Annotated in this window: 105 protein-coding genes (2 of these 105 only partly in view); 31 read left to right on the top strand and 74 right to left on the bottom strand. The window is 66.4% G+C overall.

What is annotated here, in order from left to right:
* The 4 genes in view from KR541_RS23160 to KR541_RS23145 are tightly spaced (each overlapping or abutting the next) and all read left to right on the top strand, a layout consistent with a single transcriptional unit that may run on beyond the window.
* Positions 1-280, top strand: the end of a protein-coding gene (locus tag KR541_RS23160) for a (2,3-dihydroxybenzoyl)adenylate synthase (RefSeq protein ID WP_089489610.1). 1,373 nt of this gene lie to the left of the window's left edge; the window shows 280 of its 1,653 coding nt (coding positions 1,374-1,653); its start codon lies beyond the left edge, outside the window; the stop codon is at positions 278-280.
* Positions 277-1,050, top strand: a complete 774-nt coding sequence (locus tag KR541_RS23155) for a thioesterase II family protein (RefSeq protein WP_050012359.1) — start codon at positions 277-279, stop codon at positions 1,048-1,050. The genes KR541_RS23160 and KR541_RS23155 overlap by 4 nt, the downstream gene beginning before the upstream one ends.
* Positions 1,047-1,352, top strand: coding sequence for an isochorismate lyase (locus KR541_RS23150; protein ID WP_050012358.1), 306 nt, complete (start codon positions 1,047-1,049; stop codon positions 1,350-1,352). The genes KR541_RS23155 and KR541_RS23150 overlap by 4 nt, the downstream gene beginning before the upstream one ends.
* Positions 1,349-2,782 carry an isochorismate synthase gene (locus tag KR541_RS23145; RefSeq protein WP_216089809.1) on the top strand — a complete coding sequence of 478 codons (1,434 nt, stop codon included), beginning with the start codon at positions 1,349-1,351 and terminating at the stop codon, positions 2,780-2,782. Before KR541_RS23150 ends, KR541_RS23145 begins: the two co-directional genes overlap by 4 nt.
* A 13-nt stretch (positions 2,783-2,795) precedes the next feature.
* Here the strand turns inward: KR541_RS23145 and KR541_RS23140 are convergent, their stop codons facing one another.
* Entirely contained in the window at positions 2,796-3,680 is an 885-nt protein-coding gene (locus KR541_RS23140; protein WP_050012356.1) for a LysR family transcriptional regulator, read from the bottom strand.
* 77 nt (positions 3,681-3,757) lie between these two features.
* On the opposite strand from KR541_RS23140, the gene KR541_RS23135 reads away from it, so the two are divergent.
* Positions 3,758-5,059 (top strand): aspartate aminotransferase family protein, encoded by a 1,302-nt coding sequence (locus KR541_RS23135; RefSeq protein WP_050012355.1) that lies wholly within the window; start codon positions 3,758-3,760, stop codon positions 5,057-5,059.
* A 67-nt stretch (positions 5,060-5,126) separates the two neighbouring features.
* Here KR541_RS23135 and KR541_RS23130 read toward each other — a convergent pair whose 3' ends face one another.
* A complete protein-coding gene (locus tag KR541_RS23130; protein ID WP_050012354.1) occupies positions 5,127-5,876 on the bottom strand; it encodes an SDR family oxidoreductase in 750 nt (249 codons plus the stop codon).
* Positions 5,877-5,977: 101 nt separating this feature from the next.
* Here KR541_RS23130 and KR541_RS23125 point away from each other — a divergent pair, with 101 nt between their 5' ends.
* The 3 genes from KR541_RS23125 to KR541_RS23115 all read left to right on the top strand — a co-directional run bounded on the left by KR541_RS23125 (position 5,978) and on the right by KR541_RS23115 (position 8,278).
* The gene (locus tag KR541_RS23125) at positions 5,978-6,895 is read left to right on the top strand and encodes an AraC family transcriptional regulator (RefSeq protein WP_050012353.1); all 918 of its coding nucleotides are present in this window, start codon (positions 5,978-5,980) and stop codon (positions 6,893-6,895) included.
* A 73-nt stretch (positions 6,896-6,968) separates the two neighbouring features.
* Positions 6,969-7,826, top strand: coding sequence for an AraC family transcriptional regulator (locus KR541_RS36960; RefSeq protein ID WP_124631613.1), 858 nt, complete (start codon positions 6,969-6,971; stop codon positions 7,824-7,826).
* Positions 7,827-7,870: 44 nt separating this feature from the next.
* On the top strand, positions 7,871-8,278 hold the full coding sequence (locus KR541_RS23115) for a DUF2000 domain-containing protein (protein WP_050012351.1): 408 nt from the start codon (positions 7,871-7,873) through the stop codon (positions 8,276-8,278).
* Positions 8,279-8,427: 149 nt separating this feature from the next.
* Here the strand turns inward: KR541_RS23115 and KR541_RS23110 are convergent, their stop codons facing one another.
* The 19 genes from KR541_RS23110 to yfiR all read right to left on the bottom strand — a co-directional run bounded on the left by KR541_RS23110 (position 8,428) and on the right by yfiR (position 30,468).
* Entirely contained in the window at positions 8,428-9,129 is a 702-nt protein-coding gene (locus KR541_RS23110) for an ABC transporter ATP-binding protein (protein WP_006484776.1), read from the bottom strand.
* Positions 9,129-9,902: a high-affinity branched-chain amino acid ABC transporter ATP-binding protein LivG gene (gene livG, locus KR541_RS23105; protein WP_089489613.1), complete on the bottom strand. Its 774-nt coding sequence runs from the start codon at positions 9,900-9,902 to the stop codon at positions 9,129-9,131. The genes KR541_RS23110 and livG overlap by 1 nt, the downstream gene beginning before the upstream one ends.
* Positions 9,899-11,170, bottom strand: coding sequence for a high-affinity branched-chain amino acid ABC transporter permease LivM (locus KR541_RS23100; protein WP_213346244.1), 1,272 nt, complete (start codon positions 11,168-11,170; stop codon positions 9,899-9,901). The genes livG and KR541_RS23100 overlap by 4 nt, the downstream gene beginning before the upstream one ends.
* A gap of 11 nt (positions 11,171-11,181) precedes the next feature.
* Positions 11,182-12,108 carry a high-affinity branched-chain amino acid ABC transporter permease LivH gene (gene livH / locus KR541_RS23095; protein WP_006749488.1) on the bottom strand — a complete coding sequence of 309 codons (927 nt, stop codon included), beginning with the start codon at positions 12,106-12,108 and terminating at the stop codon, positions 11,182-11,184.
* Between the two features lie 182 nt (positions 12,109-12,290).
* Positions 12,291-13,409 carry a branched-chain amino acid ABC transporter substrate-binding protein gene (locus tag KR541_RS23090; protein ID WP_050012348.1) on the bottom strand — a complete coding sequence of 373 codons (1,119 nt, stop codon included), beginning with the start codon at positions 13,407-13,409 and terminating at the stop codon, positions 12,291-12,293.
* Positions 13,410-14,029: 620 nt separating this feature from the next.
* Positions 14,030-14,329, bottom strand: coding sequence for a hypothetical protein (locus KR541_RS23085; protein ID WP_160300502.1), 300 nt, complete (start codon positions 14,327-14,329; stop codon positions 14,030-14,032).
* Between the two features lie 607 nt (positions 14,330-14,936).
* Positions 14,937-15,158, bottom strand: coding sequence for a SymE family type I addiction module toxin (locus KR541_RS23080; protein ID WP_050012347.1), 222 nt, complete (start codon positions 15,156-15,158; stop codon positions 14,937-14,939).
* A gap of 977 nt (positions 15,159-16,135) precedes the next feature.
* Positions 16,136-16,513 carry an immunity 22 family protein gene (locus KR541_RS23070; protein ID WP_050012346.1) on the bottom strand — a complete coding sequence of 126 codons (378 nt, stop codon included), beginning with the start codon at positions 16,511-16,513 and terminating at the stop codon, positions 16,136-16,138.
* Between the two features lie 94 nt (positions 16,514-16,607).
* Positions 16,608-17,009 (bottom strand): barstar family protein, encoded by a 402-nt coding sequence (locus KR541_RS23065; protein ID WP_080334173.1) that lies wholly within the window; start codon positions 17,007-17,009, stop codon positions 16,608-16,610.
* Positions 17,010-17,015: 6 nt separating this feature from the next.
* Positions 17,016-17,366 (bottom strand): hypothetical protein, encoded by a 351-nt coding sequence (locus KR541_RS23060; RefSeq protein WP_200891620.1) that lies wholly within the window; start codon positions 17,364-17,366, stop codon positions 17,016-17,018.
* Between the two features lie 180 nt (positions 17,367-17,546).
* Entirely contained in the window at positions 17,547-18,134 is a 588-nt protein-coding gene (locus tag KR541_RS23055) for a hypothetical protein (RefSeq protein WP_124638853.1), read from the bottom strand.
* A 190-nt stretch (positions 18,135-18,324) separates the two neighbouring features.
* Positions 18,325-18,654 carry a hypothetical protein gene (locus KR541_RS23050; protein WP_080334172.1) on the bottom strand — a complete coding sequence of 110 codons (330 nt, stop codon included), beginning with the start codon at positions 18,652-18,654 and terminating at the stop codon, positions 18,325-18,327.
* Between the two features lie 11 nt (positions 18,655-18,665).
* On the bottom strand, positions 18,666-22,991 hold the full coding sequence (locus tag KR541_RS23045; protein WP_160300499.1) for an RHS repeat-associated core domain-containing protein: 4,326 nt from the start codon (positions 22,989-22,991) through the stop codon (positions 18,666-18,668).
* Complete coding sequence (locus KR541_RS23040; RefSeq protein ID WP_050012345.1) at positions 22,988-23,452, bottom strand: DcrB-related protein; 465 nt, start codon at positions 23,450-23,452, stop codon at positions 22,988-22,990. Before KR541_RS23040 ends, KR541_RS23045 begins: the two co-directional genes overlap by 4 nt.
* A 17-nt stretch (positions 23,453-23,469) precedes the next feature.
* Positions 23,470-25,608 carry a type VI secretion system Vgr family protein gene (locus KR541_RS23035; RefSeq protein ID WP_050012344.1) on the bottom strand — a complete coding sequence of 713 codons (2,139 nt, stop codon included), beginning with the start codon at positions 25,606-25,608 and terminating at the stop codon, positions 23,470-23,472.
* 133 nt (positions 25,609-25,741) lie between these two features.
* A complete protein-coding gene (gene tssF / locus KR541_RS23030) occupies positions 25,742-27,556 on the bottom strand; it encodes a type VI secretion system baseplate subunit TssF (protein WP_235356168.1) in 1,815 nt (604 codons plus the stop codon).
* 343 nt (positions 27,557-27,899) lie between these two features.
* Positions 27,900-28,409: an outer membrane lipoprotein YfiB gene (gene yfiB, locus KR541_RS23025; protein ID WP_124555562.1), complete on the bottom strand. Its 510-nt coding sequence runs from the start codon at positions 28,407-28,409 to the stop codon at positions 27,900-27,902.
* An 86-nt stretch (positions 28,410-28,495) separates the two neighbouring features.
* Positions 28,496-29,764, bottom strand: coding sequence for a diguanylate cyclase DgcN/YfiN (gene dgcN / locus KR541_RS23020; protein ID WP_050012341.1), 1,269 nt, complete (start codon positions 29,762-29,764; stop codon positions 28,496-28,498).
* A complete protein-coding gene (yfiR, locus tag KR541_RS23015) occupies positions 29,761-30,468 on the bottom strand; it encodes a regulatory sequestration protein YfiR (RefSeq protein WP_089489623.1) in 708 nt (235 codons plus the stop codon). The genes dgcN and yfiR overlap by 4 nt, the downstream gene beginning before the upstream one ends.
* A gap of 395 nt (positions 30,469-30,863) precedes the next feature.
* Between yfiR and KR541_RS23010 the strand changes: the two genes are divergently transcribed.
* A complete protein-coding gene (locus KR541_RS23010) occupies positions 30,864-32,105 on the top strand; it encodes an NAD(P)/FAD-dependent oxidoreductase (protein WP_050012339.1) in 1,242 nt (413 codons plus the stop codon).
* Positions 32,106-32,157: 52 nt separating this feature from the next.
* Here KR541_RS23010 and KR541_RS23005 read toward each other — a convergent pair whose 3' ends face one another.
* The 10 genes from KR541_RS23005 to KR541_RS22960 all read right to left on the bottom strand — a co-directional run bounded on the left by KR541_RS23005 (position 32,158) and on the right by KR541_RS22960 (position 42,710).
* Positions 32,158-33,303 (bottom strand): alpha-hydroxy acid oxidase, encoded by a 1,146-nt coding sequence (locus KR541_RS23005; RefSeq protein WP_050012338.1) that lies wholly within the window; start codon positions 33,301-33,303, stop codon positions 32,158-32,160.
* Positions 33,304-33,474: 171 nt separating this feature from the next.
* The gene (locus tag KR541_RS23000) at positions 33,475-34,242 is read right to left on the bottom strand and encodes a FadR/GntR family transcriptional regulator (RefSeq protein WP_050012337.1); all 768 of its coding nucleotides are present in this window, start codon (positions 34,240-34,242) and stop codon (positions 33,475-33,477) included.
* Between the two features lie 67 nt (positions 34,243-34,309).
* The gene (locus tag KR541_RS22995; RefSeq protein WP_216090003.1) at positions 34,310-35,200 is read right to left on the bottom strand and encodes an L-fucono-1,5-lactonase; all 891 of its coding nucleotides are present in this window, start codon (positions 35,198-35,200) and stop codon (positions 34,310-34,312) included.
* Positions 35,201-35,264: 64 nt separating this feature from the next.
* Entirely contained in the window at positions 35,265-36,206 is a 942-nt protein-coding gene (locus KR541_RS22990) for an ABC transporter substrate-binding protein (protein ID WP_050012448.1), read from the bottom strand.
* Positions 36,207-36,277: 71 nt separating this feature from the next.
* The gene (locus tag KR541_RS22985; RefSeq protein ID WP_216089808.1) at positions 36,278-37,315 is read right to left on the bottom strand and encodes an ABC transporter permease; all 1,038 of its coding nucleotides are present in this window, start codon (positions 37,313-37,315) and stop codon (positions 36,278-36,280) included.
* Between the two features lie 27 nt (positions 37,316-37,342).
* A complete protein-coding gene (locus KR541_RS22980; RefSeq protein WP_050012335.1) occupies positions 37,343-38,881 on the bottom strand; it encodes a sugar ABC transporter ATP-binding protein in 1,539 nt (512 codons plus the stop codon).
* Positions 38,882-38,893: 12 nt separating this feature from the next.
* Positions 38,894-39,670 (bottom strand): SDR family oxidoreductase, encoded by a 777-nt coding sequence (locus KR541_RS22975; RefSeq protein ID WP_050012334.1) that lies wholly within the window; start codon positions 39,668-39,670, stop codon positions 38,894-38,896.
* A gap of 88 nt (positions 39,671-39,758) precedes the next feature.
* A complete protein-coding gene (locus tag KR541_RS22970) occupies positions 39,759-41,036 on the bottom strand; it encodes an L-fuconate dehydratase (RefSeq protein WP_050012333.1) in 1,278 nt (425 codons plus the stop codon).
* Positions 41,037-41,059: 23 nt separating this feature from the next.
* Entirely contained in the window at positions 41,060-41,902 is an 843-nt protein-coding gene (locus KR541_RS22965) for an ureidoglycolate lyase (RefSeq protein WP_050012332.1), read from the bottom strand.
* 43 nt (positions 41,903-41,945) lie between these two features.
* Positions 41,946-42,710 (bottom strand): SDR family oxidoreductase, encoded by a 765-nt coding sequence (locus tag KR541_RS22960; RefSeq protein ID WP_124652927.1) that lies wholly within the window; start codon positions 42,708-42,710, stop codon positions 41,946-41,948.
* 662 nt (positions 42,711-43,372) lie between these two features.
* Between KR541_RS22960 and KR541_RS22955 the strand changes: the two genes are divergently transcribed.
* The 3 genes from KR541_RS22955 to KR541_RS22945 all read left to right on the top strand — a co-directional run bounded on the left by KR541_RS22955 (position 43,373) and on the right by KR541_RS22945 (position 45,334).
* Positions 43,373-43,663 (top strand): DUF3331 domain-containing protein, encoded by a 291-nt coding sequence (locus KR541_RS22955; RefSeq protein ID WP_039366241.1) that lies wholly within the window; start codon positions 43,373-43,375, stop codon positions 43,661-43,663.
* Between the two features lie 170 nt (positions 43,664-43,833).
* A complete protein-coding gene (locus KR541_RS22950; protein ID WP_089489788.1) occupies positions 43,834-44,820 on the top strand; it encodes an oxidoreductase in 987 nt (328 codons plus the stop codon).
* 214 nt (positions 44,821-45,034) lie between these two features.
* Complete coding sequence (locus KR541_RS22945; RefSeq protein WP_050012329.1) at positions 45,035-45,334, top strand: DUF4148 domain-containing protein; 300 nt, start codon at positions 45,035-45,037, stop codon at positions 45,332-45,334.
* 193 nt (positions 45,335-45,527) lie between these two features.
* Here KR541_RS22945 and KR541_RS22940 read toward each other — a convergent pair whose 3' ends face one another.
* From KR541_RS22940 to KR541_RS22915, 6 genes are all read right to left on the bottom strand, one after another.
* Positions 45,528-46,724: a TauD/TfdA family dioxygenase gene (locus tag KR541_RS22940; RefSeq protein WP_089489624.1), complete on the bottom strand. Its 1,197-nt coding sequence runs from the start codon at positions 46,722-46,724 to the stop codon at positions 45,528-45,530.
* 23 nt (positions 46,725-46,747) lie between these two features.
* Positions 46,748-47,704 (bottom strand): alpha/beta hydrolase, encoded by a 957-nt coding sequence (locus tag KR541_RS22935; protein WP_050012327.1) that lies wholly within the window; start codon positions 47,702-47,704, stop codon positions 46,748-46,750.
* Between the two features lie 57 nt (positions 47,705-47,761).
* A complete protein-coding gene (locus tag KR541_RS22930; protein WP_050012326.1) occupies positions 47,762-48,250 on the bottom strand; it encodes a thioesterase family protein in 489 nt (162 codons plus the stop codon).
* Positions 48,251-48,260: 10 nt separating this feature from the next.
* The gene (locus KR541_RS22925) at positions 48,261-49,226 is read right to left on the bottom strand and encodes an L-carnitine dehydrogenase (RefSeq protein ID WP_089489625.1); all 966 of its coding nucleotides are present in this window, start codon (positions 49,224-49,226) and stop codon (positions 48,261-48,263) included.
* An 89-nt stretch (positions 49,227-49,315) separates the two neighbouring features.
* The gene (gene cdhC / locus KR541_RS22920; RefSeq protein WP_050012324.1) at positions 49,316-50,245 is read right to left on the bottom strand and encodes a 3-dehydrocarnitine:acetyl-CoA trimethylamine transferase CdhC; all 930 of its coding nucleotides are present in this window, start codon (positions 50,243-50,245) and stop codon (positions 49,316-49,318) included.
* A gap of 60 nt (positions 50,246-50,305) precedes the next feature.
* Positions 50,306-51,259 (bottom strand): choline ABC transporter substrate-binding protein, encoded by a 954-nt coding sequence (locus KR541_RS22915; RefSeq protein WP_069617412.1) that lies wholly within the window; start codon positions 51,257-51,259, stop codon positions 50,306-50,308.
* A 447-nt stretch (positions 51,260-51,706) separates the two neighbouring features.
* Between KR541_RS22915 and KR541_RS22910 the strand changes: the two genes are divergently transcribed.
* Positions 51,707-51,874, top strand: coding sequence for a hypothetical protein (locus KR541_RS22910; RefSeq protein ID WP_160300498.1), 168 nt, complete (start codon positions 51,707-51,709; stop codon positions 51,872-51,874).
* A 35-nt stretch (positions 51,875-51,909) separates the two neighbouring features.
* Here KR541_RS22910 and KR541_RS22905 read toward each other — a convergent pair whose 3' ends face one another.
* On the bottom strand, positions 51,910-52,791 hold the full coding sequence (locus KR541_RS22905; RefSeq protein ID WP_124631557.1) for a LysR family transcriptional regulator: 882 nt from the start codon (positions 52,789-52,791) through the stop codon (positions 51,910-51,912).
* 121 nt (positions 52,792-52,912) lie between these two features.
* On the opposite strand from KR541_RS22905, the gene KR541_RS22900 reads away from it, so the two are divergent.
* Positions 52,913-53,356, top strand: coding sequence for a DMT family transporter (locus KR541_RS22900; RefSeq protein ID WP_124555549.1), 444 nt, complete (start codon positions 52,913-52,915; stop codon positions 53,354-53,356).
* Between the two features lie 53 nt (positions 53,357-53,409).
* On the opposite strand, the gene KR541_RS22895 is transcribed toward KR541_RS22900, so the two are convergent.
* Genes KR541_RS22895 through KR541_RS22865 form a run of 7 tightly spaced genes read right to left on the bottom strand, consistent with a single transcriptional unit; the run spans position 53,410 to position 58,927 of the window.
* The gene (locus KR541_RS22895) at positions 53,410-54,915 is read right to left on the bottom strand and encodes an aldehyde dehydrogenase family protein (RefSeq protein ID WP_216089807.1); all 1,506 of its coding nucleotides are present in this window, start codon (positions 54,913-54,915) and stop codon (positions 53,410-53,412) included.
* A gap of 33 nt (positions 54,916-54,948) precedes the next feature.
* Positions 54,949-55,488: a c-type cytochrome gene (locus tag KR541_RS22890; RefSeq protein ID WP_050012320.1), complete on the bottom strand. Its 540-nt coding sequence runs from the start codon at positions 55,486-55,488 to the stop codon at positions 54,949-54,951.
* Positions 55,485-55,985 carry a c-type cytochrome gene (locus KR541_RS22885; RefSeq protein WP_213346234.1) on the bottom strand — a complete coding sequence of 167 codons (501 nt, stop codon included), beginning with the start codon at positions 55,983-55,985 and terminating at the stop codon, positions 55,485-55,487. The genes KR541_RS22890 and KR541_RS22885 overlap by 4 nt, the downstream gene beginning before the upstream one ends.
* Positions 55,982-56,536 (bottom strand): methylamine dehydrogenase light chain, encoded by a 555-nt coding sequence (locus KR541_RS22880; protein ID WP_050012318.1) that lies wholly within the window; start codon positions 56,534-56,536, stop codon positions 55,982-55,984. Before KR541_RS22880 ends, KR541_RS22885 begins: the two co-directional genes overlap by 4 nt.
* A 39-nt stretch (positions 56,537-56,575) precedes the next feature.
* Complete coding sequence (gene mauD, locus KR541_RS22875; protein ID WP_213346233.1) at positions 56,576-57,211, bottom strand: methylamine dehydrogenase accessory protein MauD; 636 nt, start codon at positions 57,209-57,211, stop codon at positions 56,576-56,578.
* The gene (locus KR541_RS22870) at positions 57,208-57,762 is read right to left on the bottom strand and encodes a MauE/DoxX family redox-associated membrane protein (RefSeq protein WP_050012316.1); all 555 of its coding nucleotides are present in this window, start codon (positions 57,760-57,762) and stop codon (positions 57,208-57,210) included. The genes mauD and KR541_RS22870 overlap by 4 nt, the downstream gene beginning before the upstream one ends.
* Positions 57,763-57,769: 7 nt before the next feature.
* Complete coding sequence (locus KR541_RS22865) at positions 57,770-58,927, bottom strand: amine dehydrogenase large subunit (protein ID WP_216089806.1); 1,158 nt, start codon at positions 58,925-58,927, stop codon at positions 57,770-57,772.
* A gap of 241 nt (positions 58,928-59,168) precedes the next feature.
* Between KR541_RS22865 and KR541_RS22860 the strand changes: the two genes are divergently transcribed.
* The 5 genes from KR541_RS22860 to KR541_RS22840 all read left to right on the top strand — a co-directional run bounded on the left by KR541_RS22860 (position 59,169) and on the right by KR541_RS22840 (position 65,197).
* Positions 59,169-60,131, top strand: a complete 963-nt coding sequence (locus KR541_RS22860; RefSeq protein WP_089489630.1) for a helix-turn-helix domain-containing protein — start codon at positions 59,169-59,171, stop codon at positions 60,129-60,131.
* 101 nt (positions 60,132-60,232) lie between these two features.
* Positions 60,233-61,177: a GlxA family transcriptional regulator gene (locus KR541_RS22855; RefSeq protein WP_050012313.1), complete on the top strand. Its 945-nt coding sequence runs from the start codon at positions 60,233-60,235 to the stop codon at positions 61,175-61,177.
* 477 nt (positions 61,178-61,654) lie between these two features.
* On the top strand, positions 61,655-63,367 hold the full coding sequence (locus tag KR541_RS22850) for a M36 family metallopeptidase (RefSeq protein ID WP_216089805.1): 1,713 nt from the start codon (positions 61,655-61,657) through the stop codon (positions 63,365-63,367).
* Between the two features lie 79 nt (positions 63,368-63,446).
* Positions 63,447-64,700, top strand: coding sequence for a M20/M25/M40 family metallo-hydrolase (locus KR541_RS22845; protein WP_050012311.1), 1,254 nt, complete (start codon positions 63,447-63,449; stop codon positions 64,698-64,700).
* 134 nt (positions 64,701-64,834) lie between these two features.
* Positions 64,835-65,197 (top strand): YbjQ family protein, encoded by a 363-nt coding sequence (locus KR541_RS22840; RefSeq protein WP_216089804.1) that lies wholly within the window; start codon positions 64,835-64,837, stop codon positions 65,195-65,197.
* A 13-nt stretch (positions 65,198-65,210) separates the two neighbouring features.
* Here the strand turns inward: KR541_RS22840 and KR541_RS22835 are convergent, their stop codons facing one another.
* From KR541_RS22835 to betC, 4 genes are all read right to left on the bottom strand, one after another.
* Positions 65,211-66,461, bottom strand: a complete 1,251-nt coding sequence (locus KR541_RS22835) for an MFS transporter (RefSeq protein ID WP_216089803.1) — start codon at positions 66,459-66,461, stop codon at positions 65,211-65,213.
* Between the two features lie 243 nt (positions 66,462-66,704).
* Positions 66,705-67,844 (bottom strand): porin, encoded by a 1,140-nt coding sequence (locus KR541_RS22830; protein WP_050012308.1) that lies wholly within the window; start codon positions 67,842-67,844, stop codon positions 66,705-66,707.
* A 259-nt stretch (positions 67,845-68,103) separates the two neighbouring features.
* Positions 68,104-69,072 carry a choline ABC transporter substrate-binding protein gene (choX, locus tag KR541_RS22825; RefSeq protein WP_089489633.1) on the bottom strand — a complete coding sequence of 323 codons (969 nt, stop codon included), beginning with the start codon at positions 69,070-69,072 and terminating at the stop codon, positions 68,104-68,106.
* Positions 69,073-69,115: 43 nt separating this feature from the next.
* Positions 69,116-70,651 carry a choline-sulfatase gene (gene betC / locus KR541_RS22820; RefSeq protein ID WP_050012306.1) on the bottom strand — a complete coding sequence of 512 codons (1,536 nt, stop codon included), beginning with the start codon at positions 70,649-70,651 and terminating at the stop codon, positions 69,116-69,118.
* Positions 70,652-70,891: 240 nt separating this feature from the next.
* Here betC and KR541_RS22815 point away from each other — a divergent pair, with 240 nt between their 5' ends.
* Together KR541_RS22815 and purU are read left to right on the top strand one after the other, a co-directional pair.
* Positions 70,892-71,797, top strand: a complete 906-nt coding sequence (locus KR541_RS22815) for a choline sulfate utilization transcriptional regulator (protein ID WP_050012305.1) — start codon at positions 70,892-70,894, stop codon at positions 71,795-71,797.
* Between the two features lie 202 nt (positions 71,798-71,999).
* Positions 72,000-72,884 (top strand): formyltetrahydrofolate deformylase, encoded by an 885-nt coding sequence (gene purU, locus KR541_RS22810; protein WP_050012304.1) that lies wholly within the window; start codon positions 72,000-72,002, stop codon positions 72,882-72,884.
* A 163-nt stretch (positions 72,885-73,047) separates the two neighbouring features.
* Here the strand turns inward: purU and KR541_RS22805 are convergent, their stop codons facing one another.
* The 11 genes from KR541_RS22805 to KR541_RS22755 form a co-directional block, all read right to left on the bottom strand.
* Positions 73,048-74,703 carry a trimethylamine N-oxide permease gene (locus KR541_RS22805; RefSeq protein WP_050012303.1) on the bottom strand — a complete coding sequence of 552 codons (1,656 nt, stop codon included), beginning with the start codon at positions 74,701-74,703 and terminating at the stop codon, positions 73,048-73,050.
* A gap of 225 nt (positions 74,704-74,928) precedes the next feature.
* Positions 74,929-75,792 carry a glycine betaine ABC transporter substrate-binding protein gene (locus tag KR541_RS22800; protein WP_050012302.1) on the bottom strand — a complete coding sequence of 288 codons (864 nt, stop codon included), beginning with the start codon at positions 75,790-75,792 and terminating at the stop codon, positions 74,929-74,931.
* Positions 75,793-75,926: 134 nt separating this feature from the next.
* A complete protein-coding gene (locus tag KR541_RS22795; protein WP_050012301.1) occupies positions 75,927-77,075 on the bottom strand; it encodes an FAD-binding oxidoreductase in 1,149 nt (382 codons plus the stop codon).
* A 29-nt stretch (positions 77,076-77,104) separates the two neighbouring features.
* Positions 77,105-78,346 (bottom strand): aromatic ring-hydroxylating oxygenase subunit alpha, encoded by a 1,242-nt coding sequence (locus tag KR541_RS22790; RefSeq protein WP_050012300.1) that lies wholly within the window; start codon positions 78,344-78,346, stop codon positions 77,105-77,107.
* Positions 78,347-78,399: 53 nt separating this feature from the next.
* Positions 78,400-79,185, bottom strand: coding sequence for a drug:proton antiporter (locus KR541_RS22785; RefSeq protein WP_089489634.1), 786 nt, complete (start codon positions 79,183-79,185; stop codon positions 78,400-78,402).
* On the bottom strand, positions 79,182-80,351 hold the full coding sequence (locus KR541_RS22780; protein ID WP_089489635.1) for an electron transfer flavoprotein subunit alpha/FixB family protein: 1,170 nt from the start codon (positions 80,349-80,351) through the stop codon (positions 79,182-79,184). The genes KR541_RS22785 and KR541_RS22780 overlap by 4 nt, the downstream gene beginning before the upstream one ends.
* Positions 80,352-80,355: 4 nt before the next feature.
* Positions 80,356-82,281: a (Fe-S)-binding protein gene (locus KR541_RS22775; protein ID WP_124555533.1), complete on the bottom strand. Its 1,926-nt coding sequence runs from the start codon at positions 82,279-82,281 to the stop codon at positions 80,356-80,358.
* 3 nt (positions 82,282-82,284) lie between these two features.
* On the bottom strand, positions 82,285-84,348 hold the full coding sequence (locus KR541_RS22770; RefSeq protein WP_006488987.1) for an NADH:flavin oxidoreductase: 2,064 nt from the start codon (positions 84,346-84,348) through the stop codon (positions 82,285-82,287).
* A gap of 76 nt (positions 84,349-84,424) precedes the next feature.
* A complete protein-coding gene (locus tag KR541_RS22765; RefSeq protein ID WP_204384436.1) occupies positions 84,425-84,958 on the bottom strand; it encodes a DUF5943 domain-containing protein in 534 nt (177 codons plus the stop codon).
* Between the two features lie 138 nt (positions 84,959-85,096).
* Positions 85,097-86,068 (bottom strand): dipeptidase, encoded by a 972-nt coding sequence (locus KR541_RS22760; RefSeq protein ID WP_050012295.1) that lies wholly within the window; start codon positions 86,066-86,068, stop codon positions 85,097-85,099.
* A 42-nt stretch (positions 86,069-86,110) separates the two neighbouring features.
* Positions 86,111-87,385, bottom strand: coding sequence for a serine hydroxymethyltransferase (locus KR541_RS22755; protein ID WP_050012294.1), 1,275 nt, complete (start codon positions 87,383-87,385; stop codon positions 86,111-86,113).
* A gap of 355 nt (positions 87,386-87,740) precedes the next feature.
* Between KR541_RS22755 and KR541_RS22750 the strand changes: the two genes are divergently transcribed.
* The 5 genes from KR541_RS22750 to KR541_RS22730 all read left to right on the top strand — a co-directional run bounded on the left by KR541_RS22750 (position 87,741) and on the right by KR541_RS22730 (position 91,675).
* Positions 87,741-88,856 carry a GlxA family transcriptional regulator gene (locus KR541_RS22750; RefSeq protein ID WP_124594757.1) on the top strand — a complete coding sequence of 372 codons (1,116 nt, stop codon included), beginning with the start codon at positions 87,741-87,743 and terminating at the stop codon, positions 88,854-88,856.
* A gap of 680 nt (positions 88,857-89,536) precedes the next feature.
* A complete protein-coding gene (locus KR541_RS22745; RefSeq protein WP_235356161.1) occupies positions 89,537-90,031 on the top strand; it encodes a hypothetical protein in 495 nt (164 codons plus the stop codon).
* A 10-nt stretch (positions 90,032-90,041) separates the two neighbouring features.
* Positions 90,042-90,578, top strand: a complete 537-nt coding sequence (locus KR541_RS22740) for a PAAR domain-containing protein (RefSeq protein WP_089489639.1) — start codon at positions 90,042-90,044, stop codon at positions 90,576-90,578.
* Positions 90,579-90,582: 4 nt separating this feature from the next.
* The gene (locus tag KR541_RS22735; RefSeq protein WP_060734308.1) at positions 90,583-91,230 is read left to right on the top strand and encodes a M35 family metalloendopeptidase; all 648 of its coding nucleotides are present in this window, start codon (positions 90,583-90,585) and stop codon (positions 91,228-91,230) included.
* The gene (locus KR541_RS22730; protein WP_252996673.1) at positions 91,217-91,675 is read left to right on the top strand and encodes an OmpA family protein; all 459 of its coding nucleotides are present in this window, start codon (positions 91,217-91,219) and stop codon (positions 91,673-91,675) included. Before KR541_RS22735 ends, KR541_RS22730 begins: the two co-directional genes overlap by 14 nt.
* Positions 91,676-91,749: 74 nt before the next feature.
* On the opposite strand, the gene KR541_RS22725 is transcribed toward KR541_RS22730, so the two are convergent.
* Positions 91,750-93,159, bottom strand: a complete 1,410-nt coding sequence (locus KR541_RS22725; protein WP_050012292.1) for a discoidin domain-containing protein — start codon at positions 93,157-93,159, stop codon at positions 91,750-91,752.
* Positions 93,160-93,425: 266 nt separating this feature from the next.
* Here KR541_RS22725 and KR541_RS22720 point away from each other — a divergent pair, with 266 nt between their 5' ends.
* Complete coding sequence (locus KR541_RS22720; protein ID WP_216089802.1) at positions 93,426-94,862, top strand: aminotransferase-like domain-containing protein; 1,437 nt, start codon at positions 93,426-93,428, stop codon at positions 94,860-94,862.
* A 188-nt stretch (positions 94,863-95,050) separates the two neighbouring features.
* On the top strand, positions 95,051-95,809 hold the full coding sequence (locus tag KR541_RS22715) for a hypothetical protein (protein WP_050012290.1): 759 nt from the start codon (positions 95,051-95,053) through the stop codon (positions 95,807-95,809).
* Positions 95,810-95,938: 129 nt separating this feature from the next.
* On the opposite strand, the gene fdhA is transcribed toward KR541_RS22715, so the two are convergent.
* The 8 genes from fdhA to KR541_RS22675 all read right to left on the bottom strand — a co-directional run bounded on the left by fdhA (position 95,939) and on the right by KR541_RS22675 (position 105,802).
* Positions 95,939-97,135 (bottom strand): formaldehyde dehydrogenase, glutathione-independent, encoded by a 1,197-nt coding sequence (gene fdhA, locus KR541_RS22710; protein ID WP_011547090.1) that lies wholly within the window; start codon positions 97,133-97,135, stop codon positions 95,939-95,941.
* Positions 97,136-97,377: 242 nt separating this feature from the next.
* Positions 97,378-98,568, bottom strand: coding sequence for an HlyD/EmrA/EmrK family protein (locus KR541_RS22705; protein ID WP_050012289.1), 1,191 nt, complete (start codon positions 98,566-98,568; stop codon positions 97,378-97,380).
* The gene (locus tag KR541_RS22700; RefSeq protein ID WP_216089801.1) at positions 98,568-100,418 is read right to left on the bottom strand and encodes an efflux transporter outer membrane subunit; all 1,851 of its coding nucleotides are present in this window, start codon (positions 100,416-100,418) and stop codon (positions 98,568-98,570) included. Before KR541_RS22700 ends, KR541_RS22705 begins: the two co-directional genes overlap by 1 nt.
* A gap of 2 nt (positions 100,419-100,420) precedes the next feature.
* Positions 100,421-101,359 carry a glycosyltransferase family 2 protein gene (locus tag KR541_RS22695; protein WP_050012287.1) on the bottom strand — a complete coding sequence of 313 codons (939 nt, stop codon included), beginning with the start codon at positions 101,357-101,359 and terminating at the stop codon, positions 100,421-100,423.
* Positions 101,360-101,369: 10 nt separating this feature from the next.
* Positions 101,370-102,965, bottom strand: coding sequence for a DHA2 family efflux MFS transporter permease subunit (locus tag KR541_RS22690; RefSeq protein WP_050012286.1), 1,596 nt, complete (start codon positions 102,963-102,965; stop codon positions 101,370-101,372).
* Positions 102,962-104,245 (bottom strand): glycosyltransferase, encoded by a 1,284-nt coding sequence (locus KR541_RS22685; protein ID WP_050012285.1) that lies wholly within the window; start codon positions 104,243-104,245, stop codon positions 102,962-102,964. The genes KR541_RS22690 and KR541_RS22685 overlap by 4 nt, the downstream gene beginning before the upstream one ends.
* Before the next feature lie 17 nt (positions 104,246-104,262).
* On the bottom strand, positions 104,263-104,832 hold the full coding sequence (locus tag KR541_RS22680; protein ID WP_050012284.1) for a methyltransferase family protein: 570 nt from the start codon (positions 104,830-104,832) through the stop codon (positions 104,263-104,265).
* A 67-nt stretch (positions 104,833-104,899) separates the two neighbouring features.
* Positions 104,900-105,802: an alpha/beta fold hydrolase gene (locus KR541_RS22675; protein WP_050012283.1), complete on the bottom strand. Its 903-nt coding sequence runs from the start codon at positions 105,800-105,802 to the stop codon at positions 104,900-104,902.
* A 719-nt stretch (positions 105,803-106,521) separates the two neighbouring features.
* On the opposite strand from KR541_RS22675, the gene betI reads away from it, so the two are divergent.
* Genes betI through betA form a run of 3 tightly spaced genes read left to right on the top strand, consistent with a single transcriptional unit; the run spans position 106,522 to position 110,325 of the window.
* Positions 106,522-107,106, top strand: a complete 585-nt coding sequence (gene betI / locus KR541_RS22670; RefSeq protein WP_050012282.1) for a transcriptional regulator BetI — start codon at positions 106,522-106,524, stop codon at positions 107,104-107,106.
* A gap of 32 nt (positions 107,107-107,138) precedes the next feature.
* Complete coding sequence (gene betB / locus KR541_RS22665) at positions 107,139-108,608, top strand: betaine-aldehyde dehydrogenase (protein WP_050012281.1); 1,470 nt, start codon at positions 107,139-107,141, stop codon at positions 108,606-108,608.
* A gap of 16 nt (positions 108,609-108,624) precedes the next feature.
* On the top strand, positions 108,625-110,325 hold the full coding sequence (gene betA / locus KR541_RS22660) for a choline dehydrogenase (protein WP_050012280.1): 1,701 nt from the start codon (positions 108,625-108,627) through the stop codon (positions 110,323-110,325).
* A 74-nt stretch (positions 110,326-110,399) separates the two neighbouring features.
* Here the strand turns inward: betA and KR541_RS22655 are convergent, their stop codons facing one another.
* From KR541_RS22655 to KR541_RS22635, 5 genes are all read right to left on the bottom strand, one after another.
* Complete coding sequence (locus tag KR541_RS22655) at positions 110,400-111,503, bottom strand: hypothetical protein (protein ID WP_050012279.1); 1,104 nt, start codon at positions 111,501-111,503, stop codon at positions 110,400-110,402.
* A 240-nt stretch (positions 111,504-111,743) separates the two neighbouring features.
* On the bottom strand, positions 111,744-112,247 hold the full coding sequence (locus KR541_RS22650; RefSeq protein ID WP_050012278.1) for a hypothetical protein: 504 nt from the start codon (positions 112,245-112,247) through the stop codon (positions 111,744-111,746).
* Positions 112,248-112,368: 121 nt separating this feature from the next.
* Complete coding sequence (locus tag KR541_RS22645; protein ID WP_050012277.1) at positions 112,369-113,193, bottom strand: OmpW/AlkL family protein; 825 nt, start codon at positions 113,191-113,193, stop codon at positions 112,369-112,371.
* 73 nt (positions 113,194-113,266) lie between these two features.
* Positions 113,267-114,520 (bottom strand): DUF2957 domain-containing protein, encoded by a 1,254-nt coding sequence (locus tag KR541_RS22640; RefSeq protein WP_216089800.1) that lies wholly within the window; start codon positions 114,518-114,520, stop codon positions 113,267-113,269.
* Positions 114,521-114,591: 71 nt separating this feature from the next.
* On the bottom strand, positions 114,592-114,905 hold the 3' end of the coding sequence (locus KR541_RS22635; RefSeq protein ID WP_204384440.1) for a DUF2957 domain-containing protein. The gene runs 1,291 nt beyond the window's last position; only the last 314 of its 1,605 coding nucleotides appear in the window; the start codon falls outside the window, past its right edge; the stop codon is at positions 114,592-114,594.

Genomic DNA, 114,905 nt, shown 5'->3' with positions numbered 1-114,905 from the left:
AAACCTGTTGCTCGCGCATCCGCAGGTGCACGACGCGGCGGTCGTCGCGATGCCCGACCCGATGCTCGGCGAACGGACCTGCGCGTTCGTCGTCGCACGCACGCCGGCCCCGTCCAGACTGGTGCTGAAACGTTATCTGCGCGACTGCGGGCTCGCGGCGTTCAAGATCCCCGACCGCATCGAATTCATGCCGCGTTTTCCGGAAACCGGCATCGGCAAGACCAGCAAGAAATCGCTGCGCGACCTGTTGCGCCGCCAGTTGCAGCCGGCGGCCGCATGAGCACGCGCGCGACCGATTCGCACTGGATTCGCGAGCTGCGGCTGTCGCCGTGCCCGCGCGCGCAACTCGTCTGCTTTCCGCATGCAGGCGGCACCGCGAATTTCTTTCGCGGCTGGCGCCGTGCGCTGCCGTGGGACGTCGATCTGCTCGCGCTGCAGTATCCGGGCCGCGAGGAACGCTTCGGCGAGCCGTGCCTGCACTCGATCGACGCGCTCGCCGGCCCGGCCGCCGACGCGCTGCAACGCTATGCGCACGCGCCGCTCGTGCTGTTCGGGCACAGCCTCGGCGCGGCGCTCGCGTACGAGGTCGCGGTGCGGCTCGAAGCGCGCGGCGCCGCGCCGCTTTACGTGGCCGTTTCCGCGCTGCCGCCGCCGCATCGCCAGCGCCCGTCGGATCTGCACCTGCAATCCGACGACGCGCTCGTCGGCGATGTCGCCCGGCTGTCCGGCGAGCACGCCGCGCTCCTCGCCGATCCTGAAATGCGCGCGATCTACCTGCCGATGATCCGCCACGACTACCGCGCGATCGAAACGTATCGGCGCGACCGCCCGCCGCGCATCGATGCGCCGCTCGGCGTGATGCTGCCGCTCGCCGATCCCGAGCTGGACAACGACGAGGCGCAGGCGTGGCAGGACGTCGCGACGCGGCCGATCCGCGTCCAGACGTTCAACGGCGACCACTTCTATCTGCGGCACCAATACCCGGCGGTGATCGCCCATCTGGTCGAACGGATCGACCAGTCCCTTCGTTACGGAAAGGAGTACACATGAAAACACCGGACGCCTGCATGGGGCTTCCCGACATTCGCGAAGCGATCGATCGCCTGGACGCCGACATCATCGACGCGCTCGGCCGGCGCATGCAGTACGTGTTGGCCGCGTCGCGCTTCAAGCCGGACGAAGCGAGCATCGCCGCGCCGGAGCGGGTGGCCGCGATGCTGCCCGACCGGCGCCGCTGGGCCGAACAGGCTGGCCTCGACGCCGACTACGTCGAGACGCTGTTCGTCCAGCTCATCGCGTGGTACATCGCGCAGCAGACGCAATACTGGCGACAACAGCGGGGGCTCGCATGAACGCCGGCCTTCCGCTGCTGCACGACACGTTCGCGCGGGCGGCCCGCCGCGCCGCCGCCACCGGCACGGCGACGCTCGCGTCGGTCTCGGTGCCGCTGCGCCCGCTCGACTTCTTCGACCTGATCGCCGCGTGGGACGACGGCGTCACGCCGTGGTGCTTCCACGAAGCCGGCGATGCGTCCGTCACGCTGTTCGGCTGGGACTGCGCCGTCGAACTGCGCGCCACCGGCGACACGCGCTTCGCGCAGATCGACGCGCGCTGGCGCACGCTCGTGCGCGACGCGGTCACGGCCGGCCCGCAGCCGCCGCGGCTGGTCGGCGGCTTCCGGTTCGATTCGCAGGGCCCGCGCAGCGCGCACTGGGCGCCGTTTCCCGATGCGAGCATGACGCTGGCGCGGCTGCTGATCGTGCGCGAAGGCGACGCGTACTGGGCCGTCTGCCAGCAGGTCGTCGCCGCCCACGACGATCCGGCCGCGCTCGCGCATGCGTGTCTCGCGCGGATCGAGTCGCTCGGTGCGCTTGCCGAGGCCGCGGAGGACGATCCGCCGCAACTGCTGCACACGCAGGCGCTGCGGGCGAGCGAATGGCAGCACGAAGTCCGTCGCGCAGTGGACGCGATCCGCGACGGCGCGTTCGGCAAGGTCGTGCTCGCCCGCGACGTGCTCGAACGGTACGCGCGGCCCGTCGCGATCGCGCCGCTGCTGCGCCGTCTGCGGCGGCGCGATGCGCATGCGCACCTGTTCGCCGTCCGTCGCGACGGGGCGTGCTTCGTCGGCGCCACGCCGGAACGGCTCGCGCGTGTCGCGGCCGGCGACGTGCGCACGCATGCGCTGGCCGGCACGATCCGGCGCGGCGCGACGCCCGACGACGATCGCGCGCTCGGCGCCGCGCTGATGGCTTCGGCGAAGGAACGGCTCGAACACGCGCTCGTCGTCGACGCGATCCGTGCCGCGCTCGCGCCGCTGGCGCGCACGCTCGACGTGCCCGATCAACCGTCGCTGCACCGGCTGCCGAAGCTGCAGCACCTGAGCACGCCGATCCGCGCGGCGCTGAATGCGGATGCGTCGCTGTTGCAGGTCGTCGCCGCGCTGCATCCGACGCCCGCGGTGGCCGGCCATCCGCGCGTACCGGCGCTCGACCACATCCGTGCGCACGAAGGCTTCGATCGCGGCTGGTATGCGGCGCCGATCGGCTGGATCGACGCGCACGGCAACGGCGATTTCATCGTCGCGCTGCGCTCGGCGCTGGTCGCGGGCGGCGCGTGCCGGCTGTTCGCGGGCTGCGGCATCGTCGCCGAGTCCGAGCCGGGCAACGAATATCAGGAAACCGAACTGAAGCTATCGGGCATGCAGGCGGCAATCCGCGTGCGCGATGCGGCCGCGCAGACGCGTGGCCGCACGCAGATGTCGGCCTCGTCGATGGTCGACTGATCCGCGTCGACCGTCAAAGCAATGGCAGCGTTTGCCGGATATGGTCGGCGAATGCGGCGGTCAGGTGCGACGGTCGCTTCCGGTCGAACCGCAGCGTAATGCCCACCGCCGGCAACGGCGGCAAATGCGGATCGCCGTTGACGATCGCGACGTCGGCCGGCACGGCCGTCTGTGTCATCACCGCGAACGCCTGCCCCGAACGCACCAGCGCGATCAGCCCGGCGAGGCTGCTGCTCGCATACGCGACGCGATAGTCGCGGCCGGCGCGGTTCAACGCGTCGCACGCGGCAACGTGATCGAGCGTATCGCGATCGGACAGCGCCAGCGGCAGCGGATCGAAATGCGCGGGATCGAGCCCCGGATAGCCGATCCAGACCAGTTGCTCGCGGCGAATGATGTCGCCGGTCGCACCGTCGTCCGGCACGGAAATCATCGCCAGATCGACCGCGCGCTTCTCCAGCTGTTCGACGAGCCGCGGCGTCGGCCCGCAGACCACTTCGACGATCGCCTGCGGATGCTGGCTCGAAAACTGCCGCAGCAGCGACGGCAGCCACACTTGCGCGTAATCGTCCGGGCAGCCGAACCGGATCGTCCCCGACAGCCCCGTGCCGCACAGATCGGCCATCGCCTCGTCGTGCAGCCGCAGGATGCGCTGCGCATGCACGAGCAGCCGCTCGCCCGGATGCGTGAGCACGACGCCGCGGCCGGTGCGCTGGAACAGCGGCTGGTCGACCGCCTCCTCGAGCCGCTTCATCTGCTGGCTGAGCGCGGATTGCGTGCGGCCGACGCGCGCGGCCGCGCGGCTCAACGCGCGCACCTCGGCGATCACGACGAACGAGCGCAGCAGGTCGATTTCGAGCGAAAGCGCCAAGGTATTAGCCCCTTTTCTAGCTTGCATTAGAACTATTCGTTTCCATCAAACCAGACGCGCGCCTAGACTGCAAGCGATCCCTGCCCTTTTGCCCGGAGACGCCCATGTCCCTGAACGACGACGCAACCTTCTGGCGCAACGCCAGGCAGCATCTGGTCCGCTACGGCGGCACGTTCGAGCCGATGATCGTCGAGCGCGCGAAAGGCAGCTTCGTGTACGACGCCGACGGCCGCGCGATCCTCGATTTCACGTCGGGCCAGATGAGCGCGGTACTCGGCCACAGCCATCCGGAGATCGTGTCCGTGATCGGCGAATACGCGGGCAAGCTCGATCACCTGTTCAGCGGGATGCTGTCGCGGCCGGTCGTCGATCTCGCGACGCGCCTCGCCGACATCACGCCCGCCGGACTCGACCGCGCACTGCTGCTCAGCACCGGCGCGGAATCGAACGAGGCGGCGATCCGGATGGCGAAGCTCGTCACCGGCAAGTACGAGATCGTCGGCTTCGCGCAGTCGTGGCACGGGATGACGGGCGCCGCCGCGTCGGCCACGTACAGCGCCGGCCGCAAGGGCGTCGGACCGGCGTCGGTCGGCTCGTTCGCGATTCCGGCGCCGTTCGCGTACCGGCCGCGCTTCGAGCGCAACGGCGCGTACGACCCGCTCGCCGAACTCGACTACGCGTTCGACCTGATCGACCGTCAGTCGAGCGGCAACCTCGCCGCGTTCATCGCGGAGCCGATTCTCAGTTCGGGCGGGATCATCGAGTTGCCGGAAGGCTATATGGCCGCGCTCAAGCGCAAGTGCGACGCACGCGGGATGCTGCTGATCCTCGACGAAGCACAAACGGGCGTCGGCCGCACCGGCACGATGTTCGCGTGCCAGCGCGACGGCGTGACACCCGACATCCTGACGCTGTCGAAGACGCTCGGCGCCGGGCTGCCGCTCGCGGCGATGGTCACGTCCGCGGCCATCGAGGAACGCGCGCACGAGCTCGGCTACCTGTTCTACACGACGCACGTGTCCGACCCGCTGCCGGCCGCCGTCGGCCTGCGCGTGCTCGACGTCGTGCAGCGCGACGGTCTCGTCGCGCGCGCGAACACGATGGGCGAGCGGCTGCGGCGCGGGCTGCTCGACCTGATGGAGCGCTTCGACTGCATCGGCGACGTGCGCGGGCGCGGGCTGCTGCTCGGCGTCGAGATCGTCAAGGATCGCCGCACGAAGGAGCCGGCGGACGGCCTCGGCGCGAAGATCACGCGCGAGTGCATGAAGCTCGGGCTCAGCATGAACATCGTGCAGTTGCCCGGCATGGGCGGCGTGTTCCGGATCGCACCGCCGCTGACCGTCAGCGAAGACGAGATCGACCTCGGCCTGTCGCTGCTGGAGCAGGCGATCACGCGCGCGCTTTAACGTTCTTCACCGCCTCACTCGGTCCGTCGCACCGGCTCAACCTGCCGGCGCGACGGGTTCCGATCGTTCAACCCGCTTCCGCCGCCCACGCTTGTGCGTCGGCGCCAGCCGGAATGCGCATCGGGCTCGACGGATCGGTCGCCGCGCGCCACACGGCTTCGGCGACGTCCTGCGCATGGGTGATCGGCCCCGACGCATCGAGCATTCGCGCGACGGCCTTGCCGACGAAGTCCGCATACGCTTCGTGCTCGAAGCCGTGCATGTTGCCCCGTGCGTTGTCCGCGAAACGCGTATCGGGCGCGCGGCCCGGCAGCACGAGATGCGTGCGCACGCCGAATGGCTCGAGTTCGACCGCCATCGATTCGGTATAGGCGTTGACCGCCGCCTTGCTCGCCCGGTACGCGCTGACCAGCGGCAGCGCCTTCAGCGTCACGCTCGACGTGACGTTCACGACCACGCCGGCGCCGCGCGCGCGAAACTGCGGCAGCACGGCCTGCGTCACCGCGATCGTGCCGATCGTGTTGGTGTCGAACAGCGCGCGCACCGTGTCAAGCGGCGTGAGTTCGGCCGGCGCGGCCGCGCCGAAGCCCGCGTTGTTGACGAGCACGTCGATCGGGCCGGCGGCGTCGACCGCGGCGCGAATGCTGTCCGCGTTCGTCACGTCGAGCGGCAGCACGCGCAGGCGCTCCGCCGGCGGCAGCACGTCGTCGCTCGGCGTGCGCATCGTCGCGACGACCTGCCAGTCGCGCGCGAGAAAATAGCGGGCGATTTCGAGGCCGAAGCCGGAAGAACAGCCGGTAATCAATACAGTTTTCATGCGAACTCCTCGGGTGTGTTGAGCATGTGTTCGTACGATAGAGGGCCGGCGCCGTATTCGCTACAATCGACAATCCGCTTTTCTTTTGCGAGAGTCCGGCGATGATCGACCCGCTGACCGAAGTCGTGACGCTGCTGCAACCGGGCGCGCGGTACGCGAAGTACGTGCGCGGCGCGAGCCCGTGGGCGATCAACCGCACGGTCGCCGGCGAGCCGTTCTATTGCGCGGTCCTCGACGGCGGCTGCCGGATCGCGATCGACGGGCACGCGCCGATCGAGTTGCTGGCCGGCGATTTCATGCTGATTCCGGCCGCCTACGGCGTCGCGATGTCGAGCCTCGAACCGCCGCCGCCGGGTGTCGAGACCGCGCCGCCCGTCATGATCGAGCCCGGCGAATACCGGATCGGCGACCCCGCGAACCCGGTCGACACGCGGATGATGGCCGGCAACTGCAGCTTCGGTTCGCCCGATGCGGCACTGCTGGTGTCGCTGCTGCCGCGCTTCGTGCACGTACGCGGCGAGCCGCGGCTGACTACCCTCGTGCAACTGGTGCGCGACGAATCGCGCGCGCAACGGCCGGCCCGCGAGATCGTGCTGGCGCGTCTGCTGGAAGTGCTGCTGATCGAGGCGATGCGGTTCACGACCGGCACGCACGCGTCGCCCGGGCTCGTGCGCGGGCTCGCCGACAGTCGCCTCGCCGCCGCGCTCCGGCGGATGCACGAATGCCCCGCGCACCCGTGGACGATCGTCGAACTCGCGAAGGAAGCCGCGCTGTCGCGCTCCACGTTCTTCGAACGCTTCAGCCGCGCGGTCGGCGTCGCGCCGATGGAATACCTGCTGACGTGGCGCATGGCGCTCGCGAAGGATCTGCTCCGCCGCAACGAAGGCCGCATCGCCGAAATCGCGGCGCGCGTCGGCTACAGCTCGGCAAGCACCTTCAGCGTCGCGTTCGCGCGGCACGTCGGCCGGCCGCCCGCGCAATATGCGCGCGACGAACAGGCGACGGTGAGCGAATCATGAACCGCACCCGCCCTCTCTGTTCCGCCACCTGCAACCCCGTTGCGTCACGCCGCGACGACGGTCGAGGCCCCCGATGACGACAGACGCCAAGGCCGCCGGCACGACCGACCACTGGCTCGTCGCGCGTCGCGACGCGGAGACCGGCATCGAAAGCCTGCACGCGCATTTCAACGGCCATGCGTACGATGCGCACGATCACGACGACATGCTCGTCGGCTTCACCGAACAGGGCGTGCAGCGCTTCCAGTGCCATCGTTCGCTGCATACGAGCGTGCCGGGCCGCGCGATCCTGATCGAGCCGGGCGCGATGCACGACGGCCACGCGCCCGAAGCCGGCGGCTTCACGTACGGGATGCTGTACCTGCCGCAAGCGTGGGTCGAGCGCGCCGCGCGCCGGCTCGACCTGCCGGGCCTGGGCAGCGTCGAAGCCACGTTCGGCCATACGCTCGTCGACGATCGCGGCCTCGTCGACGCGATCCGGAATGCGTTCTTCGCGCTCCACGACAACGAAGGCCGGCTCGCGCGCGACCAGACGCTCGACCGCCTGCTGATGCGGCTCGGCAGCCAGCTAGGCCGCCCGCCCGCGCTGGAAAGCGGCGTCGTGCCGCCCGCGATCGTCCGCGTGCGCGACCTGCTGCACGAACACATGGACGACAACATCGGCCTCGACGAACTCGCGAGCGTCGCCGGCGTCGACCGGTTCCGGCTCACGCGGATGTTCCAGCGCGCGTTCGGCACGTCGCCGCACGCGTACCTCGTGCGCTTGCGGCTGCGCGCCGCGCGCAGGCTGCTGGCCGCCGGCCGCACGCCCGCGCAGGCGGCCGCCGACGTCGGTTTCGCGGACCAGAGCCACCTCGGCCGCTGGTTCCGCCGCGCGTACCGGATCACGCCGGCCGCATACCGGCAACTCTGCACAAACGTTCCAGACTGATCGCGCACGACGTCCGATCATGAGCGCTCCAACCAGGAGCAAGCATGTTCGATACCAAAGTAGCGCTGATCGTGCGCGACGATCTCGCCGCGTGGCAGAAACTCAACGTGGTCGCGTTTCTCGCGACGGGTGTCGCGGCCGGTGCGCCGGACGCACTCGGCGAGCCTTACGAGGATGCCGCGGGGCGCCGCTATGGCCGGATGCTCGGCCAGCCGATGATGGTGTTCGCGGCGGACCTGAACGGGTTGCAGGCCGCGCACCGGCAGGCGCTGTCGCGCGAGCTAATGATCGTGCCCTACGTGCGCGCGATGTTCTCGACCGGGCACGATACGGCCAACCGCGAAGCGTTTCGCGCCGAGGATGCGGACAATCCCGATCTGGTCGGCCTGGCGTTGCACGGGCCGAAGAAGGCCGTCGACAAGGCGGTGAAAGGGCTGGCGTTGCATGCGTAAGCGGGTCGGGCAACCCCGCCGCTTTCGTTCGATCCGCGTTTGGGCCCATGTAGCCGAATTTGCAGCGAACGAAGCCAATCCGGCCACATGTTCCCTGCAAGACGACGGCTGCGCCGCCGGCCCGTTGCAGGCCGGCGGCGTCCCGTCGATCAACCGCCGAGATACGCCTGCTTGATCCGGTCGTTCGCGAGCAGGTTCGCGCCCGTGTCGGCCAGCACCACGCGCCCCGTTTCGAGCACGTAGCCGCGATCGGCCACGCCGAGCGCCTTGTTCGCGTTCTGTTCGACGAGGAACACCGTGACGCCTTCGTCGCGGATCGTCCGGATGATGTCGAAGATCTGCGCGATCACGAGCGGCGCGAGGCCGAGCGTGGGTTCGTCGAGCAGCAGCAAGCGCGGCTTGCTCATCAGCGCACGGCCGATCGCCAGCATCTGCTGCTCGCCGCCCGACATCGTGCCGGCGCGCTGCGCCGCGCGTTCCTTCAGGCGCGGAAACAGCTTGAACACGTGCTCGATGCCGTCGTCGATCTCGTGACGGCTCGCGAAGAAGCCGCCCATCTTCAGGTTCTCGAGCACCGTGAGGCTCGGAAACACGCGCCGCCCTTCCGGCGAGATCGCCATCCCCTGCCGCATGATCTGGTGCGTCGACATCGCGGTGATGTCGTTGCCCTCGAACAGCACGCGGCCCGACGACGCGCGCGGCGTGCCGCATACCGTCATCATCAGCGTCGTCTTGCCCGCGCCGTTGCTTCCGATCAGCGTGACGATCTCGCCCTTGTTCACCTCGATCGACACGCCCGCGAGCGCCTCGACCGCGCCGTAGTGCGTATGGACCTGTTCCAGCTTCAGCATCACTCTTCCCCCAGATAGGCCTTGATCACGCGCGGGTCGTTGCGGACCGCCTCCGGTGTGCCGATCACGATCGGCCGGCCGTGCTCCATCACGAGGATGCGGTCGGACACGCCCATCACGAGGCTCATGTCGTGTTCGATCAGCAGCACCGATACGCCGAACTCGCGGCGAAGCGTGTCGATCAGGTGCTGCAGCTCGATCTTTTCCTGCGGGTTGAGGCCGGCCGCCGGCTCGTCGAGCATCAGCAGGCGCGGCTCGGTGATCATGCAGCGCGCGATCTCCAGACGCCGCTGATGCCCGTACGACAGCGTGCCGGCCGGCCGGTTGGCAACCGCCGTCAGCCCCATCCGGTCGAGCCACACGGCCGCGCGTTCGAGCGCTTCCTTCTCGGCATGACGATACGCAGGCGTCGCGAACAGGCCGTGCAGCAACCCGGCCTTCACCTTGCGATGCTGTGCGACGAGCAGGTTCTCGACGACGGTCAGCGACTTGAACAGGCGGATGTTCTGGAACGTGCGCACCAGGCCCTTCAACGCGATCTGATGGCTCGGCAGGCCCGCGATCGCGTGACCGTCGAGCACGACGTCGCCGCCGGTCGGCTTGTAGAAGCCGCCGACGCAGTTGAACACCGTGGTCTTGCCCGCGCCGTTCGGCCCGATGATCGCGAACACCTCGTCGCGGCGCACGTCGAAATCGATGCCGTCCACCGCGAGCAACCCGCCGAAGCGCATCTGCAGCCCGGCGACCTTCAACAGTTCCGTATTCGCGCTCATTGCGGCAGCTCCACGTGGGGACGGCTCGCGGGCAAGAGGCCCTGCGGACGCCACATCATCATCAACACCATCACGAGACCGAAGATCAGCATCCGGTATTCGGCGAACCCGCGCGCGACTTCCGGCAGCACGGTCAGCAGGATCGCCGCGAGAATCACGCCGAGCTGCGAGCCCATCCCGCCGAGCACGACGATCGCGAGGATCAGCGCCGATTCGATGAAGGTGAACGATTCGGGATTCACGAGGCCCTGACGCGCCGCGAAGAACGCGCCGCCGATCCCCGCGAACGCCGCGCCGAGCGTGAACGCCGACAGCTTGATCCGCGTCGGGTTCAGTCCCAGCGACCGGCATGCGATCTCGTCGTCGCGCAGCGCTTCCCACGCGCGGCCCATCGGCATGCGGATCAGGCGGCTCGTCACGAACAGCGTGAAGCCGACCAGCACCAGCGCGATCAGGTACAGGAAGATCACCATGTGCTCGCCGCTGTATTCCAGCCCGATCAGTTCATGGAAGGTCTTCGCGCCTTCGACGCTCGCCGAGCGCGCCATCTCGAAGCCGAACACCGTCGGCTTCGGAATGCTCGAGATGCCGTCCGGGCCGCCCGTGAGGCTCGTCAGGTTGTTCGCGAGCAGGCGGATGATTTCGCCGAAGCCGAGCGTGACGATCGCGAGATAGTCGCCGCGCAGGCGCAGCACCGGGAAGCCGAGCAGGAAGCCGAACGTCGCCGCGGCGATCGCCGCGATCGGCAGGCACGCCCAGAACGACAATCCGAAATACTGGTTCAGCATCGCGTACGTATAGCCACCGACCGCATAGAAGCCGACATAGCCGAGATCCAGCAGCCCCGCGAACCCGACCACGATGTTCAGCCCGAGGCCGAGGATCACGTAGATCAGCGCGAGCGTCGCGACGTCCACCGCGCCGCGCGAGCCGAAGAACGGCCACACGAGGCCAACGGCGAGCAGCACCCAGATGATCGCGCGCTGCTGCCGCGCGCCCATCGCGGGCATCGCCGGCAGCTTCACCGCCGATTTCGCGCGCACGAGCCACGGCTTGAACAACTGGAACAGGAACACGGCCGCGACCGCGATCCATACCGGGCGCCAGTGCGGCGTCAGCACCACCTGGTAACCATCGAGCTTCAGTTGCAGCCCGAGCACCGGAATCGTGAGGATCGCCGTCAGGGTCGCGGCGGCCACCGCATTTTTCAACGCCTGGCCGATCGATGCGTCGGCGGCCGGGCGGCGAACGGAAATGACTTGACTCATCTGCGTCTCCCTCAAACCTTTTCGATGTCCGACTTGCCGAGCAGGCCGGTCGGGCGGAAGAGCAGGATCAGCACGAGCAGGCCGAACGCAACCACGTCCTTGTACTCGGCCGGCATGTAGCCTGCGGCAAAGGTTTCGGCGAGGCCCAGCAGCACGCCGCCGAGCATCGCGCCCGGGATGCTGCCGATCCCGCCGAGCACCGCGGCGGTGAACGCCTTGATGCCCGCGACGAAGCCGATATACGGATTCAGCTTGCCGATCGTCAGCCCGATCAGCACGCCGCCGACGGCCGCCAGCATCGCGCCGAGCACGAACGTGAACGAGATCACGCGGTTCGTGTCGATGCCGAGCAGGTTCGCCATCTTCATGTCCTCGGCGCACGCGCGGCACGCCCGGCCCATCCGCGAATGCGAGATGAACAGCGTGAGCGCGATCATCAGCACCAGCGTCACGCAGACGATCAACAGGCGCGCATACGGAATCGTCACGTCGAAGTCGCCGCCGAGATGGATCTCGAACGCGCCGGAGATCAGCACGGGCACGGACACGTCGCGCGCGCCCTGGCCGATCTGCACGTAGTTCTGCAGGAAGATCGACATGCCGATCGCGGAGATCAGCGGCACGAGGCGCGGGCCGCCGCGCAGCGGACGATACGCGACGCGCTCGACCGCGAAGCCGTACAGGCCGGTGACGATCACCGACACGATCAGCGCGGCGCCGAGCACGAGCGGCAGCGGATAGCCGGCGGAGATGCCGATCGCCGTGAGGGTCACGAGGCCCACGTACGCGCCGATCATGTAGATCTCGCCGTGGGCGAAGTTGATCATGCCGATGATGCCGTAGACCATCGAATAGCCGATGGCGATCAACGCATAGATCGCACCCAGCGTCAGGCCGTTGACCAGCTGCTGGGCGAATTGAGGAAAGAAGTCAGTCATGTGCGGGAAGCTCCCGTTGGCATTGCGTCGCGTGCCGCCGCCGGATCACGGCGGTCGGCCGCGCGCAACGCACGGTGTCGTCTCGGGCCGCCCTTTGGCGCGCACGGGTCAGAGGCGCGACCAATACGCACCCGCCCCGTCCGGGTTTCGGACAGGGCGGGTGCGCGGGCGGGTACTCCGTATTACTTGGCGGCGGTCTTCGTCGCGTCCTTGTGCCACGTGTAGACGACGAACTTGAACGCCTTCAGGTCGCCCTGTGCGTCATACGCGACCTTGCCGATCGGCGTGTCGAACGTCGTCTTGTGCATGTACGCGGCGACCTTCGTCGGGTCGGTCGTCTTCGCGCCCGCGATCGAGTCGGCGATGATCTTCACCGCTGCGTACGCCGGCATCTGGAACGGGCCGTTCGCGTCGCGCTTCTTGTCCGCGAATGCCTTCACGAGCGCCGCGTTGGCCGGATCGGCCGAGAAGTCGGCCGGCAGCGTCACGAGCATGCCTTCCGAAGCCGGGCCGGCGATCGCCGTCACGTCCTTGTTGCCCACGCCTTCAGGCCCCATGAACGTCGCCTTCACGCCCTGCTCGCGCGCCTGGCGCATCAGCAGGCCCATTTCCGGGTGGTAGCCGCCGAAGTAGACGAAATCGACGCCTTGCGACTTCAGCTTCGTGATGATCGCCGAGTAGTCCGAATCGCCGGCGTTGACGCCTTCGAACAGCACGACCGGGATCTTCGCGGCTTCGAGGTCCTTCTTCACCGACGACGCGATGCCCTGGCCGTACGACTGCTTGTCGTGCAGGACCGCGACCTTCTTCGGCTTCACGTTGTTGATGATGTAGTGCGCGGCGGCCGGGCCTTGCTGGTCGTCGCGGCCGATCGTGCGGAAGATGAAGTGGCGCTTCTTGCCTTCCGTCAGTTGCGGCGCGGTGGCCGACGGCGTGACCATCACGATGCCCTCGTTCTCGTAGATGTCCGACGCCGGAATCGTCGAACCCGAGCACACGTGGCCGATCACGTACTTGATCTTCTGGCTGACGATCTTGTTGGCGACGGCGACGGCTTGCTTCGGTTCGCACGCGTCGTCCATCAGCACGACTTCGAACTTGTTGCCGCCCGCACCGCCGGCTGCATTGATCTGTTCGATCGCGGTCAGCGCGCCGGCCTTCACCATGTCGCCGTATTGGGCGACCGAGCCGCTCATCGGACCGGCGATGGCGATCTTCACGGTTTCCGCTTGCGCGGCGGCGGCGCCGGCGGCGAACAGCACGGCGGCGACGGAAATGGACGTAAGACGGGACAGCGTCATCTGGGAGCTCCTCGATGTTGTTTAGTCATACGGGCAAAGGCGGCATGACTTGCGCAATCGAACAGCACCCGGGGCGAGGACATGGGACACGCCCGAGACACATAGAAGACGGAACTCCAGCGGAATATTGCGTAGCGGGGCCCGGCTCTTGCAGTCCCCGAAGGGGACGTCTGGTTCGGAAAGACATCGTGATGCGTCTTGCATTGCGCAAGCGTTTCGCCTGCCCCGCTTGCCAAATCGCTTGTTCGGAGGGATGGTCCGACAGCCATTGGCAAGGCAGCCGAAATTATATGGGCGTTTTTCAATCGTCTGTCAAAAATGCCTGTCGACCGAGGGAAAACACGTAGGTTTTTGAGATGGGTGGGTGGCGATGGGGGTGCAACTTCCGGGAGGCTGGGGCGGTTGTTTTGGGTGCAATCGGGTTGCTATTCGGTAGGGGATCGGGGTTGGTTCCTTGCTGGGCTTGGGTTTTGCGATGGGCGGTTCTCGGTTTCGTATTTTTCGGGCTATCGAGGGCTCGGTCGCTGGAAATCAATCGTCTGATGATCGCGGGGGCGAGCACCAAGATGGGGCGGTCGGTGAGGCGGTAAATCTTTCTGTTTACCAACAGAACCAACAAATCAGAAAGGTTTTTGATATTTCCGTGAAATAATGCGGGCTCGCTTCTGCAATCCAGCCAGCCTCCCCTGCCAGTCGCGCCCGCCGCGCCACGCAGTCCTCAGGGCCGCTTCGACGCCCCCTCGTCGCCCACCCGCCAGCCAGTGATCTGCCGTTTGTTCAATGCACATCACCTGCTTCTGATCGCCCATGAATTGCCCTATCCGCCTGTCTTCCGCCGCCGCGATCGCATGCGCGCTTTCTGTTTCTGCCTCCCATGCTTCGGGACGCGATGCGCTGACCGATCGGTCGGCCGGTGCCAATGTGTTTCGCTCAGAGCGGCATGCGGCCACTCGGGATAATGGACATGCGGCGCGGATGAGTCGCCGACGCGTGCAATTCGCTGCGCCTGGCGAACGGAGCCCGTTCGATACGCCGGATACGCGGCCGGTGCGGGTGACAAGCGATGCGCTCGTGGCATCGCCGCCTTCTTTTAAACACGAACCCGATTTCGTCTCGGCTCCGAACCGTGTCGCGCTTGGCGCGGGCGGGAGCGATAGTTTTGGGCGCGCAGTGCCCGGGTATGAGCAGCGCGAGCAGAACTGGAACGAATACCTGCGCGCGAACGGTTCCCGGCCGGCTGGAAGTGGCGGCTCGTATGCGCCGCAACGGCCGTACGATGCGCCGCGCGGTCCGCACGGGGCGCCGAATCCGTTCGATCCTTCGGTGCCGCAACCAGAGACGCGGACGTTCTACGACAACGGATCGGGGACGAAATGCACGGCTACCGGTGGTGCGGGGACGTCGCGGTCGTCTTGCGATATCGCTTGGTGATGTGCGGTTTTGGGCGGCTGCCGCTTGCGGCTGCTCTACCCTGTCCGGCGCGCTGCGCGACGTCGCGCAGCGCGGCCGCATCCCGCGGCGTTGCGCTTACAGCTGCGTGATGATCAGCCTCCCCGGCTCAATCTCGATCCGCGCCTTGCGGCCCGGAACAAAATACGCATCGTTGATCAGCCACATTCCACCAATCTTCATGTACGGATAAAACGTCTCCGGCCTCGGATCCATGGTCTTCGGGGTACCCCACATTTCCTGGATCGTGACGAAACGTTCCGTCTTCGGTGGTCGTGCTTTATGATTCGGCTTAGCCATGGGCAACTCCTGTTCAGTTGGCTGTGGTTAGCGGGTCGTGAGTGTTGGTAGCACTTGCGGCCCGCGCTCGTTTACCGCGGCGTTTTTATGGTTCGGATTCCTCCTTTGTTGGTGAATCAATGGGAGCGATGCTTCGATAGAGGATCAGTGCGTGTGGCACTTCCATTCGCGTGCGCTGCGGGCACACGATCACCATCGGTTGAACATCACCCATTAAACCATCATTGGTGTGCATTTGAGCGCACGTTAGCCATCGGGTATAGGTACGCGACTTGGTCAGCTTTCTGGTTATTGCGCGTGTTGACACCAACGGTAGGCAATTCGACGCCGGCCAGATTGCCTCGAAATACGATTGATCGGAACGTGACAATTTGAAACGATTCGACCGCGATTGTGCGTCGCGCATAGCCGCCGCGTGCGTGCGACAAGCCCGAACCCCTCTATCGCGAGACCAACGGAGCCATTGCCGTCATCTTTAAGATGGCATGCGTATTAGGAATTCGCGCAGACGCTTAATCAGCTCCGGGTTGCCAGCACAATCAATGGGGCGAAGATTGTCGAGTGCCGGAACATTCGAATTTATCCACTTTCTGGCAGAATTTGGGCCAGCGACCCAGTAAATTGCATAAGCAAGATCAAGTTGATAATTTAGATCTCTGGCAAGATCATGAACCTCTGGAAAATCACTATATTTCCCAAATAGATCAGAGAAATTTTCCCAAACATCGCCACCAGAACAATACTGTTCGAGCCGGATCAACTTAGACCCCATCAAAAATTAGACCAGCATCGTCCGGGATACATGCCAGCGAAACAAGAAAACCATCATTGCCATTATATTTCCCTGCTTGTGAGTAGCAAAAAGACAATCACATAGCTCACCGAGCTCGAGCCGTTTTATCCACTATGCTGACGTCGAGATTCTTGCCAGCGGCAAGCTTACTTCGACCTCTCCGCTTTGAACTACACCACTAAGTCTACTTCTGAAAATCAAACGTCCCGACGAAGCGCATGCGGGAGGCAAGACGGGCATTTTCTGCGTCCTCGTACTCGAAGTTATAAAGTAGGATCAGACCATTATCATCAACACTGCGCATAGCTTCGAGCTCGGGAATCAGAACGTCCGCAAAACTATCGATCCAAGAAAATCCTACAAGATTATTTCGGAGGCTTAGATCCGGTTGCAGCATGCCCGCCTCACGGAAGTCATCGTCAATCCAATCAATTCCGGTATCGTCTCGAAACTGATTGGAAGAGTCACCGTTCTCGTCGTAGGCGTTCTCGATGTAGTCTGTAAGATCATCGTCGTCAGTGAACTTCCCGACCCAGACTGATACTTTATTAGCTTTTTCCATTCTCCCGTACTCCGTCGGCGGCCGAAGACCCACGGGCGGGTCGTCGACGCCATTAATGAGCTGATAATTTCCCCAGCTCCGCAAACGCCGCAAGTTAGTCTTTAATTTTAAAAATCAACAAAGTCTTCGCCCCAGATGCCGCCACATTCGAATCAGCCAACGAAACGCACAAATCTTCGAATATATCTGTCGCGATAACATAAGCATCTGGTTCCGCCGCGGCCATTCGATCCGAATCAGGCCAGAATATTACAATTCGTTCGTTATCCACCTCATCCAAACCAGACCAAAGTGAGTCAGCCAATGCGTCCCAGCTTCGATTACTCTGCAACGACGGATCTAGTGGGCAGTTGTCACGAATCGCATCGAAAAACTGATTTTTAGATGCTATTTTTTCGAGTAAAACAATAACCAACCAACCCCTGCGACGGCATTCTTCCGCAATGCCCCTCGCTTCGATCGCGTCGATCACGTAAATTCCAAGTTTATCGGGCATCACGAATCACTCAAAACTTCTCAACAAAGTTACACCAACACTAGCCCCTAGGGTTTTCCCGAACCTTAACCTTCTCCACCGCCCTCTCAATGTCGTCCATATCACCATCACCCAGCGAGGAGTCGAACTTTCCGATATCATTTTCCTCAATTTCGCAATCTTTTTGGTTACTTTATTTTCATCAATAAATTTCGTTGTTTCCGCACGGCATTCTAAATTCCTATCATCGAATTCCCTACCAGGTTCGTGATAATATGCCCCAATATTTCTTAAAGAAATTAGCAAATACTCAAGGTCACAAAGAATCGAGAGGGCTTCACTTTCTGAAAATTCAATTTTTTCGTTGCTTTCCAACATAGCAGCCTCCGCTGAACGATCTCTGGATTTTTGAGGGAGATAACTGCCACTGAGCTTCCGGATCCGCCGGCCGAATGCGTCGTACTCGAAATGCGTTGGTACGACCTCGACCGAACTACGATTTGACTACGGGAAATCAACACGCCAACCGTTTTTATGATTGCCCCTTGAATTTATGATTCAGGGAGAACCAAGATTGAATAACCACTCGTGATATTTCATCTTGTCACGATCTGTCAAGGTACCTGCAACGAGTTCACGAGCAAAATCCTTCTGCACGTTCATTTCATGATCGACTGGATTCGCAACATGTCCTCCAATCAACTCAAAACTCTCCAAGTAGTCGATTCGGTTTATCAGAATCTCGGCACATGCAACCAACCGTTCCACATTGTGTTCAGCACACCATTTCGCCAAAAAAGACAACCCTGCTAGCAAATCAGTCGCACCCTGGACAGCAGCATCGTCATCCATTTCGACTGCGTCAGGGTCCCAGTCAACTTGCTCTAGATCGGCTAGCGGATTGGAGCTTTCGTTTCCGTTCCACACTTGATCCAAGGAGTCATCCACGCGTTGCCGAATCTGCACATTTGTAGCCTCCGCGTGCTTTGCGAGGAACTCAAAAACCGACTCATCATGTGCAAGACCAACACAGCACCAAACGCCAAAGCGAGCAAGGCGATCCTGGCGCCCGACAGCAACGAGAGACGACCTGAGATCTTGTTTATGCGCCTCAACATTCGGCGTTTCGGATAGAACTCTACTCATTAGCAAATACCTCTTTGCAGCGTGGAAAATATCTACGACGCATCCTCCGACATGTGATAGCCAGCAACACCTCGCGCGCAGCCGATTAAGTTACGTTCCAGGCCGCAGCTCAATCAAAGTCTGGATATATTTCACGCAGATCATCGCAAAGACCATTACCCAACTGACTTCGAATTAAAGCATAGCCGCATCATTTTCCGGTCGCACCCGCCTCAAGCAAATACCTCCTCCACCCTTCCAAGTATGATCGAAAGGTTTTTATACCAATTATTCTCAACGACTCTTCAGTATATTCATTGAATATCTCCACCCCCCCCTTCTCAATGATCACTGTATGAGCATTCCCCGTACCCTCCCATTTTTCAACCTCTCCATTTTCAACAGACAAACAAGCATTTATGTATTCATCGGCTGCATAAACGCTCCCCTGAACATCGCCAGACAAAAAATCACCTACGATTTTCTGCCCCTCAGCCATCTCCGCATGTAAAAATCCACGCTCATCAACATAAATTTTCATTCGCACCCCTATCAATATATCGGATATGCAGTATTAATATCCCCACCACCATTCAACCAACCTTCAATCTTCACACCACTTCTTGAAACACCTTCCCATTTTCCGTTGGGGGTGACCACTCCGTTATCAAACGCACTTCTAATCTCAGACATGACTTGTTGACGATTCCACGATTTCGGGAAGAACGACGATTCTGGCCCCTTCGCCACCCATGTACCCGTACTCGGATCGAATATCTCAACCTTACCTCTATAAACCCCTTGGGCATTTGCTGGCGAGGTGACCCCAACCACTCGAGCTTTTCCAACATGACCGATGCTGCCTTCGTGGTGGAAGCCAACAGCACGTCCACGGCTGTTTATTTCCCCGTGGAAAACATGTTCAGAATTTATTTTCGGACTGGTCCTGCACAATCCCCACGGATCGATCCATGTGTTCGGATTGGGTGCGTACTGGTAGAGGTTCACTCCTCCGATTAATCCGATCGGGTCCGGGCTGATGAAACACCCGATATCCGGATCGTAGAACCGGAACGTGTTGTAGTGCAGCCCCGTCTCACGGTCCAGATACTGCCCTTGAAAGCGCAAGTTCTGCGGTCGCGGTGCGTGAGCCGGCACGGGCGCAGCCGCTTGAACGTTTCCCCACACCGCTGCCGGCCGATCCGGCACCGGCGCAACCCACTCCTCCTGCACCGCATTGCCCCACACCTTGTAGCGGGCCTGCCAAACCAGCTCGCCACCCGCGTCAGTCAGTTCCTCCGGCAATCCCGATACATCGTTGTGGAAGTAATAAACCGCATCCCGCACATCCGCATCATTGGCCGCCGCCTTCCCTTGATCGATCCGGGCAAGCGGCACATAACTATTGGACTCGTACAAGTACGTCAGCGCTTCCTCGCCCTGACGGTCGTGATACGTCTCCTGCACCAACCGCATGCCGTCCCACAGGAAATCCGTACTCGCGTAACTACCGTTGAGCTTCCGAACCCGCCTGCCGAACGCGTCGTATTCGAAATGCGTCGTCGCAACCCCGAGCCGGTCCTTCGTCACGACGGTCTTGAGCTGGTTCCAGTCGTCGTATTCAAGCGTGAGCTCTTTAGCCGGCCCATGCCCGCTCACCTTACGAACGAGCCGCCCATACGTGTCGTACTCGAACCGCTTATCCTCGAACATCTTGAGCCGGTTGTGCTCGACATACCCGCCCGGGTGATCGCTCGACACCAGGTTCGCCGCCGCATCCCAGCGAAACACTTCCGACGGCAACCCCGGCCCCGCCGCCTGTTCGATGCGCCCTGTCGGATCATACCGATAGCTCGTCGTGCCGTAACGCTGATCGCGCTTCTGGATCACGTCGCCGGCGGCATCGTATTGCCACTGCTTCGCAAGCAACTCGCCGCCCGCCGCACCGCGCTGCGCACTTTGCCGCGCACGGCGCCCCACCGCGTCATACCCGAAGTGACTCGTCAGCTTGCCCTGCGTCCGTAGCACCTCGCGATGCAGATCATCCCGCTCGATGTCCGCAACCGCGGCACCGTCGAAACGAATCTGGTGCACATGCCCCGACCCGTAATGCAGCCAGTCGATCGTGCGCTCGCCGGAGATCGTCGTGCTGACACGATTGCCCAGCTCGTCGTAGGTGTGTGCGAGCCAGCCGGTCGGCGTGTATTCCTCGACGACTTCTCCACGCTTGTCGTACTTCAAGCTGACGCGATTCTTCAGCGCTGGCCCACGCGCGGCGAGGGTGTACAACTCGGCCGATGTGATCCGGCCTGCCTTGTCGTACAAGTACTCGCAGCGCTCATGCGGAGCTTGCTTGGCCGTCAGTCGCCCGACCGCATCGCGCTCGTATCGCGTCTCGATCTGCCCATCACGTACCATCGTTCCTTGACCGCACACGTCGTACTCATACGTACGCTTGTGACCATCGAGACCGACCTGTACGGAAACGAGATCGCGACGGTCATACTGAAAGCGATACGTCTCACGGTTCTCGTTGGTCAAGCTCGCCAGCCGGAACGCTTCGTCATAACCGAATCGCACGACACGATCAGCCGCATCCGTGCGTGCCAGCAACAACCCACGCGGATTGACTTCGTAACGCGTGCTGCGCTGATTCGCATCAATGACCTCAACGAGACGTCCCGCCGCATCGTACCGAAACGTCTGACGTGCGCCATCAGCCGTCCCGATCCCCGTGACCTGCCCCATCACGTCCGTTTCGTACACGGTGGCATGGCCAGCGGCATCCGTCACCCGCGCGAGCGCACCGCGTGCGTCATACGCAAATCGCGTGACCTTGCCGGAGCAATCGGTATACGCGGTCAACTGCGCCCGACCATTCCATTCGAGGAACTTGTAGCCGCCACGCGCATCGCGAATCGTATGCACCAGCCCGCGATCGTCGCGGTAATACTCGGTCGCGAAACCCGCCGGATCGCGCGTCATCGTCAGGTTGCCGCGCGCGTCGTAACGATAGATCCATCGCGCGTTGGTCGGATCGATTTCCGCAACAGGCAAATCGTAGTGTCCGTTCCATTCTGTCCGCTCGACCTGGCCGAGCGCGTCGATGCGCTGCGTCTGCCGCCCGCGCTCGTCATATTCGAAGCGAGTGACATGGCCGGCCGGATCGGTCGTACTGACCAGTTGCCGCATCGCGTTCCATTCGAGCTGCCACACGTTGCCTTCAGCATCCGTATGGCTCGTCGGCTGCTGACCCTCGTTCCACGTCCAGCACGTCACGCGCCCGATCTGATCGGTGATCGTCACCGAACGCTGCGCAGGGTCCGCGTCGAACGTGTACGCTTCGCCGTCGTCGGTCCAGTGGCGCACGACACGCGCGTCGCGGCCAACGCCGTTCCACGCGTAAAAGCACTGTAGTCCGCCGGGCAGCGTATGCCGTGTCATCAGGCCATGTTCGTAACCGAAATGCCGCCCGGTATGGCCGCTGCGATCGGTGACCGATGCGAGTTCGCCGGCGCGCGTATAGCCGTAGCGAACCAGGATCTCGGGCAACTCACCATCGACGCCACGTACCAGTTCGATCGATGCGACGCGTCGCGGATGCTCCGGATCGTAATGCAGCGTCAGCAAACGGCCGGCGCTATCGTGAAGCCGAACCGGCCGCACCCGTTCGCCGACACTCGCACGCTCGACCTCGATCCAGTTGCCGTTTCGGTCCTCGAGCCGCCGAAGGCTCAGCGTTTCAGCATTCGACGCCAGCGCCCCGGCCGGGCCGAAATCGCGATACAAACCATCGACCGTTTCGACCACATAGTGCCCGCCGGCGGTACAAATCAGGTAAATGCCTTCCGGCACGCTGAAATGACTCTCACCCGGCGACACCGCCGGAAACTCGATCTCGCGCCCCTGTTCATCCCAGTACGTGATCGACGTGACGACGCCGTTCTCCCGCGCCAACCTCAACTCGACACTGATCGGCACGCTCCACCCAGCGCCGAACAAGCCATCGGCGCGATCGTCGTGGCTGCTGTAGAAGCGCCGCCAGACGATCGGCAGCGGGCCTGGCAACACGAAGTCGGTATCGTCGCTGCCGTCTAGAACCTTGCCGCCGGTGATCACGTTGACGGGATGGCCGGCCGACGGCTGCATCTTGCTGCCGAGCCATGTGCCGAATATGCCGGCCGCGAAGTTCATCGCGAGACACGGCAGCTTGCCCTTGACGAAATCGCCCCAGCTTCCCTTGCCTCGACCACAGAGCGCAAGCGCAATACCGATCGCCGCGCCGAGTCCGGCGACCCACGGCCGCGCCGCACTGATGTCGCGCACGGTCTTCGTGCCGCCGCCGAAGAAAACGTCCGGCGAGCCCTTCGAGATCGTGCCGTCACAGGTGGTCTTGTCGTCGACCCGTGCCGCAGGCAGGTCGTTGATGAACACCACGTCGGACCCTTGCGCAACGAATTGCGGACCAGGATGATCGCTGCAAAGAACCGGATCCATGTCCGCGCCGTCGGCCGCGCGCGCGGCCGGCTTCCCGTTGACGAACACATCGGGCGAGCCGTTCTGGATCGTGCCTTTCTCCTCGGGCGGAGAAATGGCATTGCCGAGCCCCTTCGCGGCCTCGTCGATCTTGTCGTTGAGGCCGGAGCCCTGCATGTAGGCGGCCACGCCGACGCCGATCGCCAGCACGATCGGCGTCGCCAGCCCGCCGGTGCCAATTTCGAGCGCACCCAATGCACCGAACACGAGGCCTTCCGCTATCGTGGTCAGCGCCCATCCGATCCCCAAGCCACCCAGCAGCGACCCGCCCATGCCGAGCAGGTCGCCCGCGAGCGTCGTGTGGGTAAAGGGATCGTCCTTGCGAGCGGCCGGCTGACTCATGGGCGGCCGGCATCCGAAACCAGCGTGGGCGCAACCGGGCGCGGCTGGAAGCTCTCCAGCATGCGCGCGGCCAGCGCACGTTGTTCGTCGTTGAGCGGCGCGGCATTGGTCAACGTCATCACGATGACCTGCCCGCCGGCATCGAGCCGAAACGCCGTCTGCATCTGATGAAAGGTGCGGCCGTCCTGTTCATGCGTCGATTCCGTCTGCACGCCGGGGCATTCCGCCCGCCCGACCGTCACCGGGCGTCGCGACTGCACGTTTAGGTTCTGCGCGGCGCGCGACGCCTGCGCCCATTCGCGCTCGACGAACGCGTCGATCGACTCCTGCTCGCGCAGGCGGCCGCGGGACACGACGAGACTCAGCCCACCCGGGCCGACGGGAAGAATCAACATGTTGACGGTGCGATCAAGCGCCGCGTCCGGCAATTCGAATGTGCCTTCGTGGATTGCGTAGTGCATGGCTGGTTTCGGTCGAGTTATTTGTTGAGATCGATGCGCTTGCCGTTGACCGTCACGCCGTCGTCGGTCATCAGGATCACGGAGCCGTTGTGCTCCAGGCGGATGCCTTCCGGCGCGAGCGAGATCGAGCTGTTTTGCACCTTCAGCAGGATGCCGCGCTCGGCCACGTACACCTGCGTACCGCCGCCGCCATCCTTGGCCGGCGTCGTGACCTCGACGGTCGTCGCCGTGGTGCTGCGCTTCTCGGCGATCGTCTCGGTCAGGTTGCCCTGCGGAATCTGCTTTTCTTCACTGCCCGTCGCCACGAGGACGGTGCGCATCGGCCCGAACACCTTGTGCGTCTCGTTGTTCTCGACGACGGTGTTCATGTCCTTCTGCGCGTGCATGAAGAATTCCTGCATGCCGTTCGTGTCGGTCATGCGAATTTCGTTCGACCCCTGCCCCTTATGCGTCTGGCTCTTGATCCCCATCGTCTGCCCGGCCGCGCCGTGATACGGGTTGCCCTGCTCGCCGTTGAACACGCGGCCGACGATCACCGGGTTATCCGGATCGCCCTGATTGAACGCCACCAGCACTTCCTGCTTGATCCGCGGAATCGCGGCCGCGCCCCAGCCGTCGCCCGCCCACGGTTGCGACACGCGCACCCACATCGAATCGGAGCCGTCCTTCTTGCCGCGCCGGTCCCACGGGAAATGCACTTTCACCGCGCTGCCGTTCGTATAGATTTCCTCGCCCTTCGGCCCGACGACGATCGCCGACTGCGTGCCGTGAATCACCGGCTTCGGCGTCGCGCGCGGCGCACGGTACGGAACCTTCTTCGGCAGCAGCGCGAAGCTGTTGCGGTACGGCAGCTTCGCGCTGTGCTGCGTGTAGTCGTTCACGGCCTCGTGACGCACGTGCAGGATCACGTATTCCTGGTTGTTTTCGAGGACGGGATGATTCGCGACGGCCACGGCGCCGGCCGTGGTCATGCGCCACGCGTAGCCGCCGCCGGTATAGCGATGGGCTTGCGCCTCCTCGGCCTCCATCGCGAAACGGGCATAGCGGTTGCCGTCGTCGCCGTGGTCGTACAGCGACTGGTGCTCGAACCGCTCGGTCGCATCGAGCCGCGCATGCTTGAGATTCTGCGGCCCGACCTCCACCAGCATCAGCGGCGACGACGGATTCTGGTGATTGAAGTCGCGGAACGTGACCTTGCCGACGCCGAAGCGCCGGCCTTCGTGCAACTGGTCGATGCCGCTGTCCTCGCTCGCCTCCGTCGCGGCGAACGGCACGGTGGCGAGCCCGTCGATCGGGCGGAACAGCAGGTTCGTGTCGCCGATCACGAGAAGGTGCTTGTCCTTCTCGTACCGATGCGTCCACACGAGCCCCTCCTGCTCCATCAGCCGCGCGCAGAAGTTGTAGTAGCTCTCCTGGTACATCACGACGTACTCGAGCGGCTTCTGGCTGGTCCGGATGTCGAACACGAAATCGGAAAAACCGTGTTCCTGGAAAATCTCGGTGAGGATGTCCTGCGCGGTCTTGTTCTGGAAGATCCGGCAGTCGGTCGAGCGCGTGAGGAACCAGAACCACGGCACGGCCGTCAGGTGATATTGCGTGACGTTCCCGGGGTTGCCGGCGCGGTCGAACGACGCGACGTAGCCGTCGAAATAGCGGTCGTTGTCGCCGGTGCCCGACGCCACCACGCGTTCGAGCGTCGACAGGCGCGCCTGCTGGTCGAAGCGGATTTTGACCTGCTGGCCGATCAGGTCCTCGGGCCTCAGGTCGTGGCGATGCGACAGCAGGTCGAGATGGATTTCCGGCAAGCGGTTCACGTGCTCGTCGACGACGGCCGCGCTGACCAGCAGCACATCCGGGCCGAGCGGCGTATCGAGCGTGACGTAACGGTTGAGCTGCGTCAGGCGCGCGGGGTTCGCGGCGCCGTTGATCGCTTCGGCGATGGCGCCGGGCGTCTTCTCCATCAGCGAGAAGCCGGTCTGCGCGAGTTGCAGCGCGCGCTGGACGGTGTCGACGTGCCCCGCGAGGCCGGCAAGCGGCCCGAGGCTGCCGGCCACACTCGACGCCACCGGGCCGGCGAGGCCCCCGAGCGCGCTCAACGAGCCGAGCGCACTGCCGCCCAATCCACTGGGAATACCCCCGTTCGGAGCGAAACTCATTTTTGTTCCTTGCGTGTGATCTCAGGTTCCATCGGCCGGCTCGCCGGTCCGCGGCTTCGATAATGTAGGGTAAAACCCGAGCGCTTGAAAGACGTCCGCAAACGTTTTCGTTCGAGCCCTGAAAAGCGAGAAACTAAACCAGCGGCTGGGTACCCGGACGCGGCGTCCCACGCCGAAGCAGCACGCCGGTAGCGGCCGAAAACAGCACGACCTGCACGAAGCTCGTGACCGGCACGTATGGCGCGAACAACCGGTCCATCACCTGCGCGAATCCGCTCAGGCTGAACGCGGCGAAACGCTGCTCGTCGACGACCAGCCGCACCTCCAGCCCGTGCACGAACGCCAACGCCGGCTTGCCGGGCAGCCAGCACCGCACGCGCGCCGTCGACAGCGACACGAGCGCATCGAAGCGCCGGCCGGCGTCGACGGAGTCCTCCGCCCAGCGCGCGCAAAGCCGCCTGAGCTGGGTCAGGCCGCCCTTGTCCAGCCGGATCGCCTGCGGCACGAGGAGCGACAGCAGATCCCACAGCTCCCCGTAACGGAAAGCGGGCGGCTGGCTCCGTGTCGGCCGGTTCAGCAGCGAAATCGTTCCCACCGGGTCGCCGCTGGGCAACGCCAGCTCGCGCCCCCGCATCCCGGACAGATCGCCCTGCGTGCAGGACAGCCGTATCTCCAGCTTGCGATGACCGGGATCGGCAGGTCGTCCGTCCTGGTCGACCAGTTCCAGTTCGACGCCGCGGCGCGACTCGGCAGTGTCTGCCGGGACTGGCGGCGGAGTCGCCTCCGTCTCCTTGGACCGGGAATCGACAGGCTCCTTAGGCGCCCGCCGTGCCTCGTCGCGCAACGTCATCCAGAACAATCCGGGACGCATGCCCGCGCCATGTTGCAGCGACCGGAACGGCGCCAGCATCGACGCGCCCGAGTCGGAAACATGGCGAACGGTGTCGATCGACCAGATAGCCGTGCGCGACGCGCCGGCCTGCGCAAGCGCCTTCACCGCGTAATGGGCGCAACCGGCGCGCGTCTCGATCGGCTGGGCGTCGTCCGGAAACAGGTTGATGACCGGCGCACAAAACAGCCGGACGTGGTCGGCAGTGGCGGCGGCCAGGCGTTGCGCGCGATGCGAATCCGGATGCACGCCCGCGATCGCGAGGTGGAGCGCGACGCGACGGTTGACGCTGGCGATTCGCTTGATCGCCCGCATGTCCAGGTCGACAAAGTCGAAACGCTCTGGCACCGCGCAATACGTCATCAGCAAGTGGAGCGGCCAGAGCGCATCGTCGGGCCGCACGTCCAGCAACGCATCGGCGGGATCGAAGCCGACGGCCGTGAACGTCGCGTCCGGCAGACGCTTCCAGCGCGTTGCATCGCCTGCTTCGACGAAGCTTCGGCCGGCAAGAAGCAACACGGCATCGGCGAGCGCCGCGACGATTTCCCGCGCACCGGTGAAATGCATGCGCAATGTGTCCGGCACGATGGCGAACGTCGCCTTCGGCGTCGTGAGTTCGAACGTGAAGGTCAGCAAACCGGTCGTTTCCGGGGGCAACGCGACGTCGCGCGGCGCGATCGACGAGGTCGTGTAGCGCACCGACGATACCGTCAGCGGCACGATCTCGACATCGTCCGCGATGCGGAATACTTCCTTGCCGACCGGTGCGATCAGCCGCTCGCCGCGACGAACGACGCGCGGCGCAGTCAGTTCGCTGCTGCCGTCGCCATGGAATTGCGCAATCGCGCACGATGGAAACGGGCGCAGAAAAGCGCCGTCGAGCGTATCGAGAAAACTGCCCGTGAACGCAGGCACGTCATCTTCGAGACGAATGTCGTGACACGCCGCCATCAACGCGAACGACTGCAACAGGCGTTCGACGTGCGGATCGTCCGAATGCTCGCCGGTGATCGCCAGCCGAGCGGCTATTTTGGGAAAGCGCTGAGCAAACGTCTGCATCGAATGGCGCAGCAGCGTCATCTCGCGTTCGAAGTGCGGCAGCAGATCCTTGGGTTCGATGGCCATACTCGTTCCGTCCGTCGCTGCATTCGCCTACGACGATGCAGCATTCATGAAAGCGGAACGATCTTATTCGGATAGGTCGCTTTTTATTTCCAATGAATTGAACGGCCACCATGTTGGCGGCGGCGAATTCGGTCGATGGCCATCCTGCCTTCGGCGAATATCAGGGCTCGCCGCGTGTGAATGGCCGCTCGCAAATTTTCTCGCCAATGGTGGCGAACCGTTAAAACAGACAGCACAGCGTGCTCGTCGACGCGGCGGCCACGCGCCATGCATCGCGTCACCGCGGCGAAACCACGATCGCCGCTCGCCGATTCTGCGCCCGCCCGCCCGGCGTCTTGTTATCCCCTACCGGATCGCGCTTCCCTTTCCCGACGATCGCGATCCGCTTCGCATCGAGTCCCGCGTCGACCAACTCGACAGCCACGACTTCAGCCCGCCGCCTCGACAGCTCGACGTCGTACTTCTCCGTCCCCTCGTTATCCGAATACCCGTACACCCGCACCCCGTTGATCCCCGCCGACTGCAACGTCCGCCCGATCCGCTCGACGATCCGCCGGACATCCGGCTTGAGGTTGTACCGGTCGAAATCGAACAGGATCGGCCCGGTCGAGCCGAACTCGAACCCCTGCCCAGTCTCCTGGAACCCGGCCGACTTCAGCGCCGTGACCTGCGTCTGCGTCAGCCCGCGATGAAGCGGCGGCGTCTGGCAGCCCCCCAGCAGCATGCCCAGCAGCAGCGCACTCCCGACGCACGTCCGCCTCATGCTCACAGGAAACGAGTGGTTCATTTCGCATCCCCTTCCATCGCGCCCGCTCCGCAAGCGCTTCTTTTAACCGCCGCCGCGGCCTCGTCCGCGGCGCGAGTCGATCGACATCACACCGGCCCTGCCACGCTCTCCGCCAACTGCCACGATCCCGGCCGCGCGCGCTTGGCGCGGTACATCGCGATATCCGCCGCGCGCAGCAGGCCGCTCGCGTCCGACGCGTGATCGGGATACAGCGCAACGCCGGCACTCATCATGGTGGCCACCACGCGGCCGTCGGACAGCTCGATCGACGGCGCCATGCCGGACAAAATCTCGTCGGCGATCCGGCACACGCTGCCCGCTTCGGGCACCGCCGCCAGCATCACCGCAAATTCGTCGCCGCCCAAGCGCGCGACGAGATCGGTCTCGCGCACCCGCGTGCGCAACCGCGATGCGATGCCGATCAGCACCGCGTCCCCGGCGTCGTGACCGAGACAATCGTTGATCTCCTTGAAGCGGTCGCAGTCGAGATAGAGCACCGCGACCCGATGACCCGTCAACGTGGCATCGCACAGCGCAAGCGCCAGGCGCGATTCGAACTGCATGCGGTTGGGCAACCCGGTGAGCGCATCGTGCGTCGCCTTGTGCTCGAGCGACGCGTTCTCGTCGCGCAGCGTGTTCTGCCAGTCTTCGAATTCGTCGAGCAACGCGTTGAAGTCGTCGCCGAGCTGATTCAGTTCGGCGATCGCCGTCGGCTCGACGCGCCGCGCGAACGCCCGCTCGCGCCGCACCGCGTGCGCGACGCCCGCCAGCGCGCGCAGCGGCGAAACGATGTTGCGCAGCAGGCGCTTCGAGCTCACATACGCGCCGAACACGCTGACGGCGAGGCAGCCGAGAATGCCGCCGACGCCGCCGAGCAGGAAGCCGAAGAACTGATGCCCGCGCCCGCGCACGACGACGTGGCCGACGATGATGCCGTCATGCATCACCGGCGCGGTGACCGGCCCGGGCAGCGCCACGTCGGCGACGGCGCGCTCGAGCCGGGCGACCCCGTTTCCGGCCGGCAACTGCCACGTCGCGAACAGTTGTCCCTTGCTGTCGGTGACGACCACCTGCGCGACGTCCTCGTCGCCGGCGATCATCCCGATCGCCTCGTTCGCCGCGACGCGATCGCCGAACACGAGCGCCGCCTCGACCGTATAACCGAGCGAGCGCGCCAGCAGATTCAGGTTGTTGCCGGCATACGCGCGCAACGCGATCACGGCGACGACGATCAACGACACGGCGGCCATCGTCACGGCGACGAACGCGAGGCGCAGATGCGCGCGGCGCAGCACGCTTTGCAGCGTCGGGCGCGGCGGGCGCGAAGCGGGAACGGGGGGCGCGGATCGTGTCATGGCGCCACCGGCCGTCGTGCAAGGTTGAGGACGTTCGGATGCACGCGCACGCCGCTGCGCGCGACGGCATCGAGATTGATGTCGAAGGTGACGCGTTCACCTTCGACCGTGACGCAGAACATCGCGCCCGCGGTGCAGGACATATCGTGTTCGGCAATGGTCAGCACCGGGCGGCCGGACAACACGGCCCTGACCCGTGCGCGCTCGTCGTTGCCGAGGGCGCCGAGATAGACGACGTCGCACGCGACGCCGAGCGCGGGGTCGTCGAAGCGGACGCGCTGCACGTCGAGCACGGTCGAGCCGGCCTGCAGCGTGTCGGTCAGGCCGCCCGCGTAGTCGGGCCTGCCGGTCACGCACAGATGCAGACGGACGGGCGTCGTCGGCCAGCGCGTGAAGCTGATGATGCCGAGCACCACCTGACGCACGGCGGAGTCGTGTGACGAAAAGGCGGGACCCGTTGGGCTGGCCGGCGTGGTGGTGGCGGCAACTTGCACCGCATCGATCGGATGCTCGTCCATCACGGCAGGCGCGCCGGCGACGACCGGTACGGCGCTCAGAACGCAAACGATTGCGGCAAACGCCTGGCGGACCGTGGCGACTCGGCCCCGCCGGCCGGACGCCTTTCGCGCGGCGATGGCCGCCGCGCACGCTGGCGTCGATGCGACTGCGAGACTCGCAGCCGCCGCGCACACACTTGCATCCATGATGGAAACATCTGCCGCAGTCGTTCCCGGCCCTGCCTCCTGCCTGCCATGCGCGTGCAGGCACCGTATCACGCGCACGATTCCTTCCATCTTAGGTAAAAATTCGGATGACCAAGCAGTGGGAAACACCCGCGAAAGCATCGGAAAGCAGGCGGATTCCGTGTGGCTGCCCGATGAGACGGACGGACGCGTCGACCGATGTCGATTCGATCTCGGCGTCGGCGAATTGATCGGCGGATTGATCGTCGCGCACGGGCCAGCCGCCACGTATCGACCGTGTGCCCCCTCTTGGCCCCCCACGCCGGCGCGAGTATGCTTGCGGTTCGAACGATTCCCAACCCGGGCGCGCACACCGTACCGCGGCCACGCGCCCCGCCAACCGTCACTCACCATCGATGGATTTCGACGTCATCGTTCTCGGCGCCGGCATCGTCGGCGTTTCCGCCGCGCTGCACCTGCAGGATCGCGGCCGCAAGGTTGCCCTCGTCGATCGCGGCGCGCCCGGCGAAGGCACGAGCTTCGGCAATGCCGGGCTGATCGAGCGCTCGTCGGTCGAACCGTACCCGTTCCCGCGCAGCCCGTTCACACTGATGCGCTATGCGCTGAACCGCTCGACCGACCTCTACTGGCACAGCGCGTCGCTGCCCGCGTTCGCGCCGTGGCTCGCACGGTTCTGGTGGGAATCGGCGCCGCTGCGTCACGCGGCGGCGTCGCGCGACATGCTGCCGCTGATCGAACGCTGCATCGTCGAACACGATGTGCTGATCGCGCGGGCCGGCGCCGGCGAACTGATCCGCGCGAGCGGCTGGCTCGAAGCGTTCCGCACGCCGGCCGCCTTCGAACGGGGCGTGGCCGACGCCAGCCTCACCGCGCGCCGCCACGGGCTCGGCATCACGCCGCTCGACGCGGCCGCGCTGCGCGCGCACGAACCGAGCCTCGCCCCGGGCTTCTGCGGCGCGCTGCACTGGCTCGACCCCAAAAGCGTCGTCGATCCGGCCGCGCTCGTCAAAGCGTATGCGCACCTGTTCGTGCGGGGCGGCGGCACGCTGCTGACCGGCGACGCCGCGAGCCTCGACGCGCTGTCGCCCGGCTGGCAGGTTCGGACCGACGACGGCCCGGCGGCCGCGCCGGCCGTCGTGGTCGCGCTCGGCCCGTGGTCCGACACGGTGTTCGGCAAGTTCGGCTACAAGATCCCGCTGCGCGAGAAACGCGGCTATCACATGCACTACGCGCCGTCCGCGCGCGGCGTGCCGTCGGCGCCGATCGTCGATCGCGAATACGGCTACGTGATCGCGCCGATGCGGCGCGGGCTGCGGCTGACGACCGGCGTCGAGATCGCGCGCCGCGGCCTTCCGCCAACGGGTGTGCAGCTCGAACGCGCGGAACGCGTCGCGCGGCCGGTGTTCGGGTTCGGCGAGCGGCTCGACCCGCATCCGTGGCTCGGCTTCCGCCCGTGCACGCCCGACATGCGCCCGGTGATCGGCCCCGCGCCCGCGCATCGCGGGCTGTGGTTCGCGTTCGGACACAACCATCACGGGCTGACGCTCGGCCCCGTCACCGGCCGCCTGCTGGCCGAGATGATGACCGGCGAAGCGCCGTTCACCGATCCGGCGCCGTATCGCGCGGATCGCTTCTGAGCGCGCGATACCGGCGCCGGCACGAAGGCTCGGCTGGCGCCGAAACCCGTCGTCAGCGAAAGCGCAGCTGATTCCGCCCGAGCTGCGCAACGGACGCGCAGCCCATTAGCCGCATGTCCCGTTCGATCTCCGTGCGCATCAGTTGCAGCGCACGTTCGACGCCGGGCTGCCCGGCGGCGGCGAGCGGAAACAGGTAATAACGCCCCAGGCCGACCGCCTTCGCACCGAGCGCCAGCGCCTTGAGCACGTGCGAACCCCGTTGCACGCCGCCGTCCATCATCACGTCGATCCGGTCGCCCACCGCATCGACCACCTCGGCAAGCTGGTCGAACGCGGCGCGCGAACCATCCAGTTGCCGTCCGCCGTGATTCGACAACACGATGCCGGTGCAACCGATGTCCACCGCCCGGCGCGCGTCGTCGACCGACATCACGCCTTTCAGGCAAAACTGCCCGTTCCACTCCCGCACCATCGCGGCGACGTCGTCCCATGTCATCGACGGATCCAGCATGTCCGTGAAGTAGCGGCTGATCGACATCGCGCCGCCGCCCATGTCGACATGCCGGTCGAGTTGCGGCAAGCGGAATCGCTCGTGAGTCAGGTAGTTGATCGCCCAGGCCGGCTTCAACGCGAACTCGGTCATCCCCGCGAGCGTCAGCCGGAACGGAATCGAGAAACCGGTGCGCTTGTCGCGCTCGCGATTGCCGCCGGTGATGCTGTCCACCGTCAGCATCATCACGTTCACGCCGGCTTCCCGCGAGCGGTTCATCATCTCGCGGTTGAGACCGCGGTCCTTGTGGAAATAGAACTGGTACACCTGCGGGCCCGCGCTGATCGCACGGGCCTCTTCGAGGCTCACGGTGCCGAGCGACGACACGCCGAACATCGTGTCGAATTTCGCGGCCGCGGCGGCGACGGCGCGCTCGCCGTCGTGATGAAACAGGCGTTGCAGCGCGGTCGGCGAACAGTAAACCGGCATGCCGAGCCTTTGCCCCATGACCGTCACCGACAGATCGACATCGCGCACGCCACGCAACACGTTCGGCACCAGATCGCAGCTTTCGAACGCGCTCGTGTTGCGCCGATACGTGGTTTCATCGTCGGCCGCACCGTCGATGTAATTGAAGATCGGTCCCGGCAATCGCCGTCGCGCCAGCTCGCGGAAATCGTGGAAATTGTGGCAATCGTTCACGCGCATTCGTCACACTCCATTCCGCGCACGAGCGGCATGCCGGTGGGCCGGCACGCATCGCGGCGTTCGTTCTATGGCGACGGCCGGGTCATCACCCCGTACGAGGCCGCGTCGGCACCGGGGTGGGTGCGCATCGCGGACACCGCTGCCGACCATACAGGAAATCGATTCACACGCTCAATCGAGCGCGCGGCCGAAAATGCGGATCACTTCGTCGAGATGCTCGGCCATCGCACGGCGCGCGGCGTCCGGGTCGCGCGCGCGGATCGCATCGAGGATCGCGCGATGCTCGCGCTCCGACCGGTGCGGCATGTCGTTCGGCATGTACAGCGACTGCAGCCGCTGGAACATCAGGTCGTACTTGTGCGCAAGCAGCTGCTTGATCATCAGCGCATACGCGGCGTTGTCGCTCGCCTCCGCGATGCGGATATGGAACAGCCGGTCGCCCGGGTGCGTGAGCGAGCCGCTGCGGTTATCGTCCTGATTGCGCAGAAATGCTTCGTGAATCCCTTCGATCTGCGCATCCGAGCCATGCTTCGCGGCCAGCGACGCGGCCTCCGGCTCGATCAGCCGCCTCGCCTGCAGCAGCGCGAACGGCGGGATTTCGGTGTCGAGGTCGAGCGCGATGCCGAGCTCCGGATCGATCTCGACGATCGAGAACGGCGCGACCGTCGCGTCGGGTGCCGTCACGGGTTCGGGCGCGGCGGCCGTTTCGGGATGGCGCACCTTCACGCCGTCGCCGACGCGCACGCTGACGAGCCCGTTCACTTCGAGCGCGATCAGCGCCTCGCGCACCGACGTGCGCGACACGCCGAACCGTTCGGCAAGTTCGCGCTCGGGCGGCAGATAGCTGCCCGGCGGGAAATCGCCGGACTCGATCATCGCACTGAGCTTGTCGGCGATCTGCTGGTAGAGGCGGCGGTTCTGAATCGGCTGGATGGACATACGTTGACGCTGGTAATCGGTTTCGTTCCGGACGGCCCGAGCATCGCATGGACCGTTCGCGCCTATTTTATATGCCGCGCTTCACATCGCCCGGCACCGCGTAGCAGCGCGCGGCCGTGCCGCCCCACAACGCGGCGCGTTCGGCCGCCGACAGCCGCGCTTCGGCCCAGCGTTCGACGAGCGACGCGACCTCGTCATACGACGCCGCGAGCAGGCACACGGGCCAGTCCGACCCGAACATCAGCCGCCGCGGGCCGAACGCGTCGAGCGCCGCGTCGAGACACTGCTCGATATGCCGGGTGTCCTGCGCGCGCAGGCCGCGCCGCCAGTCGGCTTCGGTCACGAGCCCCGACAGCTTGCACGCGACGTGCGGCAGCGCGCCGAGTTCACGCAGCGACGCGCGCCAGCGCGCGAGCGCCGTGTCGTCGCGTGCGAACTCGGCGAGCGCGGGCTTGCCGACGTGATCGAGCACGAGCCAGTGCGCATCGTGCCGCGCGCAGAACGCACGCACGTCGGGCAACTGGCGCTCGTACACGAGCACGTCGTACACATAGCCGTTCGCCTGCAGCCATGCGACGCCGCGATTGAAGCCGGGATCCGCGACGAACGCGCCGACGTCGGCTTCGTCCTGCACCTGATGACGGAAACCGCGCAGCTTCGGGCTGCGCCACTCGGCAACGTGGTCGGCCAGCGCCGGCGCACCGAGATCCTCCCAGCCGACCACGGCCGCGATGCGTGCGTCGTCGCGCGCCAGATCGAGCAGGAACGCCGTCTCGTCGCGCCCGGCGCGCGCCTGCACCGCGATCGACGCGCCGAGCGCCTGCGCATGCATCTGCGGCCACAGTGCGTCGGGCAGGTAGTCGCGCGCGAGCACGCCCATCCCGGGGCCGATCCACGGATAGTCGGCCGCGCGATAACGCCAGAAGTGCTGATGCGAATCGATACGCACTGCGCCCATGATGCCCTCGTGTTCGATCATCGCGGCGGCGACGGTCATCGCCGCCGCCGCACGTCCGCCACGTTCAGTCGTACAACACCGCCGCGATCTTCGGATCGTCGATATTGGTCTTGTCGTACCAGTAGAACCCGGTATCGATCACCTTCGGCAGCTTCTCGCCCTTGATCGCCTTCACGGCCGCCTCAACCGTCTTGTAGCCGATGCCGATCGGGTTCTGCGTGATCGCGCCGGCCATCAGCCCGCTGCGGATCGCGTCCTTCTGCTGCTTGCCGGAATCGTAGCCGACGATCACGACCTTGCGCTTCATCTCGCGCACGCCGTTGACCACGCCGATCGCCGACCCCTCGTTGGTGCCGAACAGCCCCTTGAGCTTCGGATATGCCTGCAGGATCGACTTCGTCACTTCGGTCGACTTCAGCTGATCGCCTTCGCCGTACTGCACGGTCACGACCTGCACCTTCGGGTGCGCCGACTTCATCCGGTCGAGGAAGCCGTCGCGGCGGTCGATGCCGGTGCGGCTCGTCTGGTCGTGCGCGACCACGGCCACCTGCCCTTCGTCGCCGATCAGCGCGGCGAGCTTGTCGGCGGCGAGCGCGGCGGCCGCCTTGTTGTTGGTCGCGGCCGTCGTCACCGGAATGTCGCTGTCCACGCCCGAGTCGAACGCGATCACCGGGATCTTCTCGGCCTGCGCCTTCTTCAGCAGCGGCAGCGCGGCCTTGCTGTCGAGCGCCGCGAAGCCGAGCGCGGCCGGCTTCTTCGCGATCGCGGCCGACAGCATGTCGATCTGCTTGTCGACCATCGCCTCGGTTTCGGGCCCTTCGAACGTCACCTTCACCTTGTAGTCCTTCGCGGCCTGCGTCGCGCCCGATTTCACGGCCTGCCAGAACTGATGCTGGAAGCCCTTCGAGATCAGCGGGATGTAGGTTTCCTGCGCGTGCGCGCCGGCCGTGACGCCGACGGCGAACGTCAGCCCGACGATCGCGTTCAACACCTTGCTCCTGATCACTTCGCGTCTCCTTTTTTCGTATCGAATGAAATGCCGGCCGAAACCGGCGGTGAAGCGCATGCCTGCGTGTGTCAACGGCGGCGCCGGCGCAGGATGTCCACGTAGACGGCGAGGATGATGATCACGCCCGTCACGACCGTCTGCCATTCCTGCGCGACCGACATGATGCGCAGGCCGTTGGTCAGCACGCTCATGATGAACGCGCCGATGATGGTGCCGACGATGCTGCCCGCGCCGCCCGACAGCGACGTGCCGCCGATCACGACGGCCGCGATCGCATCGAGCTCGTAGCCCTGCCCGAGCGCCGGTTGCGCCGAGTTCAGCCGCGACGCGATCAGCAGGCCGGCGATCCCGCACACCGCGCCGCTGAACGTGTAGACCGCGATCTTCCACGCATCGACGTTCACGCCGGATAGCCTGAGCGCCTCCTCGTTGCTGCCGAGCGCGAACGTGTAGCGGCCGAAGATCGTCCGGTTCAGCACGATCGACGCGCCGATCGCGACAAGGAACAGGATCAGCACCGCGTTCGGAATCGGCAGCGCGGGAATCAGGTTGCCGATCAGCGAATCCTGCGCGATCGACGTGAAACCCGGCGTGTCGTTGAAGTAGATCGGCCGCGTGCCCGAGATCACGAGCGACAGCCCCTTGAGCAGCATCATCATGCCGAGCGTCGCGATGAACGGCGGCACCTTCATCTTCGCGATCACGAAGCCCGACACGCAGCCGGACAGCGCACCGAAGCACAACGCGGCCAGGATGCCGAGCGGCAGCGGCATCCCCCATTTCGTCAGCACGACGCCGGCCATCACCGCGCAGAACGTCATCAGCGTGCCGACCGACAGATCGATGCCGGACGTGATGATCACGTACGTGCAGGCGACGGCCAGCACGCCGTTCACGGCAGTCGCCTGCAGGATCGACACGAGGTTGTCGACGTCGAGGAAGTTCGACGACGCGAAGCTGAAGAACGCGATCAGCAGCACGAGGCTCGCGACCGCGAGCAGCTTCTGCCGCGCGGCCGGGTTGAAAAAGCGCGCTTTCAGGCTCGATGCGGCCGCCGGCGTGTCGCCGGTGGCAAGGGGCGGAACGGGATGCGTATCGTTGGACATGATCGTTAGGCGTCTGAATCGGGACAATCAGGACAACACGGTCGACTCGCGCTGCGTCGCGAGCTGCATGATCTTTTCCTGCGTGGCGTCGGCCGCGCGCAACTCGCCGGTCACGCGGCCTTCGCACATCACGAGAATCCGGTGGCTCATGCGCAGCACCTCGGGCAATTCCGACGAGATCATCACGATCGCCTTGCCGTCGGCGGCGAGCGCATCGAGCAGCTTGTAGATCTCGCTTTTCGCGCCGACGTCGATGCCGCGCGTCGGCTCGTCGAAGAACAGGATGTCGCAGTCGCGCAGCAGCCACTTCGCGATCACGATCTTCTGCTGGTTGCCGCCCGACAAGAGCCGCGCGGGCTGCGCGACCGACGGCGTGCGGATCGCGAGCTGGCGCACGTACGACTGCGCGGCGTCGCGCATCGCGCGCGCGTCGAGGAACAGGCCGCGGCGCACGAAGCGGCGCATGCTCGACAGCGCGATGTTGTTCTGCACGTCCATCCCGACCGCGAGCCCGAAGTGCTTGCGATCCTCGGACAGGTAGCCGATCCCGTATTTCACTGCGTCGGCCGGCGTGCGGATCGTCACGGCCCGGCCGTGCACGCGGATCTCGCCCGCATCGACCGGATCCGCGCCGAACACCGCGCGCGCGACCTCGGTGCGGCCCGCGCCCATCAGCCCGGCGAAGCCGAGGATCTCGCCGCGCCGCAGCGTGAAGCCGACGTCGCGGATCGCGCGGCCGCGCGACAGCCCGCGCACTTCGAGCGCAATCTCGTTCGCGGACGTATCGGGCGGCGTGCGGGTGTCCGCATCGAGCTGGCGGCCGACCATCATCGCGATGATCGTGTCCATCGACGTGCCCGCCATCGGCACGGTCGCGACGTACTTGCCGTCGCGCATCACGGTCACGCGATCGGCGATCTGGCGCAGCTCGTCCATCTTGTGCGAGATGTAGACGATGCCGACGCCGTGCGCGCGCAGGTCGCCGATGATGCGGAACAGCTCGGCGATCTCCGCGTTGTTCAGCGCGGCGGTCGGCTCGTCCATGATCAGCACGCGCGAGTCGAACGACAGCGCCTTCGCGATCTCGACCATCTGCTGCTTCGCGACCGTCAGCCGGCCCACGAGCGTGCGCGGGTCGAGATCGAGCCGCATCCGCTGGAAGATCGCGGCAGCGTCCCGATTCAGCCGGTCTTCGTCGACGAACACGCCGAAGCGGCCGCGCGGCTCGCGACCGATGAAGATGTTCTGCGCGACGCTCAGGTGGTTCATCAGGTTCAGCTCCTGATGGATGATGCCGATGCCGAGCGCCTGCGCGGCACGCGGGTCGACGATCTCCACCGGGCGGCCGTCCATCCGGATCTCGCCCGCGTCGCGCGGGTAGACGCCCGCGAGAATCTTCATCAGCGTCGACTTGCCGGCGCCGTTCTCGCCCATCAGCGCATGCACTTCGCCCGCACGCAGGTCGAAACGGCAATCGTCGAGCGCCTGCACGCCCGGAAAGCGCTTGCCGATGCCGGTCAGCGCGATCAACGGCGGCGCGGTGTTCGGGTTCAGGTCGGGTTGCATGGAACGCGGCCCTCAGCTGATCGCACGATCGAGATGCGTATAGCCGCCGTCGACGAACAGCCACTGGCCCGTCGTGTGCGATGCGCGATCCGACAGCAGGAACACCGTCGTATCGGCGATCTCGTCGGCCGTGGTGAAACGCTGGCCGAGCGGCACCTTGCCGGCGATTGCCGCGACTTTCGCTTGCGGATCGTCGAAGCCGGCGATCCAGTTCTGGTAGAGCGGCGTCATTACCTCCGCGGGAATCACCGCGTTCACGCGCACGCCGTCGTTACGCAACGCGACCGCCCATTCGCGCGTCAGCGCGAGCTGCGCACCCTTCGACGCGCAATAGCCGCTCGTGTTGCCCTGCCCGGTCACGGCCGTCTTCGACGAGATGTTGACGATCGCGCCGCGCGTCGCCTTCAGGTGCGGCACGCAGTAATGCGCCATCACGTAGTAATGGATCAGGTTGCGTTCGAGCGACGCGACGAACGCGTCGCGCCCGGCGTCGAGCCCGATGCTGTCGTTGATGCCCGCGTTGTTGACGAGGCCGTCGATGCGGCCGAAGCGCGCGACGGTCTGCGCGACCGCGTCGCGACACTGCGCGTCGTCCTGCAGTTCGACAGTGACGCACGCGGCGCGCGGCTGTTTCTGTGCAAGTGCACGCCAGAACGCATCGTCGGGCGCGTGGCGCGCGAACACCACGGGAATCGCGCCTTCGCCGGCCAGCCGCATCGAGATCGCGGCGCCGATGCCCGACGCGCCGCCGGTCACGATCACGACCTTGTCTTGCAGGTTCAAATCCACTTCGCGTCTCCGTCGTTCATGTTGTCGCCGCGCACGGTGCGCACCACGCGCACCACGCAAATGGCGCGCCGTCGTGCGTTGCCGTGCGTCAGCCGCGGAACCGGTACTGCTCCAGCGATTCGGGCTTCATCTCGATCGAGAAACCGGGCGCCGTCGGCGGCATGTACGCCGCGCCGCGCACCACGCACGGTTCGACGAAATGCTCGTGCAGGTGATCGACGTATTCGGTCACGCGCCCTTCCTTCGTGCCGGAAATGCACACGTAGTCGATCATCGACAGGTGCTGCACGTATTCGCACAGCCCGACGCCGCCCGCATGCGGGCACACCGGCAGCCCGTACTTCGCGGCCATCAGCATCACCGCGAGAATCTCGTTCACGCCGCCGAGCCGGCACGCGTCGATCTGCACGACGTCGATCGCGCCGCGCGCGATGAACTGCTTGAACAGCACGCGGTTCTGGCACATCTCGCCGGTCGCGACCTGCACCGGCGCGATCGCCTCGCGGATCTTGCGATGCCCTTCGACGTCGTCGGGGCTCGTCGGCTCCTCGATGAACCACGGCCGCGCGAACGCGAGCGCGCGCACCCAGTCGATCGCCTCGTCGACTTCCCACACCTGGTTCGCGTCGATCATCAGCTTGCGGTCAGGGCCGATCACCTCGCGCGCGATCGTCACGCGGCGGATGTCGTCGGCGAGGTTCGCGCCGACTTTCAGCTTCACGTACTCGAAACCTGCTTCCACCGCCTCGCGGCACAGCCGGCGCAGCTTGTCGTCGCTGTAGCCGAGCCAGCCGGCCGACGTCGTGTAGCACGGATAGCCGTCACGCTCCAGCGCGGCGATCCGCGCGGCCTTGCCGGGCGCCTGCCGGCGCAGCAGGTCGAGCGCTTCGTCCGGGCTCAGGCAGTCGGTCAGGTAGCGGAAGTCGATCGCCCGCACCAGCTCCTCCGGGCTCATGTCGGCAACGAGCCGCCACAGTGGCTTGCCGACGGCCTTCGCCCACAAATCCCACACCGCGTTGACGACGGCGCCCGTCGCCAGGTGGATCGCGCCCTTGTCGGGGCCGATCCAGCGCAACTGGCTGTCCGACGTGACGTGCCGCCAGAAACGGCCCATGTCCTCGCGAATCCAGTCGAGGTCGAGGCCGACGACGAGGTGGCGCATCGCGTCGATCGCCGCGCAGCAGATTTCGTTGCCGCGCCCGATGGTGAACGTGAGCCCGTGACCTGCGAGCCCGTCGCGATCGGTTTCGAGGATGACGTAGGCCGCCGAATAATCGGGGTCCGGATTCATCGCGTCGGAACCGTCGAGCTGGCGCGAGGTCGGAAAGCGCACGTCGAGGACGCGCATCGATCGAATGATAGGCATGACGAACCGTCCGTTGAAGGGAATCAGGCCTGCACGGTGCGCTGGCGCTGCTCGCCGAGCCCGTCGATGCCGAGCGTGATCACCTGTCCGGCGCGCAGGTAGACGGGCGGTTTCTGCCCGAGGCCGACGCCCGGCGGCGTGCCGGTCGAGATCACGTCGCCCGGCTGCAGGCTCATGAAGCGGCTCAGGTAGCTGATCAGGTGCGGCACGCGGAACACCATCGTCGCGGTCGTGCCGTTCTGGTAGCGGTGGCCGTCCACTTCCAGCCACAGTCGCAGCGCGTGCGGATCGGGCACTTCGTCGGCCGTCACGAGCCACGGGCCGATCGGGCCGAACGTGTCGTTGCCCTTGCCCTTGTCCCACGTACCGCCGCGTTCGAGCTGGTATTCGCGCTCCGACACGTCGTTCACCACGCAGTAGCCGGCGACGTGCGACAGCGCATCGGCTTCGTCGATATAGCGGCCGCCCTGGCCGATCACCACGCCGAGTTCGACTTCCCAGTCGGTCTTTTCCGAGCCGCGCGGAATTTCGACGTCGTCGTTCGGGCCCGAGATCGCGCTCGTCCACTTGCCGAACACGACGGGCTCCTTCGGCACCTCCATCCCGGATTCGGCCGCGTGATCCGAATAATTGAGCCCGATGCAGATGAACTTGCCGACGCGGCCGACGCACGCGCCGAGCCGCGGCATGCCTTCGACGAGCGGCAGCGACGACGGCGGAATGTCGCGCAGCCGCGCGAGCGATGCAGGGGTCAGCGCGTCGCCAGCGATATCGTCGATCACGCCGGACAGGTCGCGAATCTGGCCGTGCGCATCGAGCAGGCCCGGCTTTTCATGGTGTTTGTCGCCAAATCTCAGCAGTTTCATAGCGTTGTCTGAATGGAATCGGAAGGTAAATAGGAAGGCGCGGTCAGTTTGACCAGCCGCCATCGATCAGGTGAATCGTGCCGGTGGTGAACGACGCTTCGTCGGACGCCAGATAGAGCGCGAGCGCGGCCACTTCGTCCGCGCTGCCGATGCGGCCGATCGGCTGGCGCGCGACGAACGCCTGGCGCACCTCGTCGGCGGACACGTGGCGCGTGCGCGCCTGGTCGGCGATCCGCTGCGCCAGCGACGGCGATTCGATCGTGCCCGGGCAGATCGCATTGCAGCGGATACCGCGCTCGACGAAATCGGCGGCCACCGCCTTGGTCAGCCCGATCACGGCCGCCTTGGTCGTGCCGTACACGAAGCGGTTCGGCACGCCCTTCACGCTCGACGCGGCCGACGCCATGTTGACGATCGACGCGCCGCCGGCTTCGAGCATCGCGGGCAGCAGCGCGCGGATCAGCCGGTACATCGACGTGACGTTCAGGTTCAGCGAGAACGCCCACGCGTCTTCGTCGCACTCGAGGATCGAGCCGTGATGCACGTAGCCCGCGCAGTTGAACAGCACGTCGAACGCGCGTTCGCTCGCGGCGAGCGCGGCCACCTCGTTCGCGTCGGTCACGTCGAGCCGCCGCGTGGCCAGCCGGCCGCCCGCGCGCTCGGCATCGGCTTCGAGCCGCACCAGCGCGGCTTCGTTGATGTCGGTCGCCAGCACGTCGGCGCCCTCGCTCGCGAACCGCAGCGCGGTCGCGCGGCCGATGCCCTGCCCGGCCGCCGTCACCAGCGCGCGTTTGCCCTGCAATCTCATGAGCTTCTCTCCGAAAAAGCCGGCCGCCAGTCGGCCGATTGGCACAAAGGACTAAAGGTCCAACCAATCATAGGAACGGATCGCGCGTTTGTCACGAAATTGGGATTCAGTATTTACCCGGGGCGGGTCAATCCGTGCGGCGCACGAGAATGCGGCGCGCGACCGGCGTTGAAGTGCTGCCCCGCGATCCGTTCAAACCCAATACCGGCGTTCCAGCCGATTCTTCAGGCGCGTCCCGTACCGCGCACGGGCGAAACTGACAAAAAAGTCATGTTCGCGTCAGGGTGCCAACGGGTGCCGCACGCCATCATGGCGTTGCCGGACCGCGCTTCCGGTACATCGCCCCCCGCCCGCTCCGGATCCCGAGCGGGCACCTCCGTCCCCCGGCGATGTATCCCGTGACTGGGCGAGCAGACACGGTGTGCGGGCCGATTTTCCGCCCCGGGCTTCTTGTCCGGGGCTTTTTGTCTTTGGTTTTCCAAGAAAATAAGCGTCGATTGTTTCTAAATCGGCAAAAGGTAATTCGAGCCGGACAGGATGTTTTTTCCGGTCACAGACGCTTACATTTAGCGCACCACTCATGGAAACCCCTACGGATTCCCCCTTGGGTAGTGACACCCACTGCCATGGCCGAACCCGCACGGGCTTTAGGAAACGGCAAAATGAAGGCCTCCAAATCCCTGCCTGCGCTCGATCCCGCCGACGTCCACGTCGAAATCCTCGAACGTTCCGATACGCTGCTCGTCGTCCGCTGGGTCGAACCCGGCCGCTGTCATTACGGCGAACAACGCTGGCGCCGCCGCTTCGCGCAACGCACCGGCACCTGCGCGCTGTCGCGCCAGGTCATCCACCGCGGCGACGAAGTGTTCCGCCCGGCCGAGCGCCCGGCCCCCGCGAACGCCGCCGCCATGATCTCCGCCGCCGAGGTGCTCGCGCTGGCCGGCGGCAGGTAACACCCGCCGGTCCTGCGCCGGACTCGCGGCGCCACACCCTGAGCCCCGAATCCCTAGAAGCGCCGGTCTAATTCCTCCGCTTGTCTGCTCCGTCCGCCCGCACTATCGTTACACCACTCAATGTAACGATTAAGTGCCGCGGCCGACCGGCCGCGCCGATGGAGGCAGACATGCATGCATGGAGCGCGCGCCACGTCCCGGCGCAAGGCGGCAAGGTCGCGGTCGTGACCGGCGCCAACAGCGGCCTCGGCTGGCATCTCGCGGAAACGCTGGCCGCGAAAGGCGCGACGGTCGTGATGGGCTGCCGCGACGGCGCACGCGGCGCGCAGGCCGCCAACGCGATCCGCCGGCTTCATCCTCATGCACGCGTCGAAGTCGATCCGCTCGACCTCGCCGATCTCGCATCGATTGCACGCTTCGCGGCCGACGTCGGCGAACGCCACGGCCGCGTCGACATCCTCTGCAACAACGCCGGCGTGATGTTCCTGCCGCTGCGGCACACGCGCGACGGCTTCGAGATGCAGTTCGGCACCAACCACCTCGGCCATTTCGCGCTGACCGGCCATCTGCTGCCGGCGCTGCGCGCCGCGCACCGGGCGCGCGTCGTCACGATGTCGAGCGGCTTCAACCGCGGTGGCCGGATTCGCGTGGACGACCTGCGCGCCGCGCAGCGCTACAACCGTTATCTCGCCTATTGCGACAGCAAGCTCGCGAACCTAGTGTTCGCGATCGAGTTGCAGCGCCGCTTCGCGCGCGCGGCATTCGCGGGCATCAGCGTCGCCGCGCATCCCGGCTATGCGGCGACCAACCTGCAGTTCGCGGGCCCGGCGATGGACCGCTCGCCCGCCCGCGCCGCGTTGATGCGCGCCGCGAACCGTTATCTCGCGCAACCGGCCGACCAGGGCGCGCTGCCGGCGATTCATGCGGCCACGTCGCCCGATCTGGCCGGCGGCGCGTACATCGGCCCGTCCGGCTGGTTCGAATCGCGCGGGCTGCCGGCGCCGGCGAGCGTGCCGCGCGCGGCGCGCAGCGTGGCGGCGGCGGCGCTGCTGTGGGAAGCATCGGAAGCCGCGACCGGCGTGCGCTTCCTCAGCGCCGGGGCACCCGCCGGCCGCTCGCCGGGTCGGCCGCTCGATACGGCGGCCGAGGCGCGCTGAGTCGTGCGCCGGCGATCGCAATATTCCTCATACTTATTACGCTGACCGAAAAGAAAGCCCGTTGAAAGACTGATGCGCCGCCGCACTGTTACCGGCCAGGAAACAATTTATCGTCAAAATCAGCGTTTACCCTGAACCCGCCGGTGACTAAGATTGGATCAATCGCTCAAGACATGGTGTCGGGAGCGAACCCAATAAAACACCGGAGGTCACCATGAAATCGCTCGTTTCCGCAGTCGTTGCCGCTGCCGCCCTGTCCGCTTCGTTCGGCGCATTCGCTCAAAGCACCGTGACGCGCGCTCAAGTGCGCAACGAACTGGTCCAGCTCGAACAAGCCGGCTACAAGCCGGGCGTGTCGAGCCCGTACTACCCGAACGACATCCAGAGCGCCGAAGCGCGCGTTCATGGCGCCGACACCAGCGGCTACGGCGCACAACCGGCTCCGCTCGTCCATTCGGGCGCGCCGGCAGCCGCTTCGTCGAACGCACGCGACTCGATCTTCTTCGGCCAGTAAGCCGATGCGCCCCCGGCGGGCGCCGCGCGTCGCGCGATGAAGTCACGCAGTCCGGACGAGCCCCTTCGCGGGGCTCGTCTGTTTTGTGAAACGCATACCTCCGCCGCCCGGCAGCGGGTGGCTTCGCCCGGACGCCTGGCGTCCGGGTGCTTTTTCCCCAAGAGGTCGTGCGTGAAGACGCCGTGTGTGTCGATCAGCGCGCAGCGTCGGCCGGCACCGCCCGCGACAACACGCGCCACCGCGACAGCAATTCGTCGCGATCGACGTAACAGCCCTGCAAATGCCGGCGGCCCGTCGACGGATCGAACCCGGTGCGCGCATGCAGCACGCGCCGGTTGTCGAACGCCCACATGTCGCCGGCCCGCAGCCGGCGCTGCACGCGAAAGCGCGGTTCGCGCGCCAACGCGAGGAACCGCCGGTACGCGCGATAGACGGCCGCGACCGAGCCGGTCGGCGCATCGAGCGGCCCGCGCAGGAAGTTCGCGACGCGCACTTCCGTCACGTTGCCGCGCGCATCGCGCCCGATCACCGGCGCCGAACAGCGGTAGTCGCTGTTCGCGCTCTTGTTCCAGAACTCGAACGGCGTCGATGCGAGCTGCTCGAAATCGTCCGGATGTTCGCGCCGCAGCGCATCCGCGAGCGCGAAGCCGTCGAGGAAGATGCTGTCGCCGCCCGTCGCGTCGTTCGCGAGGCAATGCAGGAACTGCACGCCCGGCTGCAATTCGCGCGTCGGCAGGTCGGTGTGCGGCGGAAGATTCAGCGACGTATACGCATTGCTGTCCGGGCGCGGCTTCGATTCGACGTCGAACAGCACGCCGAAATTGCTTTCGCGGATCAGGCCGACGCGGCGCGCGACCTCGTCGACGCGGCCCCGCTCGGCCGGCACGCCTTCGACGAGCGTCAGCCCCGTGCGCTGCAATGCGCCGAGCCATGCGAGCAACGCGTGATCGTCCTCCATCACGTCGCGCCACGCGAACACGCCGATCGCCGTCGCATCGTCGCCGGTCCATATGTGCCGCCCGTGCGCGGCCACGCGCTCCGCGCGCGACGCGTCGTCATATGCATGCGCACGCAACCAGCCCGGCGACCACGCGCTGCGGTGTCCGTCGTTCCATTCGACATGCAGCGCGCCGTCGGTTTCGACGTGCACGGTAAGCGCGGACAGATCCGCGCGCGCATCGGCGATCTCGAAGACCTGTTCGCGCGTGATCGCATGCACGCACGCGGAACACGCGCAATTGTCGCGCAGCCAGTCGAAATGGAACGGCGATCGTCGCGCGTCGCTCCATTCGACGTCCACCTTGCCGTCGCCAATCGTCGCCGCCGCGATCGCCGCGTCGGCCGAAAATGTCCGCCAGTCCTCGATACGGTCTTGCGCTGCCGCCTGCATCGTTGCCTCCCGGAAAACGCCCGCTACGCGTGTGGTGCGAGCAAGAACCTGCCGACCATCCGGTGCATCCGTGCGGCCTGCGGGCTCGTCCCGAGCGCGCGCCAGCAGCCGTGCACCAGCCCCTCTCCCATCCAGTAGTTCGCGACGCCGCCCGCCGCGCGAACCCGTTCGACGTACACGCGCGCATCGTCGCGCAGCGGATCGTGCTCCGCGCCGATCGCGAGCACCGGCGGCAAGCCGTCGAACCGCCCGGCTTCGAGCGGCACCGACGCGCGCAGCAGCGGGTTGCCGTTTCGCAGCACATTGGACAAGTCACCGCCCCAGTACAGCGCGCGATAGCGATGCACGTCGTCGAGCGTCAGCATCGGCGCGTGCGCTTCTGTTTCGCGCGCGGGCGACTGCGGTTCGAAACCGAGCATCGGATAAACGAGCGCGATGCCGTCCACGCTGCCTTCGCCCGCATCGCGCAGCGCGGTCGCCACCGCCGCCGCGAGCATCCCGCCCGCGCTGTCGCCCGCGAGCGTCAACGGATGCACGCACGGCCCGAACGACCAGCGTGCATCGCGTGCGGCACGCGTGACTGCCACGCAATCCTCGAGCGCGGCCGGCGCGCGGTGTTCGGGCGCGAGGCGATAGTCGACGGCAATCACGTCGAGGCCCGTATCGGCCGCCAGTTGCGCGGTGATCAGCGCATGGCTGCCGAGCGAGCCGACGACGAAACCGCCGCCATGAAAAAACAGCACCGTGCCGCGCGGCGTGCCGTGCGCGGACGTATAGCGCCGCAGCGCGATCGCGCGGCCGTCCGGCGCGCGCCACACGGCGTCCTGCTGCACGATGCCGGCGGGCAGCGCGGCCGGCGTCCATTCGGCCGCGAAGCGGTCGTACAGGCGGCGCTGCTCGTCGGGCGAACGCGCCGCCGCATCGGCCGGATACCACGCGTCGACGGCCGCGACGAACGCCGCGATTTCCGGTTCGAGCATCGTGTGCGCTCCGCGGTCGAAGACCGAAGGTAGAAGATCGTGAAATGAAGCCCGCCGCTAGCGGCGCGGCGGCAGCCCGATCACGCGGCCCGCATAAGCGGGCGCCGCGCACTCGCGCTGCAACGCATGCAGTTCGGCCACGCGCGCGGCCACGTCGTCGTCGAACGGCGCCGATTTCGCACCGTCGCGCGTATCGACGTGCAACAGCATCTGCTCGCTCGCCGATACCGCGTCGTCATGCCCGTCGGCGAACAGTTCGAGATACAGGTGCATGCGCTTCGCGTCGTGCGCGAGCACACGCGCATCGACGCGCACCGGCGTGCCCTCCTTGATCTCGCGCAGGTAGTTCACGTGCGCTTCGAGCGTGTAGACCGAGCGCCCTCGTTCGCGACGCGCGGCGTCGTCGAGGCCGATGCGATCCAGCAACGCATCGGTCGCGAAGCTGAAGATCAGCAGGTAGAACGCATCGCGCAGGTGGCCGTTGTAGTCGACCCATTCGGGCCGCACCACGTCGCGGTAAATCGTCAGCGGGGTATCGCCCGTCATCGCCTGTCCTTTATTCGTCGAATCGCATCCCGTGCCGCGCCTTCACCGCGGCGATCGATTTCAGCACCTCGGTGATGCACTCGTCGCGATAGCGTTCGAGCTCCTTGATGCTGCGCGTGCCCTGCTGTTCGGTCGTGCCTTCGACGACGCGGTCGATCAGTGCGTCGGTCAGCGTCGGCGCGACCAGCTTCGTCCACGGCAGTTCGAGCGCAGGGCCGAATTGCTGCATGAAGTGTCGCATGCCCGCATCGCCGCCGGCCAGCGTGTAGGTCAGGAACGTACCCATGAACGACCAGCGGATGCCCGCGCCGAAGCGGATCGCATCGTCGATCTCGCCGGTCGTCGCGACGCCTTCGTCGACCAGATGCAGCGCCTCGCGCCACAACGCTTCGAGCAGACGGTCCGCGATGAAGCCCGGCACTTCCTTGCGCACGTGCAGCGGCCGCATGCCGAGGGTGCGATAGACCTCCATCGCGCCTTCGACCGCTTCCGGCGACGTGCGCGCGCCGCCGAGCACCTCGACGAGCGGCAGCAGGTAGACGGGGTTGAACGGGTGGCCGACCACGCAGCGCTCCGGATGCGTCGCCCGCGCGTAGAAATCGGTCGGCAGCAGCCCCGACGTCGACGACGCGATGATCGCGTCGGGCTTCGCCGCGCGGCTGATCTGCTCGTGCAGCTCGAGCTTTAGCGCCTCGCGCTCGGGCGCGCTTTCCTGGATGAAATCGGCATCGGCGACGCATGCTTCGATCGTCGACACGAACCGCAGCCGCGCGGGATCGGCGCCCGGCGCGAGGCCGACGCGTTCGAGCGCGGGCCACGCGTTCGCGACGCTCGCGCGCAACCGCGCTTCGGCGCCCGGCGCCGGGTCCCACACAACCACGTCGAGACCGTGTGCGAGCGCGCGGGCAATCCATCCGCTGCCGATCACGCCGGTGCCGATCGCGGCAAACGTGTTGATGTCGGTCTTCAATGCCATGTCAACGCATCCTTCGAATCAGGGGAAATCGGTGGGTGGTCTCGCGTGCGCGCAGGCCACCCTGTCATGTCAGTCAGTCGGCGAAAAACTCACGCGAATTCGGCGAGCGCGCGACGTTCGAGCGGACGTTCGCCGCGCGCCGGCAGGCCGAGCTTGCGGCGGCCTTCGGCCGGCGTCAGCACGCGGCCGCCGAGCCGTTCGACGATCTCGCGGGCGCGCTCGACGAGCGTGCCGTTGGTCGCATGCACGCCGCGGTCGAGCCAGATGTTGTCCTCGAGACCGACCCGCACGTGGCCGCCGAGCAGCATCGCCTGCGCGACCATTGGCATTTGCATGCGGCCGATCCCGAAGCCGGCCCAGTGCGCGCCCGGCGGCAGGTTGTCGACCATCGCCTTCATCGTGCCCGTGTCGGCCGGCGCGCCCCACGGAATGCCGAGGCACAGCTGGAACAGCGGCGGATCGTCGAGCAGCCCTTCCTTCAGCAACTGCTTCGCGAACCACAGATGGCCCGTATCGAAGATCTCCAGCTCCGGCTTCACGCCGAGTTCCTGGATGCGTTTCGCGCCGGCGCGCAACTGCGCGGGCGTCGACACGTAGATGTAGTCGCCGTCGCCGAAATTCAGCGTGCCGCAGTCGAGCGTGCAGATCTCGGGCAACAGCTCCTCGACGTGCGCGAGGCGCGTGAGGCCGCCGACGAGGTCGGTGCCCTTGCCGAAGCGCATCGGGTCCTCGCCCGGGCCGATCTCGAGATCGCCGCCCATGCCGGCCGTGAGGTTGATGATCACGTCGACGTCGGCCGAGCGGATGCGGTCGACCACTTCGCGATACAGGTTCGGGTCGCGGCTGCCGCGCCCCGTCTGCGGATCGCGCACGTGGCAGTGGGCGACCGTCGCGCCGGCCTTCGCGGCTTCGATCGCGGCGGCCGCGATCTCCTTCGGCGTGACCGGAATCGCCGGATGCTTGCCGACCGTATCGCCCGCGCCGGTGACCGCGCAGGTGATGATGACTTCGTGATTCATGATGGTGCCTCGCTTGATTCGGGTTGTGTCGCATTGCTAATGGCATAGGGGCGCGGGCCGTTACAGCCCGAGATACGCCTTCACCGCAGGCAGGCCGTCCTTGCCGTCGAACGTCTTGACGCCCGCGAGCCACGGATCGAGCACCTGCGGGTTCTTCTTCAGGTACGCCTTCGCGGCATCGGCCGGCTTGGTCTTGTTCATCACCGTCTGCATCAGCTGGTTCTCGAGCTGCGTCGAGAAGCGCAGGTTCGTCACGAGCTTGCCTGCGTTCGGGCAGCGCGCGATGAAGTCGGGCGCGGTGAGCGTGTACACGCGCGCTTCGCCGTAGTTCGGGCCGAACGCCGCGTCGCCGCCGGACAGGTAGTTCATGCTGAGCTGGATGTTCATCGGATGCGGCTCCCAGCCAAGGAACACGACCCACTTCTTCTCGCGGGCCGCGCGCTCGACCGTCACGAGCATCCCGGCCTCGCTCGATTCGACGAGCTTGAAGCCGCCCAGCCCGTACTGGTTCGTGTCGATCATTTTCTGGATCGTCGCGTTCGCGCTGCTGCCCGGCTCGATCCCGTAGATCTTGCCGTCGAGTTCCGCACGGTGTTTCGCGATGTCGTCGAAGGTCTTCAGGCCGGCCTGGTACGCGTAGCTCGGCACCGCGAGCGTCGCCTTCGCACCGGACAGGTTCGGCGGCTCGACGACGTTGATCGACTTGCTGTCGAGGAACGGCTGCAGCTGCTTCTGCTGCACGGGCCACCAGTAGCCGAGCGACACGTCGAGCTGCTTGCTCTTGAGACCGGCGAACGAGATCGGCACCGACGCGATCGTCGTGGTCGGCTTGTAGCCGAGCGCCTCGAACACGGTCGACGCGAGCGCCGTGGTCGACGTGATGTCGGTCCAGCCGATATCCGCGAAGCGCACGGTGCGGCAGGTCGCGGCCTCCGTCTCGGCCAGCGCGGCTTGCGTGAACGCGCCGGTCGCCAGCACGGCCGCGGCAAGCGCGGCGATCTTCGTCGACTTCATGGTTCGGTTCCTCCCGATTGGTCTCGCGGCAGCCGGCACGCGGAGTGTGCGCCGGCCTGCATCGTGGGAGTAAAAGTAACGAGCCATATTCGCCGCGAGAAGACCGGCGGCGACCTGTTCTTGCCTGTTTGCGACTATGAGTGGAAACCACTATGTTTCGTCTGAGGCTTGACTGACGGGGGTTTCGGGTTTCTCCGGGGAGCGGCGGGATTGCCCGGATGCGGCGCGCACCTTTCGATTCTTCCATGGCCATGCTGACGGATTTCCGACAGGTCGCCGGAGGCCGTGGGCCGGCCCTATGCTGGCAGTCGCCGAGCGATCGCGCGCGGCCTGCCCGTTGCCGTGCCGACTCGTATCGTCCGGCCGTTGCGCGTCGCTCGAACGGATGCGGACGGACACGGCCGGCCGTCGCGATGTCCGTCTCCGGTCTTTCCGCCAAGGAACACCATGATGCTTGCCGCTTTCTTCGTCGTCGCCCTCGTCGCCCTCGTCGTGCCCATGCGCCGCCGCGTGATGCGCAGCGCCGATGCGAAACTTCGTGCGCAATTCGATGCGGAAGGCCCGCGCGGAGACGCGTCGCGCCGGTTGATGCACGATGCGGGGTACCGCGTCTGAATATCGACGTCGGGCCCGGTGGCGATGCGGCGCGTTCAGCCCGCCGTCACCACCCGCACGAACGCGTCCGCGAGCACCGTAGGCTCGATCGGCAACACCAGCGCGCACACCGATCTCGCATCCTCGTCCGAAATCGGCACGAACACGACGCCGTCGATCCCGATGCTCGCCATCCGCGCCGGCACGATCGCCACGCCGTGGCCGGCCGCGACGAGATTCAGCATCGACGTCTTCGGCGACACGATCCGCGCGGCCGACGGCACGAATCCGCGCTTCAGGCACAGATCGATCACGACGCGCGCGAGGCCGCCCCGCTCCCGATACACGGCCGAGACGAACGGCTCGCGCCGCAACCGCGCGATCGCGACGCGCTTGCGGTGCGCGAGCGGATGATCGGCCGGCACCGCCACGCACAGGCGTTCGGCCGCCAGCTCGACGAAACGCACGCGTGCATCGCGCCGCAGCACCGGCAACCGGACGATCCCGACATCGGCCTGGCCGTTCGCGATGTCCGTCACCTGATCCTCGGACGACGCGCGGTCGAGATCGATGCGCGCGCCCGGACAATCGCGCATGAAGCGGTCGAGATCCGGCATCAGGCTGCTGACGGGCACGGTACTGGAATGCAGCAGCCGCAGCACGCCGGCCTCCCCGCGCGAGAACTGCGCGCCTTCGTCGGCGGCCGCCGTCAGCGTGGCCGGGATCGACGCCACGCGTTCGCGGTAGAGCGCGCCGGCCGGCGTGAGCCGCACGCCTCTCGGTTCGCGGTCGAACAGCAGGAACCCGAGTTCGTCCTCGAGCTGGCCGATCTGCCGGCTGAGCGCCGACTGCGCGACATGGAGCGCACCCGCGGCCGGCGTGAAGCCGCCGAGGTCCGCCACGGTCAGGAAATACTGGATTTGCCGGAGTGATGGCATGCCGAAACGAGATGGATGAGCGCCAGATTCGATATTTGTGTTATACCGGCGCGCTGCGCAGAATGAAAGCCTTCCGTGCCCGCACCACCGTGGCGGCCACGCTTTCGGAGCGTTCATCTTCGTGACTACCGTCCTCTCTTATTTGCTGGTCGTGGCGGCCGGCATCAGTGTTGCGTTGCAGCAGGTGCTCAACGCGAACCTGCGCACGCAGATCGGTTCACCGTGGTGGGCCGGGTCGGTCAGCTACGTCGTCGGCCTCGCCGCGATGCTGGCGGTCGCGCTGCTGTCGCCTCACCCGCGCGTGAGCGGCACGTTGTCCGGCGCCGGGTCGTGGTTCAGCTGGACGGGCGGATTCTTCGGCGCGGTATTCGTCGGCGTCGCGATCCTGATGGTGCCGCGATTGGGCGCGGCGACGACGCTCGCGCTGATCGTCGTCGGGCAGATGACCGGCGCGCTCGTGTTCGACCACTTCGGCGTGCTCGGCATCCAGCAGCATTCGGCGAGCGCGATCCGCATCGCCGGCGCGGCGTGCCTCATCGTCGGGGTCGTGCTGATCCGCGCGTGACGGCGGCGCGTGCGTGGCCGATATGCCGGCCGCGCACGCACGCGCCGCGACGCTCACGCGTAGTTCATCATCACCGACTTGCTCTCCGTGTACTGGTCGATCACCGCGCGGCCGAGTTCGCGGCCGAAGCCCGACTGCTTCATCCCGCCGAACGGCAACGCGTTGTCGAGCAGCGAATGGCAGTTGACCCACACGGTGCCCGCGGCAATACGCGGGATCAGCTTGTGGATCGCCGCAAGATCGTTCGACCAGATGCTTGCGCCGAGCCCGTACGGCGTGTCGTTCGCGAGCTGCACGGCCGTATCGACGTCGTCGAACGGCATCGCGACGAGCACCGGCCCGAAGATTTCCTCGCGCACCACGCGCATCGCCTGCGTCGTATCGACCAGCACCGTCGGTTCGACGAAGAAGCCGGGGCCGTCGAGCGCGCGGCCGCCCGCCGCCGCGTGCGCGCCCTCGCCGAACCCCGAGTCGATGTAACCGCACACGCGCTCGCGCTGCTTCGCCGACACGAGCGGGCCGATCTGCGTCGCCGGGTCCATCCCCGGGCCGATCTTCAGGCTCGCGGCGAGCTTCGCGACGCGCTCGATCACGCCGTCGAACACTTTCGCATGGATGTACGCGCGCGAGCCGGCCGTGCACACCTGCCCCTGGTTGAAGAAGATCGCGTTCGCCACGCCCTGCGCGGCCTTGTCGAGATCGACGTCGGGCAGCACGATCACCGGCGACTTGCCGCCGAGTTCCAGCGACATCCGCGTCATGTTGTCGAGCGCCGCGTGGCCGATCGTCTTACCCGTCTGCGTCGACCCGGTAAACGCGATCTTGTCGATGCGCGGATCGCGCGACAACGCCGCGCCGGCCGTGTGACCGTAGCCGGTGACGATATTGACGACGCCGTCCGGGAAGCCGGCCGCCTGGATCAGCTCGCCCAGCCGCAAGGCGCTCAGCGGCGTGTCTTCGGCAGGCTTCAGCACGACGGTACAGCCCGTCGCGAGCGCCGGCGCGATTTTCCACGCGGCCATCAGCAACGGAAAATTCCACGGGATGATCGCACCGACCACGCCGACGGGTTCCTTGCGCGTATAAGCGAAAATTTCGCTGTCCGGCAGGTACGGCATGCCGGCGTCGATCACGCTGCCTTCGATCTTCGTCGCCCAGCCGGCCATGTAGCGGAAGCACTGCGCGGCCATCGCGACGTCGAGCCCCTGCGCGACCGTCACCGGCTTGCCGTTGTCGAGCGATTCGATCTCGGCCAGCTCGCGCGCGTTCGCTTCGATCAGGTCGGCGAGCACGAGCATCAGGCGCTCGCGGTCGGTGGTCTTCGCGGTGCGCCACGGGCCAGCATCGAATGCACGGCGCGCGGCGGCGACCGCCTGCTGCACGTCGCGCTCGTCGGCTTCGGGCACGTGCGCGATCACGGCGCCGTCGGCCGGGTTCACGACATCGAGCTGGCGGCCCGACGCGGCGTCGCTCCATTCGGCGCCGATCAGCATCTTCTTCGGCTTCGCGAGAAACGCACGCGTCGCGTCGAGCAGCGCAAAGGTTTCGTTCGTCTCCATGTTCCTGTTTCCCTGATTCGTTGAGTGAGTCGGTCAGTAGCGCTCCGTGACGCCGTCGATCCCGCGCGCCTGCAACGCGCGGACGAGCCCGGTGCGCACGGTCGCGACGTCGGACAGCGCGGGGCGGCGATGCGCGGCGACTTCGGCGGCCGTATACGGCTTGAAGTCGCGCGGCAGCGCGTCGCGGTTCATCGTCGTGAGCACCCAGTTCAGCACGTCGGCCAGCTCCCGATCCGACAGCGCCGAGTTAGACGCACCGGGCACGCGCATCACGTACTCGCGCCCGGCCGGCAGATGCGTGAAATAGCCGAGCGAATTCGCGAGCGGCGGCACCTTGCCGGGAATGCCGCCGCCCGTCGCCGTATGGCAACCCATGCAGTTGAGCACCCAGTGTTGCCGGGCAAGCGCGGCATCGGCCGCGCCGTCGGCCTGTGCGGGTGCGGACACGACGAACGCGCAGGCCGCGGCGCCCGACAGCAGCAGCCAGCACGACAGGCGACGCGGCAGGCCGCCGAACCGCGATGACGACGACGCGCACCGCGTGCCGTGCACGGACGCGCGCACGCCGTTCACAGGCCGAGCCCCTTGATCACCACCGCGCGCTGCGCGTGCACGGCCGTGCCGTCCATCTGCTTCGCGCGCGCCGCGCGGATATCGGCCGCGGTGAACGGCTTCGCGTCGCCGTGCTGCGCGTTGAGGTCGAACACGACGTAGTTCAGCACGTGCGCGATGTCGTCGTCGCTCGCGCTCGCGAACGACGGCATCTTGAAGTTGTAGCGCTTGTCGTGCACCTCGATCTCGCCGAACATGCCGTGCAGCAGCGTCGCGATCAGCTGCGCCCGGCCGGCTTCCGCCGCCGCGTACTTGCCCGGGTACTCGGTCAGCGGCGGCGCCAGCCCGTCCTGCCCTTTTCCGCCCGCCTGGTGACACACCGCGCACTGTGCGTCGAACAGGCTTTTTCCGGCCGGGTGATGCACGGCTTCCTGTGCGCCGGCCGCGCCGGGTAATGCGAAGGTCCCCACGGCCGCCATGCATGCAACGACGGTCCTTCCTGCCTGCTTCACTTTCATTGCTTAGCCGCCCCTAGCAGAACCGAAACCGAACAGTGGTAATTCGAATTACCGTTCGCCATGCACCAGTTGATGTCGTTGTTCAGCGACAGCTTGTACAGCGGCTTCTCGCGCTCGTTGCGGTTGCAGAAGCACTTGCCGCACGAGGTCTTGCCGCAGCAGTCGTTGTACGACACGATGTAGTCCGAACCGTCGTGCGGATTGCGGCAGGTGCCGATCCACGTGATCGGCGACGGCGTCGTGCCCGGCGGGCAACTGCTCGACGTGCCGCCGCAGCAGCTGCAAAGCCAGCCGTCGATCGCGCAGTATTTCCAGTAGTCGCAGCTCGTCGGGTCGTCGCTCGCGCCCGCCGCGGCGGCACCGGATGCACCCGGCGCCGCCGATGCCCCGGATGCCGCATCGGCCGCATACGCGGTGCGATCGACGGGCAGCAGCGGCAGCAGCGCCGACCCCACCAGCACCTTGCCGAGCTTCGCCATCGCGCTGCGCCGCGAACTGTGCTGCGCGACGCCGCGCGCCGACCGCTCGAACCATGAATCAAACACGCCCATGTCGTCGTTCTCCAATGACGTTGAAAAAGGTCCGGCCGGTCATGCGTGCTGCGCGTGCGCGTCGTGCGCATCGTGGCTGTGATCGCCGTGCACGAACTGCTGCAGCGACGCGACGCCGCGCTCCTTCGCCTCGAACAGGCTCTCGAGGTGCTCGCGCGTGTTGACGAGCCCCTTCGCGCGCACGGCGCCCGTTTCGTCGAGCAGCACCGCATACGGCAGCTTGCCGATCTGGTACGCAAGGCCGAGCTCCTGCGACAGCACGTACGGGAAGCGCCCGAGGTCGTGCTTTCGCGCGAAGCGCGCATGTTCGTCGGCATCGCCGTCGCTCGCGAGCACGATGTTCGCCGGCGTCGCCTCGCTGGCCTGCAGCGACGGCAGCAGCGGCAGCAGCTTCTTGCAGACCGGGCACGTCGGCGACAGGAAGAACAGCAGCGTCGCCTTGCCCGCTGCATCGATGCCGCCGACTTTCACGTGCGAGCCGCGAAGGTCGGTCAGTTCGAACGTCGGCGCGATCGTGCCGACCGCCGGCCCCTTGTCGATCATCAGCGCGCCGGCCGGCATGATGCGTTCGTACAGGATGCCGATCTGGCGCACCAGCGCGAGGCAGATCGCGCCGAGCGCGAGGACGGCCACCCACAACAGGGCGGTGGAAGCGGTAAGAGCGGTTTGCATCATGAATTCCTCAGATGAGAAAGGCGCGGGACGTTGGCGAGCAGCACGTCGACGGTAAGCAGCGCGCAGACGATCAGCAGCACGGAGAAGAACAGCGTCAGGTAGTCGAACCACACGACGGCGCGCGTGCCCGGCTCGACGAACGCGGTCGCGGCCAGCGCGACGAGCAGCAGCACGCGGCCGACATGGAGCCAGCCGATGCCGCGCGGCGCGTCCGCACGGGCGGCGGTGAAGCCGGAACAGCCGCAGTCGATGTCGGTGTGGCCGCGCAGCAGGTTGATCGCGAGGCCGGCCGCGAACGCCAGGAGCAACGCGATCAGGCCGGTCGCGCCGGCCGCGCGCGTGTCGGGAAACAGCAGCGCCACGGCGGCGACGACTTCCGCGAGCGGAATCGCGAACGCGACGGGCGCGGTCAGCGCATCGGACAGCAGCCGGTAGCCGGCGAGCGCGTGGCGAAACGCGGCGGGGCGGCGCATCTTCGCGAAGGCGCCGAGCAGCACGACGGCGGCCGCGCCGGCCTGCGCGCTGGTGGCGAGTACGGGATCGACGGTCATCGCGGCCTCACGGGTTGACGAGCAGCGACGACGTATTGCCGATCTGCTTCTCGACGTGCCGCAGCGTGCCGGTACGCGCGTCCATCACGACGAGATCGGAGGTCGCCGTCAGCCCGTAGAACAGCGGCTTGTCGTCCTCGCTGATCTGGATCGACACGAGCGGCTCGACCTTCAGTTGCGCGAGATCCCAGCGCGCGACGCGCTGCTTCGTCTTCAGGTCGTACACCCACACCTGCGTACCGGGATCCTTGTGCGAACCGTCGGCGCCCTTGTGCATCAGCACGTAGTAACGGTGCTGCTTCGCGTGCACGGCCGTCTGCTGCAGGCCGCCCGGACGCCAGCCTTCGGCGCGCTCGGCGTCCGTCAGCAGTGGCCACGGCGTGCCGAACGCCGGCTTGTCGCCGCTGAAATCGGCGCTGCGCACGGTGCCGCCGTACGTGGTGAACAGATAGCCGCCGTTGTACCGCGACGCGTTCACGAACGCCGGATCCTTGTCGACGTCGATGAACGCGTCCGACATCGTGCGCTTCGTTTCCTTGCCGTTCGCGTCGAGCGTGACGGTCAGCGCCTTGCCGCTTTCGCACAGCGCGGTGAAGCGGTCGTTGCCCGACGGATACGCGAGCACGCACGCAGCCATGTCGATCTCCGACAGCACCTGCTTCGAGACGGCGTCGATCACCGTCACCGACGCGGCCGGCGTGATGTTCGCGACGTACAGCCGCTTGCCGTCGGCGCTGAACGCGGTGTTGTACGGCGACGGCACATGCTGCCCGTGCTTCGCCGGAATCACGATCTCGCCCGCGTGATCGAGCGTCGTGTTGTCGATCATCTCGACGACGTCGGTGCGCGTGCCGTGCGAGCCGCGCGAGAAATAGGTCGTCGCGACGAAGCTCGTCTTGCGGTCGGGCGAGATCGCGAAGCCGGGGGCGAAGCCGCCGTCGATCTGGCCGAGCAGCTTCTTCGCATCCGCGTCGTACACGTGGATGCGCCCGTCGGTCATCGACGGCATCGAGATGTCGACGACATAGACCTCGTGCGGATGCCACGGCGGCATCTTCTGCACGACCAGCTCTTCGGGGTTTTCCGTCGCGTTCGCGCTGCCGGCCGATGCCGCCGCCAACGCCAGCGTCGCCGCGAGCGCCGCGGTTCGTCGCCTTGTCCTCATGCCGCCTCCAGTGGGGAATTCACGTTATGTGGGGCGACTGTAGTTCGACAATAAATCCCGTCAGCACCCGGACCGGCAACGCGTACGTGCCGATTCGGGATATTGGAAATGCGCGTGAAAGCCTCGCTGTACCGCCCCTTCCGACCCTCTGAAACATGCACACGGAATAGCGCTGCCCCGTATTGCGCCGACTATTCGGTCGGTTTAATCTTGCGCGGTTCGAACGATCGCCGGAGGGGCCGTGCTCGCGTTTCATCAGAGGTTCGACGACGCAGACCGACATGCCGAGGCGCTGCGCGGCTGGAATCAGCGTTACGACCAGATCGGGTCCGGCGCGTATCGCAGCGCGGTCAAAAACGCGGTGTTCGACGGCGCGCAACTGTTCCAGGAAGCGGCGAACGTGCGCATCATCCAGCGCGGATGTTTGCCGCACGGCCATACGGTGTTCGGCATGCCGCTCACCGGCTCGGGCACCTTTGCGTTCGGCGATGCGCGCCTCGAGCGCGGCACGATCGTGATGGCGCGCGGCGGCGCGCCGTTCGAACTCCATTCACCCGACGACATGTCGCTGATCGGCGTGGTTGTCGAACCCGAATTGATGCAGCAGATCGAGGATGCGGCCGACGTGCGGCTGGACGCACGCGCGCTGCGGCGCGGCGTCGTCGAGGTGCCGGTCGCCGCGCGCGACCGTGCGAGCATGCAGCTCGCGACGCTGCTCGAACGCGTGCTGTCGGCGCCCGATGCGTTCGACGCGGCGCCCGCGCAACACGCGCTGCGCGCCGACGTCGGCAACGTGCTCGTCGATCTCCTCACGTACCGGATGCCCGAGCCGTCGAACCGGCTCACGCATGCCTGTCACGCCGACATCGTGCGCCGCGTGCACGACTACGTGATCGAGCACCCGGAAGCGCCCGTCGACATCCTGAGCCTGTGCACGCAACTGCGCGTGAGCCGGCGCACGATGCAGAACAGCTTTCAGTCGGTCGTCCAGACGAGCCCGCTCAACTACACGCGCGCGCTGCGCCTCGCGCAGGTCCGACGCCTGCTGCTCGACACGCGGCAATCGGACCTGCCGATCAGCGAAGCGGCCGCACGCTGGGGCTTCATGCATCTCGGGCATTTCGCGAACGCGTACAAGGCGCAATTCGGCGAATTGCCGTCGACGACGGCGCGCCGCACGGTGAGTGGTGCAAAAACGCGCTGAGCGCCGGCAAAAAACCGCGATAATCCCGGCTTGAACGTTCGGCGCACTGCGCGCCGGCCCGCGCGGTGCGCAGCGCCCCCCTGCTTCCACCCCACGCCCCGATGCCCGAGGATTTCCACTTCCTGCTGCTGCCCGGCTTCTCCGCGCTCGGCTTCATGTCCGCGGTCGAGCCGCTGCGCGTCGCGAACCGCTTTCGCACCGAGCTGTATCGCTGGCACGTGATCAGCGCGGACGGCGCGCCCGTCGCCGCGAGCAACGGCATTCCGGTCGCCGCCGAAGCCGCGTGCGCGGACGTCCCGCAGGTCGATACGGTGTTCGTCGTCGCCGGCTTCGATCCGCTCGTGTGCTACACGCGCACGCTCGGCGACTGGCTGCGCCGCCAGCACCGGCACGGCGCCACGCTCGGCGGCATCGATACGGGCAGCTTCGTGCTCGCGGAGGCCGGGCTGTTCGACGCGTCGCAATCGCTCACGCTGCACTGGGAAGCACTGGCCGCGTTCCGCGAGCGCTATCCCGGCCTGAACGCGACGCAGGAGCTGTTCGAGATCGACGACCGGCGCATCACGTGCGCGGGCGGCACCGCGTCGATCGACATGATGCTCGACCTGATCGGCCGCCGGCACGGCGCCGATCTCGCGGCCGCAATCTCCGAGCAGTTCGTCGTCAGCCGCATCCGGCAGCGCTCGGACAGCCAGCGGCTCGAGATCGCCGCGCGCTACGGCGTGCACAACCGCAAGCTGATCCAGGTGATCGGCACGATGCAGCGGCACATGGAGAACCCGCTCGGCTCCGACGCGCTCGCGCAGGAGGTGTCGATCACGCGGCGCCAGCTCGAACGGCTGTTCAGCGCGACGCTGAACGACACGCCGACGCACTTCTACCTGAACCTGCGCCTCGATCGCGCACGCGAACTGCTGCAGCAGACCGACATGAGCATCACGTCGGTGTGCGTCGCGTGCGGCTTCGAATCGCCGTCGCATTTCTCGCGCACCTATCGCGCACGATTCGGAATGAGCCCGCGCAGCGACCGGCGGGCGACGCGCTGATCGTCTCGGCTTTTGATCACAATCCGGCGCGGTATTGCGCGTTCCGGCGGCGTTTCCGTCCGTTCGCTGAACAATGTCGGCAACTGGTCGACGAACCGAAGCGGTCGTCGAAAATAATCTGGAATGTCGTTGAAAATATTCTGTAACATACCAAAAAAAGTTAGATAGGCAGCCTAACGATACGCCTGCTTCATCTCGCGCGCGTCGTGCCACGCAGGCTGCCCACCGATATCACGATCGATCCGAGGGGTATGACATGACGATGCTCGATTCGCCGTCGCCGCACCTGCCTGCCGTTCGCTTCTTCTCCGCTTCGCCTGCCCGCTTCTTTTCGACCTGACATTTAGAGCTCCTTAGTCAGTCGACATTCCCACACCGCTTCGCCGCACCGGTCCCATCGAACCGGCGCGCGGGCCGTGTCGTGCCTGCTCGCCACGAGCGCGCGGGCGTGTCCAACCGTTGAGATGAGGATCACGTATGCAGACATCACGCAAAGCATTGCCGCTCGCCCTGGGTCTCGTGCTCGGTTTCGGCATCGTCGGCGGCACCCAGGCCGATACGAAAGTGCCGAATCCGCAGGCCGCGAGCCTGCGCGAAAGCCTGACGCGCGGCGTCGCGCCGCCGGCCGCGAAGGCCGACACGGCCGCCGGGCAATTCCGCGCGGACGGCGTCGCCGTCACGCTGTACAACCCGGCCTATCGCGTCAAGAAAGCTGCCGCGACGCCCGCCGCCACCGCGCGCGACTTCGTCGCGTCGCAGGCGGCGCAGCTCGGGCTCGACGCGGCCGCGCTCGCGAGCCTCGTCGTCACGTCGGAGCGCAACGACGCCGACTTCACCGTCGTGCGCCTGCAGCAGCAGGCCGCCGGGCTGCCCGTGTACGGCAGCGACATCGCGGTGACCGTCGCGAAGGACGGCCGCATCCTGTACGTCGCGAGCAACACGATCAACGGCGTGATCGCGACGACGCGCAAGTCGCAGGCCGTCGACCAGCAGCAGGCGCTCGACCGCGCCCGCGCGTATCTCGGCGTGAGCGGCTTCACGCATCTCGACGCGCAGCTCGTCGCGTTCGTCGACAAGGCCGGCACGCACACCGCGTGGAAGGTGCGCGGCCGTCCGCAGGACGGCCCGAAAGGCGACTGGGAACTGCTGATCGACTCGGCAAGCGGCGAAGTGCTGCGCGCGGAGGACAAGGCGTTCTACGCGACCGACGGCACCGGCTTCGTGTTCCGCCCCGATCCGCTGTCGCCGACGAAAAGCAGCTACGGCAGCACCGGCTACAAGGACAGCAACGACGCCGATTCGACGCAGCTCGCGGCCGCGCGCGTGCGCGTGACGCTGAAGGATCTCGCGCAGTCGGGCACGCGCTACACGCTGACGGGCCCGTACGCGTCGTGCATCGATTTCGATGCGCCGCTCGACAAGGCCTGCCCGTCGCAGTCCACGCCCGCGTTCGAGTTCACGCGCGGCAACCTGTATTTCGAGGCCGTGAACGTGTACTACCACATCGACACGTTCCTGCGCTACGTGAACCAGACGCTCGGCATCAAGGCGCTGCCGTACCAGTACACGGGCGGCGTGCAGTACGACCCGCACGGCGAATCGGGCGACGACAACTCGTCGTATTCGTCGAGCAGCGGCCGGCTGACGTTCGGGCAAGGCGGCGTCGACGACGCGGAAGACGCGGACGTCGTGATCCACGAACTCGGCCACGGCATCCACGACTGGGTCACCAACGGCGGCCTGTCGCAACAGGAAGGCTTGTCGGAAGGCACCGGCGACTATCTCGCCGCCGCGTACAGCCGCGACTTCAACCAGTGGAGCCCGTCGGATGCGCAGTATCACTGGGTCTACAACTGGGACGGTCACAACGAGTTCTGGGGCGGCCGCGTGACCAACTGGAACGTCGGGCGCACCTATGCGCAGGCGCGCGGCGCGGAGATCCACACGGCCGGCCAGTACTGGGCGTCGTGCAACCTCGTCGCGCGCGACGCGATCGGCGCGCAGGCGATGGACAAGGCGTTCCTGAAGGGGCTGTCGATGACCAACAGCTCGACCAACCAGAAGGCCGCCGCGCAGGCCGTGCTGACGGCTGCCTCCGCGCTCGGCTACAGCAGCGCGCAGCTCACCGCGATCGGCAACGCGTACAACAAGAGCTGCACGTACGGCGTGACCGTTCCGCAGAAGTCGTAATGCCGCAGCAGGCGGGCGCGCGTCGCACGATCTGCGACGCGCTCCCTTCATCGACATCGCCATCCTCACGAGATCGAACATGCCTACTCTGACACCAACCCGCCTGAGCGCCGCGCTGGGCGGCATGCTGCTGAGCGCCGCCGCGCACGCGACACCCGTCTGGATCACGCTCGGCGACACCGCGTTCCGCCAGCTTCAACGCATCGATGCGTCCGCAACCGCGCGGTACAGCACGACCGTCGACGCCGGCAAGGCGGCCGACGGCGCCGCGCGCCGCGAAACCGTTCACGTCGTCGAGATCGACGATGCCCGGCTCGGCGAGCTGGCCCACGCCGTCCACCACACGCGCGGCCACGGGCCCGGCTACGTCGTGCACGATTCGTTCGACGACGCGCGGCAGGCGCTGCAGCCGTTACCGGCGACGCTCGCGAAACAGGCCGCCGCCCCCGCGTACACGGTGTCCAACGTGCCGCAGATCGGCACGTGGGTCCAGCAACTGCAAGCGAGCAACATCGTCGGCACGATCACGTCGCTGTCCGGCTTCACGAACCGCTACTACACGACGTCGCACGGCGTCGCCGCGTCCGACTGGCTCGCGCTGCAGTGGAAGCAGCTGGCGGGCTCACGCGCCGACATCACCGTCGAACAGTTCGCGCACACGGGCTTTCCGCAGAAATCCGTGATCCTGACGATCCGCGGCAGCGATCCGGCCGCGGGCACGGTCGTGCTCGGCGGCCACCTCGATTCGACCGTCGGCCGCACGACGGAGAACTCGCGCTCGCCCGGCGCCGACGACGACGCGTCGGGCATCGCCAGCCTGACCGAGGCGCTGCGCGTGCTGCTCGCGAACAACTACAGGCCGAAACGGACCATCAAGTTCGTCGGGTATGCGGCCGAGGAAGCCGGCCTGCTCGGCTCGAAGGCGATCGCGAAGCAGTTCCGCACGCAGAATGCGAACGTGGTCGGCGTGCTGCAGCTCGACATGACGAACTACAAGGGCGATCCGAAGGACATCTACCTGATCACCGACTACACGAACGCCGCGCAGAACACCTATGTGAAGAACCTGGCGGCGACCTACCTGCCGGAGCTCGCGATCGGCACGTCGCAGTGCGGCTATGCGTGCTCGGATCATGCGTCGTGGAATGCGCAGGGGTACCCGGCATCGTTCCCGTTCGAAGCCGACCAGAACGACAGCCCATACATCCACACGGTGAACGACACGCTGGAAAACTCGGATCGACAGGCGAACCATGCGCTGAAGTTCGGCAAGCTCGCGCTCGCCTATGCGGTCGATCTCGGCGGCATTGCCGGCGCGACGATCAAGCGCTGAGCGTGCGTTGCCGAGCGGCTCTCGCGTTCGGCAACGACACGGGCGCCCGTCTGCTTCTGGGGGCGCCCGTTCGAATGCGTTGTCTCGGTCCGGCTAGAATCGTCGTTCGACCACTCGCCACACGCTTGCCCACCATGACCGAACCCATCCGCTCCATCGACGACCTGTCGCCCGCCCGCGTCACGACCGCCTTCGACCTGCCTGGCCATACGACCGTCCGCTCGCTCGGCGTCGCCCAAGGCATCGTCGTGCGCTCGCGCTCGAGCGTCGGCTCGTTCGGCGCGTCGCTGCAGACGATCTTCGGCGGCAACATCACACTCTATACGTCGCTGTGCGAGAAGGCGCGCGAGCAGGCGTTCGACAAGATGCTCGCCGACGCGCGCAAGCTCGGCGCGAACGCGATCGTCGCGATGCGCTACGACTCGACCGAGATCGGCGCGGGCGTGACCGAAGTCATCTGCTACGGCACGGCCGTGCGCGTGACGCAGGATGCATGACGCGTGATGCGCGTCATGCGTCGCGTTCGAGCGACTTCATGCTCGTGAGCTGCGGAAAGAGCCGCATCCATGCGAGCGCGACGGCGATCGTCGCCGCGCCGCCGACGACGATCGCGGCCGGCGCGCCCCACCACGCAGCCGTCACGCCCGATTCGAATTCGCCGAGCTGGTTCGACGTGCCGATGAACAGCGAGTTGACCGCGCTCACGCGGCCGAGCATGTCGTCCGGCGTGCGCAGTTGCACGAGCGACAGTCGCACGACGACGCTGATCACGTCCGATGCGCCGAGCGCGGCCAGCGCCACGAGCGACAACGCGAAGTGCCGCGACAATCCGAACACGATCGTCGCGATGCCGAACGCGATCACGCCGCCGAACATCGCGCGGCCCGGCCGCCCCTTCAACGGGAAACGCGTGAGCCACAGCGTGCCCGCGAGCGCGCCGACCGCCGGCGCCGCGCGCAATGCGCCGAGCCCCCACGGGCCGACCTGCAGGATGTCGCGCGCGTAGATCGGCAGCAGCGCGGTCGCGCCGCCGAACAGCACCGCGAACAGGTCGAGCGACAGCGCGCCGAGGATCGCCGGCTCGCGCCGGATGAACGCGATGCCCGAAAACACCGAGCGCAGCGTGACCGGCTCGCGCGCCGGCGGCGCGGTACGCAGCGGAATCGTGCCGCTCAGCATCGCCGCGATCGCGAGGGCCGCGACGCTCGTGCCGAACGCGACGGGCGCGCCGACACCGTAGAGCAGCCCGCCGAACGCGGGCCCGAGAATCTGCGCGGCCTGGTTCGCGGACGTCGACAGCGCGGTCGCGCGCGGCAGGTCGGTGCGCGGCACGACGGCCGGCAACAAAGACGACACCGACGGCGACTCGAACGCGCGCGCCGTGCCGACGATCGCCGCGAGCGCATACACGGCCGGCGCGGCCAGCCACCCTTGCACCCCGCCGATCAGGAACACGCCGGCGGCCAGCGCCTCGACGCTCTGGCAGATCGTCGCGATGCGCCGGCGGTCGTAGCGGTCGGCCACCTGCCCGACGACGAGCGTCAGCGCGAACATCGGCACGAACTGCGCGAGGCCGACGAGACCGAGCGCGAACGCGCTGTGCGTGAGCGCGTACACATACCAGCCGATTGCGACCGACAGGATCTGGAAAGCCAGGGAAGACATCACGCGCGTGCCCCAGAAACGCTGGAACGGTGCGTGGCGGAACAGATTGGCGGGTAACGGGGATAAAGGACGGGAATCGGGCACGGGGGTGGTCATCGGGATCTCGGCGGTTGGCGCTGCGCACCGCAACCGTTCGGGAAACGACGACACACGCGAGTGCGTGCGCGCGGCGACGGTGCGGACGCGGCCAAACCGCGATGATATGCCAACCACGAAAAACCGGCCGGCAGTCGGCCGCGCGCCCGATGAAGCCGGCGCATCGCACAAAAAAAAGCGCGAACCGTGGTTCGCGCCAAAGAGAGACCTCGCTGAAGACGTCACATCATCCTGCCACGCCGCTTAGAACGAATGCCGCATCCCGATCCGCACGTCGGCCTGCGTCTGCGTCGTCGACGGCGTGAAGCTGTAGCCGATCACCGCATCGACGCCCTGCGACGCACGCAGGTAATCGCCGGAGATGTAGATGTCGGTGCGCTTCGACAGCAGGTAGTGCAGGCCGGCCGTGCCCTGGTTCCAGTGATGGCCTTCGAAGCGCGTGTGCTGGTAGCCCGCGATGAAGCTCAGCGCCGGCGTGAACTGGTACAGGCCGCCGCCTTCGTACACCTGCATGTGCGACGACTGGCCGAAGCCCTTGATCGTCGTGTACGAGTAGTTCGCGTCGAGCGTCAGCTTGCCGATCGTGTAGCTGGTGCCGATGCCGAACGTGCCCTGGCTGTCGACATCCATCGCGGTGTTCGAGAACAGGTCGGTGCGGGCGCCGGTCGCCGGATCGACGGTGACGGTCTGCTGGCCGAGGAACGTATGCGTGCCGATCATCGCGTACGGGTCGAACGCGTAGATGCCGTTCGGGTTGTTCAGGCGCGTGTACGCGGCGCCGATCGAGAAGTCGCCCTTCGTGAAGCTCGCGCCCGCGCTCCAGGCGCTGTTGCGATGGAAGTTGCCCGCGACGTTGCCGAACGAATACATCGCGCCGAACTTGAAGCCGCTCAGGTCGTTCGACAGGAACTTCACCGAGTTCGGCAGGCGGTCGCCGTTGAAGCGGTCGAAGTCGCCCTGGTGGATCGCATAGCCGCTGCCCCACGCCGAGATGTTGTAGATCGACACGAGTTCGTTCGTGATGTCGAGCTGGTTGCCGAACGACAGCGTGCCCCAGTCGTTCTGCAGGCCGACATACGCCTGCCGGCCGAATTCCGCGCCGCCGAAGCCGAGTTGCCCGTTGCCGAGGTGGAAGCCGCTCTCGAGCGTGAACACGGCCTTCAGGCCGCCGCCCAGGTCTTCGGTGCCCTTGAGGCCGAAGCGGTTTCCGTAGGCGATGCCGTCGTCGAACTTGACCACGTGCGAGCCGCCCGTGTTGTTCACGTACGTGATGCCCGCGTCGAGAATCCCGTACAGCGTCACGCTGCTCTGCGCATGCCCGATGGCGGGAATACAGGCCGCGCATGCAAGCGCGGCGGCTACGGCGACTTTCTTTTGCTTCATTGTCGACCACCCTCCCTGAACCGTTCGATGGAAAGAACCGTGGCCTGGCGCGTGCCGCAATACGCCGGCTGATTCGAATTCGGTACGTCTGCTGGCTCCGCTATTTCGTTTTCCGCAATAACGCAGCCATTGGCGAAAAATACAAACCCATATTTCCGGTCACCCGTCTGAAGGCGACACTAAATGGTCACGATGCGACGGGTCGGGAAAACACGTAGACGGGCGGCACGGCAAAAACCGGCCGCCAGGAGGAAGGCAATCAGCGGCCGTCGAGGGCCGCGCGCACGGCCGGCAGGCCCGGTGCGCCGGTCGCCGTCGTCACGCCGTCGAGCCAGCCGGCGAGCAGCGCGGGCTCGGCCTTCAGCGCATGCTGCGCCGCGAGCGCGGGAGACGTCTTGTGGTCGAGCATGTCGGCGATCATCCGGTTCTCGACGTCGACGGAGAACGTCATCTGCCGGAACAGCCGCGCGAGGTTCGTGCACTGGCCGGCGAACCCGGCACGCGTGACCGTGTTGACCGTCGCACCGCCGTAGTTCGGTCCAAAGTACGCATCGCCGCCCGACAGATACGTCAGATGAAACTTCGTGTTCATCAGATGCGGTTCCCACGCGAGAAACACGATCCAGCGCTTGTCGCGCACCGCGCGCTCGACCTGCGTGAGCATGCCCGTCTCGCTCGATTCGACGAGCGACCAGTTCGCGGACCCCAGCGCGTGGTCGGACAGCATCCGCTTGATGTTCTGGTTCGCGGGCGCGCCGGGCTCGATCCCGTAGATCTTGCCGCCGAAGCGGTCCGCGTAGCGCGCGAGATCGGCGAACGTGTGCACGCCGGCCGCGGCCACATAGTCGGGCACCGCGAGCGTGAACTTCGCGCCGCTCAGGTTCGCGTGCAGCACGTCGATCGATTTCTCGTCGACGAACGGCTTCACGAGCGGCGCCTGCGCGGGCATCCAGTTGCCGAGGAACACGTCGACCTGCCCTTTCTTCAACCCCTGGTACGTGATCGGCACCGACAGGTTCGCGACGTCCTGCCGGTAGCCGAGCGCCTTCAGCACGACGCCCGCCATCGCGTTCGTCGCGTCGATGTCGGTCCAGCCGGGCGCCGCCATCTTCACGTCGCCGCAGGTCTGCGGATCGGCGGCGGACGCAGGCTGCGTCGCCGCCACGCACGCGGCGGCGGCGAACGCCGCGCCGATCCTTCGGAATGCTGCATTGCGTTGCCGTTTCATGGTTCGCTTCCTCCGTCGTTCTTCAATGATCGCTGCGGGACGTTCAACGCCCGACGCGCGGAAAACGCGCCATCGCTTCGAGCGTATCGAGTTCGATGTGATTGCGCATGTAGCGCTGGCTCGCGTCGGTGAACGGCTGCCAGTCCCACGCGTGGATGCGGCCCTGCGTCGTCGCCGCGTAATGGAAGCGCCGGCGTCGCTGGCTCGCGCGCACCTGCCGGTCCAGCTCGGGCAGGTTCCAGCGCTGCGCGGCCTCCGCGCGGAACGCGGCGAGCACGTCGGCGGCTTCCGGCTGCCCGGCCAGGTTCGTCAGCTCGCGCGGGTCGTCCGACAGGTGGTAGAGCTGGTCGGGATCGGCCGGGCAATGCACATATTTCCAGTCGCCGCGCCGAATCATCACCACCGGCGCGAGCGCGCCTTCCGCGAGGTATTCGCCGAGCGCGACGTCGTGCGCGGGCGTGCCCTGCAGGTGCGGCACGAGGCTCGCGCCATCGACCGGGTCCGGCCAGCCGCCGGCCGGCGCCGCGCCGGCCAGATCGACGAGCGTCGGCAGCAGGTCGACGTGCGACACGGGCCCGCGCACGCGCGCGGCGCCGAAGCGGCCCGGCGCATGCACGATCAGCGGCACGCGGCAGCCGCCCTCGAAAAACGTCATCTTGTACCAGAGCCCGCGCTCGCCGAGCATGTCGCCGTGGTCGGACGTGACGATCACGATCGTGTCGTCGGCGAACCCGCATTGCTCGAGCGCGGCCAGCACGCTGCCGAACTGCGTGTCCACGTACGACGTCGCGCCGTAATATGCGCGGCGCGCGGCGCGGATCTGCGCGTCGGTCGGCGGCGTGCGGTCGTTTTCGCAGACGAAGCGCAGCCGCTGCGAATGCGGATCGCTTTCGGCCGCATCGAGCCGCACGGCCGGCATGTCGATTTCTTCGTCGCCGTACAGATCCCAGTATTCGCGCGTGATCGCATACGGGTCGTGCGGATGGGTCAACGACACGACCATGCAGAACGGCCGCGCATCGTGCCCGGCCGCGCGTTCGCGCGCGACGTCGTACAGCTTCTGCTTCGCGGCGAACGTCACTTCGTCGTCGAAGTCGAGCTGATTCGTGCGCACGCAGGGGCCCGCATCGAGCACCGAGCTCATGTTGTGATACCAGCTCGGCCGCTCCGTCGGGCTGTCCCAGTTCGGCACCCAGCCGAAATCGGCCGGATAGATGTCGGTCGTGAGTCGCTCCTCGAAGCCGTGCAACTGATCGGGCCCGCAGAAATGCATCTTGCCGGACAGCATCGTCCGGTAGCCGCCCGCGCGCAGGTAATGCGCGAACGTCAGCGTTTGCGCCGGCAATTCGGCGGCGTTATCGTAGGCGCCGATGCCCGACGGCAGCTTGCCGGTCAGCAGCGAGAAGCGCGACGGCGCGCACAGCGGGCTCGCGCAGTACGCGGCGTCGAACACCACGCCTTCGGCGGCGAGCCGGTCGAGCGTCGGCGTGCGGGCGACGCGGTTGCCGTACGCGGGCAGCGCGAACGGCGTGAGCTGGTCGGCCATCAGGATCAGGATGTTGGGTGTCGGGTTCGTCATCGGCGATCGTGGGGAAAGCGGTGTTCGAATGGAACGGCGCGCCGCTTTGGCAGCGAGACGTCCGGCATGACGGAGGCGATCCGCAGAAACCGCCGCGCGCGGGGGCCGCGCTGGCTAGAATCGCGGAATGCGTGGCGCGCTGGCGCATGAAGCGCATCTGCCGCACCGTCCGCTGCACTATCGCCCGCCCGAATTCGCGCGGGTAGGCGTCCGGCCCTTATGGGGCCATTAGAGGGACTTATGTCGAAATCCGAACCGTTACCGTCGATGCAGGCGCTGCGCGCGTTCGAATCGGCCGCCCGGCTCGCGAGCTTCACGGCCGCCGCGCGCGAGCTCGGCTCGACGCAGCCGGCCGTGAGCCAGCAGGTGTTCCAGCTCGAAGCCGAACTCGGCGTGCCGCTGTTCGAACGCAGCCCGCGCGGCGTCACGCTGACGGCCGACGGCCAGTGCCTGTACGAAGCCGTGCGGCTGAGCCTCGACACGCTGCGCGGCGCGACCGCGACGCTGCGTGCGCGCCGCGAGCACGGCGCGCTCACGATCGTCACCGATTTCGGTTTCGCGACCTACTGGCTGATGCCGCGCCTGGCCGGGCTGAAGCACGTGATGCCGGACGTCGACGTGCGCGTCGTCACGTCACAGGATTACGACGCGCAGCGCGACCATGGCGACATCGCGATCCTGTTCGGCGACGGCCACTGGCCGTCGTGCACGGCCGCGCGGCTGTTTCCGGAATCCGTCACGCCGGTCTGCTCGCCCGCGTTCCGCGACGCGCACCCGGACGTCGCGCGGGCCGACCATTTGCTTGCGCTGCCGCTGCTGCACGTGCAGCCGACGCGCCCCGAGCGCTGGCTGTCGTGGTCGGGCTGGTTCGACGCGCACGGGCTCGAACCGCCGGCCGCCGCGCGCGGCGTGACCTTCAACAGCTATGCGCTCGTGATCCATGCGGCACTGCTCGGCGAAGGCGTCGCGCTCGGCTGGGCGCCGCTCGTCGACGAACTCGTCGCGTCCGGCCAGCTCGTGAAGCTGGTCGACGCGCCCGTCGTCACGTCGCGCGGCTACTTCCTGGTGCGCCCGCCGCAGCGGCCCGAGCCGGACGCGACCCACGTGTTCCGGCGCTGGCTGCTCGACGCGTGCGCGGCGGCCTGACGCGGCGCGCCCGCCCCGTTTCCGTCCCCCTTCCCCGCTCCCGGGCCCGCGCCCGCTGGCGCGCCGATACCAGCCACACGGCGCGTTGGTTCTATCCGCCCCGGAATCGTCCTGATTTACTTGAGCCTCCCGCTACCCGCGCGGCGCGGCGCTGTCGTGCGCCGTCGCGCGGCCGTGCGCCCCACGCCATCCGAGGAGTCTCATGACCGCCGAGCACCGCCCCGATCAATTCGTCCTGACACTGTCGTGCCCGAGCGCGGCCGGTCAGGTCGCCGCCGTCGTCGGCTTTCTCGATCGCCATCGCTGCTACGTCGATGCGCTGAACGTGTTCGACGACGATCTCAGCAACCGCTTCTTCGTGCGCTGCGTCTTTCATCCGACGGATGAGACGTTGCAGATCGACGCGCTGCGTCAGGAATTCGGGCCGATCGCGGCCGGACTCGGCGGCCGCGACGGCGACATCCAGTGGGCGATCCACGACGTCAATGCGCGGCCGAAGGTGCTGATCATGGTGTCGAAGCTCGAGCACTGCCTCGCGGATCTGCTGTTCCGCTGGCGGATGGGCGAGCTGAAGATGGACATCGTCGGCATCGTGTCGAACCACCCCGACTTCGAGCCGCTCGCCGTGCAGCACGGGCTGCCGTTCCGGCACTTCCCGATCACGGCCGACACCAAGGCGCAGCAGGAAGCGCAATGGCTCGACTTCTTCGAATCGAGCGGCGCCGAGCTCGTGATCCTCGCACGCTACATGCAGGTGCTGTCGCAGGAGACGAGCGCGAAGCTCGCGAACCGCGCGATCAACATCCATCACTCGTTCCTGCCCGGCTTCAAGGGCGCGAAGCCGTATCACCAGGCCCATGCGCGCGGCGTGAAGCTGATCGGCGCGACCGCGCACTTCGTCACCGACGATCTCGACGAAGGCCCGATCATCGAGCAGGTCGTCGAGCGCGTCGATCATGCGCTGCGACCGGAGCAACTGCTCGCGGTGGGGCGCGACGTCGAAAGCCTCACGCTCGCGCGCGCGGTGAAGGCGTTCATCGAGCGGCGGGTGTTTTTGAATGGCGACCGGACGGTGGTATTTCCGTAAGCGGATCGCAGCTGCGCTCGAACGCGGCGTCAACGAACAAGGCCCGACCGGCGTGTAACCGGTCGGGCCTTTTTTGTCGTCGCGCTGCGCCGGCGCTTCGCGCGATGGCCCCGTGTGCGGTTTCCGAAGCCATCGCGTGCCCCGACACGCACGCATTACCGCGTCACTTCACCCACGCGAAGTAATACGACAACCCGATCGTCAACCCCGCGCCGATCAGCGCCGCATACGGCATCAGGCTCAGCCACAGCGCGCGCTTCGGCACTTCCAGCTCCATGTCGCGCTGCATCTGCGCGGGGAAGCGGCCGCGATCCTGCCAGTAGTGGCGATAGAGGAACACCGGCACGATCAGCAGCATCGCGATCAGCCCGTTGCGCAGCGTGCCTTCGCCTTGCAGGTTCGCACCCGCGCCGACGTAGACGAGGTTCGCGTACCCGCAAATCGCGCCGCCGACGAGCAGCCAGGTCGGACAACGGAACGGCCGATCCCAGTTGCCGCGATCCATCCGGTGGATCCAGCCGGACTGAAGATTCAGGAATACGAACAGCATGTAGCAGACGTTCGAAATCGACAGCACCGTCATGTAGTCCGACATCATCAGCAACACGAGGTTGAAGCCGAGGTCGGTCCACATCGCGCGCGTGGGCGAGCCGTGCTCGTTCACGTGCGACAGGTACTTCGGCAGCCAGCCGTCGACCGATGCCTGGTACAGCGTGCGCGACGAGCCCATCATCGACGTCATCACGATCAGCAGGATCGACAGCATCAGCATCACGACGACCGCATTCGCGACCCACGCGCCGCCGCCGACGATCTTCGCCATCGCGGCCGCGACGCCGGTGCCGTCGCCGATCGCCGGATCGAGCATCGCCTGCGTGCCGAGCGCGCCCTGGAACGCGAGCGGGACGAGCGTCATCACGACCAGACACAGCGCACCCGACCAGAAGATCGCCTTGGCCGTATCGCGCCGCGGATCGCGGAATTCACGCGTGTAGCAGACGGCCGTCTCGAAACCGTACGACGCCCAGCCGGCCATGAACATCGCGCCGAGCGCCATCGTCACGCCCTGCCCGTTCCACGAGCCGAACGTCGCGGCCGTGAGGTTGCCCTGCGCGTCGTGACCGAGCGGCAAGAGCGGCAGCAGGTTCGACATCGGCACGTCGCCGGTGACGAACGGCACGATGCCGACGATCAAGAGCGGCGTGAGCGACGCAATGCCGAGAATGCGCTGCGTACGTGCAGCCTTTGACGCACCGCTGTGCTGAAGCTTGAACGTGATGAGAAGCAGAATCGTCGCGATGATGAACGTCGCGTTGATTCGCAGGGAGAGACCGGGCTTGATGAAACCGAGATCCGCCACCTTGAGCTGCCAGTGCAGCACCGCCGCATTGGCGGGAAAGAGACTCGTGAGCGCATAGCTCGCCGCGAGGCCGCAGCCGAGCGCAAGCATCGGCGACCACGCGAGCCAGTTGCACCACACGGAAACCGGGGCAATCAGCTTGCTGTAACGGACCCAGCCAATCGCGCCGTACACCGACGCGCCGCCCGATTTATGGGGAAATAGCCCCGATATTTCCGCATAAGTCGCGCTTTGAATCAGCCCCATCGTGATCGCGGCGATCCAGATCGCCCACGCGGGCTGGCCGATCGTCGCGCATACGCCGCCGATCGTGAACAGCACGCCTGCCGGCACGCCGCTCGTCACCCAAAAAGCGTCTTTCCAGGTCAGGCCACGATGCAGCGTGTGGCCCGTCGAATCATGTGAGATCGTTGCCTCAACATCACTGGTGCGATTCGCACGCAGTCCTGCTTGACTCATCCAATTCCTCCTCTCGATCAGAGTTGGCGCTTCAGCGCTTACTCTGGTCCGATGCAAAGCAGATGATTCCGCACAAGGGCCGTAGTGTAACAATTTACGGGCTTTTTTGCAGAATCAGCAAAATAAAACCGGGATATGGCCGCATTGCATCCTGATTATTTCGGATTCCTGCGTGCCATTCCCGGCGTGTTTTTATGATGACTCGTACGACGTATGTCGCGATGCTTACTGCGCGCCTTCCGTCCACGCATTCACGCGGTCGGCATGCGCTGCAATCCACGCATCCGCAGCGGCTTCCGGCTTCGAGCCGTTCTGGATCGCCAGCATCACGCTGTCGATTTCACCGGGCTTCCACTGGAATTTCTTCAGGAACGCGACGACCGGCTTCGCCTTGGTTTCGAGCCCCGGATTCACGACGCTGTCGACATGCTCGGCGCCGCCGAACACCTTCTTCGGATCCTCGAGGAAGCGCAGCTTCCACTTCGCGAACATCCAGTGCGGCGCCCAGCCGGTCACGATCACCGGCTTGTTCGCGCCGACCGAACGCGACAACTCGGCCGTCATCGCGCTGCCCGAGCTCGGCATCAACGTGTAGCTCAGCCCGTAGTTCTTGATCGCTTCGTCGGTCTTGCGCATCACGCCCGCACCGGCATCGATGCCGACGATGCGGCCGCCGAAGCTGGCCTTCTCCGCATTCAGGTCGTCGATGCTCTTCGCCTTCACGTAATCCGGGACGATCAGGCCGATCTTCGCGTCGGGGAAGTTCGCGCCGACGTCGACGACCTTGCTCTTGTATTCGCTCCAGTACGAGCCGTGCGTGACCGGCAGCCACGCGGACAGCGTCGCATCGAGATCGCCGCGCGCGACGCCCTGCCACATGATCCCGGCAGCGACCGGCACGAGCTTCACCTCGTAGCCGAGCTTCTTCTCGATCACGCGGGCCGCGACGTTCGACGTCGCGACGCTGTCGTCCCAGCCTTCGACGTAGCCGATTTTCAGCGTCGGCTTCGTATCGGCGAGCGCCGATGCGCTCAATGCCACCATCGCCGACAGGGTGCCGGTCCAAAACAGTTTTCCGAACAATTTCATGGTCGATCTCCTTGGTCTGCGCACCGTGCGCGTTGTCTCTCTAGGTTCTTCAACCACAAATCCGCGGTATCGTTGTTTTCCGACAGATGCTTGTCCGGACGCGACGCGCCCGGACAGCCGATGACGCGTTTCGACTACTTGTCGATCACGAGATCCGACAGCGGCTTGCTGCAGCACAGCAGCACCATTCCCTGATCGATTTCGCGCTGGCGGATACCGCCGTTGTGTTTCATCTCGACCTGCCCCGACACGAGCTTCACCTTGCAGGTGCCGCACATGCCCTGCGTGCACGATGCGGGCAGCCGCACGCCCGACTGGCGCGCCGCGTCGAGCACGTGCTGCTCCGAGCCGCACGAAATCTCGCGGTTGCTCTTCGCGAAGCTGACCGTGTACTGCTTCGTCGCGGCGTCGCCGCCTTCCGCCGGCGGCACGAGTTCGGCGAGCACTTCATCGCTCGCGGTCTGCGCGAGCGTTTCGAACGAGAAGCTTTCCTCGTGATACTGCTTGCGATCGAAACCTGCTTCGTCGAGCAGGTCGCGCACGGCCTTCATGTACGGCGCGGGGCCGCACGTGAAGATCTCGCGTTCCATGAAATCCGGCGCAATCAGCTTCAGCAGCGGCAGCGTCAGGAAGCCCGTGACGCCCGGCCAGTTGGTGCGTGCGCCGACGCGCTCGACGACGAACGACGTGCGGAAATTCGTGTGGTTCGACGCGATCAGGTCGAGCTCGCGCGCGAAGATGATGTCGTCCGGCGTGCGTGCGCTGTGCACGAACAGGATGTCGCGATCTTCCGCGAGATCATGATGCGCGCGGCTCATCGACATCAGCGGCGTGATGCCCGAGCCGGCCGACAGGAACAGGTACTTGCGTGCCGGATGCCGCGCGCACGTGAATTCGCCGGCCGGGCCGAGCACGCGCACCGATGCGCCCGGCTGCAGGTTGTCGTGCAGCCAGTTCGACACCTTGCCGCCCGGCACGCGCTTCACCGTGATCGAGATCGTGTGCGGCCGCGCCGGCGACGACGAAATCGTGTAGCAGCGGTTGATCGTCTCGCCGTCGATGTCGAGCTCGAGCGTGATGAACTGCCCGGGCTCGAACGAGAACGTGCGGCCCTGCGGTGAACGGAAGAAGAAGCTCTTCACGTCGTGGGTTTCCTGCCGCACGTGGCAGCACACCAGCGTTTCCTCGACGTCGCTCGTCCAGCGCTCGGGCAGCGCGTTCCAGAAGGCCGGGTGCGTCACCCGGCTGTCCGCCGGCTCGAAATTGGCCGCATCTCGCATCATGTCTTGCTCCGCTTATACGCTGCTGGGTGCTACGCGCCGGTTTTTTCGGCGAGCCGGCCGATGTACCAGGCCGAGAATTTTTCGACGAGCCCTTCCGTGTACGGCGAATACGGGCCCGGCTCGTACGCGCTGCTGGTCGCGCCGCGCTGCGAGAATTCGACGAGCGCGCGATCCTGGTCGTTGGTCGCGTTCCACACGGCCGTCAGGTTCTTCACGTCGTAGTCGATGCCTTCCTTCGCGTCCTTGTGCACGAGCCACTTCGTACGCACGAGCGTCTTGCCGGCCGACAGCGGAATCACCGAGAACGTCACGATGTGATCGCTCATGAAGTGGTGCCACGAGTTCGGCTGGGTCCAGAACGACAGCCCGCCGAGGTCGGCCTTGTCGAAGCCGCCGAGCAGCTTCTTCGACGCGATCTTCGCATCGAGCGTCTGCGATTCGCCGTGACGGTCGAGCGGCAGGCGCTGCGTGCGGAAACCCGTCACGTCGAGCAGCTTTTCGATTTCGGCGGACGGCAGGCCCATCTCGGCCCACTCCTTGCCGCGCCGCACGCACGTTTCAGCGAATGCGTCCATGCCTTCGGCGTTCGCGTCGGAGCGCTGGTAGCCGAAGCCGTATTCGTACAGCGAGATCGTCAGCTCCGGATGGTTCGCGACGCAGTGATAGCACTCGCGGTTGTTCTCCATCGTGAGCTTCCAGTTGCCTTCCTCGATGATGTCGATCTGCGCGGCGATCTTCGTGCTCGGCAGATCGTGCGGCAGCAGGTACGGCTCCATCTCCGCGCGCATCTGCGCGAAATCGACCGGCGGCTCGTCGGCGAGGCAGATGAAGATCAGGCCCGCGAGGTTCTCGACGTGCACCGACTTCAGGCTGTGCTTGCAACGGTCGAACTTCTCGCCCATGTGCTCGGCGAACATCAGTTGGCCCGTCAGGTTGTACGTCCAGCTGTGGTACGGGCACACGATGTTGCCGACCGAGCCCTTGTCTTCGTTGCACAGGCGCGCGCCGCGGTGACGGCACACGTTGTGGAACGCGCGGATCGCCATGTCGTCGTCACGCACGATCAGGATCGAATCGCTGCCCAGCTCCACGGTCACGTAATCGCCCGGCTCGGGAATGTCCGGTTCGATCGCCACCTGGATCCAGTGCTGGCGGAAAATCGCCTCCATGTCGAGCGCGAAGATGTCCTCGCTCGTGTAGAACGGCGCTTCGAGGCTGTGGCCTTCCTTGCGGCGTTCGATCAGTGCACGAATGTCTGCCGATACTTTCATCGTTTGCTCCGGATTCCTTGCATCCCTGGGTTGCTTGCCGACAGGCATCAAAATCAGTAGTCGATGAGCTGATGCTCGCGCAAATACGCGAGGATCACTTGTGCTTTTTCGACCGAACTCCCTTCATTTACGACGTTGCCGCCACGGCTTTCGGTCGTCGTCGCGGACAGCATCCGGGCATGCCCGGAGCGCTTCTCGGCGGCGACCAGTTTTACGGGTTTACGCTCGATCGGGCCGACCGTCCACGCGGCCGCATCGGCGTCCGCGCCGCTCGCCGCGAGCGCCGGACGGATCGCGCCCGCGCGCAGCCGCGCATACGCATAGCGCGGCTCGACACCGGCGAGCGGGTGGACGGCGACGACGGCCGGCAGCGCCGCGTCGACCCGCCGTCGCAGCCCTTTCGGCAAAAATTGCCGGACCGCCGCGCGGCCGCCTTCGACCGTCACGTCGACGGCCGAGCCGACGAGCGGATAGCCGAGCGCCGCGGCGACGCGGTACGGCAGCATCCCGGTGTCGTACGCGCCCTCGGCGCGCGTGCCGGTCAGCACGAGGTCGTAGCCTTCGACACGCGCGGCGAGCGCGTGCACGGCATCGTCGCCGTCGCGGCAGGCCAGCACCTCGACCTCCCGCGCGCCGAGCGCGAGATACTCGGCCAGCGCCGCGTTCGCGGGGTCGCCCGCGTGGATCACGTCGAGCGTCGCGCGATGCTTCTCGGCGAGCTGGCGGCCGGTTTCGAGCGCGGCCGCATCGTTGCGGCTGTAGCGCGCGATGCCGCTGACCGGATGCCGGCCGACGGACACGAGCACCGCGATGCGTTGCAATGAGCGGGGGGCGTTCATGCGGCGACTCCTTCGGGTTCACGGGTGCCGACCGCGGCCGGCGATTCGCCGCGCGCGGCCCGCGCGGCCTGGACCTGTTCGATCAGCGCGGCGATCGTCGCCTGCGCGTCGCCGACCACCGTCAGGTTCGCGCGCTTCGCGATCGGCGCGCTGCCGTCGAGGTTCACCGCGATCACGTGGCGGCAGTCCTTGATCCCCTGCAAATGCTGCACCGCGCCCGAGATGCCGAACGCGATGTACACGCTCGCCTCGACCGTCTTGCCGGTCGCGCCGACCTGCTTGTCGCGCGTGAAGTGGCCGTTGTCGACCGCGACGCGGCTCGCGCCGATCGCCGCGCCGAATACGCCGGCCAGCCGCTCGAACGCGCCGATGTCGGACACGCCGTTGCCGGCCGACACGATGAAATCGGCTTCCTCGAGCGCGACCTGGGCCGCGTCGATTTCGTCGAGACCGAGATCGCGGTACGGCTGCGCGGCGTCATGCGCCGGGCGGATGAAATCGGACGCCACGCGCTCGCCCGCGCCGACGAACGGCAGCTTCGCGTCCACCGCGTTCTGCGCGAGCAGGATCACGTCGGGCAGCGCGCGGGTCGCGAACGCCCGCCCGGCCTGCGCATACGTCCCCACGTGCTTCGCGTCGATTTCGACCACGTGCGTCGCGACGCTTGCGCCGGCGGCCGCCGCGTAACGCCGGCCGAGATCGCCGTCGCCCGTCGCGTTGTCGGGCACGAACACGTGTTTCGGGGCGAGCGCGGCAACACACGCCTGCAATGCTTGCAGCTCGCTTTCGGGATCGAACGCACGGCGATCGAAGCCGGTCAGCTCGAGCAGCTTGTCGACGCCGAGTTCGGCCACGTCGTCCTTCAATTCGCCGAACGCGAGCAGCGCGACTTCCGTCTGCGCATCGGCGAGCACCGCGGCGGCGGCAATCGCCTGACGCGAATGGTCGTCGAGCGCGCCGCGTTCGCTGTGAGCGACCACCAGCATCACGTGCTTCGGGTCCTGCAGCGCACGGCGCGGCTTCGCGGTCGCAGCGCCATGGCCGTGGGCGGACCACTGCGCGGCGTTCGCATCGGCGCTGCCTTCCTCGCCGAGCGTGATGCGCTTCAGGCCGGCGGCCGTGATGATGAACGGCCGGCGCGGATCGATTCGTTTGATCGTATTCATCGATTCACTCCAGCGAGGCGGCGACGAGTTCGGCGACGTCGAGCACGTCCGGGCGCGGGCCCACGACGCCTTCGAGCATGGCCGTGCAGTTCGGGCACGCAACCGCGACCACGTCCGCACCGATCGTGCGCGCGTCGGCAATGCGGATGTCCGGGATGCGCTGCTTGCCGGGGATGTCGGTCAGCGGCGCACCGCCGCCACCGCCGCAGCAGCGGCCGCGCATGCCGTTGCGCTCCATCTCGACGACCTGGATGCCGATCGTCTTCAACAGCTTGCGCGGTGCTTCGATCTCGCCGTTGTAGCGGCCGAGGTAGCACGGATCGTGATAGGTCGTGCGCTTCTCCTGCAGCGCCTCGACCGCCTTCGGCGCGATCTTGCCGCTGTCGGCCAGTTCGGCCAGATAGGTCGTGTGATGCTTGACCGTCACGCGCAGCCCGAGCGCGCGGTATTCGTTGCGCAGGCTGTGCATCACGTGCGGGTCGGCCGTCACGATCTGCTTGTACGACAGCGTGCCGAGCGTGCCGATCAGGCGCTTCGCCATCTGCTGGAACGTCGCTTCGTCGCCGAGCCGGCGGGCAACGTCGCCTGTGTCGGTTTCCGTCGGGCCGAGCACCGCGTAGTCGACGCCCGCCTTGTTCAGCACCTTCACGAACGCGCGCAGCGTGCGCTGGTAGCGCATGTCGAACGCGCCTTCGCCCGCGACGAACAGCACGTCGACCGGCTTGCCGGGTTGCGCGACCGGCGCGCTGAGGTCGACCGACCAGTCGTAGCGCGCGGCCGTGTCGTAGCCGCCCATCGTGCCGGTCTCGCGCAGGTTCGCGAGCACTTCCTGGCCCTTGCCCGGCACCGTGCCGTGCACGAGCGTGCGGTTGCGGCGCATGTCGACGATCGCGTCGACGTGTTCGATCAGCATCGGGCATTCCTGCACGCACGCGCGGCAGGTCGTGCACGACCACAGCGTCTGCTCCTCGATCAGGCCCGACACGATCGGGCCGTTCGGCTCGCCGCGATGCTGGCCGACCGGGATGCCCGGCGACGGGCTGCCCGCGTACGCCGCATCGGTGCCGCCGGCCATCCCGACGACGAGATCCTGGATCAGCTTCTTCGGGTTCAGCGGCTGGCCCGACGCGAACGCGGGGCACGCGGCTTCGCACTTGCCGCACTGCACGCACGCGTCGAAGCTCAGCAGCTGGTTCCAGCGGAATTCGACCGGCTTCGCGACGCCGTACTCCTGATGCTCGATGTCCGGCAGCTTCAGCGCGGTCGGCGGCGTGGCCGTGCCGTTGCCGGTGAACGATTCGCGCGTGGCCGCGAAACGCTCCTGGCGCGGGTGGAACGCGAGGTGCAGCAGGCCGGCGATCGCATGCTTCATCGGGCCGCCCTTCGCGGCGCCGACCGTCATCGTGAACGCACCGACGCCGATCAGCAGCGCGCAGAGCACCGCGAACGCACCCGACATCGCGCCGGTCGGCACCAGCATGAACAGCACGAGGCCGAGCGCGAACGAACCGAGCAGCCAGGGCAGCGTATTCCACGGGCCGCGCGACAGGCGCGCCGGCACGTCCTTCGCCGCGCGTCGGCGCCACACGAACACCGCGCCGACCAGCATCGCGAGCGCCGCGAGGAAGATCAGCTTGTCGAGCCACGGCGAGTAGATCGCGAGGCCGTAGTTGACGAACACCAGCGCGAGCGCGCCGATCGCGCCGCCGGCGGTCGCGACGTGGGTTTTCGCGATGTACGGATCGCGGGCGACCACGTGGTGCAGGTCGACGAAATAACGCTTCGGAATCGCGAACAGGTTCGCGACGCCGAACGAGCCGGGCGCCGTCGCGCGGCCCAGACGCCAGTAGGACGAGCGCTTCGCGACCGCGAACGCGAGCCCCGCCACCGACAGCCACAGCAGGGCGGTAATGAGGAAGGACGGGTTCATCTTTTAGAAATCCTTCACGAGACGCAGCGAGTCGTAGATCGCGCCGTGGACGTTGTGCATCGAGATGCAGTCGCCGACACGGAACAGCAGGAAACGGCCGTTGCCGAGTTCTTCCGACAGGCACGGCTGCGGCTCGGCCGCGAACAGCGTGTGCGGATCGATCTGGCCGCGGTTCACCGATTCCGGCTTGAGCTTCCAGTACAGCTCGTCGTTCGGCGACGAGCCGTTCTCGATCACCACCTGGTCGACCGCGCGCTCTTCCAGTTCTTCCGTGTACTCGTTGCGCAGCACGGCGATCATCTTGCCGTTCTCTTCATAGACGCGATCGAGCATCGTGTTCGGCGTCGGGATCACTCCGAATGCGTACAGGCGCCGATAGAAGATCGGGAACGTGGTGCCGCCGCAGTCGTCGGCGACCTTCACGTCCGGCGTGACGACCTCGACCTTCGAGCCGCGGCTCGCCATGAAATCGGCCACGCCGGCGCCCGCATGCGTGCTCACGCCGTCGAACAGCAGCACGTTCTGCTTTGGCTCGACCTTGCCGGTCAGGATGTCCCACGAGCTGACGGCGAGGCCTTCGGCCACACCCCACGCCGGCACCTGCCACGTGAAGCTCGAACCGCCGGTGGCGAGCACGACGATGTCCGGCTTCTCGGCCATGATCATCTTCTCGTCGGCGGCCACGCCGAGACGCCGGTCGACGCCCAGGCGCTTCGTTTCCATGTCGAACCAGCGGATGATCCCCGACATCTGCTCGCGCTGCGGCGCCTTCGCGGCAATCATCACCTGGCCGCCGACTTCCGCGTTCTTCTCGAACAGCACGACGTCGTGGCCGCGCAGCTTCGCGACACGCGCCGCCTCGAGGCCCGCAGGGCCGGCGCCGACCACCACGACCTTGCGCTTCGGGCCGCGCGACTTCTCGATGATGTGCGGCATCGTCGCTTCGCGCGACGTCGCCGCGTTCTGGATGCACAGCACGTCGAGGCCGTTGTACTGGCGGTCGATGCAGTAGTTCGCGCCGACGCACTGCTTGATTTCGTCCTCGCGGCCGTCGCGGATCTTGATCACCATGTGCGGATCGGCGATCTGCGCGCGCGTCATGCCGACCAGGTCGATCATGCCGTTCGCGAGCAGGCGCTCGGCCTGGCCCGCATCGCGGATGCTCTGCGCATGCATCACCGGAATCTTCACGACCGACTTGATGCCGGCTGCGAGGTGCACGAACGGCTCCGGCGGCAACGCCATCGGCGGCATGCAGTTCGCGATCGTGTTGTGCGTATCGCCCCCCGAGCCGACCACGCTCAGGTAGTCGATCAGGCCCGTCTCCGACATCGCCTGCGCGATTTCCTTCAACGCTTCGTGATCGAGGCCGTCCTCGTGGAATTCGTCGCCGCACATGCGCAGGCCGACGCAGAAATCCTTGCCGACCGCCTCGCGCACGGCCGTCAGCACTTCGATGCCGAAGCGCAGGCGGTTTTCGAGGCTGCCGCCCCATTCGTCGGTGCGGTGGTTCGAACGCTTGCTCCAGAACTGGTCGATCAGGTGCTGGTGCGCGGCGGAGATTTCGATGCCGTCCATGCCGGCCGCCTTCACGCGCTTCGCGGCCGCCGCGAAATCGCCGATGATGCGGCGGATTTCCTCGATCTCGATGATCTTCGCGTTGCCGCGGTGCACGGGTTCGCGCACGCCCGACGGCGACATCAGGTGCGGCCAGTGCTCGCCGTGGAACGACGAGCGGCGGCCCATGTGCGTCGCCTGGATCATGATCTTCGCGCCGTGCTTGTGCATCGTGTCGGCCAGGCGCGTGAGCGGATCGATGATCTTGTCGGTCGACAGGTTCACCGATTTCCACCAGCCTTGCGGGCTGTCGATCGATACCGGGCTCGACCCGCCGCAGATGGCCAGGCCGACGCCCCCCTTCGCCTTTTCTTCGTAGTAGCGGATATAGCGGTCGCCCGGCAGGCCGCCCGGCTCGGCATACACCTCCGCGTGCGCGGTGCTGACGATCCGGTTGCGCAGCGTCAGCTGGTTCAGCTGCATGGGTTTGAACAGGTGGGGATAACGCATCGCTGGCGACCTCTGGCGTTCGAATGTCTCGTGTTGCGGGTGTTGTTCTGCTTCAGTGAATCAATGCGTCAGTGCATCAGTTCGCGATCGGCGACACTTCGAAGATGCAGTGATCGTGATGCTCGGCCGCACATTGCACTTCCTTCGAGTATGCGCGCGGCGCGCCCTTGCCTTCCGGCGTCGTGTCGTTGACCCAGTCCATCGCGCCCGCGAACCAGCCCGCGAACATGTAGCAGAGCTTGCCTTCCTTGCCCGGCTGCTGGAGCACGAACGACGAGTGGCGCAGTTCGATCTTCGCGCGGGCGCTCGCCGGGTCGGCCTCGATGATCGAGAACAGGCCCCAGCCGCGTTGCGACAGGCGCTTCAGGTAGTGCTCGAACACGGCCATGCCGGTCAGGCCGTGCAGCTTGGCTTCCTTGTCGCACCAGTGGTAGGCGGATTTGTAGCCGGCCTTGTAGAGGATCTCGGCATACGCGTCGACGCCGAGCGCTTCCTCGACGGCGACGTGGTTGTTCGTGAAGAAATGGCGCGGCACGTACAGCATCGGCAGCGCGTCGGTGGTCCAGACGCCGGTATCGGGATCGACGTTGATCGGCAGTTGCGGTTGCATCGTGGTGACTCCGTGAGGAAAGTGGCCGCGCAGCTCAGTGCGCAGGCGCGACATCGTCCGCGTGCCCGCGCGGCTTGCGCTGGCACGTCCCGATTTTTTTATGTTGAAACGACGAGTGCGGTTCGGCTCGGCGGGCGCTTACGCGCCCCACACGTCCTTGAACACGCGCACCCAGTTCTCGCCCATGATCTTGCGAATCCGCGACTCCTTCCAGCCGTGGCGTTCCATCGCGGCGGTCAGGTTCGGGAATTCGCCGATCGTGCGGATGCCGTCCGGGTTGATCACCTTGCCGAAGTTCGTCAGTTGGCGATAGCGGCCCTTGTCGTGCGTCAGCATGTCGAAGAATTCCTTCGCGAAATCCTGCGTGAAGTCCGTGCCGATGCCGACCGCGTCTTCGCCGATCAGGTTCACGACGTAGTCGATCGCCTCGATGTAGTCGTCGATGTTCGCCTCGATGCCGCGCTTCAGGAACGGCGCGAACATCGTCACGCCGACGAAGCCGCCCGCATCGGCGATTTCCTTCAACTGCGCGTCGCTCTTGTTGCGCGGATGTTCCTTCAGGCCCGACGGCAGGCAGTGCGAATAGCACACCGGCTTCTTCGAGAACGCGATCGCTTCCGACGACGTGTTGCCGCCCACGTGCGACAGGTCGACCATGATGCCGACGCGGTTCATCTCGGTGATCACTTCGCGGCCGAAGTCCGACAGGCCGCCGTCGCGTTCGTAGCAGCCGGTGCCGACCAGGTTCTGCGTGTTGTAGCAAAGCTGCACGACGCGCACGCCCATGTCGGCGAACGCCTCGATGTAGCCGAGGTTGTCCTCGAACGCATGCGCGTTCTGGAAGCCGAGGATGATCCCGGTCTTGCCTTCCTGCTTCGCGCGGAAGATGTCGTCCGTCGTGCGCACGAGCGTCAGCAGCTCGCCGTTGTCGCGGATCTTCTTCTTCATCACGCCGATGTTGTCGACGGTCTTCGTGAAGTTCTCCCACACCGACACCGTGCAGTTCGCGGCCGTGATGCCGCCCTTGCGCATGTCCTCGAACACCGGCTTCTCGAACTTCGAGATGTTCAGTCCGTCGATGATGATGCTGTCCTGATGCAGCGTGCTCATATCTGCTCTCGCTCGTGTGACTGTTCTTGTGGGGTGGGTCGATCAGTAGATCGGGAAGCGCTCGCAGAGCGCGAAGATCTCGCGGCGCACGCGCTGTTCGGTTGCCGGGTCGCCTTCCGGGTTCGCACGCAGCGCGTCGAACACTTCGAGGATCAGGCGGCCGATCTCGCGGAACTCCGCGACGCCGAAGCCGCGCGTCGTGCCGGCCGGCGTGCCGAGGCGAATGCCCGACGTGACCGTCGGCTTCTCGGTGTCGAACGGAATGCCGTTCTTGTTGCAGGTGATGCCCGCGCGTTCCAGCGCCTGCTCGACCGGCGCGCCCTTCAGGCCCTTCGGGCGCAGGTCGACCAGCAGCAGGTGGTTGTCGGTGCCGCCCGTGACGAGATCGACGCCGCCGGCCTTCAGCACTTCGCCGAGCGCCTGCGCGTTCGCGAGCACGCTGTCGATGTAGGTCTTGAAGTCCGCATGCAGTACTTCGCCGAACGCGACGGCCTTGCCGGCGATCACGTGCATCAGCGGGCCGCCCTGCAGGCCGGGGAACACGGCCGAGTTGATCTTCTTTGCAATGTCCTCGTCGTTGGTCAGCACGAAGCCGCCGCGCGGGCCGCGCAGCGTCTTGTGCGTGGTCGACGTGACGACGTGCGCGTGCTCGACCGGGTTCGCGTGGCGACCCGCGGCGATCACGCCGGCGATGTGCGCCATGTCGACCATCAGCTTCGCGCCGACACTGTCGGCGATCGCGCGAAAGCGTGCGAAGTCGAGCGCGCGCGGGTACGCCGAGAAGCCGGCGATGATGAGATTCGGCTTGTGCTCGTGGGCGAGCGCCTCGACCTGGTCGTAGTCGATGCGCAGCGTGTCGCGGTTCACGCCGTACTGGACCGCGTTGAACCACTTGCCCGACAGCGCCGGCTTCGCGCCGTGCGTCAGGTGGCCGCCCGCGTCGAGCGACATGCCGAGCACCGTGTCGCCCGGCTTGGCGAGCGCGAGCATCACCGAGCCGTTCGCCTGCGCGCCCGAGTGCGGCTGCACGTTCGCATAGCCGGCGTTGAAGATCTGCTTCACGCGTTCGATCGCGAGCGCCTCGACTTCATCGGCGAATTCGCAGCCGCCGTAGTAGCGCTTGCCGGGATAGCCTTCCGCGTATTTGTTGGTCAGTACCGAGCCCTGCGCCTCGAGCACGGCGCGCGACACGATGTTTTCCGACGCGATCAGCTCGACTTGCGACTGCTGACGCTCGAGTTCCTTCAGGATGGCGCTGCGCACCGGCGCGTCGCGCTCGGCAAGGGGCTGCGAGAAGAAAGGCTGAGTGTTCGACATAGTGCGTCCGTGACGAAGAATAAAGGGCTGCAACCGAAGCTCAAGGCCCGCCATCACTGGGTTTCCCGCTCGTCCAGTGCAAGGCTGCCGACGGCTCTATTCTTGTCGTTCGGATTTTCGGCGGATTGATGAATTTAGACGCGTTCTTTGCCTTTTCCGCCATGCGCGTCCGTTTTGTACAAGTGACCGGTCGTGCTTTTCGGGACGAGCGCCCGAAACGGTATCGATGGTTCACCTATGGACACGCACACCGGCAGTGCGTTTGCCGCACGTTCGCGTGCGGCTTCTCCCGGATACGGTGCAGTGCAGCAACGGCCCGATGCCCAGACAACGCTTGGAGCTAGGGTTTAGCCGTATGGCACGCTTGTTGCACTCGCTCACACAATACCGCAGCCCGATTCGTGCCCCGGGCCAAAAGCTATTAGAGATTCAAGGAACGCTCCCCATGTCGCCCGACCGCACAGCGTCGCTGTCCCACTTCGCGTTCATGCCGTTACCGAACTTCACGATGATCGCGTTCACCAATGCGATCGAGGTGCTTCGGATGGCGAACTACCTGAGCGGCCAGCCGCTCTACCGCTGGTCGGTGATCAGCCCGGACGGCGGTCCGGTCACGGCGAGCAACGGCCTCACGGTCGACACGGGGCCGGCGGAATGCGTGGGGCAACCCGACATCGTATTCGTGTGCGGCGGCGTCGACGTGCAGCGCGCGACGACGTCCGCCCACCTGTCGACGCTGCGTCGCTTCGCACGCATGGGGCTCCCGCTCGGCAGCCTGTGCACGGGCACCTATGCACTCGCGAAGTCGGGGCTGCTCGCGGGCTACGCGTGCGCGATCCACTGGGAGAACATGTCGGCGCTGAAGGAAGAGTTTCCGGACACGCGCTTCCTGAAAGAACTGTTCGTGATCGACCGCGACCGCATCACGTGCACGGGCGGCGTCGCGCCGCTCGACATGATGCTGAACCTGATCGCCGCGCGCGTCGGCACCGCGCGCGTCACGCAGATCGCCGAGCAGTTCATCGTCGAACATGTGCGCGACACGAGCGCGCAGCAACGCATGCCGCTCGTCGCCCGCCTCGGCTCGGCGAACAAGTCGCTGTTCGAAGTGATCTCGCTGATGGAGAACAACATCGAGGAGCCGCTGTCGCGCGAGGAGCTCGCGCGGCTCGCGAACATGTCGCAGCGGCAATTGCAGCGCCTGTTCCGCGAGCATCTCGGGATGACGCCGACGCATTACTACCTGACGCTGCGGCTGCGCCGTGCGCGCGAGCTGCTGCTGCAGACCGACATGTCGATCATGCACATCACGATGGCGTGCGGTTTCCAGTCGGCATGCCACTTCAGCAAGAGCTATCGCGACGCGTTCGGCGTCGCGCCGACGCGTGAGCGACGCAAGCAGGTGGCGCCGCTCGCGCAGGGTGCGGCGAGTGCCGGGCCGGCGTTTCCGGCGCATGTGCTGCATGCGTGAGGCGGGCGCTGTGCGGCAGGAAACATGCCGAGCGACTGCGAAGGCATGATCAAAAAAGCCAGACGGACGTTTCAGCCTTTCGGCGCGATGCTTTCGCGCCGCTTCAACTGACGGCATTACCGTTGTAATCGCCGACTTTCCTCTTCCCGGTGCGCTCCTGCCACAAGAAGACGTTCGCCGGAAATCGGCGGAGGGCGCACTGAACACGCCGCCCGTCCGCGCTTGGGAATTCCCGCTAGCGGACATTCCGATTCCATCGCGCAATCGCGCCCGCTGTCGTCCGGCGCGACGATAAGCGCGATCACGCGTTCGAAGTTGGCGGGAAGCTTTCGCGAGTCGCTTATTCAAAGCACAGCACGCTTCGGAATCGAGTAATTGACGCCTACTCAATATTGCCGATTGTCACGGCGTCTCTTTTCAGTCGGAATCCAAACTAAAATCATACTTGTCCGATAGACACGGCAACAATTCCCGGCGAACGTTCATAGCTCGTTCATGCATGAGATATCCGAGCCCATGACAGAAAAAGAACAAGCCGATTGTCCATATTTTCTTCACTCGTCGATCCAACTTTACGCGATGGTTCAGCACCTGAGCACCACGCGGCCCTGCGCACCCGGCACGATCGATTCAGCATATAGCGGCAATATGCAAATGGTCTGCACGAGTGATCCGTTCATTTGCACCTACCTTTCACCGTTGATGCAGTCATAGGTTCGCGGACGCTTGCGCACGACGACGACTTCTGGCCAATCGATTTCCGGCAGGTCGATACCCGTCATTTCATGGAGCAGCATGGCCGGCTTTTGATCGCCGTGAACTATGCGTATGCGGCGACCGGAGGCCGTCTGGTGGTTTCCGATGCAGGCTATCCGCTGATGACCTACACGTTTGCATCCTTCGACGTGCCGGTCGAGCATCGCGACCACTTCACCATCCGCTTCCCTGACAGCGTGGTCGATCGGATTGAAACCGCCTATTCACGAGCCGGACTATCCGAGTTCGTCAAGACGCTCGACATGATGGATACATGGACCGCCGAGCAAATCGCCGATGCAGAGGCCGAAGCATTGGCACATATGCCACCGACCGTCGTCATTGAAGGCGCGGAGATCGATCAATACGCGATTTACGATCCCGATTCGGTCGACTGGATCTTTACCAACTTCGATTGAGGAAACGACCATGAGTCGACGAGCAGCAAGAAATGGGGATCCGACGACAACGGGCGGTGTCGTCATCGCGGTGACGTCCACGATGTTCAATCACGGCAAACAGGTAGCCTTGGATGGCGACAAGGCGACATGCGGAAATTGCGAAGGGGCGTTCCCGATAGTGGGCGGCGCACAGCGCATGATTCACCACGGGCGATGTGTTGCGCTGAAGGGTGACGCCGTATTGTGCCCATGCGGTCGAAACCGACTGATCGCGGGGAGCGACAGCACGATTTTCTATAGCGACAGCGGTAGCGGAAATGCAGCGAACCGGTTCGCTGCGGGTTCGGCAGTGGCGCCCACGCGGCACATGGCGGCACCCGGTATCCACGACGACCAATTCGTGATCCGCGACGTGCGGACAAAGCAGCGATTAAGCAACGTGCGCTATTGGATCAAGGATCGAGCCGGAAACGTACTTGCAACGGGCGTGAGCGATCGGCATGGTTGTACCGCACGCGTGCAAACCGAAGACGCGCAAATTTTGAAGCTGGTCATCGAGGACTGAGAAGATGGGAAACCAAACTACCGTTGCCGAGACAACGACAAACACCATTGAGGGCTCACAGCGATTCGCAGACGTCGACTTGCGTCCGATCTGCGAAAACATGACGAACTCGGAATTTCGCAAGATGTTTGCGGTAGCACAGGGGCGCGCAGTCGATCGATTGACGATTCGCATCGCCGACTTGAAAAAGTGGTCAAAGCAAGACAAAGATCGCGTGTTCAAGTGGTTCGGTCGAGACGACGACAAAACTCGAATGCATTTGCTCACGGGTTTAACGAAGGTACTTGGCGTAGTTCGGGCATTCAATGAAAACAACGTCGTTCGGAGCGGTAGCGCCGGCGATCTAGCGACGGGTTGCACTCCTCATCCGCGCGGAACGATTAACGAGGCCGCTCACGTGTGTGCGCCTGACACAACGACGCATACGATCGCGATTGGCGAGCGATTCTGCACGATGCGCCCGTGGACCGCGAATGCCGATTCGCACGTATCAACTATCATTCACGAAGCGACTCATTTCCACGACACTATGTCGTCAACCGATGACCAATACACGATTACCCCGTTGCTCCCTGGGTGGGGACGATCACATCCCAAGTTATCAATCAACAACGCCGACAGCATCGCGGGGTACGTCGTTGACATTGACTAAATTCCTTACAGCGCTCGCGTTGAGCTGCACACAATCGGTATTGGCATGTGAAGGTCCGTCGAACTTGCCGGGTTGGGATTTTGATGTTCGATTCAGCAAGGATTCGAGCGACCTATCCATCGCCGAACTGGCGAAACTGTCAGTATGGTCGACCGACATGCGCAACCGCTTTTCGATTATCGATGCGGTGTCGATTGTCGGACTGGCGGAATCGACGGAGCAAGATCCGAAGGCTCTAGCTCAACGACGTGCCGCGAACGTCAAGGCAGCATTGGATCAATTTTCGATTTATGGCGAACGAAATTCCATCATCGCGCGGATCTATAGGTTGCCGTTTCCCGCGAGCGAGTTCGACGATACGGGGCGTCGCGTCGAGATCACGTTCGGCCCGGGATGCCCTGACCACTGCTGCCCGAACCTGAACCCGATACCCAAGACACACTGACACGGCACGGTCCATTTACCGGCCCGCACAACGCGGGCCGTCCTCCCCTGCCTTTCACACCTTCCCGCTAGCGCTTACGATCCCCACACCTGCATTTCATCGAGCGAATACCCCCACTGCGTCGCCCGCTTCGTGCCAACCATCCGTACGTAACGGCCCTGTCCGTTCAGGTTCGGCAACGTCACGTGCCCATACGACACGCCATTGCTCGTCGAATAGATCGTCGTCCAGTTCGCGTTGTCGTTCGACGTCTGGATCTGGTAGACGAGTGCGCCCGCATCCCAATACAGATCGATGCTGCTGATGGTCTTCGTCGCGCCGAGATCGACGGAGATCCATTGCGGATCGACGCCAGTGCCTTCCGGCGAATCCCAGCGCGTGCTCGTCGTGTTGCCGTCGAATGCCTTGTCCGGCGTGAGCGATGCGTTGTAGCTTGCCGACGCCGCGGCCGGCCGCCCCTGCGACAGCAGCGTGCGTGCCGCGGCCGCGCCGCCGTAGTAGTTCGCGCCGAGCTTCGCCTTCGTCGCATCGGCATTCACGCCGAACTGCGACAGGCTCCAGCGCTGGCCGGTCGTCACGTCGCCGACGTAGAGCTGATAACCACCGGCCGTCGTCGACGAGAAGAACAGGTAGTTCGTACCACTGACGGGCGCCGGGTCCGAGTTGTTGCTCATGCAGTCGTTGAGCGCCAGCGCGCTCGGCGTCGAGGCCGGGTCCGCCGTCTTCGCATAGATCTGGTCGGCCCCGCCGCTGTCCTTCCAGCGCGCGTAGTACACCATGCCGTCCGCGCGCACGGTCGGGTAGTACGTCTGCAGCCCGGCCGGACGATCGAACACGGCGGTCGCGCCGGTCGCGATCGTGCGCTTCATCAGCCCCATGTTCGAGCCGGTGCCGGTCGCGTAGTACACGGCGCTCGCGTCCGGCGCGAGGAACGGCATCGAATATTCGGCGCCGGCCGGCGCGTTCGTCAGGCTCACGACCGACGTGAACACCGGGCCCGCGCTCGTGTACGACAGCGTCGCCTGCTTGACGTCGCCGTTCTGCTTGAACACGAGCGTCTTGCCGTCCGTGCTGAACTTCGGGTCTTCGTTGCGCGTGGCGCCCGTGCTGTTCGTCATGTTGACGGGCGGCGTGCCGGCGCCGAGCTGCAGCATGAACACGTTCCATGCGCCGTTGCGGATGCCCATGAACGCGAGCCACTTGCCGTCGGGGCTGAACACGCCGTTCATCGGATCGGTGATGCCCCACGCGCTCTTGCTGAGTTGCGTCAGCGTACGGGCCGAGAAATCGTAGAGGAACAACTGGCTCGTGCCGTCGCCGTACTTGACGTAGCTGTGATAGACGAGTTTGCCGGTCAGCGCGGCGGGGAACGTCGCGTTCGGCTGGGCGGCGGGATTGTTGACGCAGGCTGCGGCGGCCACGCCGCTGAACAGATTGAGGGCAATGCCGGCCGCGAGGCCCGCGACGAGGGTCTTCAATGTCACGCTGGATACTTCCGGGTAAGGTAAGGACGCCGCAGAAAAGGACTCGCGCGACACGCGCGGGCGTCACGGATTCGCGGTCGGGCAGCGTGAATTCCGTATCGGTCGGACAGCGGGAACAAAGCTTGCGAGAGGATGCCCGTTTGTCAGACGAAAGAACAGGATCAGAGCGCCGATAAAACATACGGATCAGCGATGTGGGGCGCGCTTGCACGTGACGGCTGCCGTACTACTCTTTGTCATCGAGGTCGATGGCCGGGAGAACGCGCATGAAGCGCTATGCGGTGCTGGCACAGACGATCGCCGACGCGATCCGGCGCGGCGATCTGGCGCCCGGCGCGCGCATCCCCACCGTGCGGGCCGCATGCCGCGCGCATCGCGTGAGTCCTTCCACGGTGTTTCGTGCGTACTACGCGCTCGAAAGCGAGGGCCTGATCGTCGCGCGGGCGCGCTCCGGCTATTTCGTTGCGAACGTCGCGGACAAGCACGTGCGGTTCGCGCGCGATCCGCCGCGCAAGCCGGGCGCCGCGCAAAACGACGCCGCGCAACCCGGCGACGACGATGCGCTGTTCCGTCTGCTCGACTCGCTCAAATGCGACGACATCGTGCCGCTCGGCTCGGCATTCGCGAGCTATTCGCTGTTCCCGATGAGCAGCCTGTGGCGCCAGGTCGCGTCGGCCGCGCGCCACATGGACCGCACGAAACTGCTCGAAGGCTTGCCGCCCGGCAACGAAGCGCTGCGCCGTCAGATCGCGTTGCGCTACCTGAACGCGGGCGCGTCGCTGCCGCTCGAGGAAATCGTCATCACGACGGGCGCGACCGAAGCGCTGATGCTCAGCCTGCAGGCGCTGACGCGCCCGGGCGACATCGTCGCGATCGAACGGCCGGCCTTCCACGCGGTGCTGCAAGCCGTTCAGAGCCTGCATCTGAAAGCGGTCGAGATTCCGGTCGACCCGCGCACGGGCCTCGACCTCGACGCGCTCGCCGAGGCGCTCGACACGCATCCGGTGCGCGCGTGCTGGTTCATGACGTCGTTCCACAACCCGACCGGCGCGACGCTGACCGACGAGCGCAAGCGCGCGCTGATCGACCTGCTCGCGTCCCGCGGCGTGCCGCTGATCGAGGACGACGTGTATGGCGAATTGCAGTTCGGCACGGCGCCCACGCGCCCCGCGAAACTGTATGACGACAGCGGGCTCGTCCTGCATTGCGGGTCGTTCTCGAAATGTCTCGCGCCCGGATTCCGGATCGGCTGGGTCGCGGCAGGCCGCTTCGTCCGGCAGATCCGCAAGGCCAAAGGCGCGAGCGCGCCGGCCGCCGACGTACCCGCGCAGATGGCGATTTCGAGCTACCTGCGCGACGGCGCATACGACCGCTTCCTGCGCAAGCTGCGCCGCAATCTCGCCGCGCACCAGGCGCAGATGCTGTCGGCCGTACGCGCGTACTTTCCGGCTGACACCGAAGTGTTCGCGCCACGCGGCGGATATTTTCTATGGATTGAACTGCCGCCGCACATGGATGCGATGCACCTGTTCGACGATGCGATGGAGAACGGCGTGAGCATTGCACCCGGACCGATCTTCTCCACGACCGGCGGCTTCCGCCGCTATTTGCGACTCAATTACGGTCGGCCGTGGACACCGGCGGTCGAGCGCGCGCTGGAGACGCTCGGCACGCTCGCGGCCCGACAGCGGCACGGCAGCTAGGACGAAACGTACGGAGCGGAATGCGCGACATGCGCCTTGCGTTTCGTGCGCGAACGACCAAGAATGAAGCAGCAGGCAGACGTGGACGAACGGGTTCCACCCGTCCGATGTTATGGAGAATCCCATGAGCACCGCATGCGAACGACCGCCGATCTCTAGCCCGACGATCGCGCCCGTCGGTCGCTGACATGCGTGTCCTGCCTAGCCGCAGCGTCCGCGCGCGCGATGCCTGGCGTGCCGTGCTGAATGCGCGCGCCGAATCGCGGCACGCGACGTGCTGCCGCTGCCGCGAATGCGGCTTCGTGGCGTTCCGCGCGCTCGAGCACTGCCCCGTCTGCGGTCAATGGAACGGGCCGTTCGAACCGATCCGACACACGTCGGCCGATGCGCACGCCGCCCATGCGCCGCGATCGTTTCACACGTGGTCGTCACGCATCGCCCGCGCGATGCGCAACGCGGCTTTCCAGCGGCCGCGCGCGTCGAGCGCGCCGATCCTGAGCATCCTTACGCTCGTGCTGCTGGTCGGCGGCTACGTGGCGGTCGACCAGACCTGCAAGGCCGATCCCGTTTGTCGCGGATCCGGTGCGCCGGCCGCCGTCGCGACCGAAACCATGCTGCCCGCGTCGAACGATCCGTTGCTGCCGGTCGTGCCGGCACCCGTCTACCCGTTTCATTCGCCCGATGAAACGCAAGTGGCGGCCAGTCTGCCACCAGGCGCCCCACTCGCAACCCAACCTGCTCGCAAGATGGCCATTGCACAAGCCGCGCCATCGTTGCGCCCGCCTGACCGGACGCGCGCCGGCGCGGTCCGCATGGCCGACTGGAAAGGCAGCCGCGACACCGCCCATCGCACGCGTGCGATCCGCCGCGTCAGCGTGCACACCGGGCGCACACGTCGCGCCGCGGCCAGCAACGCCGAACTCGCGAAGCTCTATCGCGGCCACTGAGCGTGACCCGGGCTCGGGCTCAGCGGTCGTCGCGTTGCACTGCCGTCACCGTCGCTCCCGCAACGAAAAAACGGGCGGCCCGTTTCCGGAACCGCCCGCTTCGCGTGGTGCGCGTCGAACGCTAGCGCATCACGCCGCCAGCAACCCGTGCGGGTCGATGACGAATTTGCGCGGCGCGCCGCCGTCGAACTTCTTGTAGCCTTCCGGCGCCTGGTCGAGCGAGATCACTTCGACGTTGACGATCTTCGCGATCGGCAGCCGGTCGAACAGGATCGCCTGCATCAGGTTGCGGTTGTACTTCAGCACCGGCGTCTGGCCCGTGAAGAACGAATGCGACTTCGCCCAGCCGAGGCCGAAGCGGATGCTCAGGCTGCCGTGCTGCGCGGCCTTGTCCTTCGCGCCCGGATCGTCCGTCACGTACAGGCCCGGGATGCCGATCGCGCCGGCCGGGCGCGTGATTTCCATCAGCGAGTTCAGTACCGTCGCGGGCGCTTCCTCCGAATGGCCCGACGAGCCGTGGCCGTGCGCCTCGAAGCCGACGCAGTCGACCGCGCAATCGATCTCGGGCACGCCGAGAATCTGCTCGATCTGCTCGCCGAGCGACGCGTCCTTCGACAGGTCGACCGTCTCGAAGCCCATCGCCCGCGCATGCGCGAGGCGTTCCGCGTTCATGTCGCCGACGATCGTCACGGCCGCGCCGAGCAGGCGCGCCGAGGCGGCCGCCGCCATCCCGACCGGGCCCGCGCCCGCGATGTAGACCGTCGAGCCGGGCTTCACGCCCGCGCTCACCGCACCGTGATAACCGGTCGGCAGAATGTCGGACAGGCAGGTCAGGTCGCGGATCTTCGCCATCGCCTGGTCGCGATCCGGGAATTTCAGCAGGTTGAAATCGGCATACGGCACGAGCACGTACTCGGCCTGGCCGCCGATCCAGCCGCCCATGTCGACATAGCCGTACGCGCCGCCCGCACGCGACGGATTCACGTTCAGGCACACGCCCGTATGCGTGTCCTTGCACATCGCGCAGCGGCCGCACGCAACGTTGAACGGCACCGACACGAGATCGCCGAGCTTCAGCGTCTCGACGTCGCGGCCCACTTCGACCACTTCGCCGGTGATCTCGTGACCGAGCACGAGGCCGACCGGCGCGGTCGTCCGGCCGCGCACCATGTGCTGGTCGGAGCCGCAGATGTTCGTGCTGACCACTTTCAGGATTACGCCGTGGCCGATCGCGCGGCCGCTCGGGTCGACCATCTTCGGATAATCGATTTTCTGGACTTCGACCTGGCCCGGCCCAAGATAGACGACACCTCGATTGCTGCTCATCGTATTGTCTCCATGTCTCGTTGGATGGCGCCGCGGCGCGCCGGCGCCATGCGGCGCACGCGCAACGTGCTGTTCGAGAGTAGTCCGGGAGGCAGGGGCGCCGATGTCTCAAACGCGACATGCGTTTGATCGGCGCCGACATCGATGGCGGAAATACGAAAGTCGGGCGGGAATCTACCGGGCGCGAGACACACAGGGGCCGGACCGGCCGTTGCTGCCGGCCGCGCCCCGACCGGCAGCCGCTACCCGCCCTGATTCTCGCGGATGATCGCGGCGGCGGCCGCTTCCGCGTCGCCCGCGACGCCGTCGTGCACGCGCGTGCTGACGGCGGGCGTCGGCGGCTCGCTGTCGAGCGCGTGGCCGTTGCGGTCGTGCGTGTCGACCGTCGCGCGCATCGACAGCCCGACGCGCAGCGGATGCGCGGCGAGATCGCGCGGATCGAGCGCGATCACGACCGGCACGCGCTGCACGACCTTGATCCAGTTGCCGGCCGCGTTCTGCGACGGCAGCATCGAGAACGCGCTGCCCGTGCCGGCCGAGAAGCCCTGCACGCGGCCGCGATAGGCGATGCGCGAGCCGTAGAGATCCGACACGACCTCGACCGGCTGCCCGACGCGCATGTGGCGGATCTGCCCTTCCTTGAAATTCGCGTCGACCCACAGCCGGTTGAGCTGCACGATCGACATCAGCGGCACGCCTGGCCCGACCTGCTGGCCGACCTGCACCGAGCGCTGCCCGATCGTGCCGTCGACGGGCGCGACGATCGTCGTGCGTTTCAGGTTCCGGTACGCAAGCTTGAACTGCGCGGCCGCCTGCATGACGGCCGGGCTTTCGTCGACAGGCAGCTTGCTGCCGAGCGCGCGCGCCGCGTCGAGCTGTGCCTGCGCGGCCGCGAGGTTCGCCTGCGCGCCGGCCACCGCCGCGCGCGCCCGCGCCAGTTCTTCCGGCGCGACGATCTCGACCGATGCGCCCGAACGCGCGGCGAGCGCGCGCTGCGCGAGCGACAGGTCGGCTCGCCGCGCATTCACGGCCTCGACGTACATCGTGTTCGAAATCCTCGCGTTCGCGACCTGGCGCACGGCCTGCGCGAGCTGCGCCTTCGCCTGCGCGAACGCGACGGACGCCTCGGTGTCGTCGAGCTTCACGAGCGTCTGCCCCGCGCGCACGGCCTGCGTGTCGGCAACCACCACGTCGGTCACCGCGCCCGGGATCTGCGCGGCGACCTGAACGATGCTGCCCGCGACGTATGCGTCGTCGGTGTCTTCGTAGTACCGGTCGCTCAACAGCCAGTACGCGATCCACGCAATCGCGGCCAGCAGCACGATCGCGAAGAACACGGTGAAGCGCTTGCGGCGCGTCGCGCGGCGCGCGTCGAGGGCCGGATCGTTCAGCGCGGCCGGCGGCGCGGCGGAATGAAGGTTGTCGTGGTGCATCAGTCGCTTTGCGTAACGATCAGACGATCGTGCTGGAAGACGGGAATCGCGGGCGTCGACGCCGAGCCCGGCATCGGGCTCGCCGAGGCCGTGCGCGCGAGAACGGGCGTGCTGCGCGGCATCGCGTCGGGGCGGGAGGCACCGACCGTGGACGGGCGCGCGGGGTCGTCGCATCGGACGGATTCGGGCGCGGACGCGGCCCGCGTCGTGGCAGCGGCCGGCGACATTGCCGTGCGCCCCGCTTGCGAGTCGTTCGACGGGCCCGCCACCGCAGCCCGGTTCGCGGCCATGGCAACGGCCGCCCCGCGCCGGGCCGCCCCGCTACGCGCCCGCTGCACGGCCGACGCCTGCGCCTGCGCGACCGTTGCGCCCGCATCGAACCCGCCGCCCAGCGCGCCGATCAACCCGACGCGCAATGTCCGCTGCTTGCCGAGCAGCGCGATCATCTGCGCGCGCTCGTCGATCAGCGTGAGATCCGCGACATCGACGTCCTTCTGCATCAGCACGCCGCGTCGATGCCGATCGGTCGCGATCTGCACGATCTTCTGCGCGGCCGCGACCGCATCCTGCTGCTGCGCGACGAGCGTCTGCGACGTCTGCAGCGACGTGACGAGCTGCGCGACCTGCCCGAGCGCGTCGTCGACGGTCTTGTTGTACAGCCCGATCGCGACGTCGGCCTGCGCGACGTCCGCGCCGAGCTTCGCCTTCAGCCGGCCGCGGTCGAAGATCGGCAGCGAGATCGCGGGGCCGACGGAGCCCGCGAGCGAATCGCGCGAGAACAGCGACGCGGGCGTCAACGCGAACACGCCGCCGAGCGCGACGAGGTTCACGTCCGGATAGAACTGCGCACGCGTCGAGTCGGCATTCGCGAACGCGGCCTCGACCCGCAGCCGCGCGGCGACGATATCGGGCCGGCGGCCCAGCAGGTCGGCCGGCAGCCGGGCGGGCACCGCGCCGCCCGCGAACGCGCCGACGCGCGGCCGCTGCAGCGCGAGCCCGCGCTCCGGGCCACGGCCCGACAGCACGCCGAGTTGCAGTTGCGCGAGCTTGATCTGCTCGTCGTTCAACGCGATCTGCTCGAGCAGTCGACTGCGCTTGATCGACGCGTCGCTCGCATCGTACGCGTTGTCGAGGCCGCGCGCGGTACGCTCGCGCAGCACCGCCGTCACGCGCTGGCTGATCTTCAGCTTCTGCTGCAACAGGTCGCGCACCGCGTACGCCTGGTCGAGCTGGCAATACACGGTGACGATCGCGACGGCGAGCGTGAGCCGTACCTGTTCGGCCTCGACGCCGGCCGCGTCGCGCAGCGACATCAGGCTCTTCGTCGCCGCGCGGTTCTTGCCCCACAGGTCGAGCTGGTAGTTCAGCCCGACGAAGATCGACGACGGCGATACGTTCGGATCGCCGAAGATCTGCACCGGCACGCGATAGCCGCCGGCCGTGACGTCGGCGATGTCACCGGGTTTCGGCATCCGTGCCCGGCTGATCGTCGCGCCGGCCGTGCCGGTCAAACCGGTCAGCGAATCGAACTGCTGAAGCTGCGCCTGCGCGATCCGCAGCCGCGCCTGTGCGACCTGCAGATCGGGGCTGTGCTGCGACGCCTCCGCGACCAGGTCGTCGAGCTGCGGATCCTGCAGCTGCTTCACCCAGTCGGGCGCCGGCCACGCGCCGTTCGCGCCGGGGCCGGCCGTCCGTGCGAGCGCATCGTCGGCCGGCGCGCGCAGCGACAGCGACGGCAGGAAGCCCGACGGCACACATCCGCCCAACGCGAACAGCATGGCCGCCGCCGCGACCATCGAGCCGCCCTTCGCGCCACGCGCCGAACCTGCCGCTTTCGTCGAACGCCGCATCGTCACCCCTGCCGAACGCGCTGCGCCCGCGCAGCCAGACGCGGCCGCGTGCGCTCGAGCGGGCCGAGCCGGCCGAACAGGCCGTCCGCGACGCCGAACAGGATGCCGGCCAGCTTCGCGCGCTTGTCGCGCTCGACCAGCGCGATCTGCACGACCTGCCACAGGGTCAGCAGGTTCGGCACGAGCGCCACCGGAAAACGCAGCCCGTACTGCATCCCGAGCTGCACCGCATTGCGCGCGCTGTAGTAGCGCCGTTGCCACGAGTGATTCATCGACGTCATTTCAAAAGGGCCGATCGCGTGCCGCTGCTTTGCGCCGATCCGATGCGTCAGCACCAGCGACGGCACGACATAGAGCGGCACGTTGCGCGACAGCGCGCGGAAGCTGTATTCGGTATCAACGTGATCGATGAACAACGTTTCGTCGAAACGGCCGAGCACGTCGAACGCGTCGCGCGACACGACGCAGCCCGACGAAATCAGGAACGCGCAGCGCTGCATCGGCGTGCCCGGGTCGATGTGCAGGCGGCGCACGCCGATGCCGTTCGTCGCGAGTTCGGGCAGGAAGCTGCGTGCGTTCTCGTCGAAGATGCGCGGGCCGGCCAGGAACGCACGCCCGGCAAGCCCCGCGCAGACGTCGCGCATCGTCGGAAAATAGGCAGCCGGCACCGACGAATCCTGGTCGAACAGCGCGACCGCGTCGATGCGGTCGCGAAACAGCGCCGCGAGCCCCGCGTTGTACGCGCCCGCGATGCCGCCGCGATTGCCGTGATGCAGCAGCGCGATGCCTTCGCGTGTGCACAGTTCACGGGCCCGCGCATCGGGCTGCGGCGTATTGTCGACGACGAGCAGCGCGTCGCACGCGTGCCGCCATCCGCGCAACGCGTCGAGCTGCGCGTCGCTCGGGTGATACAGGATCACGAGTGCGCCGAGTGTCGTCATGGTCTGCTCCTCAATGTCCGAACGATGCGGCCGCGCCGCGTTTCGGCCGCGTCAGCCACATCATCGCGGCGAGTGCGACACACGTCATGCTCGCCATCCAGAACATGTCGTTGGTCGCCATCATGTAGGCCTGCTGCATCACGACGTGATGCAGCGTCGTCAGCTCGCGCACGCCGTCCACGCCCATCGCGTTCAGCGCATGCACGAAGCGTTGCGTGTTCGCCGACGCGTGCGTGACCGATTGCGACACGACGTCGTAGTGATAGGTCGCGCGGTTGTCCCACAGCGTCACGCTCATCGCGGTGCCGAACGCGGCCGACAGCGTGCGCAGGAAATTCGACAGACTCGACGCGGCGGCGAGCCGGTCGTCCGGAATGCGCGACAGCGTCGCGGCGGTCAGCGGAATGAAGAAGCACGGCAGCCCGATCCCCTGGATCAGCCCGGGTGCGGCGATCTGCGCGAACGTCATCTTCAGCGTGAAATGGGCGTCCCAGGCGAGCACGGCCGCGAACACGAGGAAGCCGAACGTCGCGAGCACGCGCGCGTCGAAGCGGTGCGCATGCAGCCCGACGAGGATCGAGAACACGAGCGCGAGCACGCCGAGCGACGCGGTCGCGAGCCCCGCATGAAACGCGTTGTAGCCCATCACGGCCTGCATCCACAGCGGGAACACCACGCCGACCACGGAGAAACTCATCATCCCGAGCGAGATGATCAGCACGCAGAACGAGAACGTGCGGTCGCGAAACAGGCTCAGATCGACCACCGGATGCGCTTCGCCTGCTTCCCAGATCAGCAGCGACACGATCGCGAGCGCCGCGACCACCGCGAGCGTGACGATCAGCGGCGAATCGAACCAGCCGCGGTCGTGGCCGAGATCGAGCATCGCCTGCAGCGAGCCGACGCCGATCACGAGCAGCACGATGCCCGGCACGTCGATCGGACCGGCCGCGCCGCGCTGCGCGTCGGGGCGCAGCATCGCGGTGCACACCGCGAACGAGAACAGCCCGATCGGCAAATTGATCAGGAAGATCCACGGCCACGAGAAGTTGTCGACGATCCACCCGCCGACCACCGGCCCGAAGATCGGCGCGAGCAGCACCGTCATCGCCCACAGCGCGAGCGCGATCGTGCGTTGGGTTGGAGGAAAGGTGCGCAGCAGGATCGTCTGCGACAGCGGCACCATCGGCCCCGAGCACAACCCCTGCAGCGCGCGGCAGATCACGAGCACGTGCAAGTCGCGCGCGAGCCCGCACAGCAGCGACGTCAGCGTAAACAGCAGCACCGCGCCGACGAACAGCCGCAACTCGCCGACGCGGCGCGCAAGCCAGCCGGTGAGCGGCACCGCGATCGCGGCCGCGACCGAATACGAGCTGATCACCCACGTGCCCTGGCTGTTCGACACGCCGAGACTGCCGGAGATCGCCGGCACCGCGACGTTGGTCACGGTCGAGTCGAGCACTTCGATGAAGGTCGCGAGCGACAGCGCGAACGTCAGCAGCGCGAGCCGGATGCCGCGCACCGGCTGCGCGGCGGGCACCGGCGCCGACACGTCGAGCGCGGACGGCGCGACGGGCCCGTCGTGCAGCGGCGATGCGGTGCTCATGTGCCGGCCACCGCGACATCGGCCCGCGCGGCCACCCGCCCGCGCTTCGGCACGAAGCGTTCGATGAAATCGGCGGCCGCGCCACAGCCGTCCGGCGCGGCCGCAAGCAGCGCACGCGTACGCGCCGCATGCACCGCGAACGCGGGTTCGTCGAGCACGCGCGCGAGCGCCGCGCCGAGCCGCGCGCCGTCGAGCGGCCCGTCGACCCGCACGCCGCAACCGTTCGCGACGACGCGTTGCGCGTTGTCGAACTGATCGTGCGCGAACGGCGTGACGACCTGCACGATCCCGGCTTCGCACGCGAGCGCCGCCGTGCCGATGCCGCCGTGATGCACGAGCGCGCGGCAACGCGGCAGCAGCGTGCGCATCGGCACGAAGCGGCGCACGAGCAGCCGGTCGCCATCCTGCGCCGCATCGTGCGGCGTCAGCAGGATGCCGCGCGCGCCGGTCGCGCGCAGCGCGTCCGCCACCGCACGCGCATACGCCGCGTGATCGACGAGGGTCGAACCGGCCGTGAACACGACCGGGGCTTCGCCTGCCGCGAGAAACGCATCGAGTGCCCCATCATCGTCGGAGGTCGAAATATCGTTGAACAGCGGAAAACCGCTTTGCAGATGGTTCGACGGCCAGTCCGGCTGCGGCGGCGCGAACCACTGGGGAAACAGGCACAGCACGCCGTCGGTCGAATGCAGCCAGCGGCCGAGCACGCGCCGCGCGGGCGCGAGCCCGAGTTCGCGGCGCACCGCGTCGAGCGCCGGGCCGCACACGCGGTCAAGCACCTGCCGCTCGATCAGCGTCATCAGCGCCGACTTCACCGGCAACGGCCAGCGCGCCGGAATCGTCAGGCGCGGATGAGTCGGCGGCGCATGCGCGGACAGCAGCGTCGACGGCGATACCTGCACCGACACGTACGGCGTGCCGTGCAATTCCTGCATGAAGCGCGCGGAGAACGCCCATAGCGTGCCGACCAGCACCGTGTCGGCATCGGTCAGCGCGCGCAGCGCGTCGTAATGCGGGCGCAGCGTCGGCGCGATCACCTGCCACAGCGTGCGGAACGACGTACGCGGATCCCACAGCGCGGGGTTCGCCATCGCCGCGTCGTAGTCGGCCGCGGTGCCGACCGGCACGAACGCGAACCCGCAGCGGCGCACGGCCGCCTCGAACGGCGCGTGCGTGCAGAACACGACGTCGTGACCGCGCGCGGCGAGCGTGCGCGCGACGCCGAGCAACGGATGCACGTCGCCCGCCGAACCGATCGCGGTCACGATCATCTTCGCCATCGCGCGCCTCGCGGGGGTCAGTAGAAGCCGGGGATCAGCGCCGCGACCTCGCGGCGGTACTGCGCATAGGCCGGCCCGAAATACCCGGTCAGCCAGCTCTCCTCGACGCGCACCTTGTACGCGAGCGACGCGAACACGAGCAGCACGCCGAGCGCGCCGCGCCATTCGCCGCCGATCAGCGCGGCGCCGACCAGCGCGATCAGGCAGCCGGTGTAGATCGGGTGACGTACGAACGCATACGGCCCCGTGCGCACGAGTTCGTGGTCTTCCTTCAGCGTGACCGACACGCTCCAGTTCGTGCCGAGATGCAGCCGCGCCCATACCGAGAACAGCAGGCCGGCCACCAGCACCGCGAGCCCGCACTGCGCCTGCAGGCCGAAGCGCTGCCAGTCGGGCGCGAGCGCCTGCCACGACGGATCGGGCAGGATGATCAGCGCGCCGCCGACGATCAGCGGAATCGACTGGAGCGTGCGCGAGCGCGATGCCTCCTTGCGTACGGTCGTCTTGACGCGCTGCGACGTGGCGATCCAGTAAGCGAGCCACGCGGCCCACGGAACGACGATGGCGATGGTCTGAACGATATTCACGGCTGGCCTGCCTCGTTGGGATGGGAATTCGGATGCGCGGGACGTGCCCGCTGCTCGACGGACGGCGTCACGACGACAGCGCGTGCATCGGCGCGGGCACGCATGCGTGCGCGGCGGCACGTGCGATGCCGGCCGCGGCGGGCGCTTCGCCGCAGAAGAAATCGAGCAGCGCGGTACGGGTGGCTTCGCGCTGCGCGCGGCCTTCGATGTCGAGGAAATGGCCTGCGTCGGGCACCGTCGCGAACCGTGCGCGCGCCACATGCGCGCCAAGCTGCCGCACGTCGGCCGGCGTCGTGTATTCATCGCGCTCGCCGTTCAGGAACAGCAGTTCGCAGCCGATGTTCGAGAACTCGCTGAAGTAGCGCTCGGGCTGCAGCGACAGGATCTGGTCGACGTGGAACGCGACCTGGTCCTGCTCGTCGCGCGGCAGGCGCGTGAGATAGCGGTAGTTGTACAGCTTCATGATGCGCGGCAGATAGCGGCCGACCGTGTCGTTCAGCAGCTGCGCGGCCTTCAGGTTCTCGCCGGCCGCGATGTGGTCGCGGGCCCGCGTCACGTAGTCGATCATCGCGTCGTTCAGGAACGGCGAGAACGAACAGATCGCCGCGCGCCGCACGCTCGGGCAGCCGCGCGCGAGCGCGAACAGCGACGCGACGCCGCCCCACGACACCGACACGAGGAACGCCGGCGCGAAGTGTTCGACCAGGTACTGGAGGATCGCGGCTTCGTCGTCCTTGGTCAGGATCGAGCAGCCGGGGTTGTGCTGGCGCGACTGCCCCGCATACGGCAGGTCGAAGCAGATCGTGTTGATCCGCTCGCCGAGATACTGGACGGTCTGGCCGAACGACGCGGTCGTCGCGAGCGCGCCGTTGACGAGCATCGCCGTGTCGAAGGCCGGATCGAACACGTTCCGTTCGACATAAACCTTCAGACCATTCGGCAGCGGGACCACGTGTTTTTCGGTCGGCATCGTCGTTCTCCGGTGAATGCGGCGTCTCGACGTCGCGGCATGCTGCAGCTGCGCAATGGCTGACGTCGGGCCCGTGCGCGATCGATGGACGCGCCGATTGCCGACGCACCGCGGCAATTGCCGGCGGCGCCATTCATTCCTCGTGGTGCGGCGCCATACTAATACGGTCGATATTGCTCACTCAAGTCATTCCAAAAATCCCTCTACTCGGCCCGGAAATCCGCCAGATTCAAATTTATTTGTCGATTTCTATGGTATGCAGAATCTCAAAAAAGACGATGGCAATCGTTTGCGAGCAATCCTCCTCAGCGTTAAAAAAACCATACTTATTCATTAATATCAATGAGTTATGAAGTTTAAATCGGCGGATTAAAACGGTTTCCGCAAAACCACCCACCTTCACCATCCGATTTTACGATTTCATATCGTGAATAATTTTTCAGATTTCGACATTCTTTCCATTTGTAATGAAATCGAGCATGGAAACGGTCCTCCGAATTGCATCATGTTTTCACGAATCGTTTTAAACAGATTCAAACTTAATTAACCTTCTTTCAACTCGTTTTTCCGCACCTGCACACGGCTCCGGCGGCGGCGATCCTTCCCGTTTGGAACGCAGCCCGCCGTTCGGCCCCGATTTTTTGTTGATTGAACGATCAATAAAAAACCGCTAAGCTCTCGACTTCCATGGACGGCCCGCCCGGGCGAAGGGAGTCGCGATGCCAAAAGTCGGAATGCGGGAGATACGCCGCGCGCAGTTGATCGACGCCACGCTGCGCTCGATCGACGAAGCGGGCCTGCCCGGCACGACGCTCGCATCGGTCGCGCAACGCGCGAACATCTCGACGGGCATCGTCAGCCATTACTTCGGCGACAAGGACGGCCTGCTCGAAGCGACGATGCGGCACGTACTGCGCGACCTGTGGTCGGCCACCACGCGCCGCCGCGTCGCCGCACGAAAAGACCCGCGTTCGCGGTTGCGCGCGGTCGTCGCCGCGAACTTCGACGTCACGCAGGTGAGCGCGCCCGTGATGAAGACGTGGCTCGCGTTCTGGTCGCAGAGCATGCACGACCCGATGCTCAAGCGCCTGCAGCACGTGAACACGCGGCGCCTGCATTCGAACCTGTGCGCCGAATTCGCGAAGGCGTTGCCGCTCGCGAAGGCGCGCGAAGCCGCCAGCGGCCTCGCCGCGCTGATCGACGGCCTGTGGCTGCGCGGCGCACTCGCCGGCGGCCCGATCGACACCCGAGCTGCTTTGAAGCTCGCCCACGATTACATCGACCTGCTGCTCGCGTCCGACTGACGCGCGACGCAGTCGCCCTCAAGGAGATCCTCATGTCCGTATACGGTTTGCAGCGCCTCTACATCGGCGGCGGTTACGTCGATGCCACCAGCGGCAAGACTTTCGACACCTTCGATCCCGCCACCGGCGAACTGCTTGCGCAGGTGCAGCAGGCGAGCGCGGCCGACGTCGACCGCGCCGTTGCGTCCGCGCAGGAAGGCCAGCGCGAATGGGCCGCGATGACCGCGATGCAGCGCTCGCGCATCCTGCGCCGCGCGGTCGACCTGCTGCGCGAGCGCAACGACGAACTCGCAGCGATCGAAACGCGCGACACCGGCAAGCCGATCGGCGAGACGCTCGCGGTCGACATCGTCACCGGCGCGGACGTGATCGAGTACTACGCGGGCCTCGCGACTGCGATCGAAGGGCTGCAGGTGCCGCTGCGTGCCGAGTCGTTCGTCTACACGCGCCGCGAGCCGCTCGGCGTGTGCGCGGGCATCGGCGCGTGGAACTACCCGATCCAGATCGCGTGCTGGAAGACCGCGCCCGCGCTCGCGGCCGGCAACGCGATGGTGTTCAAGCCGAGCGAAGTCACGCCGCTGACCGCGCTCAAGCTCGCGGAAATCTATACGGAAGCCGGCGTGCCGGCCGGCGTGTTCAACGTCGTGCAGGGCGACGGCTCGGTCGGCGCGCTGCTCACCGGCCATCCGGACATCGCGAAGGTGTCGTTCACCGGCGGCGTCGAAACCGGCAAGAAGGTGATGTCGCTCGCCGGCGCATCGTCGCTGAAGGAAGTGACGATGGAACTCGGCGGCAAGTCGCCGCTGATCGTGTTCGACGATGCGGATCTCGATCGCGCGGCCGACATCGCGGTCACCGCCAACTTCTTCAGCTCGGGCCAGGTCTGCACGAACGGCACGCGCGTGTTCGTGCACCGCTCGATCAAGGACATGTTCACGCAGAAGGTGCTCGAACGCGTGAAGCGCATCCGCGTCGGCAAGCCGACCGATGCCGACACCAACTTCGGCCCGCTCGTCTCCGCCGCGCAACTCGACAAGGTGCTCGGCTTCATCGAGAGCGGCAAGGCCGAAGGCGCGAAGCTGCTCGCGGGCGGCACGCGCCTGACCGACGGCCACTTCGCGAACGGTCAGTACGTCGCGCCGACCGTGTTCGGCGATTGCCGCGACGACATGAAGATCGTGCGCGAGGAAATCTTCGGGCCGGTGATGAGCATCCTCGATTTCGAATCGGAGGACGAAGTGATCGCGCGTGCGAACGACACGCACTACGGGCTCGCGGCCGGCGTCGTGACCGAGAACCTGTCGCGCGCGCACCGCACGATCCATCGCCTCGAAGCCGGCATCTGCTGGATCAACACGTGGGGCGAATCGCCGGCCGAAATGCCGGTTGGCGGATACAAGCAATCCGGTGTCGGGCGCGAGAACGGCATCACGACGCTCGAGCACTACACTCGAATCAAGTCGGTGCAGGTCGAGCTCGGCCGCTACAACCCGGTGTTCTAAGACAAGGAGATCCGTCATGACGACACGCGAATACGATTACATCATCTGCGGCGCGGGTTCCGCGGGCAACGTGCTCGCAACGCGCCTGACGGAAGATCCGGACGTCACGGTGCTGCTGCTCGAAGCGGGCGGTCCCGACTACCGCTTCGACTTCCGCACGCAGATGCCGGCCGCCCTCGCCTATCCGCTGCAGGGCCGCCGCTACAACTGGGCGTACGAAACCGATCCCGAGCCGCACATGGACAACCGCCGGATGGAGTGCGGGCGCGGCAAGGGGCTCGGCGGCTCGTCGCTGATCAACGGGATGTGCTACATCCGCGGCAACGCGCTCGACTACGACAACTGGTCGACGCACAAGGGCCTCGAGAACTGGACGTATCTCGACTGCCTGCCGTACTTCAAGAAAGCCGAGACGCGCGACGTCGGCCCGAACGACTATCACGGCGGCAGCGGCCCCGTGTCGGTCACGACCAGCAAGCCGGGCGCGAACCCGCTGTTCGAGGCGATGGTCGACGCGGGCGTGCAGGCCGGCTATCCGCGCACCGACGACCTGAACGGCTATCAGCAGGAAGGCTTCGGCCCGATGGATCGCACCGTCACGCCGAAGGGCCGCCGTGCGAGCACCGCGCGCGGCTATCTGGATCAGGCGAAGGTGCGGCCGAACCTCGAGATCGTCACGCACGCGCTCGCCGATCGCATCCTGTTCGACGGCAAGCGCGCGTCGGGCGTCACGTACCTGCGCGGCAGCGAGCGCGCGACCGCGCATGCGCGCCGCGAAGTGCTCGTGTGCAGCGGCGCGATCGCGTCGCCGCAACTGCTGCAGCGCTCGGGCGTCGGCCCCGGCGCATGGCTGAAGGCACTCGACATTCCGGTCGTGCTAGACCTGCCCGGCGTCGGCCAGAACCTGCAGGACCACCTGGAGATGTACATCCAGTACGAGTGCAAGGAGCCGGTGTCGCTGTACCCGGCGCTCAAGTGGTGGAACCAGCCGAAGATCGGCCTCGAATGGATGCTGAACGGCACGGGCCTCGGCGCGAGCAACCACTTCGAAGCGGGCGGCTTCATCCGCACGCGCGACGACGACCTGTGGCCGAACATCCAGTATCACTTCCTGCCGGTGGCGATCAACTACAACGGCTCGAACGCGATCGAGATGCACGGCTTCCAGGCGCACGTCGGCTCGATGCGCTCGCCGAGCCGCGGCCGCGTGAAGCTGCGCTCGCGCGACCCGAACGACCATCCGAGCATCCTGTTCAACTACATGGCCGAAGCGCTCGACTGGCGCGAGTTCCGCGATGCGATCCGCGCGACGCGCGAGATCATGCGGCAGCCGGCGCTCGACCGCTATCGCGGCCGCGAGCTGAATCCGGGCGCCGATTGCAAGAGCGACAAGGAACTCGACGCGTTCGTGCGCGCCCGCGCGGAAACCGCGTTCCATCCGTCGTGCTCGTGCAAGATGGGTTACGACGACATGGCGGTGGTCGACGAGGAAGGCCGCGTGCACGGGCTCGACGGGCTGCGTGTCGTCGATGCGTCGATCATGCCGATCATCACGACCGGCAACCTGAACGCGCCGACGATCATGATCGCCGAGAAGATCGCCGACAAGATCCGCGGCCGCACGCCGCTCGCGCGTGTCGACGTGCCGTACTTCGTCGCGAACGGCGCACCGGCGCGCAACGTCGCGAAGGCCGTGCGGCAGCCCGAGACGGTCTGACGAAGGCGGCCGCCCGCACCGGGCGCCGCGATACCACTCCTGCGGCTCGCGGCGTTCTCGCCGCGAGCCGCGTTTCATTGGGCCGGCTCGTTTGCGCTGCGCGGCCGGGCGGCCGACACGCTCCGCGTCCGCATCCGCTTGGCGCGGACGATCGGGTTCCAGCGCGACGTCAGGCTCATCGCGTCACGCAGGCGCTCGAACGCGGCATCCTCCGTCGGCCCGAAGCGGCTGACCGCCGGCCACGCGAGCACGTGGTCGACACACGTCTGCCAGATGTCGCCATGAAACCTGCGGCCGATTTCCCGCACCGTATCCGGTGCGGCGATCGCGATGCCCGCCAACAGGTAATAGGCCCAGAAGCTGCCCGCACCGACGAGCCGATCGAGCCGACACACGGCGAGCGCGGCAAGCAGCCCGTCCGTCGATGCGAGATCGGCGCGATGCGCGCGGATCGCGCGCGCGACGAGATTGTGCTGACCGCCGTACGCCTGAACGGAAACGCCGTGGCCAGCCGCAAGCTCCGCGGAGAACGTCGCGAGCGCAGCCATCTCGTCGATACGCGCGGCGTCGTCGCGCGGGCCACAGGCGCGCAGCACGATCGCGTCGATCACGGCGCCGGGACGGGCCGGCGTTTCCGTGTCCGTTGTCGCGACCGCCGTCGGATTTTCTCTCAGGTTCTTCGCAGGCGGCGTCTCGCGCGGCCCGTCGTGTTCGTTCGCGATGCATGCGCCCGCGTCGTCGCCGCTGCGTTCGACGCCGCCGGCAATCCGTTCGAGCGCGGCCCAGCCGAGTTCGGGATCATCGAATGCGCACGCATCGATCACGCCGTGCGCGGTGTCGAATACGGCACGCGAGCCCGGACAGCAACGTTCGGCTTGCGCGAGTTGCTGCGCGGAAGGCACGTGCGAGCATGCGCCGGGCGAATCGGCCGGATCGCACGCGCAACCGCTGCCGTCCGTCGCGATCCACGGGACCAGCCGGTGAAGCACGGCCCTCGCTTCGCGGGACAGGCTCGCGCCAGCGCCCACATGTATCGCGTGCGACGGGACGACAACCGGGTCGCCGGCGCAAGCCGCCCCGTCGAGATGTTCGATCAGGTACTGCAGCCACGCGGCCGTGCGCAGCCGGTCGGGCGTCGCGCCGCGGGCGTCGCCATACTTTGCTGGATCGGTAAGCATGGGTCGTCCGGGATGGTTCTGGCTAATTGACCTGGTTTTGTTTCAATCGAATCGGGCGGCGCAGTACGCGACGCCGCCCTGCCACGCCGCCCGTGCCGGATCGCGACACGGGCGGTCAACCGGCCGCCGCGCCGATACGCGCGACGGCTCGACCCCGTCGAAGCATCGAAGCCGCGAAAACCCGCCGCGCTTGCCGCACGGCCCTCGCGCGCGGCGGGTTCCGCTTCGATCGCGCGACGCTTACTGCACGTGGAACTTCGGCGACGTCAGCACCGTGCCGCCCACCGTGCAGTCCGGCGTCAGCGTCGCGTTGTTGAACGTCAGCGACGAGTTCGCATCGCTCCACGCCGTCACGACCTTGCTTGGCCCGCACGCGCCGAGCAGCGTAACGTTCACCTTCACGTTGTTGATCGACAGCTGCGTCGTGCTGTCGGCCTGCCCGGTCCACGGCGACGTGCTGCTCGCGCTGCCGCTGATCAGCGAGCACGTCGCGCCGCCCGTGAACGTCGTCGACGTGATGTTGACGATGCCGGTCGACGTGATCGTGCCGTTGAAGGTCGCGGTACAGGCCGCCGTGATCGACCCCTTGCTCAGGTTCGTGAGACCCGATGCGGAGAACGGCTCGCCGTTCGGGTTCATCGGCTGACCGTCCGCGCGCGAAACGGTGACCGCGAAAGCAGGCGCGGCCGAAACCGCGGTGAAAGCCACTGCAGCAACAAGCGATACGATTTTGCGAATGCTCATTTGAACTGCCCCCTCTCTTCACAAATGGCGGCACGCCGCCAGGAACGCGATCTTCCGGCCGGAACCCTCCGGCCAGCCGGTCGCAGGAAGCCGCCGGCACGCGTCATGCGCGCCGGTCGGCTCAGAACTTGTAGGAAATCCCGACGAACGTGATCAACGGGTCGGCCTTCAGTCGCGTGCGCGTGGTCGCGAGCGTCGAACCGTCGGCCGCCTTGATCACCAGCGACGAGTAGGTCTTCAGCGGCATGTACGTCAGCGTCGCCGTGAGCCCCCAGTGCTTGTCGATCGCATAGCTCGCGCCGACGTTGTAGACCGGCGTGAACGACGACGACGCCTTGCCCTCGACCGACGTCGCGCCCGGCTTGCCGGCGCCCGCCGCGAGCACGCTGCCGAGGTTCTCGTTGATGTCCTTCGCGAAGTTGCCGTTCAGTTCGATGTTGCTGAACCAGCTGTAGGCCACGCCGATCCCGACGAACGGACGGAACTTCGCCGTCGGCGAATTGAAGTAGTACTGCAGAATGACCGTCGGGCTCCACTGCCGCGCGTTCTTCACGGCCGGCTGGTTCGCCGACTTGTCCATGTCGACGTTGCCGAGCGCGCCGGCCGGGCCGGGCGGCCTGATCACGCCGTGTCCGGTCAGCGTGAATTCCGGCGGCACGCCGAGCACCGACGTCACCGCGATGTGATCGGTGAAGAAGTGCGTGAGCGTGAGGCCGACCGTGTCGGCGTTGTTGACCGTCAGGCTCGTGCCCGGCGACGTGAACGAACCGGGCAGGCGCAGCGGCCCGTTGATCGGCATGCTTGCAAGATTCGTCGTCAGCCCGTTGGTCGAATCCTGCGGCATGATGTGCAGCCAGCCCAGCGTCGCGACGTTGTCGCCCGCCTGCTGGGCCGATGCGAGCGTCGACACGCCTGCGACGACACCCGCGACAATCAGCTTCTTCATGAAGTCTCCCCCTCATTCTGTCGGGACGCCGCGCATTCGCGCGCGGCGCCGCCGTGTCTCCATCCACACGCGGTCACTGCACGAACGCGCCGACCGTGAAGTACGGATTGCTCGTATCGGCCATGTCGAGGAACCCGAACACGCCGCCGGTGAACACGAACTTGCCGGTCGCCGGCCCCGACGCCGCGTCCGCGTGCACGGTCGTCACGACGCCCGGCACTGTCTGCGTGTAGTCGAGGTTCAGCGCGCGCGTGAGCGCGGCCTGCGACGCATTGAACGGATCGAGCAGCGTGGCCTGCGCGCCGACGAGCGCGGTCGCGCGGTAGTTGAACGCGCTGTCGACGCCCGTGTACTCGCCGTTCTGCGAGCCCTGGGAGACCGCCGTCTGCGGGCTCAGGAACGAGATGCCCGATTCGTCGTCCGCGCTCGGCGCCCCTTGCGTGAGGTCCGCATTCGCGGCGCCGGTGCGGATGAAGATCGGCACGAGCTGGTTGCGCAGCTTGCCGACGATCAGGATCCCCTTGCCGGCCTTCGCCGGATCGAGCGCCGCGAGCGTCCGCGGAATCTGCGGCTGGTAATTGAGCGACTGGAATGCCGGCGCATCCGGGCGCAGCGTGAACGGCTGGTTCACGGTCGCGCTCGACGCCAGCGGCTGCCCGCCGTTCTTCTTGCCGAAGTTGTCGGTTTCCGTATAGCTGCCGTCCGCGTTGATCGTCACCTTCTGGTCGAGCGCCACCGGCTGGAAGTTCTGCGACGGCACCTGGTGATAGCCGAGCTGGTTGTACGTGCCGGCAATCTTCGTCAGGTCGGTTTCGAGCGACGAGAAGCTGATGAACGGGTAGTACGGGAACGTCGTCTTCGGGATCTTGCCGACGCCGATCACGCCGTCGAACTGGATCGTCGCGCCGGGGATCGCGCCGCCCAGCACGCCTTCGCCGAGAAACAGCCGCGCGGGCCGGCTCGGGTCGAGGCTCGCGTTCTGCATCCGGAACGTGCACTGGTTCAGCTTCACCGTGGGCAGCCCCGTTTCGTCGGCCAGCGTGCCGTCGACCACGTTCGCGGGCGCGGTGTCGCGCGTCGGCTGCACGGTGCCCGCGGTGGTCGGCACCGGCGACGCGAGGTAGGTCATCCGGTACGTCATCTTCGTCGTGTCGAGCTGCACCTTCACGAGCTCGCCCGACCCGGAGCCTCCGACGAACACCGTGTTGTAGTCGATCGTCTGCGGGCACAGCCGGACCACCGGCGCGGGCGGCGGGTCGCCGTCGCCGCCGCATGCGGCCAGCACGGGTGCGACCGATGCCGCGGCCATCCAATGCTTAAAATTCATAGGAATCCTCTTGAAATTCGATTCACCGGCGGCAGCGCATGCGCCGCCGGTGTGACGTGTTCGATGCCGGGTTACTGGACGAACGCGCCGACCGTGAAGAACGGGTTGACCTGGCTGTTGTTGACGACCATCGCGTAGACATTCCCGGCCGTCACGATCCACCCCGTATCGCCCTTCTTGAAGATCGCCACGTTGCCGGCCGCGCCCTTCGCGTTGAAGTCGCTGTTGGCCGTGACCTTGACCTTGCCGGGCGATGCCTGCGTGTAGTCGAGCCCGAACTGCGCGGTCGGCGACGACGTTTGCGGATCGATGAACGCCGCGGTATTGCCCTGGAACAGCGTCGACGTGTAGTTCGCCGCGATGGTCGACACGGCGGTGCCGTCGC

It is taken from the genome of Burkholderia sola (assembly GCF_905400185.1).
GTDB lineage: Bacteria > Pseudomonadota > Gammaproteobacteria > Burkholderiales > Burkholderiaceae > Burkholderia > Burkholderia sola.
This window is presented reverse-complemented; position numbering and strand designations above follow the sequence as displayed.

Excerpts from the sequence above, each read along its gene's own strand:
- KR541_RS22840 (WP_216089804.1), top strand. The coding sequence starts at position 64,835 with ATGACCGAACCCATCCGCTCCATCGACGACCTGTCGCCCGCCCGCGTC.
- KR541_RS23155 (WP_050012359.1), top strand. The coding sequence starts at position 277 with ATGAGCACGCGCGCGACCGATTCGCACTGGATTCGCGAGCTGCGGCTG.
- KR541_RS22915 (WP_069617412.1), bottom strand. The coding sequence starts at position 51,259 with ATGAAGTCGACGAAGATCGCCGCGCTTGCCGCGGCCGTGCTGGCGACC.
- KR541_RS22685 (WP_050012285.1), bottom strand. The coding sequence starts at position 104,245 with ATGGCGAAGATGATCGTGACCGCGATCGGTTCGGCGGGCGACGTGCAT.
- KR541_RS23060 (WP_200891620.1), bottom strand. The coding sequence starts at position 17,366 with ATGTTGGAAAGCAACGAAAAAATTGAATTTTCAGAAAGTGAAGCCCTC.
- KR541_RS22980 (WP_050012335.1), bottom strand. The coding sequence starts at position 38,881 with ATGCAACCCGACCTGAACCCGAACACCGCGCCGCCGTTGATCGCGCTG.
- betB (WP_050012281.1), top strand. The coding sequence starts at position 107,139 with ATGTCCGTATACGGTTTGCAGCGCCTCTACATCGGCGGCGGTTACGTC.
- KR541_RS23035 (WP_050012344.1), bottom strand. The coding sequence starts at position 25,608 with ATGAGTTTCGCTCCGAACGGGGGTATTCCCAGTGGATTGGGCGGCAGT.
- KR541_RS22950 (WP_089489788.1), top strand. The coding sequence starts at position 43,834 with ATGCATGCATGGAGCGCGCGCCACGTCCCGGCGCAAGGCGGCAAGGTC.
- KR541_RS22805 (WP_050012303.1), bottom strand. The coding sequence starts at position 74,703 with ATGAGTCAAGCAGGACTGCGTGCGAATCGCACCAGTGATGTTGAGGCA.
- KR541_RS23045 (WP_160300499.1), bottom strand. The coding sequence starts at position 22,991 with ATGAGTCAGCCGGCCGCTCGCAAGGACGATCCCTTTACCCACACGACG.
- KR541_RS23125 (WP_050012353.1), top strand. The coding sequence starts at position 5,978 with ATGATCGACCCGCTGACCGAAGTCGTGACGCTGCTGCAACCGGGCGCG.
- fdhA (WP_011547090.1), bottom strand. The coding sequence starts at position 97,135 with ATGAGCAGCAATCGAGGTGTCGTCTATCTTGGGCCGGGCCAGGTCGAA.
- KR541_RS22775 (WP_124555533.1), bottom strand. The coding sequence starts at position 82,281 with ATGAACCCGTCCTTCCTCATTACCGCCCTGCTGTGGCTGTCGGTGGCG.
- KR541_RS23090 (WP_050012348.1), bottom strand. The coding sequence starts at position 13,409 with ATGACGCTGTCCCGTCTTACGTCCATTTCCGTCGCCGCCGTGCTGTTC.
- KR541_RS22720 (WP_216089802.1), top strand. The coding sequence starts at position 93,426 with ATGAAGCGCTATGCGGTGCTGGCACAGACGATCGCCGACGCGATCCGG.
- KR541_RS22940 (WP_089489624.1), bottom strand. The coding sequence starts at position 46,724 with ATGCAGGCGGCAGCGCAAGACCGTATCGAGGACTGGCGGACATTTTCG.
- KR541_RS22645 (WP_050012277.1), bottom strand. The coding sequence starts at position 113,193 with ATGAAGAAGCTGATTGTCGCGGGTGTCGTCGCAGGCGTGTCGACGCTC.
- tssF (WP_235356168.1), bottom strand. The coding sequence starts at position 27,556 with ATGCAGACGTTTGCTCAGCGCTTTCCCAAAATAGCCGCTCGGCTGGCG.
- KR541_RS23115 (WP_050012351.1), top strand. The coding sequence starts at position 7,871 with ATGTTCGATACCAAAGTAGCGCTGATCGTGCGCGACGATCTCGCCGCG.
- KR541_RS23000 (WP_050012337.1), bottom strand. The coding sequence starts at position 34,242 with ATGTCCATCCAGCCGATTCAGAACCGCCGCCTCTACCAGCAGATCGCC.
- KR541_RS22735 (WP_060734308.1), top strand. The coding sequence starts at position 90,583 with ATGGGAAACCAAACTACCGTTGCCGAGACAACGACAAACACCATTGAG.
- KR541_RS22895 (WP_216089807.1), bottom strand. The coding sequence starts at position 54,915 with ATGGAGACGAACGAAACCTTTGCGCTGCTCGACGCGACGCGTGCGTTT.
- KR541_RS22755 (WP_050012294.1), bottom strand. The coding sequence starts at position 87,385 with ATGTCGAACACTCAGCCTTTCTTCTCGCAGCCCCTTGCCGAGCGCGAC.
- purU (WP_050012304.1), top strand. The coding sequence starts at position 72,000 with ATGACCGCCGAGCACCGCCCCGATCAATTCGTCCTGACACTGTCGTGC.
- betC (WP_050012306.1), bottom strand. The coding sequence starts at position 70,651 with ATGACGAACCCGACACCCAACATCCTGATCCTGATGGCCGACCAGCTC.
- KR541_RS22995 (WP_216090003.1), bottom strand. The coding sequence starts at position 35,200 with ATGGGCGCAGTGCGTATCGATTCGCATCAGCACTTCTGGCGTTATCGC.
- KR541_RS22930 (WP_050012326.1), bottom strand. The coding sequence starts at position 48,250 with ATGACGGGCGATACCCCGCTGACGATTTACCGCGACGTGGTGCGGCCC.
- KR541_RS22765 (WP_204384436.1), bottom strand. The coding sequence starts at position 84,958 with ATGCAACCGCAACTGCCGATCAACGTCGATCCCGATACCGGCGTCTGG.
- KR541_RS22955 (WP_039366241.1), top strand. The coding sequence starts at position 43,373 with ATGAAGGCCTCCAAATCCCTGCCTGCGCTCGATCCCGCCGACGTCCAC.
- livH (WP_006749488.1), bottom strand. The coding sequence starts at position 12,108 with ATGACTGACTTCTTTCCTCAATTCGCCCAGCAGCTGGTCAACGGCCTG.
- KR541_RS22985 (WP_216089808.1), bottom strand. The coding sequence starts at position 37,315 with ATGTCCAACGATACGCATCCCGTTCCGCCCCTTGCCACCGGCGACACG.
- KR541_RS22770 (WP_006488987.1), bottom strand. The coding sequence starts at position 84,348 with ATGCGTTATCCCCACCTGTTCAAACCCATGCAGCTGAACCAGCTGACG.
- KR541_RS22795 (WP_050012301.1), bottom strand. The coding sequence starts at position 77,075 with ATGATGCGAGATGCGGCCAATTTCGAGCCGGCGGACAGCCGGGTGACG.
- KR541_RS22850 (WP_216089805.1), top strand. The coding sequence starts at position 61,655 with ATGCAGACATCACGCAAAGCATTGCCGCTCGCCCTGGGTCTCGTGCTC.
- KR541_RS22785 (WP_089489634.1), bottom strand. The coding sequence starts at position 79,185 with ATGAACGCCCCCCGCTCATTGCAACGCATCGCGGTGCTCGTGTCCGTC.
- KR541_RS23070 (WP_050012346.1), bottom strand. The coding sequence starts at position 16,513 with ATGGAAAAAGCTAATAAAGTATCAGTCTGGGTCGGGAAGTTCACTGAC.
- betI (WP_050012282.1), top strand. The coding sequence starts at position 106,522 with ATGCCAAAAGTCGGAATGCGGGAGATACGCCGCGCGCAGTTGATCGAC.
- KR541_RS22845 (WP_050012311.1), top strand. The coding sequence starts at position 63,447 with ATGCCTACTCTGACACCAACCCGCCTGAGCGCCGCGCTGGGCGGCATG.
- dgcN (WP_050012341.1), bottom strand. The coding sequence starts at position 29,764 with ATGACACGATCCGCGCCCCCCGTTCCCGCTTCGCGCCCGCCGCGCCCG.
- KR541_RS22970 (WP_050012333.1), bottom strand. The coding sequence starts at position 41,036 with ATGCCTATCATTCGATCGATGCGCGTCCTCGACGTGCGCTTTCCGACC.
- KR541_RS23100 (WP_213346244.1), bottom strand. The coding sequence starts at position 11,170 with ATGAGTCAAGTCATTTCCGTTCGCCGCCCGGCCGCCGACGCATCGATC.
- KR541_RS22700 (WP_216089801.1), bottom strand. The coding sequence starts at position 100,418 with ATGCGGCGTTCGACGAAAGCGGCAGGTTCGGCGCGTGGCGCGAAGGGC.
- KR541_RS22865 (WP_216089806.1), bottom strand. The coding sequence starts at position 58,927 with ATGAGGACAAGGCGACGAACCGCGGCGCTCGCGGCGACGCTGGCGTTG.
- KR541_RS23005 (WP_050012338.1), bottom strand. The coding sequence starts at position 33,303 with ATGCGCGTGAACGATTGCCACAATTTCCACGATTTCCGCGAGCTGGCG.
- KR541_RS23065 (WP_080334173.1), bottom strand. The coding sequence starts at position 17,009 with ATGCCCGATAAACTTGGAATTTACGTGATCGACGCGATCGAAGCGAGG.
- KR541_RS22870 (WP_050012316.1), bottom strand. The coding sequence starts at position 57,762 with ATGACCGTCGATCCCGTACTCGCCACCAGCGCGCAGGCCGGCGCGGCC.
- cdhC (WP_050012324.1), bottom strand. The coding sequence starts at position 50,245 with ATGAATCACGAAGTCATCATCACCTGCGCGGTCACCGGCGCGGGCGAT.
- KR541_RS23150 (WP_050012358.1), top strand. The coding sequence starts at position 1,047 with ATGAAAACACCGGACGCCTGCATGGGGCTTCCCGACATTCGCGAAGCG.
- KR541_RS23055 (WP_124638853.1), bottom strand. The coding sequence starts at position 18,134 with ATGAGTAGAGTTCTATCCGAAACGCCGAATGTTGAGGCGCATAAACAA.
- KR541_RS22690 (WP_050012286.1), bottom strand. The coding sequence starts at position 102,965 with ATGAGCACCGCATCGCCGCTGCACGACGGGCCCGTCGCGCCGTCCGCG.
- KR541_RS22750 (WP_124594757.1), top strand. The coding sequence starts at position 87,741 with ATGGCACGCTTGTTGCACTCGCTCACACAATACCGCAGCCCGATTCGT.
- KR541_RS36960 (WP_124631613.1), top strand. The coding sequence starts at position 6,969 with ATGACGACAGACGCCAAGGCCGCCGGCACGACCGACCACTGGCTCGTC.
- KR541_RS22780 (WP_089489635.1), bottom strand. The coding sequence starts at position 80,351 with ATGAATACGATCAAACGAATCGATCCGCGCCGGCCGTTCATCATCACG.
- KR541_RS23040 (WP_050012345.1), bottom strand. The coding sequence starts at position 23,452 with ATGCACTACGCAATCCACGAAGGCACATTCGAATTGCCGGACGCGGCG.
- KR541_RS22675 (WP_050012283.1), bottom strand. The coding sequence starts at position 105,802 with ATGCCGACCGAAAAACACGTGGTCCCGCTGCCGAATGGTCTGAAGGTT.
- KR541_RS22880 (WP_050012318.1), bottom strand. The coding sequence starts at position 56,536 with ATGGGCGTGTTTGATTCATGGTTCGAGCGGTCGGCGCGCGGCGTCGCG.
- KR541_RS22935 (WP_050012327.1), bottom strand. The coding sequence starts at position 47,704 with ATGCTCGAACCGGAAATCGCGGCGTTCGTCGCGGCCGTCGACGCGTGG.
- KR541_RS23145 (WP_216089809.1), top strand. The coding sequence starts at position 1,349 with ATGAACGCCGGCCTTCCGCTGCTGCACGACACGTTCGCGCGGGCGGCC.
- KR541_RS22905 (WP_124631557.1), bottom strand. The coding sequence starts at position 52,791 with ATGCCATCACTCCGGCAAATCCAGTATTTCCTGACCGTGGCGGACCTC.
- KR541_RS22640 (WP_216089800.1), bottom strand. The coding sequence starts at position 114,520 with ATGAATTTTAAGCATTGGATGGCCGCGGCATCGGTCGCACCCGTGCTG.
- KR541_RS22910 (WP_160300498.1), top strand. The coding sequence starts at position 51,707 with ATGATGCTTGCCGCTTTCTTCGTCGTCGCCCTCGTCGCCCTCGTCGTG.
- KR541_RS22835 (WP_216089803.1), bottom strand. The coding sequence starts at position 66,461 with ATGACCACCCCCGTGCCCGATTCCCGTCCTTTATCCCCGTTACCCGCC.
- yfiR (WP_089489623.1), bottom strand. The coding sequence starts at position 30,468 with ATGGATGCAAGTGTGTGCGCGGCGGCTGCGAGTCTCGCAGTCGCATCG.
- KR541_RS23130 (WP_050012354.1), bottom strand. The coding sequence starts at position 5,876 with ATGAAAACTGTATTGATTACCGGCTGTTCTTCCGGCTTCGGCCTCGAA.
- choX (WP_089489633.1), bottom strand. The coding sequence starts at position 69,072 with ATGAAACGGCAACGCAATGCAGCATTCCGAAGGATCGGCGCGGCGTTC.
- KR541_RS22790 (WP_050012300.1), bottom strand. The coding sequence starts at position 78,346 with ATGAAAGTATCGGCAGACATTCGTGCACTGATCGAACGCCGCAAGGAA.
- KR541_RS22650 (WP_050012278.1), bottom strand. The coding sequence starts at position 112,247 with ATGAGCATTCGCAAAATCGTATCGCTTGTTGCTGCAGTGGCTTTCACC.
- KR541_RS22815 (WP_050012305.1), top strand. The coding sequence starts at position 70,892 with ATGTCGAAATCCGAACCGTTACCGTCGATGCAGGCGCTGCGCGCGTTC.
- KR541_RS22760 (WP_050012295.1), bottom strand. The coding sequence starts at position 86,068 with ATGAGCACGCTGCATCAGGACAGCATCATCATCGACGGACTGAACATC.
- mauD (WP_213346233.1), bottom strand. The coding sequence starts at position 57,211 with ATGATGCAAACCGCTCTTACCGCTTCCACCGCCCTGTTGTGGGTGGCC.
- KR541_RS22695 (WP_050012287.1), bottom strand. The coding sequence starts at position 101,359 with ATGACGACACTCGGCGCACTCGTGATCCTGTATCACCCGAGCGACGCG.
- KR541_RS22885 (WP_213346234.1), bottom strand. The coding sequence starts at position 55,985 with ATGAAAGTGAAGCAGGCAGGAAGGACCGTCGTTGCATGCATGGCGGCC.
- KR541_RS22855 (WP_050012313.1), top strand. The coding sequence starts at position 60,233 with ATGCCCGAGGATTTCCACTTCCTGCTGCTGCCCGGCTTCTCCGCGCTC.
- KR541_RS22925 (WP_089489625.1), bottom strand. The coding sequence starts at position 49,226 with ATGGCATTGAAGACCGACATCAACACGTTTGCCGCGATCGGCACCGGC.
- KR541_RS22655 (WP_050012279.1), bottom strand. The coding sequence starts at position 111,503 with ATGCTTACCGATCCAGCAAAGTATGGCGACGCCCGCGGCGCGACGCCC.
- KR541_RS23140 (WP_050012356.1), bottom strand. The coding sequence starts at position 3,680 with ATGCAAGCTAGAAAAGGGGCTAATACCTTGGCGCTTTCGCTCGAAATC.
- KR541_RS23050 (WP_080334172.1), bottom strand. The coding sequence starts at position 18,654 with ATGAAAATTTATGTTGATGAGCGTGGATTTTTACATGCGGAGATGGCT.
- KR541_RS22800 (WP_050012302.1), bottom strand. The coding sequence starts at position 75,792 with ATGAAATTGTTCGGAAAACTGTTTTGGACCGGCACCCTGTCGGCGATG.
- KR541_RS22715 (WP_050012290.1), top strand. The coding sequence starts at position 95,051 with ATGCGTGTCCTGCCTAGCCGCAGCGTCCGCGCGCGCGATGCCTGGCGT.
- KR541_RS22830 (WP_050012308.1), bottom strand. The coding sequence starts at position 67,844 with ATGAAGCAAAAGAAAGTCGCCGTAGCCGCCGCGCTTGCATGCGCGGCC.
- betA (WP_050012280.1), top strand. The coding sequence starts at position 108,625 with ATGACGACACGCGAATACGATTACATCATCTGCGGCGCGGGTTCCGCG.
- yfiB (WP_124555562.1), bottom strand. The coding sequence starts at position 28,409 with ATGAACCACTCGTTTCCTGTGAGCATGAGGCGGACGTGCGTCGGGAGT.
- KR541_RS22945 (WP_050012329.1), top strand. The coding sequence starts at position 45,035 with ATGAAATCGCTCGTTTCCGCAGTCGTTGCCGCTGCCGCCCTGTCCGCT.
- KR541_RS23110 (WP_006484776.1), bottom strand. The coding sequence starts at position 9,129 with ATGCTGAAGCTGGAACAGGTCCATACGCACTACGGCGCGGTCGAGGCG.
- KR541_RS22960 (WP_124652927.1), bottom strand. The coding sequence starts at position 42,710 with ATGAGATTGCAGGGCAAACGCGCGCTGGTGACGGCGGCCGGGCAGGGC.
- KR541_RS23135 (WP_050012355.1), top strand. The coding sequence starts at position 3,758 with ATGTCCCTGAACGACGACGCAACCTTCTGGCGCAACGCCAGGCAGCAT.
- KR541_RS22965 (WP_050012332.1), bottom strand. The coding sequence starts at position 41,902 with ATGAAACTGCTGAGATTTGGCGACAAACACCATGAAAAGCCGGGCCTG.
- KR541_RS23080 (WP_050012347.1), bottom strand. The coding sequence starts at position 15,158 with ATGGCTAAGCCGAATCATAAAGCACGACCACCGAAGACGGAACGTTTC.
- livG (WP_089489613.1), bottom strand. The coding sequence starts at position 9,902 with ATGAGCGCGAATACGGAACTGTTGAAGGTCGCCGGGCTGCAGATGCGC.
- KR541_RS23010 (WP_050012339.1), top strand. The coding sequence starts at position 30,864 with ATGGATTTCGACGTCATCGTTCTCGGCGCCGGCATCGTCGGCGTTTCC.
- KR541_RS22740 (WP_089489639.1), top strand. The coding sequence starts at position 90,042 with ATGAGTCGACGAGCAGCAAGAAATGGGGATCCGACGACAACGGGCGGT.
- KR541_RS22705 (WP_050012289.1), bottom strand. The coding sequence starts at position 98,568 with ATGCACCACGACAACCTTCATTCCGCCGCGCCGCCGGCCGCGCTGAAC.